Origin of the sequence: Nonomuraea sp. NPDC049269, assembly GCF_043197155.1 — a bacterium.
Taxonomy (GTDB): Bacteria; Actinomycetota; Actinomycetes; order Streptosporangiales; family Streptosporangiaceae; genus Nonomuraea.
Genome location: NZ_JBICSO010000013.1, coordinates 1 through 111275, shown reverse-complemented (window position 1 = coordinate 111275; position 111275 = coordinate 1). Strand labels below are relative to the sequence as shown.

Annotated in this window: 109 protein-coding genes and 2 riboswitches (1 of these 111 running past the window's edge); of the genes, 63 read left to right on the top strand and 46 right to left on the bottom strand. The window is 70.0% G+C overall.

Translation table 11 applies throughout. The annotated features are described in order from the left end of the window. Nucleotides 1-751: the 5' portion of a phosphotransferase family protein gene (locus tag ACGFNP_RS54505; protein ID WP_393332081.1), read on the bottom strand. 326 nt of this gene lie to the left of the window's left edge; only the first 751 of its 1077 coding nucleotides appear in the window; the start codon lies at nucleotides 749-751; its stop codon lies off the left edge, out of view. A gap of 198 nt (nucleotides 752-949) precedes the next feature. On the opposite strand from ACGFNP_RS54505, the gene ACGFNP_RS54500 reads away from it, so the two are divergent. The 3 genes from ACGFNP_RS54500 (at nucleotide 950) to ACGFNP_RS54490 (ending at nucleotide 4864) form a co-directional block, all read left to right on the top strand. Continuing rightward, nucleotides 950-2227, top strand: a complete 1278-nt coding sequence (locus ACGFNP_RS54500) for an NYN domain-containing protein (RefSeq protein WP_358318405.1) — start codon at nucleotides 950-952, stop codon at nucleotides 2225-2227. Nucleotides 2228-2326: 99 nt separating this feature from the next. Further along, on the top strand, nucleotides 2327-3286 hold the full coding sequence (locus ACGFNP_RS54495; RefSeq protein ID WP_358318406.1) for an NlpC/P60 family protein: 960 nt from the start codon (nucleotides 2327-2329) through the stop codon (nucleotides 3284-3286). A gap of 827 nt (nucleotides 3287-4113) precedes the next feature. Then, nucleotides 4114-4272: riboswitch (cyclic di-AMP (ydaO/yuaA leader) on the top strand. Nucleotides 4273-4345: 73 nt separating this feature from the next. Beyond that, nucleotides 4346-4864: a C40 family peptidase gene (locus ACGFNP_RS54490; protein WP_393332078.1), complete on the top strand. Its 519-nt coding sequence runs from the start codon at nucleotides 4346-4348 to the stop codon at nucleotides 4862-4864. Between the two features lie 284 nt (nucleotides 4865-5148). Here the strand turns inward: ACGFNP_RS54490 and ACGFNP_RS54485 are convergent, their stop codons facing one another. Continuing rightward, the gene (locus ACGFNP_RS54485; protein ID WP_393332075.1) at nucleotides 5149-5352 is read right to left on the bottom strand and encodes a hypothetical protein; all 204 of its coding nucleotides are present in this window, start codon (nucleotides 5350-5352) and stop codon (nucleotides 5149-5151) included. An 87-nt stretch (nucleotides 5353-5439) separates the two neighbouring features. Here ACGFNP_RS54485 and ACGFNP_RS54480 point away from each other — a divergent pair, with 87 nt between their 5' ends. The 3 genes from ACGFNP_RS54480 to ACGFNP_RS54470 all read left to right on the top strand — a co-directional run bounded on the left by ACGFNP_RS54480 (nucleotide 5440) and on the right by ACGFNP_RS54470 (nucleotide 8965). Continuing rightward, nucleotides 5440-6231: a hypothetical protein gene (locus ACGFNP_RS54480; RefSeq protein WP_393332072.1), complete on the top strand. Its 792-nt coding sequence runs from the start codon at nucleotides 5440-5442 to the stop codon at nucleotides 6229-6231. 404 nt (nucleotides 6232-6635) lie between these two features. Further along, complete coding sequence (locus tag ACGFNP_RS54475) at nucleotides 6636-7883, top strand: M48 family metallopeptidase (protein WP_358318410.1); 1248 nt, start codon at nucleotides 6636-6638, stop codon at nucleotides 7881-7883. Further along, nucleotides 7880-8965, top strand: a complete 1086-nt coding sequence (locus ACGFNP_RS54470; protein WP_393332068.1) for a glycosyltransferase family 4 protein — start codon at nucleotides 7880-7882, stop codon at nucleotides 8963-8965. The genes ACGFNP_RS54475 and ACGFNP_RS54470 overlap by 4 nt, the downstream gene beginning before the upstream one ends. Here the strand turns inward: ACGFNP_RS54470 and ACGFNP_RS54465 are convergent. The 3 genes from ACGFNP_RS54465 to ACGFNP_RS54455 are packed head-to-tail and all read right to left on the bottom strand — an operon-like array spanning nucleotide 8962 to nucleotide 12040. Beyond that, complete coding sequence (locus ACGFNP_RS54465; RefSeq protein WP_358318412.1) at nucleotides 8962-9879, bottom strand: carbohydrate ABC transporter permease; 918 nt, start codon at nucleotides 9877-9879, stop codon at nucleotides 8962-8964. The genes ACGFNP_RS54470 and ACGFNP_RS54465 overlap by 4 nt on opposite strands. Beyond that, a complete protein-coding gene (locus tag ACGFNP_RS54460; RefSeq protein WP_358318413.1) occupies nucleotides 9876-10748 on the bottom strand; it encodes a sugar ABC transporter permease in 873 nt (290 codons plus the stop codon). The genes ACGFNP_RS54465 and ACGFNP_RS54460 overlap by 4 nt, the downstream gene beginning before the upstream one ends. Next, on the bottom strand, nucleotides 10748-12040 hold the full coding sequence (locus ACGFNP_RS54455) for an ABC transporter substrate-binding protein (RefSeq protein WP_358318414.1): 1293 nt from the start codon (nucleotides 12038-12040) through the stop codon (nucleotides 10748-10750). Before ACGFNP_RS54455 ends, ACGFNP_RS54460 begins: the two co-directional genes overlap by 1 nt. 211 nt (nucleotides 12041-12251) lie before the next feature. On the opposite strand from ACGFNP_RS54455, the gene ACGFNP_RS54450 reads away from it, so the two are divergent. The 4 genes from ACGFNP_RS54450 to ACGFNP_RS54435 all read left to right on the top strand — a co-directional run bounded on the left by ACGFNP_RS54450 (nucleotide 12252) and on the right by ACGFNP_RS54435 (nucleotide 16338). Then, on the top strand, nucleotides 12252-13019 hold the full coding sequence (locus tag ACGFNP_RS54450; RefSeq protein WP_358318415.1) for a DeoR/GlpR family DNA-binding transcription regulator: 768 nt from the start codon (nucleotides 12252-12254) through the stop codon (nucleotides 13017-13019). A 185-nt stretch (nucleotides 13020-13204) separates the two neighbouring features. Then, nucleotides 13205-14497: an ABC transporter substrate-binding protein gene (locus tag ACGFNP_RS54445; RefSeq protein WP_393332062.1), complete on the top strand. Its 1293-nt coding sequence runs from the start codon at nucleotides 13205-13207 to the stop codon at nucleotides 14495-14497. Nucleotides 14498-14560: 63 nt separating this feature from the next. Beyond that, the gene (locus ACGFNP_RS54440; RefSeq protein ID WP_214637806.1) at nucleotides 14561-15511 is read left to right on the top strand and encodes a carbohydrate ABC transporter permease; all 951 of its coding nucleotides are present in this window, start codon (nucleotides 14561-14563) and stop codon (nucleotides 15509-15511) included. Then, the gene (locus ACGFNP_RS54435; RefSeq protein ID WP_358036416.1) at nucleotides 15511-16338 is read left to right on the top strand and encodes a carbohydrate ABC transporter permease; all 828 of its coding nucleotides are present in this window, start codon (nucleotides 15511-15513) and stop codon (nucleotides 16336-16338) included. Before ACGFNP_RS54440 ends, ACGFNP_RS54435 begins: the two co-directional genes overlap by 1 nt. A gap of 55 nt (nucleotides 16339-16393) precedes the next feature. Here ACGFNP_RS54435 and ACGFNP_RS54430 read toward each other — a convergent pair whose 3' ends face one another. Together ACGFNP_RS54430 and ACGFNP_RS54425 are read right to left on the bottom strand one after the other, a co-directional pair. After that, on the bottom strand, nucleotides 16394-16762 hold the full coding sequence (locus tag ACGFNP_RS54430) for a hypothetical protein (protein WP_393332059.1): 369 nt from the start codon (nucleotides 16760-16762) through the stop codon (nucleotides 16394-16396). Between the two features lie 136 nt (nucleotides 16763-16898). Beyond that, nucleotides 16899-18668 (bottom strand): AMP-dependent synthetase/ligase, encoded by a 1770-nt coding sequence (locus tag ACGFNP_RS54425; RefSeq protein WP_393332056.1) that lies wholly within the window; start codon nucleotides 18666-18668, stop codon nucleotides 16899-16901. A gap of 103 nt (nucleotides 18669-18771) precedes the next feature. On the opposite strand from ACGFNP_RS54425, the gene ACGFNP_RS54420 reads away from it, so the two are divergent. From ACGFNP_RS54420 to ACGFNP_RS54390, 7 genes are read left to right on the top strand one after another with little or no spacing between them, the layout of a single operon-like run. Beyond that, on the top strand, nucleotides 18772-19539 hold the full coding sequence (locus ACGFNP_RS54420; RefSeq protein ID WP_358318419.1) for a metallophosphoesterase: 768 nt from the start codon (nucleotides 18772-18774) through the stop codon (nucleotides 19537-19539). A gap of 21 nt (nucleotides 19540-19560) precedes the next feature. Beyond that, nucleotides 19561-19998, top strand: coding sequence for an SRPBCC family protein (locus ACGFNP_RS54415; RefSeq protein ID WP_358318420.1), 438 nt, complete (start codon nucleotides 19561-19563; stop codon nucleotides 19996-19998). 1 nt (nucleotide 19999) lies between these two features. Then, entirely contained in the window at nucleotides 20000-21157 is a 1158-nt protein-coding gene (locus ACGFNP_RS54410; RefSeq protein ID WP_393332052.1) for an ArsA family ATPase, read from the top strand. Beyond that, entirely contained in the window at nucleotides 21150-21560 is a 411-nt protein-coding gene (locus tag ACGFNP_RS54405) for a DUF5304 family protein (protein ID WP_358318422.1), read from the top strand. The genes ACGFNP_RS54410 and ACGFNP_RS54405 overlap by 8 nt, the downstream gene beginning before the upstream one ends. 15 nt (nucleotides 21561-21575) lie before the next feature. Further along, entirely contained in the window at nucleotides 21576-22508 is a 933-nt protein-coding gene (locus ACGFNP_RS54400; RefSeq protein WP_358318423.1) for an ROK family glucokinase, read from the top strand. Nucleotides 22509-22522: 14 nt separating this feature from the next. Beyond that, the gene (locus tag ACGFNP_RS54395) at nucleotides 22523-23215 is read left to right on the top strand and encodes an endonuclease/exonuclease/phosphatase family protein (RefSeq protein ID WP_393332048.1); all 693 of its coding nucleotides are present in this window, start codon (nucleotides 22523-22525) and stop codon (nucleotides 23213-23215) included. 38 nt (nucleotides 23216-23253) lie between these two features. Continuing rightward, a complete protein-coding gene (locus ACGFNP_RS54390) occupies nucleotides 23254-24387 on the top strand; it encodes a hypothetical protein (RefSeq protein ID WP_358318425.1) in 1134 nt (377 codons plus the stop codon). A 21-nt stretch (nucleotides 24388-24408) separates the two neighbouring features. On the opposite strand, the gene ACGFNP_RS54385 is transcribed toward ACGFNP_RS54390, so the two are convergent. Further along, complete coding sequence (locus ACGFNP_RS54385; RefSeq protein WP_358318426.1) at nucleotides 24409-24870, bottom strand: hypothetical protein; 462 nt, start codon at nucleotides 24868-24870, stop codon at nucleotides 24409-24411. A 46-nt stretch (nucleotides 24871-24916) separates the two neighbouring features. Next, the gene (locus ACGFNP_RS54380; protein WP_358318427.1) at nucleotides 24917-25675 is read right to left on the bottom strand and encodes an alpha/beta fold hydrolase; all 759 of its coding nucleotides are present in this window, start codon (nucleotides 25673-25675) and stop codon (nucleotides 24917-24919) included. 147 nt (nucleotides 25676-25822) lie between these two features. On the opposite strand from ACGFNP_RS54380, the gene ACGFNP_RS54375 reads away from it, so the two are divergent. Then, a complete protein-coding gene (locus ACGFNP_RS54375) occupies nucleotides 25823-26524 on the top strand; it encodes a lysophospholipid acyltransferase family protein (RefSeq protein WP_358318428.1) in 702 nt (233 codons plus the stop codon). A 4-nt stretch (nucleotides 26525-26528) separates the two neighbouring features. Here ACGFNP_RS54375 and ACGFNP_RS54370 read toward each other — a convergent pair whose 3' ends face one another. Next, on the bottom strand, nucleotides 26529-26984 hold the full coding sequence (locus ACGFNP_RS54370) for a MarR family transcriptional regulator (protein WP_358036442.1): 456 nt from the start codon (nucleotides 26982-26984) through the stop codon (nucleotides 26529-26531). 83 nt (nucleotides 26985-27067) lie between these two features. On the opposite strand from ACGFNP_RS54370, the gene ACGFNP_RS54365 reads away from it, so the two are divergent. Further along, the gene (locus ACGFNP_RS54365; protein ID WP_393332041.1) at nucleotides 27068-27496 is read left to right on the top strand and encodes a DoxX family protein; all 429 of its coding nucleotides are present in this window, start codon (nucleotides 27068-27070) and stop codon (nucleotides 27494-27496) included. Nucleotides 27497-27569: 73 nt separating this feature from the next. Here the strand turns inward: ACGFNP_RS54365 and mmuM are convergent, their stop codons facing one another. The 3 genes from mmuM to ACGFNP_RS54350 form a co-directional block, all read right to left on the bottom strand. Continuing rightward, complete coding sequence (mmuM, locus tag ACGFNP_RS54360; protein WP_393332038.1) at nucleotides 27570-28436, bottom strand: homocysteine S-methyltransferase; 867 nt, start codon at nucleotides 28434-28436, stop codon at nucleotides 27570-27572. Between the two features lie 88 nt (nucleotides 28437-28524). Further along, nucleotides 28525-29343: a trehalose-phosphatase gene (gene otsB, locus ACGFNP_RS54355; protein ID WP_393332035.1), complete on the bottom strand. Its 819-nt coding sequence runs from the start codon at nucleotides 29341-29343 to the stop codon at nucleotides 28525-28527. A gap of 42 nt (nucleotides 29344-29385) precedes the next feature. Next, nucleotides 29386-30081 carry a Crp/Fnr family transcriptional regulator gene (locus tag ACGFNP_RS54350; RefSeq protein WP_393332032.1) on the bottom strand — a complete coding sequence of 232 codons (696 nt, stop codon included), beginning with the start codon at nucleotides 30079-30081 and terminating at the stop codon, nucleotides 29386-29388. A gap of 72 nt (nucleotides 30082-30153) precedes the next feature. Between ACGFNP_RS54350 and ACGFNP_RS54345 the strand changes: the two genes are divergently transcribed. Next, the gene (locus tag ACGFNP_RS54345) at nucleotides 30154-30417 is read left to right on the top strand and encodes a YciI family protein (RefSeq protein WP_358318432.1); all 264 of its coding nucleotides are present in this window, start codon (nucleotides 30154-30156) and stop codon (nucleotides 30415-30417) included. A 77-nt stretch (nucleotides 30418-30494) separates the two neighbouring features. On the opposite strand, the gene ACGFNP_RS54340 is transcribed toward ACGFNP_RS54345, so the two are convergent. Then, nucleotides 30495-32909, bottom strand: a complete 2415-nt coding sequence (locus tag ACGFNP_RS54340; protein ID WP_393332030.1) for a VIT domain-containing protein — start codon at nucleotides 32907-32909, stop codon at nucleotides 30495-30497. Next, nucleotides 32906-33772, bottom strand: a complete 867-nt coding sequence (locus ACGFNP_RS54335) for a MerR family transcriptional regulator (RefSeq protein WP_393332027.1) — start codon at nucleotides 33770-33772, stop codon at nucleotides 32906-32908. The genes ACGFNP_RS54340 and ACGFNP_RS54335 overlap by 4 nt, the downstream gene beginning before the upstream one ends. A 108-nt stretch (nucleotides 33773-33880) precedes the next feature. On the opposite strand from ACGFNP_RS54335, the gene ACGFNP_RS54330 reads away from it, so the two are divergent. Together ACGFNP_RS54330 and ACGFNP_RS54325 are read left to right on the top strand one after the other, a co-directional pair. Further along, nucleotides 33881-34348: a DNA starvation/stationary phase protection protein gene (locus ACGFNP_RS54330; RefSeq protein WP_358318435.1), complete on the top strand. Its 468-nt coding sequence runs from the start codon at nucleotides 33881-33883 to the stop codon at nucleotides 34346-34348. Nucleotides 34349-34734: 386 nt separating this feature from the next. Then, nucleotides 34735-35757 (top strand): alkaline phosphatase PhoX, encoded by a 1023-nt coding sequence (locus tag ACGFNP_RS54325; protein ID WP_393332024.1) that lies wholly within the window; start codon nucleotides 34735-34737, stop codon nucleotides 35755-35757. Between the two features lie 248 nt (nucleotides 35758-36005). Here the strand turns inward: ACGFNP_RS54325 and ACGFNP_RS54320 are convergent, their stop codons facing one another. Then, the gene (locus tag ACGFNP_RS54320; protein ID WP_393332021.1) at nucleotides 36006-36599 is read right to left on the bottom strand and encodes a TetR/AcrR family transcriptional regulator; all 594 of its coding nucleotides are present in this window, start codon (nucleotides 36597-36599) and stop codon (nucleotides 36006-36008) included. 94 nt (nucleotides 36600-36693) lie between these two features. Between ACGFNP_RS54320 and ACGFNP_RS54315 the strand changes: the two genes are divergently transcribed. Further along, a complete protein-coding gene (locus tag ACGFNP_RS54315) occupies nucleotides 36694-38892 on the top strand; it encodes an MMPL family transporter (protein WP_393332019.1) in 2199 nt (732 codons plus the stop codon). Here the strand turns inward: ACGFNP_RS54315 and ACGFNP_RS54310 are convergent. Beyond that, entirely contained in the window at nucleotides 38861-39772 is a 912-nt protein-coding gene (locus tag ACGFNP_RS54310) for a bifunctional helix-turn-helix transcriptional regulator/GNAT family N-acetyltransferase (protein WP_358318439.1), read from the bottom strand. The genes ACGFNP_RS54315 and ACGFNP_RS54310 overlap by 32 nt on opposite strands. Before the next feature lie 22 nt (nucleotides 39773-39794). Between ACGFNP_RS54310 and ACGFNP_RS54305 the strand changes: the two genes are divergently transcribed. Continuing rightward, complete coding sequence (locus tag ACGFNP_RS54305; protein WP_358318440.1) at nucleotides 39795-40709, top strand: lactonase family protein; 915 nt, start codon at nucleotides 39795-39797, stop codon at nucleotides 40707-40709. 54 nt (nucleotides 40710-40763) lie between these two features. After that, nucleotides 40764-42110 (top strand): N,N-dimethylformamidase beta subunit family domain-containing protein, encoded by a 1347-nt coding sequence (locus ACGFNP_RS54300; protein WP_393332014.1) that lies wholly within the window; start codon nucleotides 40764-40766, stop codon nucleotides 42108-42110. Here ACGFNP_RS54300 and ACGFNP_RS54295 read toward each other — a convergent pair. From ACGFNP_RS54295 to ACGFNP_RS54280, 4 genes are all read right to left on the bottom strand, one after another. Next, the gene (locus ACGFNP_RS54295) at nucleotides 42107-42841 is read right to left on the bottom strand and encodes a Clp protease N-terminal domain-containing protein (protein WP_358318442.1); all 735 of its coding nucleotides are present in this window, start codon (nucleotides 42839-42841) and stop codon (nucleotides 42107-42109) included. The genes ACGFNP_RS54300 and ACGFNP_RS54295 overlap by 4 nt on opposite strands. Nucleotides 42842-42898: 57 nt before the next feature. Beyond that, nucleotides 42899-43477 (bottom strand): hypothetical protein, encoded by a 579-nt coding sequence (locus ACGFNP_RS54290; RefSeq protein ID WP_393332011.1) that lies wholly within the window; start codon nucleotides 43475-43477, stop codon nucleotides 42899-42901. Beyond that, complete coding sequence (gene glpK, locus ACGFNP_RS54285; protein WP_358318444.1) at nucleotides 43453-44961, bottom strand: glycerol kinase GlpK; 1509 nt, start codon at nucleotides 44959-44961, stop codon at nucleotides 43453-43455. The genes ACGFNP_RS54290 and glpK overlap by 25 nt, the downstream gene beginning before the upstream one ends. Before the next feature lie 173 nt (nucleotides 44962-45134). After that, complete coding sequence (locus ACGFNP_RS54280) at nucleotides 45135-45734, bottom strand: IS607 family transposase (RefSeq protein WP_358318445.1); 600 nt, start codon at nucleotides 45732-45734, stop codon at nucleotides 45135-45137. A gap of 77 nt (nucleotides 45735-45811) precedes the next feature. On the opposite strand from ACGFNP_RS54280, the gene ACGFNP_RS54275 reads away from it, so the two are divergent. Further along, nucleotides 45812-46837, top strand: a complete 1026-nt coding sequence (locus tag ACGFNP_RS54275; protein ID WP_358318446.1) for a 6-phosphofructokinase — start codon at nucleotides 45812-45814, stop codon at nucleotides 46835-46837. A gap of 136 nt (nucleotides 46838-46973) precedes the next feature. Here ACGFNP_RS54275 and ACGFNP_RS54270 read toward each other — a convergent pair whose 3' ends face one another. Together ACGFNP_RS54270 and ACGFNP_RS54265 are read right to left on the bottom strand one after the other, a co-directional pair. Continuing rightward, the gene (locus ACGFNP_RS54270; RefSeq protein ID WP_358318447.1) at nucleotides 46974-47825 is read right to left on the bottom strand and encodes an MHYT domain-containing protein; all 852 of its coding nucleotides are present in this window, start codon (nucleotides 47823-47825) and stop codon (nucleotides 46974-46976) included. A 62-nt stretch (nucleotides 47826-47887) separates the two neighbouring features. Next, a complete protein-coding gene (locus ACGFNP_RS54265) occupies nucleotides 47888-48859 on the bottom strand; it encodes an MHYT domain-containing protein (protein ID WP_358318448.1) in 972 nt (323 codons plus the stop codon). A 113-nt stretch (nucleotides 48860-48972) separates the two neighbouring features. Between ACGFNP_RS54265 and macS the strand changes: the two genes are divergently transcribed. From macS to thiI, 3 genes are read left to right on the top strand one after another with little or no spacing between them, the layout of a single operon-like run. Then, complete coding sequence (macS, locus tag ACGFNP_RS54260) at nucleotides 48973-50073, top strand: MacS family sensor histidine kinase (RefSeq protein ID WP_358318449.1); 1101 nt, start codon at nucleotides 48973-48975, stop codon at nucleotides 50071-50073. Between the two features lie 26 nt (nucleotides 50074-50099). Next, nucleotides 50100-50741, top strand: a complete 642-nt coding sequence (locus ACGFNP_RS54255) for a response regulator transcription factor (RefSeq protein WP_358318450.1) — start codon at nucleotides 50100-50102, stop codon at nucleotides 50739-50741. Between the two features lie 58 nt (nucleotides 50742-50799). Further along, nucleotides 50800-51996: a tRNA uracil 4-sulfurtransferase ThiI gene (gene thiI / locus ACGFNP_RS54250; RefSeq protein WP_358318451.1), complete on the top strand. Its 1197-nt coding sequence runs from the start codon at nucleotides 50800-50802 to the stop codon at nucleotides 51994-51996. Nucleotides 51997-52057: 61 nt separating this feature from the next. Here thiI and ACGFNP_RS54245 read toward each other — a convergent pair whose 3' ends face one another. Both ACGFNP_RS54245 and aroF read right to left on the bottom strand, forming a co-directional pair. Next, nucleotides 52058-52348, bottom strand: a complete 291-nt coding sequence (locus tag ACGFNP_RS54245) for a YiaA/YiaB family inner membrane protein (RefSeq protein ID WP_393332004.1) — start codon at nucleotides 52346-52348, stop codon at nucleotides 52058-52060. Between the two features lie 110 nt (nucleotides 52349-52458). Beyond that, nucleotides 52459-53490: a 3-deoxy-7-phosphoheptulonate synthase gene (gene aroF / locus ACGFNP_RS54240; protein ID WP_393332001.1), complete on the bottom strand. Its 1032-nt coding sequence runs from the start codon at nucleotides 53488-53490 to the stop codon at nucleotides 52459-52461. Nucleotides 53491-53743: 253 nt separating this feature from the next. Here aroF and ACGFNP_RS54235 point away from each other — a divergent pair, with 253 nt between their 5' ends. The 3 genes from ACGFNP_RS54235 to ACGFNP_RS54225 all read left to right on the top strand — a co-directional run bounded on the left by ACGFNP_RS54235 (nucleotide 53744) and on the right by ACGFNP_RS54225 (nucleotide 56355). Then, entirely contained in the window at nucleotides 53744-54340 is a 597-nt protein-coding gene (locus ACGFNP_RS54235) for a molybdopterin-dependent oxidoreductase (RefSeq protein WP_393331999.1), read from the top strand. A gap of 44 nt (nucleotides 54341-54384) precedes the next feature. Further along, the gene (locus ACGFNP_RS54230) at nucleotides 54385-55548 is read left to right on the top strand and encodes a histidine kinase (RefSeq protein ID WP_358318455.1); all 1164 of its coding nucleotides are present in this window, start codon (nucleotides 54385-54387) and stop codon (nucleotides 55546-55548) included. Nucleotides 55549-55614: 66 nt separating this feature from the next. After that, nucleotides 55615-56355, top strand: coding sequence for a LytR/AlgR family response regulator transcription factor (locus ACGFNP_RS54225; RefSeq protein WP_393331995.1), 741 nt, complete (start codon nucleotides 55615-55617; stop codon nucleotides 56353-56355). A 591-nt stretch (nucleotides 56356-56946) separates the two neighbouring features. Here the strand turns inward: ACGFNP_RS54225 and ACGFNP_RS54220 are convergent. Beyond that, nucleotides 56947-57786 (bottom strand): deoxyribonuclease IV, encoded by an 840-nt coding sequence (locus tag ACGFNP_RS54220; protein ID WP_358318457.1) that lies wholly within the window; start codon nucleotides 57784-57786, stop codon nucleotides 56947-56949. A 145-nt stretch (nucleotides 57787-57931) separates the two neighbouring features. On the opposite strand from ACGFNP_RS54220, the gene uraD reads away from it, so the two are divergent. From uraD to alc, 9 genes are all read left to right on the top strand, one after another. Further along, a complete protein-coding gene (gene uraD, locus ACGFNP_RS54215) occupies nucleotides 57932-58417 on the top strand; it encodes a 2-oxo-4-hydroxy-4-carboxy-5-ureidoimidazoline decarboxylase (RefSeq protein ID WP_358318458.1) in 486 nt (161 codons plus the stop codon). Continuing rightward, nucleotides 58414-58716, top strand: coding sequence for a hydroxyisourate hydrolase (gene uraH, locus ACGFNP_RS54210; protein ID WP_358319164.1), 303 nt, complete (start codon nucleotides 58414-58416; stop codon nucleotides 58714-58716). Before uraD ends, uraH begins: the two co-directional genes overlap by 4 nt. A gap of 2 nt (nucleotides 58717-58718) precedes the next feature. After that, nucleotides 58719-59591, top strand: coding sequence for a factor-independent urate hydroxylase (gene pucL, locus ACGFNP_RS54205; protein WP_358318459.1), 873 nt, complete (start codon nucleotides 58719-58721; stop codon nucleotides 59589-59591). Nucleotides 59592-59595: 4 nt separating this feature from the next. Further along, entirely contained in the window at nucleotides 59596-60456 is an 861-nt protein-coding gene (locus ACGFNP_RS54200; protein ID WP_358318460.1) for an FAD binding domain-containing protein, read from the top strand. Beyond that, complete coding sequence (locus ACGFNP_RS54195; protein WP_358318461.1) at nucleotides 60456-60929, top strand: (2Fe-2S)-binding protein; 474 nt, start codon at nucleotides 60456-60458, stop codon at nucleotides 60927-60929. The genes ACGFNP_RS54200 and ACGFNP_RS54195 overlap by 1 nt, the downstream gene beginning before the upstream one ends. Nucleotides 60930-60988: 59 nt before the next feature. Next, complete coding sequence (locus ACGFNP_RS54190; RefSeq protein ID WP_393332562.1) at nucleotides 60989-62365, top strand: 8-oxoguanine deaminase; 1377 nt, start codon at nucleotides 60989-60991, stop codon at nucleotides 62363-62365. A gap of 122 nt (nucleotides 62366-62487) precedes the next feature. Next, on the top strand, nucleotides 62488-63627 hold the full coding sequence (locus tag ACGFNP_RS54185) for a glycerate kinase (RefSeq protein WP_393331991.1): 1140 nt from the start codon (nucleotides 62488-62490) through the stop codon (nucleotides 63625-63627). Nucleotides 63628-63666: 39 nt separating this feature from the next. Continuing rightward, nucleotides 63667-64977: an allantoinase AllB gene (allB, locus tag ACGFNP_RS54180; RefSeq protein ID WP_393331988.1), complete on the top strand. Its 1311-nt coding sequence runs from the start codon at nucleotides 63667-63669 to the stop codon at nucleotides 64975-64977. Further along, complete coding sequence (alc, locus tag ACGFNP_RS54175) at nucleotides 64978-65922, top strand: allantoicase (RefSeq protein ID WP_393331985.1); 945 nt, start codon at nucleotides 64978-64980, stop codon at nucleotides 65920-65922. 13 nt (nucleotides 65923-65935) lie between these two features. Here alc and pknB read toward each other — a convergent pair whose 3' ends face one another. From pknB to ACGFNP_RS54155, 4 genes are all read right to left on the bottom strand, one after another. Further along, complete coding sequence (pknB, locus tag ACGFNP_RS54170) at nucleotides 65936-67858, bottom strand: Stk1 family PASTA domain-containing Ser/Thr kinase (protein ID WP_358318465.1); 1923 nt, start codon at nucleotides 67856-67858, stop codon at nucleotides 65936-65938. Nucleotides 67859-68239: 381 nt separating this feature from the next. Beyond that, nucleotides 68240-68947 (bottom strand): thiazole synthase, encoded by a 708-nt coding sequence (locus ACGFNP_RS54165; protein ID WP_393332559.1) that lies wholly within the window; start codon nucleotides 68945-68947, stop codon nucleotides 68240-68242. A gap of 40 nt (nucleotides 68948-68987) precedes the next feature. Further along, complete coding sequence (gene thiS, locus ACGFNP_RS54160) at nucleotides 68988-69188, bottom strand: sulfur carrier protein ThiS (protein WP_358318466.1); 201 nt, start codon at nucleotides 69186-69188, stop codon at nucleotides 68988-68990. After that, nucleotides 69185-70576, bottom strand: a complete 1392-nt coding sequence (locus ACGFNP_RS54155) for an FAD-dependent oxidoreductase (RefSeq protein ID WP_393331981.1) — start codon at nucleotides 70574-70576, stop codon at nucleotides 69185-69187. The genes thiS and ACGFNP_RS54155 overlap by 4 nt, the downstream gene beginning before the upstream one ends. Further along, a riboswitch (TPP riboswitch) is annotated at nucleotides 70566-70683 on the bottom strand. (Overlaps the previous gene by 11 nt.) A gap of 58 nt (nucleotides 70684-70741) precedes the next feature. On the opposite strand from ACGFNP_RS54155, the gene ACGFNP_RS54150 reads away from it, so the two are divergent. From ACGFNP_RS54150 to thiE, 3 genes are read left to right on the top strand one after another with little or no spacing between them, the layout of a single operon-like run. Next, nucleotides 70742-71905, top strand: coding sequence for an FAD-dependent oxidoreductase (locus ACGFNP_RS54150; RefSeq protein WP_358318468.1), 1164 nt, complete (start codon nucleotides 70742-70744; stop codon nucleotides 71903-71905). A 30-nt stretch (nucleotides 71906-71935) separates the two neighbouring features. Continuing rightward, nucleotides 71936-72310: an Rv2175c family DNA-binding protein gene (locus ACGFNP_RS54145; protein WP_214637754.1), complete on the top strand. Its 375-nt coding sequence runs from the start codon at nucleotides 71936-71938 to the stop codon at nucleotides 72308-72310. Then, on the top strand, nucleotides 72288-72923 hold the full coding sequence (thiE, locus tag ACGFNP_RS54140; protein ID WP_358318469.1) for a thiamine phosphate synthase: 636 nt from the start codon (nucleotides 72288-72290) through the stop codon (nucleotides 72921-72923). The genes ACGFNP_RS54145 and thiE overlap by 23 nt, the downstream gene beginning before the upstream one ends. A 99-nt stretch (nucleotides 72924-73022) precedes the next feature. On the opposite strand, the gene ACGFNP_RS54135 is transcribed toward thiE, so the two are convergent. Next, the gene (locus tag ACGFNP_RS54135) at nucleotides 73023-74090 is read right to left on the bottom strand and encodes a polyprenyl synthetase family protein (protein ID WP_393331976.1); all 1068 of its coding nucleotides are present in this window, start codon (nucleotides 74088-74090) and stop codon (nucleotides 73023-73025) included. Nucleotides 74091-74163: 73 nt separating this feature from the next. Here ACGFNP_RS54135 and metF point away from each other — a divergent pair, with 73 nt between their 5' ends. Together metF and ACGFNP_RS54125 are read left to right on the top strand one after the other, a co-directional pair. Further along, entirely contained in the window at nucleotides 74164-75087 is a 924-nt protein-coding gene (metF, locus tag ACGFNP_RS54130; RefSeq protein ID WP_358318471.1) for a methylenetetrahydrofolate reductase [NAD(P)H], read from the top strand. 220 nt (nucleotides 75088-75307) lie between these two features. Beyond that, complete coding sequence (locus tag ACGFNP_RS54125; protein WP_358318472.1) at nucleotides 75308-76078, top strand: hypothetical protein; 771 nt, start codon at nucleotides 75308-75310, stop codon at nucleotides 76076-76078. A gap of 3 nt (nucleotides 76079-76081) precedes the next feature. On the opposite strand, the gene ACGFNP_RS54120 is transcribed toward ACGFNP_RS54125, so the two are convergent. From ACGFNP_RS54120 to ACGFNP_RS54105, 4 genes are all read right to left on the bottom strand, one after another. Next, nucleotides 76082-76525, bottom strand: coding sequence for a hypothetical protein (locus ACGFNP_RS54120; protein WP_393331972.1), 444 nt, complete (start codon nucleotides 76523-76525; stop codon nucleotides 76082-76084). Between the two features lie 147 nt (nucleotides 76526-76672). Then, nucleotides 76673-77164 carry a hypothetical protein gene (locus ACGFNP_RS54115; RefSeq protein ID WP_358318474.1) on the bottom strand — a complete coding sequence of 164 codons (492 nt, stop codon included), beginning with the start codon at nucleotides 77162-77164 and terminating at the stop codon, nucleotides 76673-76675. A 231-nt stretch (nucleotides 77165-77395) separates the two neighbouring features. Beyond that, entirely contained in the window at nucleotides 77396-78103 is a 708-nt protein-coding gene (locus tag ACGFNP_RS54110) for a GNAT family N-acetyltransferase (protein ID WP_358318475.1), read from the bottom strand. A 10-nt stretch (nucleotides 78104-78113) separates the two neighbouring features. Then, nucleotides 78114-78590 (bottom strand): YbaK/EbsC family protein, encoded by a 477-nt coding sequence (locus tag ACGFNP_RS54105; RefSeq protein WP_358318476.1) that lies wholly within the window; start codon nucleotides 78588-78590, stop codon nucleotides 78114-78116. Between the two features lie 98 nt (nucleotides 78591-78688). Between ACGFNP_RS54105 and ACGFNP_RS54100 the strand changes: the two genes are divergently transcribed. The 5 genes from ACGFNP_RS54100 (at nucleotide 78689) to ACGFNP_RS54080 (ending at nucleotide 83149) form a co-directional block, all read left to right on the top strand. Next, nucleotides 78689-79534, top strand: a complete 846-nt coding sequence (locus ACGFNP_RS54100) for a L,D-transpeptidase family protein (protein ID WP_358318477.1) — start codon at nucleotides 78689-78691, stop codon at nucleotides 79532-79534. A gap of 147 nt (nucleotides 79535-79681) precedes the next feature. Continuing rightward, on the top strand, nucleotides 79682-81724 hold the full coding sequence (locus ACGFNP_RS54095) for a hypothetical protein (protein ID WP_393331967.1): 2043 nt from the start codon (nucleotides 79682-79684) through the stop codon (nucleotides 81722-81724). Further along, on the top strand, nucleotides 81721-82506 hold the full coding sequence (locus ACGFNP_RS54090) for a helix-turn-helix domain-containing protein (protein WP_393331964.1): 786 nt from the start codon (nucleotides 81721-81723) through the stop codon (nucleotides 82504-82506). The genes ACGFNP_RS54095 and ACGFNP_RS54090 overlap by 4 nt, the downstream gene beginning before the upstream one ends. Further along, entirely contained in the window at nucleotides 82443-82772 is a 330-nt protein-coding gene (locus ACGFNP_RS54085; RefSeq protein ID WP_393331960.1) for a DUF5753 domain-containing protein, read from the top strand. The genes ACGFNP_RS54090 and ACGFNP_RS54085 overlap by 64 nt, the downstream gene beginning before the upstream one ends. 98 nt (nucleotides 82773-82870) lie before the next feature. Beyond that, the gene (locus tag ACGFNP_RS54080; protein ID WP_358318481.1) at nucleotides 82871-83149 is read left to right on the top strand and encodes a DUF397 domain-containing protein; all 279 of its coding nucleotides are present in this window, start codon (nucleotides 82871-82873) and stop codon (nucleotides 83147-83149) included. Here the strand turns inward: ACGFNP_RS54080 and ACGFNP_RS54075 are convergent. Both ACGFNP_RS54075 and ACGFNP_RS54070 read right to left on the bottom strand, forming a co-directional pair. Next, nucleotides 83109-83804, bottom strand: coding sequence for a response regulator (locus tag ACGFNP_RS54075; RefSeq protein ID WP_393331957.1), 696 nt, complete (start codon nucleotides 83802-83804; stop codon nucleotides 83109-83111). The genes ACGFNP_RS54080 and ACGFNP_RS54075 overlap by 41 nt on opposite strands. Then, on the bottom strand, nucleotides 83795-85192 hold the full coding sequence (locus ACGFNP_RS54070) for a sensor histidine kinase (RefSeq protein WP_393331954.1): 1398 nt from the start codon (nucleotides 85190-85192) through the stop codon (nucleotides 83795-83797). The genes ACGFNP_RS54075 and ACGFNP_RS54070 overlap by 10 nt, the downstream gene beginning before the upstream one ends. A gap of 254 nt (nucleotides 85193-85446) precedes the next feature. Here ACGFNP_RS54070 and ACGFNP_RS54065 point away from each other — a divergent pair, with 254 nt between their 5' ends. The 3 genes from ACGFNP_RS54065 (at nucleotide 85447) to ACGFNP_RS54055 (ending at nucleotide 89769) form a co-directional block, all read left to right on the top strand. After that, entirely contained in the window at nucleotides 85447-86718 is a 1272-nt protein-coding gene (locus ACGFNP_RS54065) for an alpha/beta hydrolase family protein (protein WP_393331951.1), read from the top strand. A 109-nt stretch (nucleotides 86719-86827) separates the two neighbouring features. Beyond that, a complete protein-coding gene (locus ACGFNP_RS54060; protein ID WP_393331948.1) occupies nucleotides 86828-89182 on the top strand; it encodes a penicillin acylase family protein in 2355 nt (784 codons plus the stop codon). An 11-nt stretch (nucleotides 89183-89193) separates the two neighbouring features. Next, nucleotides 89194-89769: a class I SAM-dependent methyltransferase gene (locus ACGFNP_RS54055; RefSeq protein WP_393331946.1), complete on the top strand. Its 576-nt coding sequence runs from the start codon at nucleotides 89194-89196 to the stop codon at nucleotides 89767-89769. Here ACGFNP_RS54055 and ACGFNP_RS54050 read toward each other — a convergent pair. The 6 genes from ACGFNP_RS54050 to ACGFNP_RS54025 are packed head-to-tail and all read right to left on the bottom strand — an operon-like array spanning nucleotide 89684 to nucleotide 96193. After that, nucleotides 89684-90652: an aldo/keto reductase gene (locus ACGFNP_RS54050; protein WP_393331943.1), complete on the bottom strand. Its 969-nt coding sequence runs from the start codon at nucleotides 90650-90652 to the stop codon at nucleotides 89684-89686. The two genes, ACGFNP_RS54055 and ACGFNP_RS54050, sit on opposite strands and share 86 nt — an antisense overlap. Nucleotides 90653-90661: 9 nt before the next feature. Continuing rightward, entirely contained in the window at nucleotides 90662-91645 is a 984-nt protein-coding gene (locus ACGFNP_RS54045) for an aldo/keto reductase (RefSeq protein ID WP_358318488.1), read from the bottom strand. Between the two features lie 3 nt (nucleotides 91646-91648). Next, the gene (locus ACGFNP_RS54040; RefSeq protein ID WP_358318489.1) at nucleotides 91649-92551 is read right to left on the bottom strand and encodes a carbohydrate ABC transporter permease; all 903 of its coding nucleotides are present in this window, start codon (nucleotides 92549-92551) and stop codon (nucleotides 91649-91651) included. A gap of 9 nt (nucleotides 92552-92560) precedes the next feature. Then, the gene (locus ACGFNP_RS54035; RefSeq protein WP_358318490.1) at nucleotides 92561-93460 is read right to left on the bottom strand and encodes a sugar ABC transporter permease; all 900 of its coding nucleotides are present in this window, start codon (nucleotides 93458-93460) and stop codon (nucleotides 92561-92563) included. Beyond that, nucleotides 93457-94884, bottom strand: coding sequence for an ABC transporter substrate-binding protein (locus tag ACGFNP_RS54030; RefSeq protein WP_393331939.1), 1428 nt, complete (start codon nucleotides 94882-94884; stop codon nucleotides 93457-93459). The genes ACGFNP_RS54035 and ACGFNP_RS54030 overlap by 4 nt, the downstream gene beginning before the upstream one ends. A gap of 13 nt (nucleotides 94885-94897) precedes the next feature. Beyond that, entirely contained in the window at nucleotides 94898-96193 is a 1296-nt protein-coding gene (locus ACGFNP_RS54025) for an alpha-L-fucosidase (protein ID WP_393331937.1), read from the bottom strand. Nucleotides 96194-96368: 175 nt separating this feature from the next. Between ACGFNP_RS54025 and ACGFNP_RS54020 the strand changes: the two genes are divergently transcribed. Genes ACGFNP_RS54020 through ACGFNP_RS54005 form a run of 4 tightly spaced genes read left to right on the top strand, consistent with a single transcriptional unit; the run spans nucleotide 96369 to nucleotide 101765 of the window. Next, a complete protein-coding gene (locus ACGFNP_RS54020) occupies nucleotides 96369-98114 on the top strand; it encodes a glycoside hydrolase family 97 catalytic domain-containing protein (protein WP_393331935.1) in 1746 nt (581 codons plus the stop codon). Further along, nucleotides 98111-98917 carry a hypothetical protein gene (locus ACGFNP_RS54015; RefSeq protein ID WP_393331930.1) on the top strand — a complete coding sequence of 269 codons (807 nt, stop codon included), beginning with the start codon at nucleotides 98111-98113 and terminating at the stop codon, nucleotides 98915-98917. Before ACGFNP_RS54020 ends, ACGFNP_RS54015 begins: the two co-directional genes overlap by 4 nt. After that, a complete protein-coding gene (locus ACGFNP_RS54010; RefSeq protein WP_358318495.1) occupies nucleotides 98914-100122 on the top strand; it encodes a hypothetical protein in 1209 nt (402 codons plus the stop codon). Before ACGFNP_RS54015 ends, ACGFNP_RS54010 begins: the two co-directional genes overlap by 4 nt. Nucleotides 100123-100181: 59 nt before the next feature. Further along, nucleotides 100182-101765, top strand: a complete 1584-nt coding sequence (locus ACGFNP_RS54005; protein ID WP_393331927.1) for a hypothetical protein — start codon at nucleotides 100182-100184, stop codon at nucleotides 101763-101765. Here the strand turns inward: ACGFNP_RS54005 and ACGFNP_RS54000 are convergent. Then, a complete protein-coding gene (locus ACGFNP_RS54000; RefSeq protein ID WP_393331924.1) occupies nucleotides 101748-102527 on the bottom strand; it encodes a hypothetical protein in 780 nt (259 codons plus the stop codon). The two genes, ACGFNP_RS54005 and ACGFNP_RS54000, sit on opposite strands and share 18 nt — an antisense overlap. A 626-nt stretch (nucleotides 102528-103153) precedes the next feature. Between ACGFNP_RS54000 and ACGFNP_RS53995 the strand changes: the two genes are divergently transcribed. Further along, the gene (locus ACGFNP_RS53995) at nucleotides 103154-103525 is read left to right on the top strand and encodes a hypothetical protein (protein ID WP_393331921.1); all 372 of its coding nucleotides are present in this window, start codon (nucleotides 103154-103156) and stop codon (nucleotides 103523-103525) included. On the opposite strand, the gene ACGFNP_RS53990 is transcribed toward ACGFNP_RS53995, so the two are convergent. After that, on the bottom strand, nucleotides 103506-104669 hold the full coding sequence (locus ACGFNP_RS53990) for an ROK family transcriptional regulator (RefSeq protein WP_358318498.1): 1164 nt from the start codon (nucleotides 104667-104669) through the stop codon (nucleotides 103506-103508). The genes ACGFNP_RS53995 and ACGFNP_RS53990 overlap by 20 nt on opposite strands. Before the next feature lie 71 nt (nucleotides 104670-104740). Between ACGFNP_RS53990 and ACGFNP_RS53985 the strand changes: the two genes are divergently transcribed. Beyond that, complete coding sequence (locus ACGFNP_RS53985) at nucleotides 104741-106819, top strand: alpha-galactosidase (protein ID WP_393331917.1); 2079 nt, start codon at nucleotides 104741-104743, stop codon at nucleotides 106817-106819. On the opposite strand, the gene ACGFNP_RS53980 is transcribed toward ACGFNP_RS53985, so the two are convergent. Further along, nucleotides 106808-107413 carry a TetR/AcrR family transcriptional regulator gene (locus ACGFNP_RS53980; RefSeq protein WP_393331914.1) on the bottom strand — a complete coding sequence of 202 codons (606 nt, stop codon included), beginning with the start codon at nucleotides 107411-107413 and terminating at the stop codon, nucleotides 106808-106810. The two genes, ACGFNP_RS53985 and ACGFNP_RS53980, sit on opposite strands and share 12 nt — an antisense overlap. 101 nt (nucleotides 107414-107514) lie before the next feature. Between ACGFNP_RS53980 and ACGFNP_RS53975 the strand changes: the two genes are divergently transcribed. The 3 genes from ACGFNP_RS53975 (at nucleotide 107515) to ACGFNP_RS53965 (ending at nucleotide 110282) form a co-directional block, all read left to right on the top strand. Then, nucleotides 107515-108705 carry a cytochrome P450 gene (locus ACGFNP_RS53975; protein ID WP_358318501.1) on the top strand — a complete coding sequence of 397 codons (1191 nt, stop codon included), beginning with the start codon at nucleotides 107515-107517 and terminating at the stop codon, nucleotides 108703-108705. A gap of 7 nt (nucleotides 108706-108712) precedes the next feature. Further along, nucleotides 108713-108904, top strand: coding sequence for a ferredoxin (locus ACGFNP_RS53970; RefSeq protein ID WP_214638051.1), 192 nt, complete (start codon nucleotides 108713-108715; stop codon nucleotides 108902-108904). Between the two features lie 931 nt (nucleotides 108905-109835). Next, the gene (locus ACGFNP_RS53965; protein ID WP_214637724.1) at nucleotides 109836-110282 is read left to right on the top strand and encodes an SAV_6107 family HEPN domain-containing protein; all 447 of its coding nucleotides are present in this window, start codon (nucleotides 109836-109838) and stop codon (nucleotides 110280-110282) included. The last annotated feature ends 993 nt before the right edge of the window (nucleotides 110283-111275 follow it).

The following is a 111275-nucleotide window of genomic DNA, read 5'->3' as shown; positions in this document are numbered from 1 at the left end:
CCACCGCCGCCATCTCCCAGTCGAACACCGCCACCGGCGTGAAGTCGCGATACATCACGTTCCCGATGCGGGCGTCACCCCAGCAGAGGACGTCGGGCCCCGGGTCGGCCGGCCAGTGCGCCTCCAGCCAGTCGAAGCCCCGCTCCAGCAGCGGGATGCGCGTGGCGCCGTGCGCCCACTCGTAATAGGCGTACTGCTCGTCCACGTGGCGGCGCAGCCCGCCCTCGGGAAGCACGGCCAGGTCATGCGCGGTGAACGGCGCGTCGTGCAGCGCGCCCAGGATCGCCACCGTCGCGTCCTGCAGCCGGCGCCGATCGTGCGGCGCCGCGTCGAGCAGCCAGCCCTCGAAGGTGTACGGCAGGACGTCGGGTGGTACGTCCCCGTCCTCCCGTTCCATCACGAAAAACGGGCTGCCCAGTGGGGCGGGGTCGGGCTCGAACCAGAGGGCCCTCGGTGCTGGGATTCCAGCTTTTTCCCTGGCAGAACGCATGATCTCGAACTGGGCCCGCAAATCGTACGAAGGGAAAACCGGCACGGCCTCCTGGGCGGGCGCCATCCTGGCCACGCACCGGGTACGCTCGCCGGACCAGGACGCGGTGAAGAAGAGGGTCTCGCTCGACATGCCGTTTCCCGTAGGCCGCGACAGTTCGGAGACCGTCACCGGCCGGTCGACGCGTCCGCTGAGCCACGTTCCCACTCGATCACGCAGTTCATCCAGGTCACGGGTGGAGGTACGCATCTGGTCCGTCACGGTCGGCCTCCAGGGTGAACACCGGGTGAACGCGGGCCTCGGCACAGTCGTATACCCCTAGCAAGCGCTTGTCCATACGCGACCGGCCGTTACGGTCAGGTACACGGCAGCCGTACCCTTGTCTGAAAGGGCATGTCACGAAGGGACCGTGGGATGAGTTCAGCGGGTGAAGGCCTGTCTCGCCCGCTTCCCGAGCAGGTGAGACTGAATGTCGTCGATCTGGCGGCGACGGTCCTCGGGTCCATGCCCGCTGCCACGATTCCGCCGCCGCTGCGCGGGATCGCCAAATTCGACCCGCGCAAGCGCGCCAAACTCGGCAGCGCGCCCATCGCCGCCCAGTTGGAGAACGACAAGGAGTTCCGCGAGGTGGTCGCCGAGTCGGTGGCCGCCGGATGGCCCGAGCTCGTCGCCTCGCTGGTCGAGGGCAACGTGCCGCCCGCCGCCGACCCCGTGCTGGTGGCCGCCGCGGCCTACCTGACGCGCCCGGTCGGCTGGGCGGAGATGGTCGAGGCCGCCCGGGCCGACCTGGAGCAGTCGGCGGTCGCGGCCGAGGGCTCCGAGCGTGAAGAGGCGGTCAACCGGCTGCGGGAGCAGCTCGCCACCCAGAAGAGCGCCGCCAAGGAGGAGTCCGACCGGCTGCGCGAGCAGCTCAGGCTGGCCCGCGCCGAGAACTCCGACCTGCGTCGCAAGCTCCACGACGCCCGCGAGCGGAGCAAGGCCGCCGTGCGCCGCGCGGAGGAGATGGAGCACGCGGCCGACGACGCCAAGTCCGCCGCCTCGGCGGCGGGCAGCGCGGGCGAGTCGGAGCTGCGCAGGCTCCGCGAGCGGCTGGCCGACGTGGAGAAACAGCTCGAAGCCTCGCGCCGGGCCGCGCGCGAGGGCAGGAGCATCGAGGACGCCCGCGTCAGAGTGCTGCTCGACGCGCTGCAGGACGCCTCCGCCGGGCTGCGCAGGGAGCTGGCCCTGCCCACCATGATCAGCAGGCCCGCCGACTCGGTCGCCGCGCTCACGGGCGAGCGCCCCGGCGTCAGAGGCGTGCCCGCGCGCGCCCTGGCCGACGACGATCCGCAGCTGCTCGACCAACTGCTCGCGCTGCCGCAGGTGCACCTGATCATCGACGGCTACAACGTGACCAAGACCGGCTACGGCACGCTGACCCTGGCCGATCAGCGCACCCGGCTGATGACCGGCCTCGGCGGGCTGGTCGCGCAGACCAGGGTCGAGGTGACCGTGGTCTTCGACGGCGCCGAGCTCAACGCGCCCGTCCAGGTGGTGGCGCCGCGCGGCGTGCGGGTGCTGTTCAGCGCGCCCGGCGAGATCGCCGACGACCTGATCCGCCAGCTCGTACGGGCCGAGCCGCCCGGCCGGGCCATGGCGGTGGTCTCCTCCGATCGCGAGGTGGCCGAGTCCGTCCGCCGCATGGGAGCCAGACCGGTTCCGTCAGGTCTGCTGCTGCGCCGGCTGGGCCGCGCCTAGATTACGAATCTGCCGTTCAGTTCAAAGCGCACCCGCCACTTCTGTACCATTTCGCCCCAGATGTATTCCCTGGGAGGCGACACTGTGAGGTTTGGCCGGGTGCCACTGGCTGCGGGTCTCGCGATCGGGCTGCTGCTGTCCCCAACGAGCGAGGCACTGGCCGCGCCGAAGCCCACGATCAAGCAGGCGAAAGCCAAGCTCAGAAAGCTGAACGACAAGGCCGACAAGGTCGTCGACCGCTACAACACGGCGACCGAGAAGTACAAGGCGGCCCAGGGCGAGTACGGCAAGCTGAACGCGAGCTACAAGCGCAAGCTGGAGACGGTCGCCACGCTGCGCGCCCAGGTGGTCGCGATGGCCGTCGACACCTACAAGCTCGGCCCCGACGCCGGCTCCTGGCCCACGATGGTCGGCCAGCCGGACCCCACGGGCATGCTGGGCGGCCTGGCGCTCGCGGACCAGTTGTCGCAGGAGAAGGTAGCGCGGCTGGCCGCCTTCGACCGGGAGAACCGCGGGCTCAAGGACGAGCGCGACAAGGCCGAGACGGCGCTGCAGGCGGCCGACAAGGAGCGCGACGGGGTCGAGAAGGAGCGCTCGGAGGTCCGCAAGCTCATCGCGCAGCAGAAGAAGCTGCTCGAGAAGCTCGGCGCCTACAAGACCGGCGACCCGAACAGCACCGGCATCAAGTACACGGGCGCGGCCTCCGGTAACGCCGCCGCGGTGCTCAGGTTCGCGTACGCGCAGGTGGGCAAGCCGTACGTGTTCGGCGGTACGGGGCCGCGCGGCTGGGACTGCTCGGGGCTCACACAGGCGTCGTGGCGCGCGGGAGGCGTCTCTCTGCCCCGCACCACCTGGCAGCAGTGGGCCTGGGGGTCCTCTCGCAAGGTGGATCTGAAGGATCTGCAGCCGGGCGATCTCATCTTCAGCTCGGGGCTGGGGCATGTGAGCATTTATGCGGGCAACGGGCAGATCGTCCATGCGCCCCAGACCGGCGACGTGGTCAAAGTCGTCACCCTCTCCTCATATGGCGGCACGCTGGTTGGGGCTATCCGTCCGTAGCTCTCTTTTTATGAGCGTTATTTTTTGTACGGGGCGCGCTTCTCCGGTGGAGGGCTGGGCGTTTCTTTTTTGCTCTTGTACGGCCAGCCCGGTGAGCCCCACCCGCCCTACGTGGCTGGGACCTGTCCAGGGGCACGCTTCTCCGGTGGAGCCGGCTGGGCGCCGTGACGTGCGCATTCTTGGCCCCGGTCCGTGGATTTCGGCGGCCGGTGTCATGCCTAGAAGTGAGAAATGCCACCTCGGTGTCTGTGTTCCCGGTGTGGCTTGCCTGGCCTTTTCGGCGTGCGAGTGACCTCGGCCGACGACAACGCCCGTAGTTGGGTCGGCGTCGCCTGGGCCGTCAGCGCGAGCTCCACGTGCGGGAGGCGGAGTTTCGGCGGGCGGCTCGTATCGACCATACCGGCGGCAGGGCCGTGCTCGGCGTGATTTCCGCATACTTGCTGATCCGCGACGTTCGACGGGAGTCGTACCTGTCCTGGGGTCTCGGCGGCAAGATCCCTTAGGCGCCTGGAGATCGTCGAGGGCCTGTTGCTAACGGGATTAGTGGTGCAGAAGTGACGAATGGGACCTGACAGATCGGGGTTTCGTCAAGTGTGAGAAGGGTCACATTTGCGTAACATAAACCGCTGTTCCATCTGGGATTGCGGTCCTGACTGAGGGTCCTGCCTGATCCTGACAACCCCATGACGCCTTTGCCAGTTCGTTACTGAGGGCGTAGCTTCTGGCCTCGCGGCGAACAAGCCATGGCGTCGCGGCTCTCATCGGGTCTCCGATGTGGACAGATAAAAAACCGTTTGGTCACCGCCGTTCCCCATGTCATCGATTTGGGCGGTGATCTGCCGAGTCCGTGCAGTCAGGAGGCACGGAGCCGGGGACCCAGCGATCCCGTCCCAGGGATCAGGGGTGAATCGGCGCTTATCGCGCCGTAGGGCGACTTCCAGGCCCGAATCCGTCAGCTAACCCGGTAGGCGTTCGTGGAAGATCCAAGGAGAAATCCTGTCTACCTCCCCGCATAACCCCCGTCTGTCCCGCCTTGCCCTGAGTGGCGCAGCACTCACGATGACCGTGACGGCCGGAGGTGTGGTCCTCCACGCCCCGACGGCGCAGGCGACGACAGCGCGCGAACCGGCCGGTATTTCCCGGACGACCACCACGGCGGGTAAGACCGTCAAGTCCGTGAAGAAGGCCGCGCGCCAGACGGCGGTCGCTCGGCAACAAGCTAGGGCCCGCACGGCCGTATCCGTGGCCAAGGACCAGCTCGGTGACCCGTACCGTTACGGGGCCACAGGACCTGGCTCCTTCGACTGCTCCGGTCTCGTCCAGTACGCCTGGAAGAAGGCCGGCGTCAAGATCCCACGCGTGACGAACAGCCAGTTCGCGCGTATCAAGAAGAAGGTCTCCTGGAAGAATCTGAAGCCAGGCGATCTGCTGTTCTTCCATGGGCTCGGGCACGTTGGCATGTTCGTCGGCAACGGCAAGATGATTCATTCGCCGAGAACGGGTCAGACGGTGCGCATCGAGAAGCTCAGTGGATGGCGCAAGGCGTCGTTCGCGGGTGCGGTGCGTCCCGGCCTGTAAGGCGGTGCGTATCTGCCTGTAAGACCGTCACGAAGGTCCCGTCCCGCTGGGGACGGGACCTTCGCGCGTCTCGGCCCACTTCACCGGATGGACCTGTGGCAAGTGCCGGTCCGTCCTGCCGGGGAGTCCCCTCAGGCGTGCGGGTCCGTCTTGCCGAGGTGTCCCCTTATGCGTGCGCGTCCTGTTCGCCGGAACGTCCTCTCATGTGTGCGGGTCCGTCTCGCTGGGGTGTCCCTCATGCGTGCCGGGACTGCCCGTGACGGCCGGGCTCCTGTTGTGGGCGACTACGATCGGGGAACGTGTCCGTGCAGGTGAGCCGCCGAGTCGTGGTGGCGGGGGTGCTGCTCCTGGCCCTCGCCTCGGCCAGTGCCGTCCCGCACCAGGCCGCCGGGCCGGCTGACCTCTCGGCGACGGTTCGTGACCTGCCGCTTGGTGGTGGCCATCAACGGGCGACGCTTGGCGGCCCGTTGTCCGGTGGTGGCGATCAACGTGCGACCCTTGGCGACCTGTTGTCTGGCAGTCGCGATCAACGTGCGACGGATGGCAACCCTCCGCCCGCTGATCGCGATCAATCTGTGGAGGTTCGTGACCTGCCGTCCGGTAGTCGTGAGCAGCCGGTAGCGACGCCCGGTGATCGCGAGGTTCCGGCGGAGGCGCGGGGCCTCTGGGGTGACGGGGTGGATGTCGTACGGGGTGCGCGGTCGGTCGTGGTCGGGCACCACGCGGACACCGAACTGCTCCGAGACCTGGCGCGCCGGGCCGACGCCGCCGGGACGCGCGTGTCCGCCGTGCTCGAACGGCCGGTGCGGCCCGTGGTGCTCGTGCCTGGTTCGACGGCCGAGGCCGCCCGGGTGGCCGGGGTGGGGAGTGTCGCCGGGCTGGCAGCGGTGGCCGATGGGGGGCGGGTCGTCGTGGTGCCCGAATACTTCGGGCGACTGACCCCGACCGGGCGGGACGTTGTGCTCACCCACGAGCTCACCCATGTCGCCGCCGGGACGGAGCGGCTGCCTGTGTGGCTCTATGAGGGGTTCGCCGACTACGTGGGCTATCGCGACGCGGGGCTGCCGGTTCGGGTCGCCGCCGCCGAACTGGCCGCCGAGGTGCGGGCCGGGCGCTTGCCGAGTGGGTTGCCCGGGCCTGAGGCATTCGCGCCCTCATCTCGGGACCCTGTACGGCTGGCACGGGCGTACCAGGAGGCGTGGTTGGCGTGTCGCTTCATCGCCGAGCGGTTCGGTGAGGGGACTCTGGTGAGGCTCTACCGTGATGCCCAGACGGGTGGCGTCGACCGGGGGCTCGCCAGGCTCGGGCTCTCGGCGGGGACGTTGACGGCACGATGGCGCGACTACGTGCGGGACCAGCTTGCGTAAGGGGAACGCGGATGGACGATCTGCAGAGCACCAACGACATGCCGCCTGACGACGACGCGGACCCCGCTGCCCGACACCCAGGCTCACGGCCCGGTGATGACGCCGCACCGTCTGGACGGCCTGGTGAGGGCGCCGCATCGACTGGGCGGCCCGATGGAGACCCGCCGTTCGGGGTGGATGCCGGGTCGGCGGGGTCAGATACCGCCCCGGGCACTGGGCAGGCCGCACTGGGTGGTTGGGCTGCGCCGGACGGGAACTCCGCACCAAGCGGGCAGGCCGCGTCAGATGAGCGCTCCGCCTCAGTCGGGCAGCCCACATCCGGCGGGAACGCCGCGCCAGGAGGGCAGGCCACACCAGGAGGGCAGGCAACGCCTGGCGGGAACGTCGGGCCAGGTGGCCCCGATATGTCTGGGCGGGGTGGTGCCGGTTGGGCCTTGGTGCTGCTCGGGGTGGTGATCCTGGTCGTGGTGGGGTTCAGCACGCCGTGGCGGGTGATGCCACCCGGCACTCCCACCGTGCCGCCGGACGCGGCGCGTGACTTCAGCGCCGGTGAGATCGCCAGGGCCGCCGCGTTCGACGCCGCCACCAGCGTCCCCGGGTACCTGTCGCTCGGGCTGACCGTGCTGTTCGCGGGGCTGCTGGTGCTCACGCCGTTCGGGGCCAAGGTGCTGGGCGGGCTGCGCGGGCCTTGGTGGGTGCGGGTGGTGCTCGGAGTCGTGGTGCTGAGCGCGATCGTGGAGGCGGTCAGGTGGCCGCTGGGCGTCTGGTACGAGATGGTGCTGCGTGACTACGGCCTGTCCACGCAGGACTGGGCCGGCTGGACCATGGACCGGCTCAAGGGGCTGGCCGTGGGCGTGGTGCTGCAGTCGATCATGGTGCTGGTCGTGGTGGCGCTGGCCAGGAAGGTGCGGCGCTGGTGGATTCCGGCCGCCGTGGGGGCGTTCGCGCTGACCCTGCTGGGGTCGTTCGTGTATCCGGTCGTGTTCGAGCCGCTGTTCAACGACTTCCGCCCGATGCCGCAGGGCGCGCTCAGGGTGAACCTGATGACGCTGGCCGAGCGCGCCCACGTCCCGGTCGAGGACGTGCTGATCGCCGACGCCTCCCGCCGGACGAACGCGCTCAACGCCTACGTCTCCGGCTTCGGCGCCACGCGCCGGATCGTCGTGTACGACACGCTGCTCCGGGCCCCGCAGTCCGAGGTCGAGCTGGTCGTGGCACACGAGCTGGGCCACGCCAAGTACGGCGACGTGCTCGCCGGCACGCTGGTGGGCGGGCTGGGCGCCGCGTTCGGCGTGATCCTGCTGTACCTGCTCCTGGGAGTGGTACGGCGGCGCACGGGCATCGTCTCGGCGGCCGACCCGCGGGCGGTGGGCGTGATCATGGGCCTGCTGAGCCTGGCCACGGTCATCGCGGGCCCGGCCCAGAACGTGATCAGTCGCCACATCGAGGCCCGCGCCGACCTCCACGCCCTGAACCTCACGAAAGATCCGGGCACGTTCCTCTCGATGCAGAAACGCCTGGCAATCACCAATATTTCCGACTTGTCGCCGGATCCGGTGGAATATGTGCTCTATGTCTCGCACCCCTCCGCTCCCGAGCGCATCGCCATGGCCCGGGAGTGGGCCGCGCTGAACGGTCAGCCGCAGCCGTGACCGGTGTGCTCATCGTCACGAACGACTTTCCGCCCAGGCCCGGTGGCATCCAGTCGTTCGTGCACGGGCTGGCCCTGCGCACCCCCGGCGTGACCGTCTACGCTCCGGCCTGGCCGGGGTGCGCGGAGTTCGACCGTCGCCAGCCGTACCGGATCGTCCGTCATCCCACCTCGCTGATGCTGCCGACCCGGGCGGTCGCCCGCCGGGCGGCCCGGCTGCTGGCCGAGGAGGGGGCGGACACCGTGGTGTTCGGCGCGGCGGCCCCGCTGGGCCTGCTCGCGCCGGGGTTGAGGAAGGCGGGCGCGCGGCGCGTGGTGATGCTCACCCACGGCCATGAGGCGTCGTGGGCGAGCGCGCCGGTGTTCCGGACGGTGCTGCGCAGGATCGGGGCGCACGCCGACGTGGTGACCTACCTCGGCGAGTACACGCGCGCCCGGCTGGCCGCCGCGATCCCGGCGGCCAAGCTGGTACGGCTGGCGCCGGGCGTGGACGCCGGCCAGTTCCATCCGGACGCGGTCAGGGCCGAGCTCGGGCTGGACGGCCGGCCGGTGGTGGTCTGCGTGTCCAGGCTGGTGCCGCGCAAGGGCCAGGACCAGCTCATCAGGGCCTGGCCTCTGGTGCTGCGGGCGGTGCCGGAGGCGGTGCTGCTGCTCGTGGGCGGTGGGCCGTACCGCGAGAGGCTGGAGAAGCTGGCGCGGGGACACGAGTCCGTCCGGTTCACCGGCACGGTCCCGGCGGGGAGCCTGGCCGGTTACTACGCAGCCGCGGACGTGTTCGCGATGCCGTGCCGGACCAGGCTGGGCGGCGTCGACGTCGAGGGGCTGGGCATCGTGTTCCTGGAGGCGTCGGCGAGCGGCCTGCCGGTCGTCGCGGGCGCGTCCGGTGGCGCCCCGGACGCGGTACGAAACGGCGAGACCGGCCTCGTCGTCGACGGCACCGACGTGAACGAGGTGGCCGGAGCCCTCATCGAGCTGCTCGGCGACCCGGAACGGGCCCGCAAGATGGGCGCCCGCGGCCGTGACTGGATCGTCGGCGAGTGGGCCTGGGATCTGGTGGCCGCCCGCTTCAGCGCGCTCCTCTAACCCTTGGTGGCCCCCAGCGTGAGCCCGGCGACGAACTGCTTGTGCAGCATCTGGAAGACGATCAGCGTCGGCAGCGCCACCAGCATCGACCCGGCGGCCAGCAGGTTGTAGTCGGTGAAGAACTGGCCGCGCAGGTTGTTCAGGGCCGAGGTGACGGGCAGTTTGTCGCCCGACGACATCAGCACCAGCGCCCACAGGAAGTCGTTGTACATGAAGGTGAACTCCAGCGTGGCCAGCGCCGCCAGCACCGGGCGGCACAGCGGCAGGGTGAGCTGCCAGTAGCGGCGCCACACACTGGCCCCGTCGACCAGCGCCGCCTCGGTGATCTCCTCCGGGATCGTGCGCATGAAGTTCGACATGACGAACACGCAGAAGCCGAACTGGAACCCCACATGCACCAGGATCAGCCCGAGGTAGGAGTCGTACAGCGACTGGGAGTCCGACAGCCACGACGGCAGCGGCACCAGCGTGTAGAGGGTGTAGAGCGGGGTGATCAGCACCTGCGGCGGCAGCAGGTTGCCCGCCGTGAAGGTGATCAGCAGCACCTTGCGCCCAGGGATGCGCAGCCGCGCGATCGCGAACGCCGTGAACGACGCCATGAACAGCGTGATGAGCACGCCGGGGATCACCACGATGAACGTGTTGAGGTAGTAGCGCGGCAGGTCGGCCTGGCTCCACGCCTCCCCGTAGTAGTCGAGCGTCAGGTGTTCGGGCAGCGAGAAGTAGCCCAGCCGCGACGTCTCGTCGTACGGCCGCAGCGAGGCGTAGACGGCCAGGGCGAGCGGCAGCACCCAGCCCAGCGCCACCAGGCTCAGGAACGCGTACAGCAGGATCCGCAGGGGCCGCACCGGGCGGCGCACCGGAGGGCGCCCGTCCTGGAGCTCGCGCGTCGTGACGGGCGCGGTGAGCGTCATCGGTCCTCCTTGAACAGCTGCGAGAGGTAGACCACGATGAACCCGAGCGTGATCACCAGCAGGATCACCGCGATGGCCGAGCCGAACCCGATCCGGCTCGCCTCGCCCACGATGTTCTCGGTCACCAGCACCGACAGCAGTTCGAGTCCGTTCCTGCCCTTGTTGATGGCATAGACGATGTCGAACGCGCGCAACGCCTCGATCACCGTGATCACCAGCACGATCACGTTGACCGGGCGCAGCGTCGGGAACACCACCCGGAAGAACGCCTGCGCCTCGTTGGCCCCGTCGATCGCGGCCGCCTCCTTCAGCGCGGGATCGACCGCCTTGAGCCCCGCCAGATAGATGATCATGACGTACCCGACGTGCCGCCACGCCGCCGCCACCATGACCACCCAGATGTTGATCGACCGGTCGCCCAGCCAGTCCACCTTCAGCCCGGTCACCGCGTTCAGCACGCCGTAGTCGGAGGAGTACACGAGCTGCGCGATGAACCCCACCACGGCCAGCGACAGCACGACCGGCGTGTACAGGGCGCTCTGGTAGACCCGCGACAGCTTCAGCCGCCGGTCGAGCAGCACCGCGCAGAACAGCCCGAACGGCGTCGCGACCAGGCCGAGGAAGCCGAGCCAGAGCACGTTGTTGCGGATGGCCGACCAGAACGGCGGATAGTCGTTGACCAGGTCGGCGTAGTTGCGGCCGCCCACCCACTCCATCGGCCCGATGCCGTTCCAGCTGGTGCCCGACAGCCCGATGGAGGCCAGCGTGGGCCCCCAGATGAGGCCCACGTTGACGATGATGGCCACCCCCAGCCCGATGACCAGGATGGTCACGTCGCGGGCGGAGTAGCGACGGGTCTTGGCGGCCATCAGCGGAAGATGTTGGCCTTCTGCTTCTCGATGCCGGCCAATAAGGGGTCGATCTCGTTCGGCTTGCCGACGAACGTCTGCAGCGACGGGATCATCACGGTGGAGGCGAAGTCGGGCCGGGTGTCCCGGTCGAGGAACTGGGCGATGTGCGTCGCCTTGGACACCAGCTCGGCGCCACGCTTCTGCAGCGCGCTGTAGCCGCTGGTGTCGGCCTTGGAGCTGGAGGCCAGCGTGCCGGGGTCCAGCTTGGTGGCGATGTTCTGCGACGAGCCCTGGGCGAAGTGCTTCAGCAGCGCCTTGGCGCCGTCGACGTTCTTGGCCTTGGCCGAGATCATGTAGCCGTCGATGGGCGCGTCGATGGAGTCGGTGCCGTAGGTCGGATTGATCTCGGGGAAGGTGAAGAAGTCGATGTCGTCACGTTCGTTCTCCGGGAACTGCTGGGCGACGAACATGCCGAGCAGGTACATGCCGCTCTTCTTCTGCTGCAGTGACTGCCCGGCCTCCTCCCAGGTACGCCCCAGCGCCGCGGGCTGGTGATACTCCATCAGGCCCCGCCAGGTGTCGAAGACCTGCTTGACCTTGGGGTCGGTCCACGACTCCTTGCCGGCCATGAGCGAGATGTGGAAGTCGTAGCCGTTCATCCGCATGTTGAGGATGTCGAACGTGCCCATCGCGGGCCAGCCGTCCTTGTCGGCGAACGCGATCGGGATCAGCCCGTCGGTCTTCATCTTCTTGGCCAGCGCGGTGAACTCGTCCAGCGTCTTGGGCACCTCGTAGCCCTTCTCCTGCCAGACGCTCTTGCGGTAGAAGACGGCCCATGGGTAGTAGGTGAACGGCACGAAGTACTGCTTGCCGTCGGACCCCGTCGAGGCGGCCTTCATGGCGGGCGTGTAGTCGCCTCCGATCTCCCGCCACACGTCCGAGATGTCCGTCGCGAGCCCCTGCTCGGCGAAGAACTGCATGCGATAGCCGGCGAACCAGGTGAACACGTCGTCCGGCGTGCCCTTGAGATAGCGGTTGATGTTCTCCTGGAACGTGTTGTGGTCCACGGTGTTGATCTTCACCTGACCCTGGGTGAAGCCCTTGATCACCGAGGCGAGAGATTTCTTCGGGACCTCGTCGGAGTAGTTGGAGCCGAGCGTGACCGTGCCCAGGTTTCCGGCGGACTTACCACCCGGCGGCGCGACGGTGGGCTCGCTGGAGCCGCAGCCCGCCAGCACGGCGGGGACGCCGAAGGTGGCTGCCGCGCCGAGAAGTAGATGGCGACGGGAGATCGGCAGACGTTGGACCATGGTGGTTCCTCCTTGCCCGGACCCTCACATTCCCCCGAATTCGCTCGATTTCCTTCAGAGAAGAGCACACTTATCCAGCTGTCAACGCACGATTTGATGTCGGCGTCCTCCTGAACCATCACAACCGAGCACGGGCCCTTGAACTCCGCAGGTGGCGTGTCATGATGCGTCCGAATGCCATGTCGGAAACTGTTGAGAACTGGGTGATGCGATGCTCGCCGTCCAGCGACAGCAGACAATTCTGGAGCTCGTACGGCTGAACGGCGCCGTCAAGGTGGTCGACCTGGTGCGCGAGTTCGGGGTCTCGGACATCACGATCCGCCGCGATCTGGAGCTGCTGGCCGAGCGGGGGCTGCTGGCCAAGGTGCACGGAGGCGCGACCGTCATCGGCGCGGGCTCGACCGATGAGCCGGGCTTCGCCGTCAAGTCGGTCCGGCAGGAGAACGAGAAGCTGGTCATCGCCCGCCGCGCGGCCGGGATGGTGCTGCCGGGCACCGCCGTGGCGCTCTCGGCCGGGACCACGACCTGGACGCTCGCCCAGCAGTTGGTGAACCTGCCCGGCCTGACCGTGGTGACCAACTCGGTGCGGATCGCCGACGTCTTCCAGCACGGGGGCCGGCCGGACCAGACGGTGGTGCTGACGGGTGGCGTACGCACGCCCTCGGACGCGCTCGTCGGCCCCGTGGCGGTGGCCGCGATCCGGCTGCTCAACGTGGACGTGCTGTTCCTGGGCGTGCACGGAATGACCACCCGGGCCGGCTTCACCACCCCGAACATGATGGAGGCCGAGACCGACCGCGCCCTGGTCGAGGCCGCGAGCAGCCTGGTCGTGCTGGCCGATCACACCAAGTGGGGGACCGTGGGCATCAGCACGATCGCCCGGCTCAGCGAGGCCGACATGGTGATCTCCGACGGCGGCCTGCCCGAGACGGCCAGGGCGGCGCTGGCCGAGCAGGCGGGCGAGCTGGTCATCGTTTGATCTCACCCGGTGAGATACCAATCCGATCACATGGCATGCGTTGGGCTTGAGTGATCCTACCTTTCTGCGGCATCAAGCCTTATCTTGACAGGGCTTAGCTGTTACCCGTAGTAGTGGTCCTACCTATCGCACGCATCAGTTTTCGCGCCCCACCGAATGATCGGATGAGTGAGAAGGGTGGCACAGTGAACAAGCTGTTCGCGGCTGGGGCGATGACACTCGCCGTCGCTCTCGCACTGAGTGCCTGCTCAAGCAGTACGCCCAGTGGAGGCCAATCCTCGGCGCCGGCGTCCGGCGGCAAGCAGAAGGTCTCCTTCCTGGTATTCCCTTCGCCGAACCTGCCGGAGTCGTACTGGAAGGCCCAGGTCGATCTGGTGACCAAGGCCAACCCCGACCTGGAAGTCGAGCTGGTCGCCGCGCCCTCGGAGTCCGAGCGCAACGACTACGCCAAGCAGCTGGCCGCCTCGGGGCAGCTGCCCGACGTACAGATCGGCATGCAGGACCTGATCGCCCTGGAGCCGAGCCTGGCGACGTGGACGCCGGATGAGCTCAAGGACTTCCTCTGCCCGACCTGCGGCGCGGTCAACGGCAAGGTCCTCCAGTTGCCGACCAACACGCAGACGATCCCGAACGTCTACTACAGCAAGAAGCTGTTCCAGAAGGCCGGCATCGCCGAGCCGCCGAAGACCTACGCCGACCTGCTGGCCGACGCCGAGAAGCTGAAGGCCAAGGGCATCACCCCGTTCGTGTCCGGCGGCGTGTTCGTCACCTCCCAGCCGTGGACCGCCATCCTGGCCACGGACCTGTACGCCAAGACGCCCGACTGGATGACCAAGCGGCGCAACGGCGAGGTGAAGTTCGCGACCGACCCGGCCATGAAGGCCGCCACGCAGAAGTTCGCCGACCTGGCCGCCAAGGGCTACCTCGACAAGCGGCAGATCGGACAGGACTATCCCAAGACGCAGGAGGCGTTCCTCGGCGGCAAGGGCGCGATGTACCCGATGGGCAGCTGGTTCGCCGCCGCGGCCGACGCCTCGGACATGAAGGACGACATCGGGGTCTTCGCCTGGCCCGGCGACGACGGCAGCCTGCACATGCCGACGTTCACCGGCGGCGGGCTGTCCGTCAGCGCGACCGCCAAGAACATGGCCGCCGCCAAGAAGTTCGCGCTGGCCTTCCAGCTCACCAAGGCCAACCTGGACGCCTCGGTCAAGGCCGACGCGCTCTTCCCGGCGATCAAGGGCTACACGCCTCCGTCGGACACGGGCCCGGTGTTCAAGGCCGTCTACGACCTGTGGCAGAAGGCGCAGAACGAGAAGGCGACCGTCCCGGCGTTCAGCTGGGAGGCCGGGGACACGGCCATGCTGCCCGGCATGCAGGGCAAGTTCTGGTCCACGGCCCAGGACCTGGTCAGCGGCAAGAAGACGGTCGACCAGGCATTGTCCTTCCTCGACACCGAGTGGGAGAAGTCCGGCTGATCCGGCGGGGCGGGCCGCCGAGCGCGCCCGCCCCTTCACCCTGACTAGGAGGGGTCTGGCCTGATGGCCGCTGGCACCACCATCCACCATCACAAGTCCGGCCACGCGCAGGCCCGAGCGCGCCGGCGACGATCGGGCGGCAAACGGGCGGGGTTATGGCATTTCCTGTCCTTCGCGGCGCCGGGCACGCTCATCTACTTCTGCCTCGTCGTGCTGCCGATCACGCTCAGCTTCGGCTACAGCCTGACCGACCAGGCGCTGCTGCGGCCCAAGACGCACTTCGTCGGCCTGCGCAACTACGAGCTGCTCCTGCGGGACGACACGTTCCTGCAGTCGCTGCGGGTGACCACGATCCTCACGCTGATCGTCGTCATCGTGCCGAACGTCCTGGGTGTCGCCATCGCGGTGCTCCTCGACCGCCGCGGCTGGCTCTACAACGCGCTGCGCAGCGTGTTCTTCACCCCGATGGTGATCAGCTCCGTGGTCATCAGCGTCATCTGGACGCGGATCCTCGCCGACGACGGGCCGATCAACCAGGCGCTCAGGGCGCTGGGCGTCAGTGAGCCGCCGGGCTGGCTGTCCGACCCGGACATCGCGCTCTACTCGCTGTCGTCGATCGTCTGCTGGCAGATGCTCGGGTTCTGCGTGGTCGTCTATCTCGCCGGGCTCCAGGGCGTACCCCAGGAGCTGGCCGAGGCGGCGGCGATCGACGGCGCGGGGCCGGTGCGCAGATTCTGGAGCGTCACCTGGCCGCTGCTCGCCCCCGCGCTCACCATCAACACCGTGGTCCTGCTGATCTCCGCGTTCAAGATCTTCGACCACGTGAAGGTGATCACCAACGGCGGCCCTGGGACGGGGACCACCGCGAGCGTGGCGCTCGTCATCCTGAATGAGGGGTTCGTGGAGAACCGCACCGGTTACGCCTCGGCGGAGGCGGTCGTCATGCTGATCGTCATCGCGCTGCTGTGCGTGATCACGCTGCGCGTGCTGCAGCGCAGGGAGGTGCAGCTCTGATGCGCTCCACCGTGCCATGGCTGCGCCCGCTGGTCGCGCTGGTCGTCGGCGGGGTGTTCTTCATCCCCCTGTACATCGCGCTGATCAACGTCTTCAAGGAGAGCAGGCAGGTCGCCAGCGGGGCGATGTCGCTGCCGATCCCACCCACCTTCGACAACCTGATCCGGGTGCTGACCAGCCCGGACAGCCTCTTCTGGTCGTCGCTGCGTACGAGCGTCCTGGTCACCTCGCTGTCGATCATCATCCTGACGCTGCTGTCGGCCATGCTCGGCCACTACCTGGCCCGGCAGAACACCTGGTGGTCCCGGGTCATCATGGTGCTGCTGCTGTGCGGGCTGATGATCCCGCCGCAGGTGATCCTGATCCCCATCACGCAGGTGCTCAAGGCGCTCGGGCTGATGTCGACGCTGCAGGGCCTCGTGCTCTTCAACGTCGGGTATTACGTGCCGTTCGGGGTCTTCGTCTTCTCCGGCTTCATGAAGGGCGTGCCCCGGGAGCTGGAGGAGGCCGCGGCCATCGACGGGGCCACGCGGTGGCAGACGTTCTGGAAGATCGTCTTCCCGCTGCTGCGGCCGGCGACGGCCAGCGTGCTGATCTTCCTCGGCGTGTGGATCTGGAACGACTTCCTCAACCCGCTGATCATCTACGGGCCGCGCGAGGGGACCACGATCATGACGGGGATCTACAAGTCGCTCGGGCAGTACGCGGCGGACTTCGGCGGCATGTTCGCGCTGATGTTCCTGGCCACGCTGCCGATCCTGGTGTTCTACCTGCTGCTGCAGAAACAGTTCGTCAAGGGGCTCACGGGGGGCGCGACGAAGGGCTGACGCCGCACAGCGAACAGCCCCCGGTCTGCGCTGCCGGGGGCCGTTCGGGTGGTGCTTAGTTGACGTCGAGCTTGCGCTGGATGGCGAGCAGGATGTGGGTCATCTCCGTCTGAGTCGACTGCATCTGGTCGACCGTGGTGCCCATCTGGTCGACCCTCCCGACCATCTGGTCGACCGTGGCGCCCATCTGGTCGACCTTGGCACCCATCTGGTCGACCTTGGCGTCCATCTGGTCGAACCTGGCGTCGATCTGGGCGAACTTAGTGGTGACCTTGTCGTCCAGCCGCTTGACCCGGTCTGCGACGCCGTTGATGCGCTCCGTCAGATCCTGCGCCACCTCGACCTGGTCGGCGCGGATCTTGATCAGCTCGTTCTCGATGTCGAGGCCGAACTGAAGCGCGGAGTCCTTGATGCTCACTGTCATCTCCCCTACCTTCGAAGGTAGGGACCGGGGATGTAAAGGATCTCCGGTCCCGATTGCCTTCTCAGGCTAGCCCAGGGAAGTCAAGAGTGGCCAGTGAATGTGGCACAGCGTGTGGCGATTTCTATACCCAGCGTAGTCATTTATACAGAGCGTCCACATCCTCGGCGAAGTCCCGCATCACCACGCTGCGCTTGATCTTCAGGGTCGGCGTCAGATGGCCGCTGTCCTCGGTGATGTCCACCTCCAGCACCGCGAACTTCTTGATCTGCTCCGCCTTCGACACCGCCCGATTGGCCGTGTCCACGGCCTTCTGGACCTCCGCCAGGACGCGCGGATCCGCCCGCAGCTCACTCAGCGTGGCCGACGGCAGACCGTTGGCTGTCTTCCACTGGTCCAGCGCCTCCGGGTCCAAGGTGATCAGAGTCGCCACGAACGGCTGCCCGTCGCCGACGATCATGGCCTGGGAGATCAGCGGGTGCGCCCGGAGCGCGTCCTCCAGCGGGCCGGGGGCGACGTTCTTGCCCGCCGCCGTCACCAGGATCTCCTTCTTGCGGCCGGTGATGCGCAGGTAGCCGTCGGCGTCGAGTTCGCCCACGTCGCCCGTGTGGTACCAGCCATCGGCGTCGATCGCGTCGGCCGTCGCCTGGTCGTTGTGCCAGTAGCCGTGGAAGACGTGGCGGCCCTTGGCCAGGATCTCGCCGTCGTCGGCGATGCGGATCGACACGCCGGGCAGCGGCTTGCCGACCGTGCCGATCTTGTTGGCCCCCGGCATGTTGACCGAGCAGGGGGCCGAGGTCTCGGTCAGGCCGTAGCCCTCGAACACCTCGATGCCGACGCCCCTGAAGAAGTGGCCGAGCCGGTCGCCGAGCGCCGAGCCGCCGCACACCGCCGCCGACAGGCGGCCGCCCGTGGCCGTGCGGAGCTTGCCGTACACGAGCCGGTCGAACAGGGCGTGCCGCAGGCGCAGGCCCAGGCCCGCGCCGCCGGAGCTCTCGGCCTTGCTCCACGCGACGGCCGTGTCGACGGCGCGGGCGAAGATCGCGCCCTTGCCGCCCGCGATGGCCTTCTGCTCGGCGCCGTTGTAGACCTTCTCGAACACGCGGGGCACGCCGAGCAGGAACGTCGGCTGGAACTCGGCCAGGTCCGGGGCCACGTTCTTCATGTTCGGGGTGTGGGCCAGGATCGCGCCCGCCTCGATGATGGCGACCTGGATCATGCGGGCGAAGATGTGCGCGAGCGGCAGGAACAGCAGGGCGGCTGCCGTCCCCTGTCCGGTGAAGAGCTGCTCCAGGGGGCCGGCCACCACGTTGCGGGCGGTGAACAGCAGGTTGTCGTGCGTGATCTGGCAGCCCTTGGGCCGGCCGGTGGTGCCCGAGGTGTAGACGACCGTGGCCAGGTCGGCCGAGCCGACCCGGGCGCGCCGCTCCTCGAAGGCGGCATCGTCCACTCCGGAACCGTCGAGCGTCTCATCCACGCGCCAGACGGGCTTCAGGCCGGGCGCGGCCTCGCGTACCGTCTCCTCGTGCGTGTCGAGCTCGACGAACACCGCCTTGGGCTCGCTGTCGGACAGGATCCACCTGACCTGCTCGACCGCCGACGTCTCGTAGATCGGCACGGTGACCGCGCCGACGGACCAGATCGCGTAGTCGATCAGCGTCCACTCGTAGCGGGTCCGCGACATCAGCGCGACCCGGTCGCCGTGCTCGACGCCCGCCGCGATCAGCCCCTTGGCCAGCTCGACCACCTGGTCGCGGAACTCGGCCGCGGTGACGGCCGGCCAGCCGCCGCCGGACTTGCGCCGCATGACGACCGCGCCGGGCTCCTGCTCGGCCCGCCTGAACACCGTGTCGGGCAGGCTCGCGGAGGCAGGTACGTCGACCAGCACCGGGACGCTGTACTCGCGCACGGATCAACTCCTCTTCGTGGACCGCCATGGCCGCTATCGCGTGGAATTACCCACGGGTAGGGGTGATTCTCACGCTAGCAGCCGCTCTCATAGGATTTCCCGCATGAGGGTCCATGTCATCAGCGACGTGCACGGCAGGGCCGACGCCCTGGCCCGCGCGGGCGCGGGCGCCGACGCGCTGATCTGCCTGGGGGACCTGATCCTCTTCATCGACTACGACGACCACGCGCAGGGCATCTTCCCCGACCTGTTCGGCGCCGAACGGGCCGCGGAGTTCATCCGGCTCCGTACGGCCAAGCGGTTCGACGAGGCCAGAGCCATGTCGGCGCGGCTGTGGTCCACCCTCGACGGCGACCCGCGCGAGCACATCGAACGCAACGTACGCGCCCAGTACGAGCAGCTCTTCGCGGCCATGCCCGAGCCCGCCTACCTCACCTACGGCAACGTCGACATCCCGCGCCTGTGGCCCGACTACCTCCAGGACGGCCACCAGGTGCTCGACGGTCAGAGCGTGGAGATCGGCGGCTGGCGGTTCGGCTTCGTCGGCGGCGGGCTCAAGACCGCCTACCGCACGCCGTACGAGATCAGCGACGAGGAGTTCGCCGCCAAGGTCGAGGCGGTCGGCGAGGTCGACGTGCTGTGCTGCCACATCCCGCCCGCGGTGCCCGAGCTGCTCTACGACGTGGTGGCCAGGCGCTTCGAGCGCGGCAGCGAGGCGACGCTGGCGGCGATCAAGCGGACGCAGCCGCGCTACGCCCTCTTCGGGCACGTGCACCAGCCACTTCACCAGCGCACCCGGATCGGGCGCACCGAGTGTGTGAACGTGGGTCATTTCCGGGGAAAGGGGGTTCCGTTCATCCTCGAATGGTGACCAGACCGGTACGGTGGTCGCATGGCTGATCGCACCACTTCGAGCATCACCATCGGCGCGGACCGCGCCGCTGTGATGGCCGTCATCGCCGACTTCACGGCCTACCCCGAATGGGCCGGGCAGGTGAAGAACGCCGAGATACTGAGCACCGGGGCCGACGGCCGGCCGGAGACGGTGCGGTTCGTCCTGGACGCCGGAGTGATCAGCGACACCTACACCCTCGGCTACACCTGGCAGGACGACGAGAGCGTCCGCTGGAAGATCGTCGAGCCGGGCAAGATGGTCTCCGAGCTGGCGGGGAGTTATCTGCTGGCCGACACGGGCAATGGTACGGAAGTGACGTACGAGCTCGCCGCCGACCTCAAGGTCCCCATGCTCGGCATGATCAAGCGCAAGGCGGAGAAGGTCATCGTGGAGACCGCGCTCAAGGGCCTCAAGAAGCGCGTCGAAGGGCGCTGAAGTGAGCCCGCGGGTTCTGCTCTTCACCGGAAAGGGCGGCGTGGGCAAGACCACGGCCGCCGCGGCGACCGCCACGCTCGCCGCCAAGCGCGGGCTGAAGACGCTGATCGTGTCCACCGACACCGCCCACTCGCTGGCCGACGCGCTCGGCGTCGAGCCGGGCGAGATCGCGCCGGGGCTGCACCTGCACCAGGTCGACACCCAGAAGACGCTGGAGCGCCACTGGGGCGAGCTGCAGGAGTACGCCAGAGGGGTGCTCACCGAGCTGGGCCTGGACGAGATCACCTCCGAGGAGATCACCATCCTGCCCGGCGCCGAGGAGATCATCGCGCTCCTGGAGCTGCGTGAGCACGCCCGCGAAGGACGCTGGGACGTCATCGTCGTCGACTGCGCGCCCACCGCCGAGACCCTGCGCCTGCTGGCCCTGCCCGAGGCGCTCGACTGGCACATGACCAGGCTGATGCCGGTCGGCCGCAAGATCATGAAGATCGTCTCGCCGTTCGTGCGCAGCGTCGCCCACGTCAGCGCGCCCGGCGAGGAGGTCATGAGCGCGGGGGAGCGACTCCACCGGGGCCTGCTGGAGGTACGCGAGCTGCTCACCGGCGAGCACGCCTCGGTGCGCCTCGTGCTGACACCGGAGTCGGTGGTGCTCGCCGAGGCCAGGCGCACCCTCACCTCGCTCAACCTGTACGGCTACCGCGTCGACGCGGTGATCGCCAACCGGGTCTTCCCCGCGGAGGGCGCCGACCAGTGGCGCGCCCAGTGGGTGGCGGCCCAGTCGAGACTGCTCGCCGAGGCCGAGGAGTCGTTCGCGCCGCTGCCCATCCACGTCGTGCCGTACCTACCGGCCGAGCCGGTCGGCAAGGACGCGCTGGCCGAGATGGGCGCGGCGATGTACGGCGAGGCGGATCCGTTCGCCGACCCCGGCGTGGAGCCGCCGCTGCGGCTGTCCGCCGACGAGCTGGCCCTGGCGCTGCCGGGCGCCGACCGGGCCGACGTGGACCTGGCCCGCAAGGGTGACGAGCTGATCATCACCGCCGGACCGTACCGGCGGATCCTGGCCCTGCCGGCAGCGCTGGCACGCAGGAGGATCAGCGGCGCGGCGCTCCGCGACGGCGTCCTCCGGGTACGGTTCACAGCAGGAGGGCCAGATGACTGAGCGCAACGACAGAGACCCGATCGGCACCGTCACGGACGAGGCACGCAAGCTGTTCGACACCATCCAGGGGCGGGCCACCCGCCAGGTCGGCAGGACCGTCCTCAACTCGTTCACCGGAGGCGGAAGCGGTGGCGGCAGCAGGGAAAAGGACGTGTGGAGCGAGGCGGTGTCCGAGCCCCACGAGGAGTACATCTGCCGCGCCTGCCCGGTCTGCCGGGCGATAGCGGCACAGCGGGAGTCCGGCAACGACGTCGCCGGGCACCTGGTGGCGGCCGGTGGCGAGCTGTTCGCCGCCTTCCGCCAGACGATCGACGCGCTGAGCAGGCCGGCCCCTCGCAGGCCGCGCGACGATCAGAGCGGCGATCAGCGCCGCGACAACGTAGAACACATTGATTTGGGATAGAGGGGATACAGGGGCATGCTCACGATCGGTGTGGACATCGGCGGCACGAAGGTCGCCGCGGGCGTGGTCGATGACGACGGCACGATCGTCGCCCAGGCGCTCAAGCCCACTCCGGCCGACCGGCCCGACCAGGTCGCCGCGACGGTGGCCGAGGTCGTGCGCGAGCTCGCCCAGGACAGGGAGATCGAGGCCGTCGGCGTGGGCGCGGCAGGGTTCGTCGACGAGACCCGGTCGATCGTACGGTTCGCCCCCAACCTCGCCTGGCGCGAGGAGCCGCTGCAGAAGAAGATCAGCGGGCTGATCGGGCTGCCGGTCGTCATCGAGAACGACGCCAACGCCATGGCCTGGGGCGAGGCGAAGTTCGGCGCGGGACGCGGCCAGTCGCACATCGTCTGCATCACGGTCGGCACCGGCATCGGAGGCGGCTTCGTCTTCGACGGCAAGCTGTTCAGGGGCCACTGGGGCATGGGAGCCGAGCTCGGCCACATGCAGGTGGTGCCCCACGGGCGACTGTGCGGGTGCGGTCAGATCGGCTGCTGGGAGCAGTACGCCAGCGGCAACGCCCTGGTCGCCGAGGCCAGGCACATCGCCGCCGTGCAGCCGCGGCGGGCCGAGATCCTGCTCGGCCTGGCGGGCGGCACGATCGAGGGCGAGGAGGTCACCGAGGCGGCCAAGCTGGGTGACGAGGCGTCCCTGCTCGCGTTCGACAGCATCGCCGACTGGCTCGGCCAGGGCATGGCCGACCTGGCCGCGGTCCTCGACCCGGGCTGCTTCATCGTGGGCGGCGGGGTCTCGCGCGCGGCCGAGTTCTTCCTCGACCGGACCCGCGAGACGTTCGCCCGCCGGCTCACGGGCAGGGGGCACCGGCCGCTCGCCGAGATCAGGCTGGCCGAGCTGGGCGCCTCAGCGGGACTCGTCGGCGCGGCCGACCTCGCCAGGCTGCGCTGACCGGTTCCCGCGCGATGCTCCGCGTGGCCACGTACAACGTCCGCGGGCTGCGTGACAGCGTGCCCGCGCTGGTCCGCGTGATCGAGTCGATGCGCGCCGACGTCCTGTGCCTCCAGGAGGCGCCGCGCTTCCTCAACTGGCGCGGCCGGCGGCGCGAGCTGGCCCAGACGTGCGGCCTGCGGGTGGCGGCCGGAGGCAGGCTCGGCGGCGTGGCCGTGCTCGTCCGCCCCGGGATCGAGGTGCTGGCGGCCGAGCACCACGCGCTGAAGGTGTTCCTCGGCCTGGAGATCCGCGGGCTGGCCGTCGCGATCCTGCGCGTCGCGGGGGTGCCGCTGGCCGTCGGCTCGATCCACCTCGACCTCCACCGCGCGGCCAGGCTGCGGCACGCGTACGAGGCGATGACGCTGATGCGGCGGGCGGCGGGCGCGTACGGCGCCGCCATCGTGATCGGCGGCGACCTCAACGAGCAGGAGACCGAGCCCACCTGGCGTTATCTGGCCGGGCAACTGGCCGACTGCCATCCGGCGGCGCCCCGCGGCGACGGGCTGACCTTCCCGGCCCGGCAGCCGCGCGAGCGCATCGACGCGGTGTTCGCCGCGCGCTCTCTGACGGTCGTCTCATGCGGCGGCGCGGACGCCTCCGAGACCGACCTCGGGGCCGCCACCGACCACCTGCCGGTGCTCGCCGAGCTGCGAGTAGGACCCTAACGGAGCAGGGGTGGGTCGCGAACCCGTAGCATTTGCTCATGACCCGTCGCTTTCAGCGGCGTGCGCTCACCCTGATCTTGGCGACGTCCGTGGCCTTGTCGCAGGTCACGCCCGCCGCGCATGCCGATCCTCACCCCGCCACGCTTGAGGCGTGGCAGCAGTCGACGAGCGTCCGCCTGGACGCCGACGGCTCGCTCTCCGACGTGACCGCGCTCTCTTCGGGTGATGTCTGGGCCGTCGGACAGCAGGAGATCTGGGATGTGTGGAAGAACCGCGGCACGGTCCGCCACTGGAACGGCACCAGCTGGTCCGAGGTGACCCTGCGCGACGCCACCGGCGCCGGCAACCTGCGCGGCGTGGCCGCCACCTCGCCGTCCGACGTGTGGGCCGTGGGCGACGGCCACGACGGCCTGCCCTACCTCGCCCACGGCGACGCGGGCGGCTTCGACCGGGTCAGGGCGCAGGGGATGCGCGGGGGCGACTGGCTCGGCGGCATCGACGCCCGGCCGGGGCGGGTCGTGGCCGTCGGCAGCCGCGACAACTCCTGGCTCATCCTCACCGGCCAGGGCGGCGAGTGGACCACCCAGGAATCCCCCAGGGACGACGACGGAAAGGTCCTGGAGCCGGGCGCGCTCTACGGTGTGTCCAACGGGTTCGCCGTCGGCGACACCGGCCGGGCACCGCTGATCATGCACCTGTCGGGCAACACCTGGAAGCCCATGCGCGTGCCCGACCTCCCCGGCGGCTACCTGCGCGACATCCAGGTCGACGGCCCCAAACGGGCGCTGGCCGTGGGCGGCGTCTACCGCAGCGACGGCGAGGTGGACCCGCTCGTCCTGTCGTGGAACGGCAAGCGCTGGCAGCGGGAGCAGCTGCCCGTGACCGAGTCGCGTCTCTACGGCGTCACCGGCGACGGCAAGGGCCGCTTCTGGATCTCCGGTTTCGACCCGTCACGGGCCGCCGAGCCGTTCATGATGCGCTGCGAGAAGAGTGAGTGCGAGATCATCCGGGGCGACGCCGCGAAGGGCAAGGACAGTGTGCGGTTGCAGGCCGCCACCTACCTCGCGGGCAAGGGCACGGTCTGGGCGGTCGGCCATGCCGTGGACGCCCGTGAGCGCTACACCGACGTGGTGGAGTCGTTCGGGCCCAGGGACCCGTCGCTGAACTCCTAGCCGGCCTCCTGGAGGCCGGCCCTAAAGCACGGCGCCGTCGTCCCACCCGGAGTCGTTGGGCGGGCCGTCGCCCATCCGCACCACCAGCGCCACGAAGCCGCCGATGAACGCGGCCACGGCGGTGAAGAGCGCCCAGCCCTCCATCTGCCAGTTGGCCATCGCGGCGACCAGGAGATAGGCCGGGCCGCCGAACAGCGCCACCCAGGCCAGCTTGGTCGGCAGGTCGAGCTTGGGCAGGGGCGGCGGCACCGGTGGCTCGAAGCGCCCCTCACCGTCCTCGTCGAGGTCATCGTCCTCGTCGCCCTGCTCCGCCTCCAGGTCGGCGTCCTCGTCGGCCGCTGGTTTCACCACCCGGTGGGCGGGCTCGACCGGGACGTTCTCGCTGTCCGGCCATGGCTGGTGGGCCGAGTCGGGCTCGGCTGTGTCGTTGAAGGACGCGACGATCTGCCGCCAGACCTCGTCCTCGTCACTCTGGGGCGTCACCTAGATCGGCCTCTCCGCAGCGATCGCGACTTCCCCCTGGGTGCGATCAGTCCCTCTGCAAGGGTACCGAGGCATGTGTCCGGATGAAGTCGAGGCTACCGGCAAAGATCCTGTGGGCATCGTTGTCCAGCGTCGCAACATGGTAGCTATCGGTAAGCTCCTCGATCGTGGCCTGCGGTACGTTCTGGCGAATGATCGCCACACTTGTCGGTTTCACTACATGGTCCTCCGTGCTGTGGAAGACCAGCAGCGGCTGGGTCACCTTCACCAGGTCGCCCTGGACGAGCGACCACAGGCCGGGCAGCGAGGCGGCCGCCTTCACGGGCGTGCGCGCGTAGGCCAGCTCGGTCACGCCCGGCTTCTTGACGTCGTTCCCCACCCCCGGCACCGACGGCAGGAACCACTTGAGCACCGGCGCCAGCATCAGCAGCGGTGCGTCCCTGGTGATCGACGGGTTGACCACCACGACGCCCCTGATCGCCTCGCCGTGCACCTCGGCCAGCCGCAGCGCCAGGCAGCCGCCCAGCGACAGGCCCGCCACGAACACCTCCGCGCAGCGACCCTGGAGGTCCTCGAACGCCTTCTCCACCTCGGCGTACCAGTCCTCCCAGCGGGTACGGTTCATCTCCTGCCAGGTGGTGCCATGTCCGGGCAGGCGGGGGAGGGAGACGCTCACCCCGTGCCCGGCCAGATACTCGCCCCAGGGCCGCAGTGACTGCGGCGTGCCGGTGAAGCCGTGGCACAGCAGTACACCGACCTGACCTGCTTCATGGTGATAGGGCTCCGCGCCTGGCATGAGCGGCATAACAGCTCCTCGAAGGGATTTCATCCCGGAATTGCCCGATCGTCGCACGATCGAGGGGGATTGTGCGAGAGGTGAGGTAGGAGCATCCGTCGTGAGATGCGAAGATGACTTTGCTTGCTGACAGCGCTCTCGAGAAGAGGTGGCCGGGTGTTCTACTGGGTGGTCAAGGCCATCTTGGGGCCGTTCCTCCGCGTCGTCTTCCGGCCGTGGGCAGAAGGTGTGGAGAACGTACCCAGGCAGGGGCCGGCCATCCTGGCCGGAAACCACCTGTCGTTCGCCGACCATTTCTTCGGGCCGCTGCACCTGCGCCGCAAGGTCATCTCGCTCGGCAAATCCGACTACTTCACCGGGCGCGGCATCAAGGGCTTCTTCAGCCGGCTGTTCTTCAGCGGCGTCGGCACCGTGCCCATCGACCGTTCGGGCGGCAAGGCCAGCGAGGCCGCGCTGCGCACCGGCATGCGGGTGCTGAGCGAGGGCAGCATCCTCGGCATCTACCCGGAGGGCACCCGCTCACCTGACGGCCGCCTGTACAAGGGCAAGACGGGCGTCGCCCGGCTGGCCCTCATGTCGCGGGTGCCGGTGATCCCGTGGGCCATGGTCAACACCTTCGAGATGATGCCGCCCGGCCACCCGCTGCCCAAGCTCGGGATCCGGCCCGGGGTGCGGTTCGGCAAGCCGCTCGACTTCTCCCGCTACTACGGGATGGAGGAGGACCGGCTCGTGCTGCGCGCCGTGACCGACGAGATCATGTACGCGCTCATGGAGCTGTCGGAGCAGGAGTACGTCGACAAGTACGCCGCCAGCGCCAAGGTCGAGATGGAGCGCGCGGCCCGGGCCGCCAAGGGTTGACCAGTCACTGCCGCAGTGCCTGCTCCGTCTTGCACATGGCGGTGGTCATCGTCTCCAGCTCACCGCGGGTCAGCCGGTCGATGAGGTAGGCCCGCACGACCTCCAGATGGCCGGGCGCGACGCGTTCCAGGCAGCTGACGCCCGCCTCGGTCAGCACGGCCAGCACACCCCGCTCGTCGGAAGGGCAGGTGGTGCGCTCGACCAGGCCCGCCCGCTCCAGTTGCCCGATCTGGTACGTCAGCGCGGACTTCGACACCACGACGCCCCTGGCCAGCTCCGTCATGCGCATCTGGCGGCCGGGGGCGTCTGCCAGGCGTACCAGGATCTCGTACTGCGGGTGCGTCAACCCGGCCGTGGCCTTGAGCTGCTCTTCGATGCGTCGCTCAAGCAGGTGGGAGGTGGACAGGAAGGCGCGCCAGGCGGCCATCTCCGTCTCGTCGAGCCAGCGGGGGTCGGTCACACCGTCCAGTGTACTTGTTGTTCAGATTTGAACTTCCCGCTAGAGTGCTGGTTCAAATCTGAACAACTGTCATTGGAGTTCGCATGCTTGACCAGTCACGTTCCGTAGCGCTCCTGATCGCCCGGGTGGCCGTCGGGGGGATCTTCCTGGTGCACGGCTACCAGAAGTTCGCCACGATGGGGATCGCCGGGACCACCAAGTTCTTCGAGTCGGCCGGGATCCCGCTGGCCGCGGCCGCCGCTCCGGCGGTGGCGGTGCTGGAGGTCGCGGGCGGCCTGGCGCTGATCCTCGGCGTGGCGCTGCCCGTGGTGGGGGCCCTGCTGGCGCTCGACATGGTGGGCGCGATCGTGTTCGTGCACGGGGCCAACGGGTTCGGGGCCGACAAGGGCGGCTACGAGTTCGTCCTGTCGCTGGCGGCGGGCGCGCTGGCCATCGGCTTCAGCGGCGGCGGCGCGCTCGCCCTCGACCGCCTGCTGTCCCGCCGCCGCACGCCTGAGAGCGTCACGGCCTGACCAGCGCAGCGTGACCGGCGCGGCGTGCTGCGGTCCCCGTTCTGCCGCGCCGGCGCTCGCTGCGGCGGGACGCTCAGGAGACGTGGGCGCGGATCTGCTTGATGTGCTCGGGAGTGGTACGGCAGCAGCCGCCGATGAGCGAGGCGCCGGCCCGTTGCCACTCCTCGGCCGCCTGGCCGTACTCGACGGGGTCGGCGGTGCCGAGCCACCGGCCCTGCCCGGAGTCCCAGCGTTCGCCGGAGTTGGGGTAGACGACCACCGGCAGGCCGCCGGAGAGCGCGCCGATGAGGCCGGAGATGTGGCGCGGCGCGGTGCAGTTGACCCCGACGGCCACCACCTGCGAGCTGCCGGCGAACAGAGCGGCGGCCTCGCCGATCGGAGTGCCGTCGTTGAGGTGCGCGGCGTCGCGGCAGGAGAAGCTCACCCACGCCTTGACCGACGGCGTCTCGGCGAGCAGCCTGGCCAGCGCCCGCGCCTCCGGGTAGGACGGGATGGTCTCGCAGGCGAGCAGGTCGGGGCCGACCGAGGCGAGGATCTCCCAGCGCGGCCGGTGCCAGGAGAGCAGACCCAGCTCGTCGAGGTCGTAGTCGCCGGTGTATTCGGCGCCGTTGGCCAGGTAGGCCCCGTAAGGGCCGATCGAGGCGGCCACCAGCCCGCCCCCGGCTTCGTCGCGGGCCTGGGCCGCCAGCTCGACCGAGAGCCTCATCAGCCGCTCGGCCTGCGCCACGTCGAGCCCGCGCCGGACGAACCCCGGGAACGACGCCTGATAGCTCGCGGTCGTGGCCACGTCGGCGCCCGCGGCGTAGTAGTCGGCGTGCGCGCGCCGGATCAGCGCCGGATCCTCCAGCAGCAGCCGCGCGGACCACAGCTCGTCGCTCAGGTCGGCGCCGAGCATTTCGAGACGGGTGGCCAGGCCGCCGTCCAGGACAAGGGTGCTCACCCGTCCAGAGTATGGTGCCCCGCGCACCGGGCAGGACTTTCCCGGTTGGTGGCCGCCCGGTGAACGGCTCGAATTAATCACATAACTTTTATGGGGAATCCCGCTTGTCATGGAAAGCGCGGATTATCTCGTCGAGCATGGCCGGCACGTCCGCCGGGCCGGAGACAGTGAAATCCGCCTGCCGCGCCAGGTCGTCTCCTGTTTCCGTGTTGGCCACCGCCACTCTGACCCCGATGAACTCAGGATCGCCTTCCTCGCGCGTACGCAGTGCCTCGAAGGCGCGGATGTCGGACAGGTCGTCGCCGAAGTACCAGGCCCTGGTCAGGTCGGCGGTCTCCGTCGCGACGACCGTGCCCTTGTCGCCGGGCACGGGTGGCTTCAGCTCGACCACCATCCGGCCCAGCTGCTCGGCCAGGCCCAGCTCGGCGGCCTTCGCCGACGACCACCTCTCCACCACGCCACGCAGCGCCGGATCCGCTCTGTAGTGCAGCGCCACCATCAGCGCCTTGTCCTCCACCAGCACCTTGCCCGGCAGTTCGCGGGCGGCGTCGGCGATCAGGTGGCGGATCACCGGCGCCCACGGCTCGGCCTCCCCGGCGTTCCTGATCTCGCCGCCGACCACCGTCTGCAGGCCGTACAGGCCGAAGAGTCGCACGCCAGGGGCGGCCGAGAAGCGTTCGCGCAGGAACGCGGCGGGGCGCGCGGAGACGACGGCGACGCGCGCGAACAGCTCCGACAGCGCGCCCAGCCGTTCCACCGCCCCGGGAACGGGGAGTACCGCGTCCGGGTCGTTCATGATGGGGGCGACAGTGCCGTCGAAATCGAAGAAGAAACCCGATTCCCGGGCCGCGGAAACAGTGGCGGAGACCGCCTCGGCGAAGCGCAGCGGTGCGCGAGAGGTCGCCATGTACGGTGACGATAGAACAGGCCGCCGGACTCCGAAAGACGCCTATTCGTATTTCCGGCGAACTTTACCGCCGGTGTCGGCCGGGGTGGTCTTCGCGATGCGGGCGAGCGCTTCTGCGTCCTTCACCGTCACCTCGCCGTCGCCGATCTCGACGAGCTCGCGGCGCTCGAAGGAGCGCAGGGCCCGGTTGACGCTCACCCTGGTCGCGCCGATCTCGGCACCCAGCCCCGCCTGCCCGGCATGCAGCCGCACCCGGCCGCCCTCGCTGTGCCGTACCAGCCACTTGGCCACCCGCGCGGAGACGTCCAGCACCACCGCGTCGGTGAGCCGCTCGTCGAGGTCGCGCACGGTCTCGGCCAGCGTACGCATCAGCCGGGCCGCCACCGACGGCTCGGTGGCGATCGCCTCCAGTACGGCCACGCGCGGCAGGTAGGCCACCTCCACCGGCGTGACGGCTGTCACCGTGGCCCGGTGCGTGCCCTCCACCAGGAGCGTCGTCTTGTCGAACGCCACGGGCGCGGCGTCCACGGCCAGCACCACCTCCCGGCCGTCCACGCTCACCCGCCCCGCCTTGACCCGGCCGTCGAGCAGGACGATCAGCTGGTCAGCCGGGTCGCCCTCGGTGCAGAGCACCTGCCCCGCCGGATAGCGCCGCAGCCGTGCCACGGCCTCCAGCCTGCGCAGCCCCTCCTGGCCCAGCTCGCGGAACATCGGGAGGGCGGCCAGCGTGTGCGTCATGTATCAGGTGATACACCACGGCTGTGCCCGGTGATGCGGCGGCCGTCTCGATGGCGGGCCTAACGTGCGGGTATGGCGAGATACGTGGTGCAGCTGGCGTTCGACGGCGACCCCAGGCGGCTGGCGGCCCGGCCCGCGCATCGGGAGCATCTGCGGGTGCTTCGCGATGAGGGGCGGTTGGTGACGGCGGGGCCGTGGGCGGATGACAGTGGAGCGTTGCACGTGTACGAGGTGGGCGATGAGGGGGAGCTGGGGGAGATCCTCCGGCGCGATCCGTATACGGCGGTGAACGGGTATGAGGTGGTGCTGCTCAAGGAGTGGACGCCGATCTTGTAGCCGCGTCCGGTCCGATGCTCACTAGTGGCGGTGTCCGGAAATTTCCGGACACCGCCACGGGTCGATCGCCGGTCCTGTCAGGTGCGCTTCCAGAACGGGCGGCGGGGCGTACTTGGTGAGGACGGGCTCGGAGAGGGCGATCCGCTGGTGAGTGTGGTGAGCACCTCGATGGCGCGCGTTCTCAGAGCTTCGGCGTCGGTGCCCGGCAGCTCCGCCGCCTGCAGCTCCTGGGCCAGGGCGGACAGCTCCGAGTGCCCGCCCAGGAAGGCGGCCAGCGCCGAGAGCCGGGAGCCCAGGTCCGCCAGGTAGAGCGGGTCGGGACCGCCGACCAGCGCCTTGAGCCGGTCGAGCTCGACGACCAGCTGCGTCCTGACCGACTCCAGCCCGGATGCGCCCGGACGCGGAGCCGGAGGCGGGGCGAACGGCGGCGGCGGGCTCATCCGCCCACCGGCCGAGCCGCCACCAAAGCCGCGGCCCGCGCCACCGCCCGGAGCGCCCGGAGCGCCCGGAGCGGCTATGTCTGAAGCGCCCGTCTCCTGGGCGCCGCCCGCGAAGCCGTGGCCCTGGCCGGGGGCGAAGCCCGGGTCGGGGACCGACATGGCGCGGAACGACGGCGCGGCCATCACCGCGGCCTGGGCCATGAAGGGCATCATCGGCGGGTTCTGCGGCAGTTCCCAGCCGCTCGGGGGCTCCACAGGCTGGATGACGCGGTGCTCCGGCTCGCCTTCCGCCACCTTCCTGGTGTCGACCGCCACATAGGCGGTGAAGCGGCACAGGACGCCGTTCTCCAACGAGACCCGGACAATCTGCGCCTCCAGCTCGTGCTCGCCCATGGCGTAGCGGTCCTCCAGCTCGCGCAGGTACGCGCGGGCCCAGACGGCGCGGATCGCCGGGTTGTCGGCCACGGTGCCCGTCACCTGCTGCTCCCACGGGGTGCCCGAGGCCAGCCCGCGTACGGTCACCGACGAGCCGTTCCGGTAGCGGCCGTATACCCGCAGCGGGACGCCGGGGAAGATGGAGCCCAGGTGGGTGACCGTGCCGGGCTCCACGTCGAGGTCCTTGAGCGACAGGTCGGTCACCAGGGGCGCACCGATACGCCGGTGGATCTGTTCCATTGCGGCGTCCAGGCGGTCCTCCGACTCGACCAGCTCGCAGCGGCCCGCGCCCAGGCCGGCCAGCCGGCCCAGGAACCCGGCGTTCACCGCCCGGTCGATGCCGACGGTGTGCACCCGCATCGACGACAGCGCGCCGCCGGTCTGCTCCAGAATCTGGTCCTCGTGGCCCACCTGCCCGTCGGTGACCAGCACGAGGACGCGTTCCCGCCCGGCCTGGTCGTGGAGCAGGGAGATGGCCTGGCGGAGCGGCTCCAGCAGCTCGGTGCCGCCGCGGGCGTCCACTCGCGAGAGGTGTTCGACAGCGCGGTAGCGGTTGCGGTCCGAGGCCGTCACGAGCCCCTCGAACGCCTGCTCCACCACCGAGTCGAACGTCAGCACCGCGAACCGGTCCTGCTCGGTCAGCGTGTCGACGATCCGCGCGGCGGCCCGGCGCGCGGCGACCATCTTCCAGCCGCCCATGCTGCCCGAGCGGTCCAGCAGCAGTACGAGGTCACGCGGCGCGCGCGGGGACTCCAGCGCCGGGGGCAGCACGGTCAGCGAGAACGCGCCCTCGCCGTCCAGTTGCAGCGCCGTCGAGGCGTCGAACGACAGCCGCAGGATGAAGTCGCGGTCCAGCCGCTCGCCGGGCCGCAGCCGTACCGTGCGGCCCTCTTTTTCGTGGCCCTCTTTTTCGTGGACCTCTTCCTCGACCACGTGCAGGCTGGAGGCCATTTCGCGCAGGTCCAGCCCGGCGGCGTCGATCGTCGCGGTCAGCGACAGGCGTACGGGGTCGGGGAAGCCGGGCAGCAGTACCGGCGGCGTGATCCGCGAGGCGTCGGGCACCGCGTCGGTGTCGGGCGCGGTGCCGTCACCGGAGCCGGGGCCGTCGAGCGGGGTGCCCGGAATGTAGCGGGGGGCGACGACCAGCGGGAAGCGGAACGTGGCCGCGCCGTCCTCGTACGGCAGCGGCTGGCTCAGCGTGAGCCTGACCGTCACCCGCTCGCCGGGCAGCAGGTTGCCCACCCTGATCGTGAACACGTCGGGCCGGTCCTCCTCGGCGATCGCGGCCCGCTTCCCCTCGCGCAGCGCCTGGTCGTAGTCGGCCCTGGCCTGGCCGCGCTCCTTGAGCACGCCCTCGATCACCCGGTCGTCGGCCTCCATCCTGAACCCCGTCACCGCCGCGCGGTCAGGCAGCGGGAAGACGTACGTGGCCTCCAGCGTGACGTCGTACGGATTGCGGAAGCCCTGCGTCACCTCGACCCCGGCCACCAATCCGGAAATGTCGGCGGACACGTCCACGCTCTCCAGGGGCAGGTTCCCGCGCGCGGTCCGCAGCGCGCCGAACCCGGCGTCCGGCACCGGCAGGCACCGGGTGGGCTCCAGCGAAGTGATCTTCATATCAGCTTCCTCTCTTCGAGCAGCGCCAGCAGCGGCGCCGCCGCGGCGAGTACCGCCTGGATGTCGTCTTCAGCCGGGGTACGGCCGGCGCCGTCGAGCACGAGCGTGACCCCGTCGGCGAGCCTGACCCCACGCACCAGCGCCCCACTGGGCTGGGTGGCACGCGCGGGTCGGCCGGCACCGCTGGGCGGGGGAGGGCCGGCAGACCAGACAACGCCGGCGGGCATGGCCGCATTGGGGGACGGGAGAGTATCGGCGGGAGCGGTGGCGCCAGGGGGCAGGGCGGCGCTGGAGGGATGGGGAGCGTCGGCGGGGCGCGGATGCGGAAGGGCGGTGCCGGTGCCGTCGGTGGGACGTTCGGCCCAGAAGCGGCCACGCGGGCTCCTGGACCCGGCCGCCGAGTCGTCGAGGAGGTCCGCCGCCTCGGGCGTCTCCGTCTGGGGCATCTCCGTCTCGGACGCCTCACCGTTCGGGTGACCCGCCGCACCCCGAGCCTCCTCGCTGAGGATCAGGCCGGCCCCCACTGCGGCAATGTCCTCGTCCGAGGTCGGCCCTTCGGGGTGGGCCGTCCGCTCCAAGGTGGTGTCCGTCGCGCCGGTCAGGGCGGTCTGGATCTCCGCGATCGACCGCCCGGCGGCCTGGAGCCGCTTGATCGCCACGAGCTGCAGCAGGTGCCGCTTGCCGTACTGGGCGATCCTGCCGCGCCTGGTCAGCGGCGGGTCGACGAGGCCGATCGTGGTGTACCACCTGATCAAGCGCTCCCCGGGCACGTCGCGGACCCGGCCGTTGAGCGGCTGCGCATGGGCGCGCAACGCGTCGGCGGCGCGCTCCGCCAGCTCGCGGATGGTCCAGGTGTCGCTCATACCTTCACAATTACACTGTCATTATTGCAGTGTCAATCGGAAGGCTGCGGGTAAGTGGGGTGTTCTACGCAAAAGACCCTGATGTCGAACCACGGGGAGGAACACATCATGGCTACGATCACCGGTCCGCTCTCGGGCGACGCGAAGAACACGGTCGCGACGGCCCTCCAGGGAGCACTGGTCGATCTCATCGATCTCTCACTGCTCGCCAAGCAGATGCACTGGAACCTGACCGGCCCGCACTTCCGGCAGATCCACCTCCAGCTCGACGAGCTCACCGCCCTGGCCCGCGAGCACGCCGACACCATCGCCGAACGCGCCGTCGCCCTGGGACTCAGCCCGGACGGCCGCGCGGCCACCGTCGCCAAGTCCACCAAGCTCTCGCAGCCGGAGAACGGCTGGATCGAGGACGGCAAGGTCGTGGCGACGATGACGGACATCCTGGAGAGCATCGGCAACCGGATGCGCGAGCGCATCGCCGCGACCGACGAGCCGGACCCCGTCTCCCAGGACCGGCTCATCGCCGTGGCTCAGGACATCGACAAACAGCACTGGATGTTCCAGGCCCAGAGCTGACCTCGGCACCATGCACCGGCCCGGGAGCCCGCCCGCTCTGACCCGGCCTTCAGCCTCACCGCGACGGCCGGACGGGCCGCCGTCGCGCTCGACAACCCCCTGCCCTCCGCGATCCCCACCCGCGTGCGCGGGGATCGCGGAGACGGTGGCCGATGCGGGGCAGAGGTTTCTGCGCGGCGGACACTGCGGAGGTCCCGGCTGCCACAGTGAGGCCGACCGCTGGTTCGCCGTGCTGAAGTGAGCGGTGCTGAAGTGGGCGGTACTGGTGGCAACCGTGCCGATGTCGCTGGATCACGCCTGAGGTTCGCGCAGAGTTTGATCTCGCACATCCCTGGCATTCATGTCGGTGAGGTCGACTAGCGTGGCACTTAGAGGGAGGCTCCACGATGTCCAGCAAGACGCTCCTCCGCACGGGTCCGCTTCGGCAGGGCGGGATGAGCCCATATGGCCCCCTGGAGCCGCCCGGCGGCGACGATCTGGCCTTGCCCGGGGGGTTCAGCGGCCGGATCGTGGCCCGCTCGGGCCAGAAGGTGGCCGGGCTGACCTGGCACGCGGCACCCGACGGTGGCGCGTGCTTCCCCGATGACACCGGCTGGATCTATGTGTCCAACTCCGAGCTGCCGCTGCTCGGCGGCGCGTCCGCGCTCCGCTTCCGTGCCGACGGTTCGATCGCGGACGCGTACCGCATCCTGTCCGGCACCGACCTCAACCGCGCGGGCGGCGCGACGCCGTGGGACAGCTGGCTCTCGTGCGAGCTCGGCCACCGCGGCCGGGTCTTCGAATGCGACCCGTACGGCACCCGCGCCGGGCGCCCCCGCCTGGCCATGGGCCGCTTCAAGCATGAGGCCGCCGCCTGCGACCCCGACCGGCAGGTCGTCTACCTGACGGAGGGAGAGCCCGACGGGTGCTTCTACCGGTTCAGGCCGGGCGATTGGGGCGATCTCACCGAGGGCACCCTGGAGGTGCTCTGCGACGGCGGCGACTGGAAGCCGGTGCCCTCGCCCGCCGCCCTGCTCAAGGCCACGCGCCATCAGATAGAGGACGCCCGCCACTTCGACGGCGGCGAGGGCTGCCACTACGCGGGCGGCGTCTGCTACTTCACCACCGAGGGCGACAGCGGCCTGTGGGCCTACGACGCCGAGACCTCCACACTCGACCGGATCTGCGACGGCGTACGCGCCATCACCGCGGCACCGTCGGGCGACCTGTACGTCGCCAGGCAGTCGACGCAGATCGACCTCATCACGCCCGACCGGGAGGTCACGCCGTTCCTCAAGCTCGGTGGCCCGAGCGGGGCCGAGCTCACGGGACTGGCGTTCGCTCCCGGCGGCGGCCGACTCTACTTCTCGGCCAGACAGGGCCGCGACGACGGCCGCACCTTCGAAGTGGTCGGCCCCTTCCGCGCCTGAGGGACCTCAGCGCGTGACCCCCGGACGGCTTCCGGGGCTGGAAACGTGTCGCGGGGGACAAGTCCACCACCGGGTATCACGACCCTGGCTGCCGGGCTGACATCGCCGCGGTCCTGGGCCTTGACGGCCCGATCGCCGGCCTGAGCCTCTCCACCCCGGCTGACCGGGAGGCTCCGCACTGGCCGATACGCCGCGCTGAGCGGCCGACCACCCGCTGGCCGCGTCACCAACTGCACAAGACAGAACAACTACCTCAGGTACCGCACCAGCGCGACCTTCAGCTCCTCGATCAGCTGCGCCGCCCGTGTGGGCTCGGCCGTGGAGATCAGCGCCATGACGGTCGAGACCATCGCCACCGCCATCGCGGCCATGAGGCGCGCCCGCGCGGGATCCAGGTCCGGGGCGCGCCGCAGCAGCATGGCGGCCACCTGTTCGCCGACCGCCTCCTGCAGGCGGTTGGCCGCCTCGGCCAGATTGTCGCCCGTCGCCGAGCCGTGCATCACGGCCCAGTAGGCGGGCGAGTGCGCCTTGAACGCCACGCTCTGGTCCACGACCTGCCCGACCAGCGTCTCCAGCGGCAGGTCCGGCGTGACGGCCGACAGCCGCTCGGCCCAGAACTCCGCCCGTTCGTCGGTGTAGCGGGACACCAGCCCGTCGAGGATCTCCTCCTTGTTGCGGAAGAACTGATAGAGCGACCCGGGTGACAGCCCGGCCTGGGCGGCGACCTGGTTCGTCGTCATGGCGGGGTAGCCGGCATCGGCGATCACCACCTCGGCCGCGTCGAGGATCTCCGCCATGCGCTTGAGCCCGCGCGCCTGCCGGCGCACCGTGCGCTCAGTCATGGCACACCACTTTGACAAATGCGAGCATCTACTTGTATTTCTGATGAGGCGGAAAAAACACGAGTAGTTTACCGAATTTCGTCGGGGAGAACCTATGAAGACCGAAACCATGGCACAGGCAGGGCCGCGCTCGACCGGGCCGCCGCTCCGCAGGCTCGGGTTCCTCCTGGTACGGCGGCGCCGGCTGGTGCTGTCGCTGGCCCTCGTCGCGTTCGTGATCGCCGGAGCCTTGGCCGCGGGGGCGGTGCCGCGGCTGTCGCTGTCCAGGTTCGACGCGCCCGGCTCGGAGTCCGACCGGGCCCAGGCCGAGCTGGCCGAGCGTTTCCGCACCGGCAGCCCGGACCTGGTCTTCCTGCTGACCGCGAAGACCGGCACCGTCGACGACCCGGCCAACGCGGCCGCCGGGCAGGAGCTGACCGCGCGCGTCGCCCGCTCCGGCGGCGTGGCGGAGGCCGCGTCCTACTGGTCGCGGGGCAGGCCCGCGACGCTGCGCAGCGCGGACGGAAGGCAGGCGCTGATCTTGGTCCGCGTGCCCGGCGACGCCGACCACGTGCGGACACGGGTGCTTCCTGAGCTCGTGCCACGCATCACCGGCGATGGCGAGCCGTTCGAGGTGGGGGGCGGGAATGGGCCGTTCCAGGTGCGGGCCGGGGGCGGGGAGGAGGTGTTCCGGCAGACCGTGCCGCTGGCCAGGCAGGACTTCGTCCGGGCCGAGCTGGTCATCTTCCCGCTGGCGTTCGTGCTGCTCTGGCTCTACCTGCGCCGGGCGCTGGCCGCGCTGGTGCCGATCCTGGCCGGGGTGTTCGCGATGGTGATCGGGCTCGCGCTGCTGCGCGGCGTCCTGATATTTGCGGATATATCGACGTTTGCTCTGAACCTCACCTTGGCGATGGGCCTGGGTCTGGGGATCGACTACTGCCTGTTCGTGATCTCGCGCTTCCGTGAAGAGGTACGGCGCGGCGCGGGCCGGGCCGAAGCCGTGGCCGGAGCCGTCGAGCACGCCGGCCGTACGGTGATCTTCAGCGGTCTCACTGTGGCGGCCTCTCTGGCCGTACTGTTCGCGCTGCCCTTCGGCTTCCTGCGCTCGTTCGCCTATGCGGGCATCGCCGTGGTCGCCGGTGGCCTGGTCGTGGCGGTGCTGGTGCTGCCGGCCGTCCTCGCCTCGGCGGGCGGCGGGATGCTGCCGCGGCGGGAACGGGCCGAGCGGCCGGACGGGTTCTGGCACGGGCTCGCCACACGGGTGATGCGTAGGCCGTTGATCTTCGGGGGCGCGGCCACGGTGCTGCTGCTCGTGCTGGCCTCGCCGTTCCTGAGCCTGCGCTTCGGCGCCGCCGACGACCGGATCCTGCCGGCCGAGGCGCCCGCGCGGCAGGTGCAGGAGGTGATCCGCCAGGGCTTCCCCGCCGAGGAGACCGACGCGATCCAGATCGTGTCCCGGGGAGCCGCCACGGACGTGGCGGGCTACGCGGTGCGGCTGTCGAGGCTGCCCGGCGTCGCCCAGGTCGACTCCGCCGCCGGGTCCTTCACGGGCGGGGCGCGGACGGGCGACGGCGATCCGGTCCGGTTCGCCGGGAGCGCGGGCACCTGGCTGTCGGTGGTGCCGTCGGCCGCGTCGCTGTCCGGCGACCCGGTGGAGTTGGTGGAGGCCGTACGGGCGGTCGACGCGCCGTTCGAGGTGCTGGTCGGCGGCTATCCGGCCGAGCTGGCCGACTACCGCGCCTCGGTGGTCGACCGGCTGCCGCTGGTGATCGCGCTGATGCTGGGTGTGACGTTCGTGCTGCTGCTGTTCATGACGCGCAGCCTGATCCTGCCGCTCAAGGCGACCGTCCTCAACGTGCTCAGCCTGGGCGTCATGTTCGGGGCGATCGTCTGGGTCTTCCAGCAGGGCCACCTGTCGGGCCTGCTCGGCTTCACCCCGACGGGCACGCTCGACGCGAGCATCCCCGTCCTCATGCTCTGCGTCGCCTACGGGCTGTCGATGGACTACGAGGTGTTCCTGCTGTCGCGGATCAAGGAGGAGTACGACCGGACAGGTGACACGAACGAGGCGGTGGCCGCCGGGCTCCAGCGCGGGGCGCCGCTGATCACGGCGGCGGGCGGCATCCTGGCGCTGTCGTTCGCCGCCTACGCAACCGCCCAGGTCGCGTTCGTGCAGATGCTCGGGGTCGGCATGGCCGCCGCCGTGCTCGTCGACGCCACCGTGATCAGGGCCGTGCTGGTGCCCAGCCTGATGCGCCTGGCCGGACCGCTCAACTGGTGGCCTAGAGGTCGCGGCTCCACTCCTGCTCGGTGAACTCGATCCCGTTCTCGGTCCCCTTGTGCTCCGACTCCAGCTCGAACCCGGCGGCCTGGTAGATGCGCCGCGCGCTGACCAGGCAGTCGCGGGTCATCAGCGTGATCCGCTTGTAGCCCTCGGCCTTGGCGTGGCGCAGGCACTCGCCGACGAGCCGTCCACCCAGGCCCAGCCCGCGGGCCGACGGCTCGACGAGCAGCAGCCGGAGCCGCGCGGTGGTGTCGTCCTCGCGGACGCAGAACACGCACCCGGCGGGCTCCCCGCCCACCTCGGCGATCCAGCCCATGTCGCGCGCCGGGTCGTACGCGCCGATGATCCTGGCGACCAGCCGCTCGAAGTCCATGCCCCAGCCTTGCTCCTGGCTGTAGAGGACGCCGTGCCGGTAGACGACCCAGCTCAGGTCGCCGGTCCGCAGGGGCCTGATCACGTACGGCTCGCGCTCGCCGGTGCCCTCCAGCAGCGCCCTGATCGTGGCCATGCCGGCGATCAGGCGCTCCTGTCCCTGCTCCGGCAGCGAGGTCAGCAGCCGCTCGGCCTCCTCGTCCGACCGCACGTCCAATTGGCCGTACGACTCGGCGCCCGCCGCGCTGAGCCGGACCAGCTGCTTGCGGGCGTCCGCGGCCGAGCGCTCCCTGGAGATCAGCCCGTCGCCCTCGAGACGGGTCAGGATCCTGCTCAGGTAGCCCGCGTCGAGGCCGAGGAGGGCGCGCAGCTCGCCCGTCTCCAGCCGGCCCGCGTGCCCGAGCTCGAACAGCACCCTGCACTCGGTCAGCGAGTACGGAGAGTCGAGCATTCCGGCTTGCAGAACGCCGATGACCTTCGTATAGAACCGGTTGAAGGCCCTGATCTCGGAAACCCTTGCCTTTGTCAACGAACTCATTGCCGCAGTCAACCATGAGAAGATGCCTTCTGTGAAGCACCTGTATATAGGCGGATATGGGCCTGGCATCGTCACCCCCGGCGGAGAGCTGACCCGACTCACCTCGTCCTCGTTCCTGGCAGCGCACCCGAAGCTGCCGGTGCTGTACGCGGTGGGCGAGCTGGCCCAGGGCTGGCTGACCGCGTTCAGCGTCGAAGAGGGAGCGCTCCTCCCGCTGGACGAGCGGCCCAGCATGGGCGACAGCCCCTGCCACGTGGCGGTCGATCCGGAGGGCACGCTGCTCGCCGTCGCCAACTACGGCGACGGTGTGGTGAGCCTGCATCACCTCGACTCCCGCGGCGCGTTCGAGGGCCGCCCGATCGTGCTGAGCCACGAGGGCTCCGGACCGCACCCCGAGCGCCAGCAGGGCCCGCACGCCCACCAGACGGTCTTCCACGACGGCCTGCTGTACGTCTCCGACCTGGGCACCGACCAGATCCGCCGCTACCGGCCCGACGGCGAGGCGCTGGAGCCGCTGCGCCTGACCCCGGGCACCGGGCCGCGCCACATGGTCTTCTCCGGCTCGCGCCTGTACGTCGTGGGCGAGCTCGACGGCATCGTCACGCTCATCGACGGCGAGAAGTCGGCGGGCACCCTCGCCTCACGGGCCGAGGGCGTCAACCATCCCTCCCACCTCGATCTCGACGGGGACTTCCTGTACGTGGCCAACCGCGGCCCCGACACGATCACCGTGCTGCGGGCCGACGACCTGTCGCTGGTGGCCGAGGTGCCGTCGGGCGGCGAGTGGCCGCGGCACTTCGCCATCGACGGCGACCGCCTGTACGTGGCCAACCAGCACTCGGGAGTGGTCACCGAGTTCGCGCTGAAGGACGGCGTGCCCGAGCCGACCGGGCAGGTGCTGGAGGTCGACAGCCCTTCTTGCGTGCTGCCGGCGTAAGGACTTCGCCAAGTCGCCGGCCCGGAGGGCGGCCGGTCGTGATCATGGTGCGCTGTGCGAAAGTCCCTCGTCGTCCTGATCCTGCTGGTGACCGCGTGCGGCGGAGTCCCCGCCGCCCCGGCTCACCCGTCGCCTCCGGTCACGGCTCCGCAAGTCAGCCCGCCCGCCGACCCGCCCGCCGCCCGGCCGGCACGCTGGCGCATCACCGAGCGCGGCGCGGAGCACGAGATCGAGGGATACGCCGACCGCGTCAGCGTGCTGCCCGGCGAGCGGTTCCGGATGCGCGTCTCCACGACCGCGCCGCACTTCACCGCGTACGCCTTCCGCATGGGCGCCCGCCCGGCCGAGGTGTGGCGCTCCGGCCGTCTCCCAGGGGTACGCCAGGCGCCGCCCCAGACGGTGGAGGGCATGGTCACGGCCGCCCACTGGAAGCCCTCGCTCACCGTCGACACCACCGGCTGGCGGGAGGGCGCCTACCTGGTACGCCTCGACGCCTCCACCGGCGGCCAGCGCTACGTCCCGATCACCGTGCGCTCGGCCTCGACGCGGGGGCGGGTGGTGCTGGTCAACGCGGTGACGACCTGGCAGGCGTACAACCTGTGGGGCGGTCGCAGCCTCTACCAGGGCCCGGGCGGGTTCGACACACGCTCGCGCAAGGTGACCTTCGACCGGCCCTACGACACCTCCGGCGCGCGGCTCTTCCTCGACTTCGAGCGGTCCGCGATCGCGGTGGCCGAGCGGAGCGGGGTGCCGCTGGCCTACCTGACCAGCCTGGACCTGCGGCCCGGCGTGCTGGACGGGGCCAGGGCCGTGGTGTCTCTGGGGCATGACGAGTACTGGTCGCCCGGCATGCGTGCCGCCGTCACCCGCGCCCGCGACGCCGGCACGAACCTGGCCTTCCTCGGTGCCAACGCCGTCTACTGGCGGATCGGGCTGTACGGCCGGATGATCATGTGCGACAAGGAGACCCAGTGCCCGCTCTGGCGCGCGTCCGCGCCGGAGAGCACGTTGGTGGGGCAGCAGTACGACTGCTTCCCCGCCGAAGCGACCTACGTGGTGCGCAGGCCGGGCCACTGGATCTTCGAGGGGACCCGGGGCAGGAGCTTCCCCGGCCTGGCGGGCGTCGAGACGGACAAGGTGTCCACCGATTCGCCGCGGAACGTCAAGGTGCTCGCCCATTCGCCGGTCGACTGCGGCGGCCGGGCGACGACCTCCGACAGCACCTACTACACGGCCCCGGGAGGAGCCGGGGTGTTCGCCTCGGGCACGATGCGCTGGGTGTGCGGGATGCGGGGAAGGCGGTGCGGCCACGGAGTGACCAAGGCCGCCGCCCCCTTCACCCGCCACGCGACGCGCAACATCCTGACCAGGTTCGCCCAGGGCCCGGCGGGGGCACCCTAGGACTTCTTGTCGCGCCCGAGGAGGAGCTCGGCGAGCAGTCGCTTGATCTCGGACTCGGCGGCCTCCTTGGTCACGCCGAGCCCGTCGAGCGCGATCGCGGCCGTCCCCTCGCCGAGCGACAGCACGCCGAGCAGCATGTGCTCGGTGCCGATGAAGTTGTGGCCGAGCCGCAGCGCCTCGCGCAGCGTCAGCTCCAGGGCCTTCTTGGTCTGCGGTGCGAAGGGCGGCTTGCCGGGCGCGTTCTCGCTCGCCGGGGGGAGCAAGGCCTTCATGACCTCCTCGACCCGCTCCAGCGGCGCGCCGAGCGTCACCATGGTCTTGGCCGCCAGCGCATCCGGCTCGCGCAGCAGCCCGAGGACGAGGTGCTCGGGCTCGATGTGGTCGCTGCCCGAGCTCTGGGCCGCCTTCTCGGACTCCACGATGACGTTGCGGGCCTTGTTGGTGTAGCGGCCGTAGGCGCGGGCGATGATGTCTTCGGCCAAGCCGCCCTCCTTGGCCACGAACCGCTTCTGAGCGGCCTGCTTGGTCACGCCCATGCTGCGGCCGATCTCGGTCCAGGAGGCGCCGGAGTGCCGGGCCCTGTCGACGAAGTGGCCGATGAGGTGGTCGGCCACCTCGCCGAGGTGCTCGCCCAGCGTCACGGCGTCGGAGAGCTGGCCCAGGGGGTCATCGTCGGGGTGACGGCTCTTGATCGCGTTGATGAGGTCGTCGAGACGTACGGTCTGATCCATGGGTCAACCATAGGTTGACGATTATGGATCGTCAACCCTAGGTTGACGCCATGAATCTCAGTAGTCGAGCACCCCGCTGAAGACATCGAGTTCGTCATCGATGCTGAACTCGCTCGGCGGCTGCACGAAGGTGTCGAGCACCCGCATGCCGTCGTTCGCCCTGCGCCAGCGCCAGACGAGGTCGTGTCCGGAATGGTCTCTGGTCAGGATGTCGAGGTGGTTCGCCCGGTCCCAGAGCAGCCCGTTGCCGTCTTCGCCGGCGGGAAGCTTGATGGGAGAGCTGACCGGTCCGCCGGCCAGGTCCAGGAAGCGGATGTAGTCAGGTTCCTTGCCGAAAGGGTCCGAGGCGAGGTAGGCGATCGTCGTCCCATTCGCGTGGAGCGCGGGGAAGTACGCGGCTCGTGGCCCCGTCCGGACCACGCCCCAGGTTTCGGTCGAATAGACGGCGGACGTGCCATCCTGCTGCCGGACGAGGAGATATTCGTTGTCCGGGCTGAAGCTCATCGGGTACTGCCCCGCGGGCAGGGTGTGCGCCTGCGCGGTGACGGAGTTCAGCACCTGGTGGAGTTCGTTGCGTCTGGTCACGACGTAGTGGCCGGCAGGGGACAGGCCTATCCCGACCCGGTTCGTGAGCATCGCCGGGAGTCAGATGCCAGTGCGACGGCCGCCCGCCATCGCTCGTACGCGGCGTCGTCGCGGGTTCCCGGCTCGAAACGGCGGTCCAGCCGCCACGTCTCGCGCAGTTCGTCCGCCGACCCCCAGACGCCCGAGCCGAGACCCGCCAGGAACGCCGCTCCCAGCCCGGTCGTCTCCTGGACCACCGGCCGCTCCACGACCGTGCCGAGCTGGTCCGCCTGCACCTGCATGAGCAGGTCGTTGCCGCTGGCCCCGCCGTCGGCCTTGAGCACCGGCGCGCCGGCGCCATGGGACGTCAGTGCGGACCCGCTCGTCATCACCTCGACCACGTCGCGCACCTCGAAGGCGATCGCCTCCAGTGTCGCCCTGACCAGGTGGGCCCTGGTGGTACCGCGGGTGATGCCGGTGATCAGGCCGCGCGCCTCCGGGTCCCAGTACGGCGCGCCGAGCCCGGTCAGGGCGGGCACGAACACCACGCCGCCGCTGTCGGGCACCGTGCGGGCCACCGCCTCCGACTCCGGCGCGGTGCCGATCAGCCCCAGCCCGTCGCGCAGCCACTGCACGGCCGCGCCGGTCACGAAGACCGAGCCCTCCAGCGCGTACGTGATGTCTCCCGACGGCGTCTGCCAGGCGACGGTGGTGAGCAGACCCGCGTCGGAGCGGACGATCTCCTCGCCGGTGTTGGTCAGGATGAACGAGCCGGTGCCATAGGTGCACTTCACCTCGCCCACCCGGAAGCACGTCTGCCCGAACAGCGCCGCCTGCTGGTCGCCCGCCACGCCGCTGATCGGCAGGTCGAGCCCGAGGAACACGCCGGGGTCGGTACGGCCGATCGGGCCGTAACTGGGCACGATCTCCGGCAGGGCGGACTCGGGCACCCCGAACAGTTCGCACAGCTCGGGCTCCCACGATCCGGACGCCAGGCCGTACAGCAGGGTGCGCGAGGCGTTGGAGGAGTCGGTCACGTGGCGCGCGCCCGCGGTGAGCCGGGCGATCAGGTAGGAGTCGACGGTGCCCACCACCACGTCGCCCGACAGCACGCCCTCCCAGGAGCCCTGGTCGTGCTCGGCCAGCCAGGACAGCTTCGAGGCGGTGAAGTAGGGGTCGAGCCGCAGGCCGGTCAGCTCCGAGACGCGCGGCTCGTGGCCGGCCGAGCGCAGCCGCTCGCAGATGCCCGCGGTGCGCCGGTCCTGCCAGACGATCGCGCGGCGTGGCGCGGCCAGCGTGCGCCGGTCCCACAGGACCGCGGTCTCCCGCTGGTTGGTGATGCCGAGGCAGGCCGGCCTGGACGTGGCCGCGCGCAGAGCCGCCGCGCAGGCGCTCAGTGTGGCCTGCCAGATGTCCTCGGGGTTGTGTTCGACCCAGCCGGGTTCGGGGAAGTGCTGGGCGAACTCCTCGTAGCCCTTGGACTCGATCCGGCCGTCCTCGGTCACGACGAGCGCCGTCACCCCTGTCGTCCCGGCGTCGATGGCCAACACACTCACGAAATCGCCTCCCGGAAGGGGTTTCGCTCGCTACGCTCGCGATTTGGTCTAGACCACTGCCCGCGCGGGCGGGCAGAATGCGATGCTGGTTGTGAAAGCGTTCGGAGAATCTTGTTGATCCTCGTGCCGGCCCCATCGGCATGCGCCCCGGTCGTCCGGGGACATGCGCCGCCTCACGCTGCCTCGAAGGCGGCCCGGAGGGCGGCTCTGGCCCTGCGGGCGGCCGAGCGCCGGCCGTACAGGCGGGCGCAGAGCGAGGTGAGGACCTCGGCCATGTCCCGCAGCAGCTCGTCATCGACCCGGGCGCCGGGGATGGCGCCCTCGCCGCCTTCGGTGTCGTCGATGACCACGATGCGACGGCCGGTGGCCTCCAGCGCGGCCGACAGCTGCTCCAGCCCGAACCGGGCGAGCCGGTCGCGGCGCTCGACCACGATCACGCCCACCGACGCGTCGCGCAGCAGCCGGGCGAGCTTCGGCCGGTCGCCGTCCATGCCCGAGCCGACCTCGCCGACGACCTCGGTGACCGTCAGGCCCATCCCGGTAGCCGCGGCGACCACCCGTCCCGCCTGCCGGTCGAGCTCGGCCAGCTGGTCGGTGCCGGAGACACGGCAGTACGCCACCGTCCGTCCCGTGACCTCCGCCGTCCGATCCAGGACCATGTACCTACCGGTCGCGGTCTTGACCACCGGGACCGGCATCTTCCCGTCCCGCGCCCACTGCCAGGCGGTCTGGTAATGCACCCCGTTCCGCCGCGCCCACTCCGAGAGCTTCACGTATCGACCATCTCAGACAAAGCTGAGAAGGACTGATGTTTTCACTAATGGCAAGAAACCCATAGGAGGAACCCGTCATGCGAATCGGAGTGCTCACCGGAGGCGGCGACTGTCCCGGTCTCAACGCGGTGATCAGGGCGGTCGTGCGCAAGGGGGTGAGCGTCTACGGTCACGAGTTCGTCGGGTTCCGTGACGGCTGGCGCGGCCCGCTCGAAGGCGACACGATGCCGCTGGACATTCAGGCCGTCCGGGGCATCCTCCCGCGCGGCGGCACCATTCTCGGCTCCTCGCGGACCAACCCCATCAAGATCGAGGGGGGCGTCGACCGCATCAAGGAGAACCTGGCGGCCACCGGCGTCGACGCGCTGATCGCCATCGGCGGCGAGGACACCCTCGGCGTGGCCAAGCAGCTCTACGACCGCGACGTCAAGGTCGTCGGCGTGCCCAAGACGATCGACAACGACCTGTCGGGCACCGACTACACCTTCGGCTTCGACACCGCGGTCAACATCGCGACGGAAGCCATCGACCGCCTGCACACCACCGCCGAGTCCCACCACCGGGCGCTCATCTGCGAGGTCATGGGCCGGCACGCGGGCTGGATCGCGCTGCACGCGGGCATGGCGGGTGGCGCCAACGTCATCCTCATCCCCGAGCGGCCGTTCGACATCGACCGCGTCTGCGAATACGTCGAGTCGCGCTTCCGCACCCGCTACTCGCCGATCCTCGTGGTCGCCGAGGGCGCGCACCCGGTCGAGGGCCAGATGGCGCTGCAGGCCGGCGAGCTCGACTCGTTCGGCCACGTGCGGCTCGGCGGCATCGGCGAGGTGCTGGCCAAGGAGATCGAGAAGCGCACCGGCAAGGAGGCCCGCACCACCGTGCTCGGCCACATCCAGCGCGGCGGCACCCCGACCGCCTACGACCGGGTCCTGGCCACCAGGTTCGGGCTGCAGGCGATCGACGCGGTGCACGAGGGCGACTACGGCAAGATGGTGGCGCTGCGCGGCACCGACATGGTCCGCGTCGGGCTCGACGTGGCGACGGCCGAGCTCAAGACGGTGCCGGTGTCCCGCTACGCGGAGGCCGAGGTGTTCTTCGGCTGATTGAAAGCGGCCTGCAAGCGGGCGGCCGTACCTTCTGAATCAGCGGGGTTTCCGCTACAACCCCCTCGAGGTACGGCTTGCGCCGCGACGAGTCGGCGGCCCACCTACGCGCCGCAGGCCGTACCTAGGACATAGATCAAGAGCGGGGCGTGCCGAAGAGATCCACATCCGGCGCGCCCCCGCCGCGTTCCTTCGGCCCGGCGGCTGTCTCCGGCCCGCCGCGGCCCTCCAGCCGGGCGAGGAACTCCGCCTCCCCGCGCATCTCCTTCTCCGAGGGCGAGAGCATGACGGCGAGCAGCAGCCCCATGGTGATCACGCTGATCCCGACGATCAACGGCAGCAGGAAGTCGATGGCCGGCGCGCCGGGGATCGGCGCCGACGGGCTGTGCGCGCGCACCGACATCCCGTACATGCCCGTGTAGTGCATGCCCGTCACCGCGACACCCATGACCAGGGCCGCGCCACCGATCTTGACCGCGCCGCGGACCCGCAGGGTGAACCAGAGCGCGACGGTGGCCGCGGCGATCGCGATGAGCACGGACAGTGCGACGAGCAGCGGGTCGTAGCTCACGTCCCCCGCCATGTTCATCGCGTACATGCCCAGGTAGTGCATGCCGGCCACGCCGACACCGGTCAGGACGCCGCCGCTGAGCAGGTACGGGGCGCGCTCGCCGCCCCGCCACACCACGAACAGCCCGGCGCCCACCACCACGACCGCGAGCACCGCGGAGGCCGCGGTGAGCGGCATGTCGTAGCGGATCATCGTGCCCTGCACCGAGAAGCCCATCATGGCGATGAAGTGCATGGTCCAGATGCCGGTGCCACCGATGGCGACCGCCGCGCCGGCCAGCCAGAACCGGGCATCCCTGCCGCCGGCCAGCCGGGCCCGCGAGGTCAGCAGCAGGCCGAGCATGGAGCCCACACTGGACATGGCATAGGCCAGGAGGAGGGTCAGCGGCCCATGAGAGAAGTGGTCAATCGGTGACATAAGCCCACACGTCCCTTAAATGTGAATAAGGGAGTATGAGCAGGGCTCAAGTGGATTTGCAACTATCTCCGGCGTGTCTGGGGACGAGTCGGCTGTTGCGGGAACCCCTGCTGTGTCGGGGATCCAGGCGTTTCGAAGATCGGCTGCGGCTCCGGAACGGGTGCGCCGAAGATCGGCTGCGTCCGGACGGGCTGCGGGCGAACGGGCCGCTGCTGGACGGGCCGCGGGGGAGCGGGGAGGGTCTGTTGCTGGTGGGTGGCGCGCCTGCGCAGCTCCAGCCGGGCCACGAGCTCGGCGTCCTCGTGCAGCTCCTCCTCCGACGGCGACAGGATGACCATGAGCAGCATGGTCAGCGTGATCAGGCTGATCACGGTCATGAGCGGCACGAGGAAGTCGAGGGCGTCGGCGCCGGGCACGGGGGAGGGTTCGGCGTCGACCGTGACCAGCATCGCGTACATGCCGGTGTAGTGCATGCCCGAGACGGCCACGCCCATGACCAGCGCCGCGCCGGTGATCCAGACGGCGCGCTTGACCCGCAGCGTGAACCACAGGGCCACGGTCGCGGCGACCACGGCGATGAGGACGGAGGCGGCCACGATCTTGCGGTCATAGGAGACGTGCGCGGACATGTTCATCGCGTACATGCCGAGATAGTGCATGCTGGCCACGCCCAGGCCGGTCAGCAGGCCGCCGCCGAGCAGGGCGAGCACGCGGCCACCGCCGTACGAGACCAGGAACAGGCCGGTGCCGACGACCACGATGGCCACCACGGCGGAGGCGACGGTGAGCGGCACGTCGTACTTGATCTGGGTGCCCTCGACCTCGAAACCCATCATGGCGACGAAGTGCATGACCCAGATGCCGGTGCCACCGATGGAGATGGCCGCTCCGAGCAGCCAGCGCATCCGCGAGGCGCCTCGGGAGGCGTGCGCCTGGGCGGTCAGCCGCAGTCCGAGCATCGACCCCATGCACGACATCACGTAGGCGAGGACTGGCGTGAGCGGGCCGTGGACGAAATGGTTAACAGCGGACATTTAGTCAGTTTCCTTGCATTAGGGTGCACCGGATTCTGCCAGTTGACCTGTCCCATTCACATGGATATCTCGACTATCTGTCAACTTGTCATGTCGGAACATGAGAAGGGCTCATGGGCATCGAAAGGCCGTTCTGGCGAGCGATAGCGGTGTTCCGCGTCGCCTCGCTGCTGTACGCCGCCGTGTTGCTGGCGCAGCACCGGGGGTACGCCGAGCCGCTCACCGGGTGGCTGGTGATCGGCGTCATGGGGTTGTGGACCGCCGCGGCGATCTTCGCCTACTCCGTCGAGGCGCTGCGCCGGTGGCCGCTGCTCGTGCTCGACCTCCTGGTGGCCGTGGCCTGCCTGCTCGCCTCGCCGTACGTGGAAGGCGCCCGGCCGCCCGGAGAGGGCACCATGCCGGTCCCGGCCACCTGGATCGCCGGCCCGGTGCTGGCCTGGGCGGTGCACGGCGGGCGGCGGCTCGGCACGGTGGCCGCGGCCGTCGTCGCGGCGGCGGACCTGTGGCTGCGGGTCCGCGGGCCCGACGCGCCCGTCCTGATCAACGGCGCGGTGCTGCTGTTCATGACGGGCGTGGTGGTGGGTCACGTGGCGCGGCTGGCCAAACAGGCGGAGGAACGCATGCAGCGGGCCGTCGAGATGGAGGCGGCGCAGCGCGAACGCGACCGGCTGGCGCGCGACGTCCACGACTCGGTCCTCCAGGTCCTGGCGCTGGTCCAGCGCCGCGGCCAGGAACTCGGCGGCGAGGCCGCGGAGCTGGGCCGTCTCGCCGGTCAGCAGGAATCGGCCCTGCGCGCGCTCTTCATCCGGCCCGCGCCCCCGCCGACGGGGGTGATGGATCTGCGTCCGCTGCTCATGCGGTACGGCTCCGAGCAGGTGACGATCTCGGCCCCGGCGACGCCCTTGGCGCTGCCAGGACCGGTGGCCGAGGAGGTGGCGGCGGCCGTCGGGGCGGCGCTGGACAACGTCCGCGCGCACTGCGGGCCCGCGGCGCGGGCGTGGGTGTTCGCCGAGTCGGGGGACGGCACGGTGACGGTCAGCGTCCGCGACGAAGGCCCGGGGATCGCGGCCGGCCGTCTGGCGGAGGCCGCCGCGGACGGCCGCCTGGGCGTCTCCCAGTCCATCCGCGGCCGCATCGAGGGCCTCGGCGGCCACGTCCTGATCACCGGCGTCCCGGGAGAGGGTACCGAGATCGAGCTCACGGTCCCTGCCTGACGCTTCGTGACCCTAGAGTGGCGGCCATGGTGCGGGTGATGGTGGTGGACGACCATCCGATGTGGCGCGACGGGGTCGCCAGGGATCTGGCCGAGGCGGGCTACGAGGTGGTCGCCGTCGTCGGCGAGGGACGGCAGGCGCTCCGCGTGGCCGGAGCCGTGCTGCCCGAGGTGGTCGTGCTCGACCTGCGGTTGCCCGACATGTCGGGGGCGGAGGTGGCCAAGGGGCTGGCCGGGATGTCGCCGTCGCCGAGGGTGCTGGTGCTGTCGGCGAGTGCCGAGCCGGACGACGTGCTCGACGCGGTCAAGGCCGGAGCTTCCGGATATCTGGTGAAGTCGGCGAGCCGGGAGGAGTTCCTCGACGCTGTCCGGCGGACCGCGGACGGCGACGCGGTGTTCACGCCCGGCCTGGCCGGGCTCGTGCTGGGGGAGTACCGGCGACTCGCCGCCCAGCCCGCGCCGGCCGAGGGGCCGCGGCTGACCGACCGGGAGACCGAGGTGCTGCGGCTGGTCGCCAAGGGCCTGTCCTACCGGCAGATCGCCGACCGGCTCGTGCTCTCGCACCGGACCGTGCAGAACCACGTCCAGAACACGCTCCAGAAGCTCCAGCTGCACAACCGGGTGGAACTGGTGCGATATGCGATCGAGCAAGGGCTCGACGCGGACTAAAATCGGTGGGTCGAGGCGTTGGCTTCGGCGCGTCCCCATTACTCCCGGAGGTTCTGCCATGTCGATGTCCGCCCTGGGCGAGCCCTGCGTTCTGCTCAAGCTGGGCGAGATCGTCCTCAAGGGCAAGAACCGTGATCTGTTCGAACGCCGGCTGGTCGACAACATCCGCGAAGCCGTCAAAGAGCTCGGCCTCAAGCTCGACGTACGCAAGCGGCACGGCGTCATCGCGATCTTCCTGCCCGAGGGCGCCACGGCCGAGCAGGCGGAGACGGTGGCCCGGCGGGTCGCCGACGTGCCCGGGCTGGTCTGGATCCACTCGGCCTGGCGGGTCGCCAAGGACCCCGACGCCGTGCTCAAGGCGAGCCTGGAGCTCGTGTCCGAGCGCGAGGAGGTCAAGCGCGGGGCGACGTTCGCGGTGCGCTCGCGCCGCCGTGACAAGCGCTTCCCGCTGCGCTCCAACGAGCTCGACCGGCTCGTCGGCGGCGCCATCAACGACGCCTACGGCCTGCCGGTCAGGCTGAAAGACCCCGAGCTGACCGTGCACATCGAGGTCGACAGGGACGAGGTGTTCGTCTTCACCGACGGCATCCCCGGCCAGGGCGGTCTGCCGGTCGGCAGCAGCGGCCGGGCGCTGGTGCTCATGTCGGGCGGCATCGACTCGCCGGTGGCGGCCTACCGGATGATGCGTCGCGGGCTGCACGTCGACTTCCTGCACTTCTCGGGCATCCCGTTCACCACGTCCGAGTCGATCTACAAGGCGTACGCGCTGGTCAGGAAGCTCGACCGGTTCCAGGGCCGGTCGCGGTTGTGGGTGGTGCCGTTCGGCAAGGCCCAGCAGTCGATCCGCACCTCGGGGCAGGACCGGCTCGCGGTGATCGCCCAGCGGCGGCTCATGCTCAAGACGGCCGAGGAGGTCGCGCACCGCATCCACGCCGCCGCGCTGATCACCGGTGACGCCCTCGGCCAGGTGTCCTCCCAGACGCTGACCAACATCACCGCCCAGGACCACGCGGTCGAGCTGCCGATCCTGCGCCCGCTGGTGGGCTGGGACAAGACGGAGATCATGGCCGAGGCCCGGCGCATCGGCACGCTGGAGATCTCCGAGCTGCCCGACGAGGACTGCTGCTCGCTGCTGGCGCCCAAGCGGGCCGAGACGCGCGCGAAGATCGAGGACCTCAAGCAGATCGAGAAGCGGCTGGACGCCGAAGAGCTCGCCGTCCAGCTCGCCGACTCGATCCAGGAGTACAAACTCTGAGCTGAGGCCGGGCCGCCCGTAGGGGGCCATCCAGCCGGGCGGGCCCGGCCTCAGGCTTCTATCAGGCCGAGTCGACCCTGAACGGGTCGTGCTCGGCCAGCAGCTTGTCCAGGCGGGCCTGGTCGACGCGGGTGCTGACCCCCGACAGCTCCTGGCGGTCGCGTACGACCTTGCTGAGCGTGATGGTCGAGGTGATGACGTAAAGGACGCCCAGTGCGAGGAAGGCCCTGATCCACCCGGAGGCCGGGAGATAGACCAGAGCGATCACCACTGACGACACGGAGACGGCGAACGACAGGATCGCCTGGACGTAATAGGCGGTGGTCTGGGTGGGTTGGATGGGCTTCGTCATGCCGACCATCGTCACGCCGGGCGCGAGGTCGGCGCATGGGGTCACATACTCAAGTTACTGATGAGTACGGCCGACCTGGCGCCGTGCCGGCCGTACCCGTCAGGAGCGGGTCAGACCACCATCGCGGCGGCGGCGGTCTTGCCGAGCAGCGGTGGGAAGTCCCGCATGACCTGGGCCAGCTCGCCCAGATCCGTGTCGACCAGCGCCTGCGGCCCGTCGACGAGCGCCTGCTCGGGATGCGGGTGCACGTCGATGATGACGCCGTCGGCGCCCACGCCGATCGCCGCGCGGGTCAGCGGCAGCACCAGATCGCGCCGGCCGCCCGAGTGCGACGGGTCGACGATGACCGGCAGGTGCGACAGCCGCTGCGCCACCGGCACGGCCGAGATGTCGAGCGTGTTGCGCGTGCCCGTCTCGAACGTCCTGACGCCGCGCTCGCACAGCACGATGTCGAGGTTGCCGCGCTGCGCGATGTACTCGGCGGACATCAGCCACTCCTCGATCGTGGCGCTCATGCCGCGCTTGAGCATGACCGGCCGGCCCGCCGCGCCGACCGCCTGCAGCAGCGCGAAGTTCTGCGCGTTGCGGGTGCCGACCTGCAGCATGTCCGCGTACGAGGCGACCAGTTCGACGTCCTGCGCGTCGACCACCTCGGTGACGATCGGCAACCCCGTCTCCTCCCGCACGTCGGCGAGGATGCGCAGGCCCTGCTCGCCCAGCCCCTGGAAGGCGTACGGCGAGGTGCGCGGCTTGAAGGCGCCGCCGCGCAGCAGCGTCGCGCCCGCCGCCATGGCCATCCTGGCCGCCTCCAGCGTCTGCTGGAGCGTCTCCACCGCGCACGGCCCCGCGATCAGTGTCACGGTGCCGGGGCCGATCGGCACGCCGCCCACGTGGACCGTGGACCGTTCGGGGTGGTTCTCCCTGCTCACCAGCTTGTACGGGGTGCTCACCCGCATCACGTCGCGCACCCCCGGCATGCCGCGCAGGCTCGCCTCGTCGAGCTGGGCCACATCGCCCACCAGCCCGACGATCGTGCGCCGCACACCCCTGCTCACGAATGCCTCGACCCCGGCCGCCTGGACGACCGCGACGATCGACGCGAGATCATCCCCGGTGGCCTCCTGGCCCATCACGATCACCATCTGCTGCTCCTTTGATAGAACGACATAGCCCTGAAACGCCAAAAGGCCCCGGGTCCTTGTGGACCCGGGGCCTTTCGTTCGCCTGTGTGCTAACGCAGCATCAGCTGGCGAACGGACTCGGGTCCGTCGCCATACCAAAACAGGAACGCGTTACGCATGGACCCGATGCTACCGCACCGCACCCGCGCGCGAGGCACGCACGGGCCGGTGGCAGGATGGCCCAAGACCACGGAAACCGGCGAGGGGAGTGTACGTGGAGGAATCGCGCCTGCCTCCGGGCCAGTACGTCCCGCGCGGCCGGCCGGTGATCCACTACGGCAGGGTGCCTCAGTTCCGGCCCGACAGCTGGGACTTCCGCGTCCTCGGAGCCACCGCCTCGGGCGAGGAGCACCGTTTCACCTGGCCGGAGTTCGAGAGCCTGCCGCGCACCGGCGTCATCGCGGATTTCCACTGCGTGACCAAGTTCTCGATCATGGGCAACGAATGGCGGGGCGTGAGCCCGGCGACCATCGTCGCGGCGGCGCCGCCCGACCCGGGTGTGCGGCATGTGATGATCTGGGCCGAGTACGGCTACAGCGCCAACATCCGGATGTCCGACTTCACCGCCCCGGGCACGCTGTTCGCCATGGAACTGGACGACAAGCCGATCAGCGCCGACCGCGGCTTCCCCGTGCGCGCCGTCGTGCCCCATCTGTACGCCTGGAAGAGTGTCAAATGGGTGCGGGCCGTCGAGTATCTCCTCGAAGATCGCCGAGGCTTCTGGGAGGAACGCGGCTACCACAACGTGGCCGATCCCTGGCGCGAGCAACGCTACTCCTACCAGGAAGAACCCGGTGAAGGCCCTCCGTAGGGTTTTCCCCCGAACACGGTCCGTTGTTGGCTACGGTTGCCCGCATGTCGACCACCGCGTGCGTGGTGCTCTCCTCCCTGACCTTCTTCCTCGGCTATGCGGTCGCCCGGCTGTCGCGCAGCCGCCCGGAGCCGCCCGAGCCGGCTGAGCCTCCCGCGGGCGACTGGAAGGACGAGGCGACGTTCACCGCGCTGCACATCGCCGCGCTGGCGGCCCCCTCGCTGCGCGCCGGGCTGAACCGCGACTCGGCCCGCAAGGCCGTACGCCATCTGCACGCCCTGCTCGGCACGTACGCCGTCGCGATCACCTCGACCGAGGCGGCGCTGGCCTGGGACGGGCCGTGCACCGACGAGGTGCTCACCTACGCCAGGACCGTGCTGGCGTCCGGGCGGGCACAGGTGTTCGCCGGCGAGCCGTACGGCGCGGTCGTCGTGCCGCTGCTCGTCGAGGGCAAGCTCGTCGGCACGCTGGCGGCCTTCGACCAGGAGGTGAGCGCGGCGCTGGTGCGGACCGTCGCCGAGGTCGGCCGGTGGGTGTCGGGTCAGCTTGAGCTGGCCGAGCTCGACACCTCGCGGCGGCGCGCGCTGGAGGCGGAGATGCGGGCCCTGCGCGCGCAGATCTCGCCGCACTTCATCTACAACGCGCTGACCACGATCGCCTCGTTCGTCCGCACCGATCCGGCGCGCGCCCGCGAACTGCTGCTGGACTTCGCGGACTTCGCCCGATACGCGCTGCGCAGAGCGCACGACTTCACCACCCTGGCCGACGAGCTGACCTGCGTCGACCGCTACCTGCTGCTGGAGCGGGCGCGCTTCGGCGACCGGCTGCGCTTCAGCGTGCAGGTGGCGCCCGAGGTGCTGCCGGTGCCCGTGCCGTTCCTGTGCCTGCAACCGCTGGTCGAGAACGCGATCAAGCACGGCATGGGCAGCCGCGGCGGCACCGGCGAGGTACGCGTCGTGGCCCGCGACGCCGGGCCGGAGGCGCACATCACGGTCGAGGACGACGGCACCGGCATGGATCCCGAGCACGCCAGAAGGGTGCTCGACGACGACCCGAGGCGCGAGGGCAACGGCATCGGCCTGGCCAACGTGGACGTGCGGATGCGCCAGATCTACGGCGACGGCTACGGGCTGGTGGTGGAGACGGCGCTGGGCTCGGGCACCACGGTGCGGCTCCGCGTGCCCAAGACGCGCCTTAGCCCTCTGTAGTCAATTATTCGCGCTGCGTTCGCAAGTCGCTTGTGACCTCAGCGTTATTAAGGCAGCGTTGAGGTCATGCTGCGTGTGCTGGCCGTCGACGATGAGGTGCCCGCCCTGGAAGAGCTGGCCTACCTGCTCCGCAAGGACTCCAGGGTGGAGCAGGTCACGACCGCGAGCGACGGTGTCGCCGCCTTGCAGGGGATGGTGCAGATGATCGGGACCGGCGAGCGGCTCGACGGGGTGTTCCTCGACATCAGGATGCCGGGCATGGACGGGCTCGACCTGGCCAGGCTCGTCGGCGGCTTCCCCAGCCCGCCCAGGCTGGTGTTCGTCACTGCGCACGAGGAGTGCGCGGTGCGGGCGTTCGAGCTGGAGGCCGTCGACTATCTGCTGAAACCGGTCCGGGCCGAACGGCTGGCCGAGGCGGTGCGCCGGCTGGAGGTGGCCGTTTCGCCGCCCCCCGAGCCGGGCCTCGACGATGTGATCCCGGTTGAGCTGAGCGGGATCACCCGGTTCATACCGCAGCAGGCGGTCTGGTTCGCCGAGGCCAAGGGCGACTACGTGCGCCTCCATACGGTGGACGGCAGCTACCTCGTACGCATGTCCCTGGCGGCGCTGGAACGTCGCTGGGCGGACGCCGGGTTCATCAGGGTGCACAGGAGCACTCTCGTCTCCGCGCGGCACGTGAGCGAGCTCAGATTCGAGGGCGGCAGGGTGATGCTGACCGTCGGCACCGAGACGCTCCAGGTGAGCCGGCGGCACAGCCGCCAGGTGCGCGAGCAGCTGGTCCGCCAGCACCGCGGCGCCATCTCCTGACCGTCCCGCCGTCCGTCTTCCCGCCCGTCTTTCCGGGCGGGCAGACGGACGGGGGTGGGCGTGAACGCGGGGAGTGTGAACGGCCCCCCGCGCCGTTCGCGGCGCGGGGTGTTTCTTCGTGCTGGGCGCGAGTTCCCTGGTCAACCGGGTTGAATGTCTCTGTGGCGGTCCGGACTGCCCGCGTGCCCGAGTTCGCGGGGGCTCCGGAATCGACCGCTCGTCGTGTCGGATCGGCCGTTCATCGTAGCGCCACGCTCCGTATGGCGATGACTACATACCGTTCGACGAGCTGTCCGTAAACTGGGGTTCGCCCGCAAGATCGCGACCGTAGTGTTTGCGCATCGGAAGCCACCCGGCGCATCGGGGGGACGAGCCGCAAGGCTCACTGCTTTGGACTGATGCGCCGGATCCACGGTGACCTCTCTGGTCACCACGGCTGTCGGGCCCTCTACCGGGGGGCAGGGCCCGCCTGCCGAGCACGTGTGGGACGCCCGCTGTGGCCGCGGAAGGACCGCGATCCGGCTAACGGGGGCGGCCGGATCGCGAGAGCGGGCGTCCCGACACGTGCAGGAAAGCCGCAGAGGGCGGTTGTCAACCGTCGCGGAGTTTTTTGAGGGTTGCGATGTCCTCGCGGTGCTTGTCAGCTTTGCCCGGGGTCTCGATGCAGATCGGGACGCCCGCCACGGCCGGGTGGCGCATGAGGTCGGCGAACGGCTGGGCGCCGATCTGCCCGGCGCCGATGTTCTCGTGGCGGTCCTTCTTCGAGCCGCACGCGTCCTTGGAGTCGTTGGCGTGGATCAGCTTCAGCCGCCCCGGCGCGATCTCGTGCAGCGCGTCGAACGTCTCCTTCACCCCGCCCTCCGCGACCAGGTCGTGCCCGGCCGAGAACGCGTGGCACGTGTCGAGGCAGATGCCGGCCCGCGGGTGCCAGTCGAGTGTCTCCAGGTAGGGCTCCAGATCCTGCACCGTGGCGCAGAGCATGGCCCCCTGGCCCGCCATCGGCTCCAGCAGCAGGTCGGGGCCGCCGTCGGGGATCTCGTCGAGCAGCGGCAGCAGGTGCTCGCGCAACTGGCGCAGCGCGTCGTCGCGCGGCTGCGTCACCGCCGAGCCCGTGTGCACCACGACCCCCTTGGCGCCGATCTCGACGCCGCGTCGCAGCGTGTAGCGGACCAGCGCCACGGAACCGGCCAGCGTCTCGGGGTTGGGCGAGCCGAAGTTGGCCAGGTAAGGGACGTGAACGAAGGTGTCGACACCCGACTCCGCCAGCGCGGCGTCCTGGTCGGGCTTGCCCGCCGCGAGCGCCCAGGCGCGCGGGTTGGTGACGAACACCTGGATCATCTCGGCGCCGATCTCGGCCATGTACGCCAGACCGCCCGTCGCCAGGCCGCCGGTGACGGAGACGTGTCCGCCGATGAGAGAGGTTGGGGTCATGATGCCTATCAGTTTAGGCGGGGTGCGCAGCAGGCCGGGCCGGGCCGGAGTTGGAGCATGACACGAAAAGTCATAGCCAATCGCTGGACCGGTTCAGAGTTCTTGCGGATGGACCGGGCAGCACGCGGATGTGTGTACTGCTGATATGCCCAAGACGCTCACCGGCCTGGCCGAGTTCAACGCCCGGGACGACGTCGCGGCGGAGCTGCTCGCCTGCTGCGCCTCCCGCGCCTTCGCCGGGTCCGTCGCGGCCCAGCGCCCCTACCGCGACCCGGATCAGCTCGCCGCCGCCGCCGACGCGGCCGTGCGCGGCCTGGCCTGGCCCGACGTCCTCGAAGCACTCAGCGCGCACCCCAGGATCGGGGAGCGCGCCGCCAGTGCCTGGTCCAGGCAGGAGCAGTCGGGGGTGGCGGACGACACGCGCGCCGAGCTGGCCGAGGGCAACCGGGCGTACGAGGACCGTTTCGGCCACGTCTACCTGATCTGCGCCACCGGCCTGACGGGCGTCGAGATGCTCGCCAGGCTGCGCGAACGCCTCCTCCACGACGAGGAGACCGAACGCGAGACCGTCCGCGACGAACTGGCCAAGATCACCAAGTTGCGGCTGGTCAAGCTGCTGGAGGGGTCCTGATGAGCTTCTCGACGCATGTCCTGAACGCCGTCACCGGCCGCCCCGCCGAAGGAGTCGCCGTACGGCTGGAGCACGAGGGCGAGGTCGTGGCCGACGGCCGTACCGACGCCGACGGCCGGATCAAGGGCTGGAACCCCCCACCCGGCGTCAACCGAGTGGTCTTCGACACCGGCGCCTACCTGGCCGACACCTTCTACCCCGAGGTCGTCATCACCTTCACCGTGACGGACCCGGCCGCGCACTATCACGTGCCGCTGCTGCTCAGCCCGTTCGCGTACTCCACCTACCGAGGGAGCTAAACGTGCCCGACGTCATCCTGGGTCCCAACCGCTACGGCAAGGCGGAGACCAGGCTCGTCCGCGTCGTCCGGGAGGGCGGCGTTCACCACCTCAAGGACGTCAACGTCAGCTCCTCGCTCTCCGGCGACATGGAGGCCGTCCACCTGACCGGCGACAACGCCACCGTCCTGCCGACCGACTCGCAGAAGAACACCGTCTACGCCTTCGCCAAGAAGCACGGCGTCGACCAGATCGAGGACTTCGCGCTGCTGCTGGCCCGGCACTTCGTCGCGTCGCAGCCGCCGATCCACCACGCCAGGGTGGAGATCGAGGAGTACGCCTGGGAGCGGATCTCCGGCGACCGGCCGCACTCGTTCGCCCGCAAAGGCGGCGAGGTGCGCACCTGCGTCGTCCACCACGACCGGGACGGCCGCACCACCGTGGTCTCCGGCCTGAAGGACCTGGTCGTGCTCAACTCGACGGGCTCGGAGTTCCACGGCTACATCCAGGACGAGTACACCACGCTCCCGCCGACCACCGACCGCGTCCTCGCCACCGCCGTCGCCGCCCGCTGGCGCCACGGCGCCGAAGGGTCCGCGTACGGCAAGTCCTACGAGGAGGTACGGCGCTGCCTGCTCGAAGCGTTCGCCGACACGCACAGCCTGTCGCTGCAGCAGACGCTGTACGCGATGGGAAAACGGGTACTGGACACCCGTGGCGAGGTCTGCGAGATCAGGTTCGCGATGCCGAACAAGCACCACTTCCTGGTGGACCTGTCGCCGTTCGGCCTGGACAACGACAACGAGGTCTACTTCGCGGCCGACCGCCCCTATGGCCTGATCGAGGGCGGCGTACTCCGCGAGGACGCCCCCGACGCCGCATTCGCCTGGGAGTAGAGCGATGGATTTCTTGCGCCCCACGACATGGGACGAGGCGCTGGCCGCCAAGGCGGACCAGCCCGAGGCGGTGCCCATCCAGGGCGGCACCGACGTGATGGTGGAGATCAACTTCGACGTGCGCCGGCCGGTGGCGTTGCTGGACCTGACCCGGGTGGCCGAGCTGCGGACCTGGTCCCTGGAGGACGGCCGCTACCGGGTGGGGGCCGCCGTGCCGTACACCACGATCATCGAGGAGCTCGGCGGCCCGCTGCCGGGCCTGGCGCAGGCGTCGCGGACGGTCGGCTCGCCGCAGATCCGCAACCGCGGCTCGGTCGGCGGGAACCTCGGCGCGGCCTCGCCGGCGGGCGACAGCCACCCGCCGCTGCTCGCCGCCGGAGCGGTGATCGAGGTGGAGTCGCGCGACCGCGGGGTCAGGATGATCCCCGCGCACGAGTTCTATCTGGGCGTCAAGCGGTCCGCGCTGGAGCCGGACGAGCTGATCAGAGCCGTCCACCTCGAACCCGCCGCTGGCCCCCAGTACTTCTCCAAGGTCGGCACCCGCAACGCCATGGTCATCGCGGTGTGCTCGTTCGCGGTCGCGCTGCATCCCGGCGAGGGCCGGGTCGGCACCGGCCTCGGTTCGGCCGCGCCCACGCCGCGCCGGGCGCTCGCGGCCGAGGAGTTCCTGCGCCGCGAACTCGACTGGAGCGCCAGGCTCGACCCCGCCGTGCTGGCGCGGTTCGGCGAGCTGTGCGCCCAGGCCGCCTCGCCGATCGACGACGTGCGCGGCACCGCCGACTACCGCAGGCACGCGATCGCCGTGATGGCCCGCCGCACGCTGACCTGGGCCTGGAACGACTACCGAGGAAAGAGGGCCGCCTGATGCGCGTCACCTTCACCGTCAACGGCCGCGAGGAGTGCGCCGACGACGTGTGGGAGGGCGAGAGCCTCCTGTACGTGCTGCGCGAGCGGGTCGGCCTGCCCGGCTCCAAGAACGCCTGCGAGCAGGGCGAATGCGGATCATGCACGGTCTACCTCGACGGCACGCCGGTCTGCGCCTGCCTGGTCGCCGCCGGTCAGGCCGAGGGCCGCCAGGTGCGTACCGTCGAGGGCCTGGCCGACGGCGACCGGCTCGACCCGGTGCAGGAGGCGTTCGTCGAGAGCGGCGCCGTGCAGTGCGGCTTCTGCACGCCCGGCCTGATCGTGCAGACCCACGACCTGCTGGAACGCGTCGACCGGCCGTCCGACGCGGAGATCCGCGAGGCCCTCGCGGGCAACCTGTGCCGCTGCACCGGCTACGAGAAGATCTTGGACGCGGTACGGCTCGCGGCCGAGCGAAAGGCGGCGACCAGGTGACGCCGCCGACGCAGCCCACCCCCGGGCAGACCGGTCCCGCGCAGACCAGGTCGGTGCAGATCGACAACGTCTACATCGCGCCCGTCGCAGGGCCCGAGATCCAATCCGGATATATCCGGATCGAGGGTGATCGGATCGCAGGCCTCGGCCCGATGGCCGAGGCGCCCGCCACCCCGGCGGCCACCCGGATCGACGGCACCGGCTGCCTGGCCACCCCCGGCCTGGTGAACACCCACCACCACCTCTACCAGTGGGCCTCGCAGGGCCTGGCCCAGGACGCGACGCTGTTCGAGTGGCTGACGGCCCTCTACCCGGTGTGGGCCGCCATGGACGCCGAGGTCGTCAGGGGCGCCGCGAGCGCGGGACTCGGCCACCTGGCCCTGTCCGGCTGCACCACCTCAAGCGATCACCACTACGTCTTCCCGAAGGGCCGCGGCGACCTGTTCGCCGCCGAGATCGAGGCGGCGCGCGAGCTGGGCATCCGCTTCCACCCGGCACGCGGCTCCATGGACCGGGGCGAGTCGCAGGGCGGCCTGCCCCCGGACGTCGTGGTCGAGCGGCTCGACGAGATCCTCGCCGCCACCGCCGAGGCCGTCGACGCCTACCACGACCCGTCGTTCTCCTCGAAGCTGCGGATCGCGGTGGCGCCCTGCTCGCCGTTCTCGGTCAGCGGCGAGCTGATGACCGAGGCCGCCGCCCTCGCCAGGGACCGGGGAGTGCGCCTGCACACCCACCTGGCCGAGACCCTGGACGAGGAGGAACACTGCCGCGAGCAGTTCGGCATGCGGCCCGTCGAGTACATGGAGAAGCTCGGCTGGCTCGGCCCCGACGTGTGGTTCGCGCACGCGGTGCACCTCAGTGACGCGGACATCGGCAAGTTCGCCGCCACCGGCACCGGCTCCGCGCACTGCCCCTCGTCCAACGGGCGGCTCGGCGCCGGAATCGCCAGGGTGTCGGAGATGCTGCGCCGCGGCGCGAACGTCGGCCTCGGCGTCGACGGCAGCGCCTCCTCCGAGCTGACCACGCTGTCCGGCGAAATGCGGCAGGCCCTGCTGTTCCAGCGGGCCGTGCACGGCCCCGGCGCGCTGACGGCCAGGCAGGCGCTCGAACTGGCCACACTCGGCGGGGCGCGCAACCTCGGCCGCCAGGACGAACTGGGCACGCTCGAAGCAGGCAAACTCGCCGACATCGCGCTGTGGCGGGTGGACGAACCGTTCGCCGCGGCCGTGACCGACCCGGTCTGCCGCCTGGTCTTCGCCACCCGCCAACCGCCGCTGGCCCGCCTGCTGGTCGGCGGCGAGACGGTCGTGGAGGACGACGAGCTCCGGACCGTCGCCCACGACGCCACCGGCCGCGCGGGCGCGCGGGCACACCGCCGCCTGACCCGGCTGGCCGAGGAACGCGGCATCACCGCGGCCAAGGAGGTTCACTCGTGACGACCTCGGACGATCGCGCCGGACGCCAGTTCGAGTCGCCGCCTACCGGGATGTGATGATGAATCGTCCCGTCTCCATGGATGCGGGACCGTTCGCCGTTCGTCACCGTTTGGGAGTTCGTAGTGGTTGAGCATGTGCTCGTTGCCCCCGACAAGTTCAAGGGGTCGCTGACCGCCGCCGAGGTGGCGGCCCACGTGTCGGCGGGGCTCGGCGTCCCGACGATCGAGCTGCCCGTCGCCGACGGGGGCGACGGCACCGTGGACGCCGTCGTGGCCTGCGGCTTCACCCGGGTCTCCCGCCAGGTCACCGGGCCGACGGGCGAGCCGGTCCAGGCCTCGTACGCGCGGCGCGGGGACACGGCCGTCGTCGAGCTCGCCGAGGCGTCCGGGCTGCGCCGCCTCCCCGGCGGCCACGAACCGCTCACCGCCACGAGCTACGGCACCGGCGAACTCGTCGCCGACGCGATCCGCCAGGGCGCCAAGCGCGTCGTCCTGGGCCTGGGCGGCAGCGCCTGCACCGACGGGGGCGCGGGCATGGCGCAGGCGCTCGGCGCCCGTTTCCTCGATGCTCAGGGCGACGAGCTGGAGTACGGCGGAGCGGCCCTGAGCAGGCTCGACCGCATCGACATCACCAGTTTCACGGATATGTCGGGCGTCGAGGTGGTGGTGGCCAGCGACGTCGACAACCCGCTCCTCGGCCCGCACGGCGCCGCGGCCGTCTACGGTCCCCAGAAGGGGGCGACGCTGGAGGACGTGCCGGTCCTGGAGCGCGCGCTCTCCCGCCTCGCCGCCGTTGCCACGCGGACGCACGGGCTCGCGGGCGCCGTCGAGCACGACGACGTGCCCCGCCCGATGGGCGTCGCCGGGGCGCCCGGCGCGGGGGCCGCGGGCGGCGTGGGGTTCGCCGCGCTGGCGTTCCTGCACGCGGAGGTTCAGCCGGGCATCGACTACCTCCTCGACCTGCTCGGGTTCGGGGAGCACGTCAAGGGTGCCCGTCTGGTGGTCACCGGTGAGGGCTCGCTGGACGAGCAGTCGCTGCGGGGCAAGGCCCCCATCGGCGTCGCCCAGGCGGCCGCCCGGGCGGGGGTGCCCGTGGTCGCCGTCTGTGGCCGCCGTACCCTGTCCGACGCCGAGCTCCAGGCGGCGGGCATCGAGGCCGCCTACGCGCTCACCGACCTGGAACCCGACCCGGTCCGCTGCATGGCCGACGCCGGCGCGCTCCTCGAACGCCTGGCCGCCAAGCTCGCCGCCGACCGCCTGTGACCGCTGTGGGCCAGGGGCTTTGACCAGGAAGGGGCGAACATGACCGGCTACGACCTCGTGGTCCGATCGCGCAGGACCGTCACCCCCGACGGAGAGCGGGCCGCTTCGGTGGCCGTTCGCGACGGCCGGATCGTCGCGATCGGCGCGTACGGCGACGCGCTCGGGGCGGCCGAGGACATCGACCTGCGCGATCTCGCGCTGCTGCCCGGCCTGGTCGACACCCACGTGCACGTCAACGAACCGGGCCGCACCCACTGGGAGGGGTTCGCCTCGGCGACCAGGGCGGCCGCGGCGGGCGGGGTCACCACGATCGTGGACATGCCGCTCAACTCGCTCCCGCCCACCGTCACGGTGGACGCGCTCGACGCCAAGCTGCGCGCCGCCGCCGGGCAGTGCCACGTGGACGTCGGCTTCTGGGGCGGGGCGATCCCGGGCAACCTCAAGGACCTGCGCCCGCTGCACGACCGTGGTGTCCACGGCTTCAAGTGCTTCCTGTCGCCGTCGGGCGTGGAGGAGTTCCCGCCGTTGAGTCCCTCGGAGGTACGGTCGGCGCTCACGGAGCTCGCCGGGTTCGACGGCCTCATGGTCGTGCACGCCGAAGACCCGGCGCTGCTCGCCGAGCCGACGGGTCCGACCTACCGGGAGTTCGTGGACTCCCGGCCGGGCGCTGCCGAGCGCAGCGCGGTCGAGCAGGTGATCCGGCTGGCCAGGGAGACCGGCGCCAGGGTGCACATCCTGCACGTCTCCAGCGCCGACTGCCTGGAGCCGCTGGCGGCCGCCCAGGCCGAAGGGGTGCGCGTCACGGCCGAGACCTGTCCCCACTACCTGACGCTGGCCGCCGAACAGGTGCCCGAGGGCGACACCGCCTTCAAGTGCTGCCCGCCGATCCGCTCCGCCGCCAATCGTGACCGGCTCTGGGACGGGCTGGCGAGCGGCGTGCTGAGCTGCGTGGTCTCCGACCACTCGCCCTCTCCGGCGGATCTCAAGGTGCCCTCGTTCGCGGCGGCCTGGGGCGGCATCGCCTCGCTCCAGCTCGGCCTGCCGGCCGTGTGGACGGAGGCGTCGCGTCGGGGGCACGGGCTGGCGGACGTGGTGCGCTGGATGTCCACCCAACCAGCGGCAATGGCCCATATTTCCCGAAAAGGCGCGATAAAGGTGGGCAATGATGCCGATCTGGTGGCTTTTGATCCCACCGGGGTCAACGCGGTCGACGCGGCCCGGCTGCACCACAAGAACCCGGTGACCCCGTACCACGGCCACCTCCTCAAGGGCGCCGTCCTCACCACCTGGCTCCGCGGCCGGCCCGCCGACGGCGTACCGCACGGAGCCTTCCTGTTGGGAGAGCAGTAGATGCCCCGCTTCACCGCGCTGCCCGACCTCGCGCTCCGTACCCTCGGCGGGTCGGTCGTCGCCGCCAGCGACGAGTCGTTCGCCGAGAAGGAGAGCCTGATCCGGCCGGGACGGCCCGGCTTCCAGGCGGAGACGTTCGGCAACAAGGGCCAGGTCTACGACGGCTGGGAGACCCGCCGCCGTCGCGAGCCCGGTCACGACTGGGCGATCGTCCGGCTCGGCCTGCCGGGTGTCGTGCGCGGCGTGGTGATCGACACGGCCTGGTTCAAGGGCAACTACCCGCCCCACGCGTCGGTCGAGGCCGTGGCCGTGGACGGCTACCCGTCGCCCGCCGAGCTCGCCGACGCCCCGTGGGTGGAGATCGTGCCGAGAAACGACCTCAAAGGCGACACCGAGCACCCTTTCGAGGTGACCGACGAATCCCGTTATACGCACGTCCGGCTGAACATGTACCCCGACGGCGGCATCGCGCGGCTGCGCGTGCACGGTGAGGTCCGGCCGGATCTGTCCCTGTACGACGGGCTCAGCCTCGACCTGGCCGCCCTGGCGAACGGGGGCCGCGTCATCGCCTGCTCCAACGAGTTCTACTCGGCCCCCGACAACGTCCTCGCCCCCGGGCTGGCCCGCCACCAGGCGGAGGGCTGGGAGACCGCGCGGCGGCGCGAGGAGGGGAACGAGTGGCTGGTCATCCGGCTCGCCGCCCGGAGCGTCATCCGGCTCGCCGAGATCGACACGACGAACCTGCTGTTCAACGCGCCCGGGTGGGTGTCACTGACCGGGTACGACGGTGACCGTGAGGTCGGGCTGCTGGCCAGGACGCGGTTGCAGCCCGACACCCCGCACCGGTTCCGGCTGGAGGGCGACGAGCCGGTCACACGGGTGCGCGTCGACATCTACCCCGACGGCGGGCTGGCGAGGGTCCGGCTCCACGGCAACCTCGCCTGACCGGCCGCCGAGGTCACTGCCAGAGGACGACCGTCGCGCCGGGCGGGCGCTCGCTGTTGCCCGCCGGGCGCTGGAACCGGACGACTCCATCCTTCGTGAGCTTGCGGACCTGCACCTTGAAGCCGAGCCCCTGTAACTCGTTGCGGGCGTCGTTGGTGTTCTTCCCCACCACCGACGGGACGAGCTGGAACTCCTGGTCGTCACGCGCCTCGTTGTCGCCCTTGAACCATTCCCAGAAGTCGGTCTGGCACCGGGCCACCGTGATCATGGCCTGTGCGCCCTTGTCGACCTCGGACTTGGCCTTCGGCGCCTGCGCGATCACCGTGCACGGCTCGGCGTCGTCATCAACCTCGTTGACCTGCACCCCGAAGCCCTGGGTGGTGAGGTAGTTGGCCGCCTCGTCCTTGGGCATGCCGGAGACGTCGGGCATCACCAGCCCCGCGCTGACGTAGATGTTGACCTTCGAGCCTTCCTTGACCTTCTCGCCCACCTCGGGGGAGGTGCGGATCACCTTGCCGCGCTCGACCCCCTGGTTGGCCAGCCGGCTGACGCGATTGACGTCGAGCCCGGCCTTGGCGACCGCGGTGCGGGCCTCGGGCTCGGACATGCCCTCGACGTTGGGCACCAGCACCCGCTTCGGCCCCAGCGAGGGCACCAGCGTGAGGACCGAGCCGCGCTTGAGCTCGACGTTCCGTCCCGGGTCGGTGCGGAGGACGAGGCCCTCGGCGATCTTCTCGTCGTTCTCGCCAGCGGCCGTCTTCACCTTGAAGCCACTGGTGGTGGCGGCCTTCTGGGCGACCGCCAGGTCCGTGCCGACCAGGTCGGGCACCGGTACGTACGTGGCCTGCGAGAAGTACCAGCCCGTCAACGCCACCGCCACCACCATGACGACGGCGAGCACGACCAGGAACCAGTTGGGCCGGAAACCGGCGCGCCGCGCGGGCACCTCCTCGCGCGGCTGGATCAACGTGTGGTTCGGCGCCGCCTGCGGCATCTGGAGCGGCGCGGTGCCGGGTCTGGAACCCGGCGCAGAGTACGGCATCGAGTGCGCCTGGGACGTCCGCGTGTGCGCCGGCGGCGTCGTCATACGGGGCAGCATGCGGTGCGCGTCCACGGCCGCCACCAGCATCGCGGTCGCGTCGGCGGGACGGTCGTCGGGAGAGCGCGCCGTGGCGTGCGTCACCAGCGTGTCGATCAGCGGCGGCACCTCCGGCACCACCGACGACGGCGGCGGCACGGTGTCATGGACGTGCCGGTAGGCCACCGACATCGGCGTCTCGCCGTCGTAGGGCTGCTGGCCGGTCACCAGCTCGAACAGCATGATGCCCGCCGCGTAGACGTCGCTCCGCACGTCGGCGCCGCCCGTCATGACCTGCTCGGGCGACATGTAGCCGATCGTGCCGATCATCACGCCGGTACGGGTCTGGTTGGTGGCCTCGATCGCCCGCGCCAGGCCGAAGTCCACCACCTTGACCCGGCCGTCGTCGGTGAGCAGCACGTTCTCGGGCTTGACGTCGCGGTGCACCATCCCGGCCTGATGGGCCGCGCCCAATGCCGCGAGCACCGGTATCATGATCTCCAGCGCTTCGCGGGCGGGCAGCCTGCCCCGGTCGCGCAGGGTGTCGCGGAGCGTCTTGCCAGGGACGTACTCCATCGACAGATAGACCACGTCGGTGTCGGTGCCCTGGTCGAAGACGTGCACCACGTTGGGGTGGGAGAGGCTGGCCACAGACTTGGCCTCGCCGATGAATCGCCGCACGAACGCCGGGTCCTCGGCGAGCGAGCGATGCATGACCTTCAGCGCGACCGTGCGGTCAAGCCGGACGTCTAGCGCCAGGTAGACGGTCGCCATACCGCCCCGCGCGATCCGGGACTCGATGCGATAGCGCCCATCGAGCAGCCGGCCGACCAGGGGGTCCGCAGTCGTCGTGTCCACCCCGCTGAGTTTACGGGCGTTTTGCCACTGGCAAGGCCTGACCATCCGAAACCGATGCCGAGCCGTGCTCGTTGGAATGCCCCCATTTTCCGCTTAATCGGACATAAGCCACCGACGTCCCGCCACTCCCACGCGGGCATCGGGCTGCGGGGGGTTGGGGTCTGGGGGATCTGCAGGCGTGCTGTCTGCCGGCCCGGGGTCTGCTGGACTGGGGTCCGCAGGCGTGCTGTGCGCGGGCGCTGCTGGGCGCTCGAGCACCACCCCATCCGGACGGAAGACCGTGGCCCGGCCGGACACCGTCGAGTGCCGGTCTGGTGCCGCGCCCGTCGGCGGCCGCGCCGAGGTGCGGGTGCAGGCTGCGCGGAAGGGCGCGGACCGGGGCTACGGGCTCGTCGGGGAGGAGGCCTCCGCGTAGCGGCGGCGGGGGATGCGGCCCGCCTGACGGGCGAGCCGGCCCGCCTGGACCGCCGCTCTCATGGCCGTCGCCATCAGGTCCGGCCGCTGTGCCCTGGTGACGGCCGTGGCCAGGAGTACGGCGTCGCAGCCCAGTTCCATGGCCAGGGCGGCGTCGCTGGCCGTACCGATGCCCGCGTCGAGGATCACCGGCACCGAGGCCGCCTCCACGATGAGCTCGATGTTGTGCGGGTTGCGGATGCCGAGGCCCGAGCCGATCGGCGCGCCGAGCGGCATCACCGCCGCACACCCGGCCAGCTCCAGGCGGCGCGCCAGCGCCGGGTCGTCCCCGATGTACGGCAGCACCACGAACCCGTCGGCCACCAGCCGTTCCGCCGCGTCGAACGTCTCGATCGGATCCGGCAGCAGCGTCCGCTCGTCGGCGATGACTTCGAGCTTGACCCAGTTCGTGCCGAGCGCCTCCCTGGCCAGCCGGGCGGTCAGCACGGCGTCGCCGGCGGTGAAGCAGCCGGCGGTGTTGGGGAGGACCTTGATGCCGCGCTCGCGCAGTACGTCGAGCACCGAGCCGGGCGCACCGGGGTCGAGCCGCCGCATGGCGACGGTCGTCAGCTCGGTGCCGGACGCGACCAGCGCGTGGTCGAGCACCTCCAGCGACGGCGCGCCGCCGGTGCCCATGATGAGCCGGGAGGAGAACTTCTCCCCGGCGATCAGCAGATCATCCACCTTGCACCGCCGTCAGAACCTCCACGCGGTCGCGGTCGCCGAGCGCCGTCGTCTCCCAGGCGCTCCGCGTCACCACCTCGTCGTTCACGGCCACGGCCACGCCGGTCGTGGCCGCCGTCAGCGTGAGTACGGCCTGCGCCACAGTGGTGCCGTCGGGCACCTCATGCGCGGCCCCGTTGATGGTCACATTCATGAAATATCCCGATACCTCAATGGCGAGCACAGCTCCGCCATCTCGCCCTCCTCGCCCAGCACAATGGCCGCCGTGAGCGGGGCCAGCAGCACCCCGCCCCGGTGATGCCCGGTGGCCAGCACCAGCCCCGGTGTGCCGCTGGGCCCGATGAGCGGAACGTTGTCCGGCGTGCCCGGCCGCAACCCCGCCTCCACGTCGGCCACCCCCAACTCGGTGACGCCCGGCACCAGCTCGCGGGCGTCCCGCAGCAGCTCGTACAGCCCGCCCGCCGTCACCCTCGTGTCGAACCCCAGCTCCTCCTGCGTCGCCCCGACCACCAACTCGCCATCACCCCTCGGCACCAGATAGACGGAGGCCCCGTGCACCGTCCCGCGCACGCACCTGCCGAGCAGCGGCTGGGGGGAACGCAGCCGCATGATCTGCCCCTTGACCGGCCGCACCGGAACATCGGCCAACCCGGCACTCCACGCCCCCGCCGCCAGAACGACCCGCTCGCCCCGGAACTCGTCGGGCACGTTCGCCTGGGTGGGGTCGCTCGCGGGTATGGCGTCCTCGCCGACCGGAGGCGCAGGCCGCACGGGGTCCTCGCCCGAGAGCTGGTGGGCATGAGGCGTGCGTCGTGCCGGGTCCTGAGCGGGTGGCCCGTCCGGGGCCGGCGACCGGTCCAGGGTGAGCGGCCTGTCCGGGGCGGGCGACGGGTCCGCGGGTGTGAGGCGTACACCTACGACCTTGTCGCCGTCGCGGAGCAGTTCGCTCACGCGAGCCCGTACGAGCGGGACGCCCAGGCGATCGAGGGCGGCCAGGAGCGCGGTGGTGACGCGGCGCGGGTCCACCCACGCGTCACCCCGGGCCAGCAGCCCGCCACGGACGGAGGGCGCCAGCATGGGCTCCAGCCGGCGGCACTCGCGCCCGGTCAGCCGTTCGACCGGTAGCCCCAACTTCTCCATGAACGCGGCCAGTTCCCCGAGCGCCGCCAGATCGTCGGTCCCGAACGCCACAGCGAGCGTCCCATCGACCCGGAAGTCCAGCCCGGCCCGCGCCGCGTCGCTGAGCCCCCTCATAGCCTCGTCAGACGCCCCAGGCCCGCTGGGCTCACTTCCGTCAGCCTCAAGCCCCGTACCAGCGCCAAAGCCCGTACCAGCCTCAAGGCCGGCGTCGGCGGCGAGTTCGGAGGCGAAGGACGGCCAGCGGCGCAGGCTGGCGAGGCCCAGCCGGAGCAGTGGTTCCTCTGTGTAGGTGACCTCACTCACCGGGGCCAGCATGCCTGCCGCCGCGTGCGAGGCCCCCGAGGCCGGAGCCGGGTCGACCACGGTGACCGGCCGTCCGGAGCGGGCCAGGCGCCAGGCGATGGACAGCCCGACGATCCCGCCGCCTACGACGATGTCCACATCCGCTCCCTTCGCCGGCATGATCCGGATCAGGTGTCTTGCGGTCGAAGGCCCGGTGCAGCCTTCCTCTCAGCCCGGTAAACGGCCGGACTCCCGCGCGTCTTACGCCCCCAGCCTACGGCCTCGGCGCGACGATCCGGCACGGCCCCCGTTATGGTCTTGAACGTGAATCATGTCGTGGTGGCAGGCGCCGGACTGGCGGGCGTACGTAGTGTCGAGGCGCTCCGCGCGAGAGGGTTCGACGGCAGGATCACCCTCATCGGGCAGGAACGGCACCGGCCCTACGATCGCCCGCCCCTGTCGAAGGCGGTGCTGTCCGGCAGCAGTGACTCCAGCTTCGTCGACGCCGACCTCGCGGTGCTGGAGGTGGACTTCTGGCCGGGCGTCTCGGCCAAGTCGCTGCGGCCTGGCGTCGTCGAGACCTCCGAGGGCGAGCTCGGCTATGACGGTCTGGTCATCGCCACCGGAGCCGAGCCGATCACGCTGCCCGGCGACGGCCAGCAGCACGTGCTGCGCACCCTGGACGACGCTCTGGAACTGCGCGCCCGGCTCGTCAAGGGCGCCCGCGTGGTGATCATCGGCGCCGGCTGGATCGGCGCCGAGGTGGCCACCGCCGCCCGCCGGGCCGGCTGCGCGGTGACCGTGATCGAGGCCGGCCCCACCCCGCTCGCCCAGGCGGTCGGGCCCGAGATCGGCGCCCGCACCCAGGGCTGGTACGAGGACATCGACCTGCGGCTCGACACTCTGGTCGGCTCCGTGGACGAGGGCGGCGTCACGCTGGCCGACGGCCGCTTCATCGAGGCGCACGTCGTCGTCACCGGCGTCGGGGTGCGCCCGACCGTCGGCTGGCTGGCGGGCTCCGGCATCGACCTGGACAACGGCGTCGTCACCGACGAGCACATGCGCACCTCCCTGCCGAACGTCGTGGCGGTGGGCGACTGCGCCGCCTGGTGGTCGCGCCGTTTCGAGACCCGGCTCAGGGTCGAGCACTGGGACGCCGCGCTCAACTCACCCGAGGTGGCCGCCGTCTCGCTGCTGGGCGGGGACTCGGTGTACGACCCGGTGCCCTATTTCTGGTCCGAGCAATTCGGCCACATGGTCCAGTACGCGGGCCACCACCCGGCCGGAGACCGCCTCCTCTACCGGGGCGAGCTCGAAGGCAAATGGTCGGCCTGCTGGCTCAATTCGGACGACACCCTGGCCGCGGTACTCGCCGTGGATCGGCCACGGGATCTCGTACAGGGCCGCAGAATCATCGAAGGCGGCCACCGCGTCGACGCCGAACGCCTGGTAGATCCCGACGTCTCCCTACGGGATTGTGTTGTTTGAGCAAGCACGGCATGTGGTAGTTGTGGTTTCGTGACGCTTTCTGTTGCGCAGATCGACCGGGAGACCGACCAACTCGTCGCCGAGTGGCTCACTCTCCCCGAAGTGGCCGCGCGCCTCGACCTCTCACTGGGGCGGGCCAAGCAACTCCTCAAGGACCGCAAGCTGCTGGGTGTACGCCGGGGTGGTGGCGGGCCACAAGTGCCCGCGGTGTTCCTTGACGGAAAGGACGTGATGAAGGGCCTGCCTGGCACCCTCTCGGTGCTGCGGGACTCCGGTTACGACGATGTCGAGTCGCTCCGGTGGCTCTTCACCCCCGACGACTCCCTGCCTGGCTCGCCTGTCGACGCCATCAGGGCCGGTCGTCATACCGAGGTCAAGCGGCGTGCCCAAGCCCTCGCTTTCTGACGCCCGCCTCTACCTCTGCACAGACGGCCGCCGCGAACGCGGTGATCTGGCGGACTTCCTCGACGCGGTGCTGGCCGCCGGCGTGGACATCGTCCAGCTGCGGGAGAAGGGGCTTGAGGCGCGCGAAGAGCTCGCGCTCCTCGAGGTCTTCCGCGACGCCTGCGACCGGCACGGCAGGCTGCTGGCGGTCAATGACCGGGCCGACATCGCCTACGCCGCCCGGCCCGACGTGCTCCACCTGGGGCAGGACGATCTTCCGGTGAAGGTCGCGCGAGAGATACTCGGCGACGACGTCTTCATCGGACGGTCCACCCACTCCACCGCCGAGGCGTCCGCCGCAGCTGTGGAGGAGGGCGTCGACTACTTCTGCTGCGGTCCTGTCTGGCCCACGCCGACCAAGCCGGGCCGCCACGCGCCGGGGCCGTCGCTGCTCCGGCACGCGGCGTCGCTGGGTGGCGGGCGGCCGTGGTTCGGGATCGGCGGGATCGACCTTGCCAATCTCGACCAGGTCAGGTCGTACGGGGTCGAACGGGTCGTGGTGGTACGCGCCATCACGGACGCCGACGATCCGGGCGCCGCGGCAGCGGAGTTCGCCAAGCGCCTCGCCGGCTGACGGGTGCGGCGCCTGGCCCCTGCGATACGTCGTGCGTACGGTGCGTCGTGCGTGCCGTGTGGTGCGTTGGACGGTGCGTCGTGCGTGCGGTCGCCGGGGTCAGGTGGTGCGTGAGGTGGCGGCCACCGCCAGGCTCGACAGGGCCGCGCGGGCCTCCGGCGTGATGGGCGCCTTGCCGAGGAACGTCAGTGCCTCGGCGAGGTAGTCGCCGATCATGTCCTCACACGCCCGCAGCGCCCCCGTGCCCTCGATGATGCCCCGCAGCACGCTCACCCCGTGCTCGTCGAGCCCAGGGTCGCCGAGCAGGGCTCGCACGGTCTCGGCGTCGCCGGGCGAGGCCGCGGCCAGCGTCCTGGCGACCAGCATCGTCCGCTTGCCCTCGCGCAGGTCGTCGCCCGCCGGTTTGCCGGTCTGCGCCGGATCTCCGAACACGCCCAGGATGTCGTCGCGCAGCTGGAACGCGATGCCCACGCGCCGGCCGTACTCCATGCAGAGCTCGTCCATCCACGGCGCCAGCCCGCCGGTGGCGAGCACCAGGCCGAGGCGGAGCGGTTGTTCGACGGAGTATTTGCCGCTCTTGTAGAGGGCGACGCGCAGGGCGGACTCGAAGGTGTTCTCGCCGTGCGCCTGCTCCAGCAGGTCGAGGTATTGGCCGCACATCAGCTCGGTACGCATGTGGTCGTGCACCGGCTGCGCCGCCGCGAGTGACTCGGGCGGCAGGCCGCTGCTGCGCCACATCTCGCCGGACCAGATCAGCAGCAGGTTGCCCAGCAGGATCGCCGCGCCCTCGCCGAACTGCTCCGCCGAGCCGTGCCAGGCCGACTTCTCGTGGATGGCCTGGAAGCGGCGGTGCGCGGACGGCATGCCCCTGCGCAGGTCGCTCTTGTCCATCACGTCGTCGTGCACCAGGGCGCTGGCCTGGAGGAGCTCCAGGGACGCGGCGGCGGTGAAGATCTCGGGCACGTCGGTGCCGCCCGCGCCACGCCAGCCCCAGTAGCAGAAGGCCGGGCGCAGCCGCTTGCCGCCGGACAACAGGTCGTCGGCGGCCGCGCGGAGCGGTTCGAGTTCGGTGTCGCCGGGAGCGGGCAGCTGCCGTTCGACGAACTTCCGCAGCGCGGCGTCCACCTCGGTACGCAGGGCGTCCAGGCTCGCGGCGTCAGTGGTCATAGCACTGAGACTAGTGGCCAGGCAGTGGCGGCGGATCTCCAGGGACGGGGCATGTGGCGGTAGCCTGGTCCACATGGCGCTTGGTCGACCCTCCATCCTGCCCGATCGTGTCCCCACCGTCCGCGAGCTTCTCGCCTCCGGTGCACGGTCGTTCTCCTTCGAGTTCTTCCCGCCGAAGACCGACGAGGGGGAGCGGCAGCTGTGGCGGGCGATCAGGGAGCTGGAGTCGCTGCGGCCGACGTTCGTGTCCGTGACGTACGGCGCGGGCGGCTCCAGCCGTGACCGCACGGTGGACATCGTCGAACGGCTGGCCCACGACACCACACTCACTCCTGTGGCGCATTTCACCGCCGTCAACCACTCGATCCGCGAGCTGCGCCACCTGATCGGCCGCTTCGCGGACGCGGGCGTGCGCAACATCCTCGCCGTACGGGGCGACCCTCCGGGCGACCCGACGGGGGAGTGGGTCCAGCATCCCGAGGGCGTCCTCTACGCCGAGGAGCTCGTGCGGCTGATCCGGCAGGTGGGCGACTTCTGCGTGGGCGTGGCGGCGTTCCCGTACAAACACCCGCGCTCGCCGTCGATCGAGTCCGACACCGACTTCTTCGTCCGCAAGTGCCGGGCGGGGGCCGACTACGCGATCACCCAGATGTTCTTCCAGGCGGACGACTATCTGCGGCTGCGCGACCGGGTGGCGGCGCAGGGCTGCGACACGCCGATCATCCCGTGCATCATGCCGGTCACGCAGATGAGCACGATCGCCAGGTCGGAGCAGCTGTCGGGGGCGCCGTTCCCGGCGGAGCTGGCGGCCCGCTTCGAGGAGGTGGCCGACGACCCGGCGGCCGTGCGGCGGCTGGGGATCGACCACGGGGTGGAGCTCTGCCAGCGGCTGCTCAATGAGGGCGCGCCGGGCATCCACTTCATCACCTTCAACCGGTCGAGCGCGACGCGCGAGGTGTTCGAGCGGCTCTCCGTGGTGGAGGCGCTGTCCGCGTGATGCTCGTTCACATGAAAAGCAGTTTTCTGTACGGCTGAGCCCGGTGGGCCCCAACCGCCGACCGGGGCTGGGGCCTGTCCAGGGGAACGGTTACGGGGTTCCCCGGCTTGCCGCCGTGACGTGCGTGTCGTTGGCCGTCTACGTACATGCCGGACGCGGCGGGGATGTCGGGGCCGGCGTCTAGAGTGGCGCCCACCTTGACGCGTCGATCGGAGCCGTGATGACCGCCACACCCCGGGATGCCTGGGACGACATCCTGGCCCGCGCCTTCGCTGTCCTGCTCGGCAAGCCGGTGGACGAGCACGACCCGAGCGCCTCCTACGGCGTCTACTACTGCTGCGACGATCTATCGTTCGAGCTGTTCAAGAAGGGGTTCGACATCGGCCCGCTGGCCCGGGGAGAGCTCGTCCGGGCGCCGTTTCCCACCATTCCGGTTCTGGGCAAGCTGCTGGAGGGTTGGGACCTGATCGCGCCTCACTGGACCATCGACCTGGGCCGCTCGCTCTTCTATGGCGAGGACTCCGGGCACGGCATCGACGGCCTGGAGGACGGGCTACCGGGTGCGGAGCTGGGGCGGATCCTCGTCGAGCGCGGCATGAAACCGGCGGACCTGAAACAGGCCTACATGACGGTCATGTTCCGCGCGCACACCGACGGCTCAGTGATGGACGCGATGCGGGCCGCCACCGGCACCCTGCGCGGCCCCGGCCACCTCTTCCCGCTGGAGCCGGCGTACGGGGTGGATCCCCGCTGGGACGGCCCGCTGTCCTCCATCGCCCATCCTGGGCTGAGCGAGCATCTGCGGCACCTGTGCCGAGACGAGGACACCGCCCGTGCCGACGGCGCGTTCTATTTCGGGTCCGATGCCGACGCTCTTCCCTATCCGGTGGTCGCGGGATGGCGTTTCGGGGAGGGGCAAGCCTGGTCGGCGGTGGTTCAGCTGCCAGGCAGCGGCGGGCCGCCGACGGCGTCCCGCCAACCGTCGTACTAGGGCTCAGTCGATCCGCTGGCAGATCTCCACCGGAAGCTGAGGAGACCACGTCTTGGTGGCCTCGTCGTACGCGCGGGCGTAGCCGTTCTTGAACCCGGAGCAGGGAGCGGCGATCGTCGTCTCCACATAGATGGCCCCGCCGGGGGTGATGGGGTGCGGCCGGGCGATCTCCCACCTGGCGAACGCCACCCGGCCGGTGGTGAACTTGACGGCCAGGTAGACCCGGCGGTTGACGGTGAAATTGCCGCCGGCGACCTTGAGATGGCCGTTGAAGGTGTAAGTGAACAGGAAGGGCTGGACCTGCCGGAGACCCTTGAAGGTCGCGCTGGTGATGCCCGCGGTGGATGTGGTCGACGCGTTCGCGGCGGCGCTGAGGGCCGGGACGCCCAGGGCGAGGAGGCCGGCGGTGGCGGTGACTCCGAGCAGGCTGCGGATGGTGCGGTTCATCGGGATCTCCTATGTGATGGCGTGAACCGTGCGGGCCCGTTGAAGGCTTGCGTCACCATTGATGCGCAGGTCGCCTGTAACGTGCTTACAGCGGGCTTACGTCCGCATGCAGACCGCTGTCGGTTGCCTGAACGTGAACGCTCCGGCCTAGTTGAAGTACTGCCAGATGCTGAACCTGCGCACGTAGAGGGGGATGGCGTCCCGGCCGAGCACCCGGGTCCGGCTGATGCGGGTCTTCTTGTTCATCGTGACCTTGACGCACTTCAGGAGCGCCTTGTGCCACCCCGGCAGGGCGTAGTAGGAGATGGACACGCCGCGGTGCCCCAGGCCCCGGTCGGAGAATCCCATCCCCACCTCCCGGTAGATACGTCTCGACCCCTTCAACTGGAACGCGGTGGAGCCGATGATCGCGTGATTGGCCTTCTTGGGGCAGTGCACGAATATCCGGACATGGCTGGCCTGGCGCGGGTTCCAAGGGAGGATACGGAGCCACGGGACCTTCTTCAGCGCCTTGGGAATGTGGTTCTTGCCGCCTTTCGTATCTCCCGATGTAGCGGCAAGCGTGGTGACCTGCTCGGCCGGGGCGCCTGGGCTCACCATGAGGGTGGCGGCCAGTCCGATCTGTGCGACGAGACGCATGTGTTCCTCCTGCCGGACGCCCGGGCGGCGGCATGCTCGCCGAGTGGCGTGTCACGGGTGTCGGTGAAGGGGGAGGTGCTCGGGATGACCCGGACGATGGCCACGAGTATCCCGCCTGACCAGCCTGATCAGCTCAATTATGGCGATCGTGTCGCGGACGGGAGGGGAGCCGCGCTGGTACGTTCCGCTGTTCTTGGACGGTCGGCCTGGCGCGCATGCCACGCGGGCCGATCAGGTCAGCGGGAGGCGTCTGCCCAAGATCGCGTACTGCTCGTAACCGCCAGGGAAGAGGAACGGGCTCAGCAGGTCGGTGAAGCCCATGCTGGCGTACAGGTGGCGGGCCATGGTGGGGCGGTCGTGCGTGGACAGGACCGCCGAACGCTCGGGGCGGCCCGCGCACAGGGTGGTGATCATGGCCCGGCCGATGCCCTTGCCCTGGTAGTCGGGGTGCATGTGGATCTCGGCCAGTTCGAAGGCGTTGCCCAGCCAGGCTTCGGCGGCCTCCCTGCCCGCACGGCTCTCCAGCGCGCGGAACACGACGTCGTGCCACCACTGACCCGGGGCGCCCCGGAAGCCGTAGGCGAAGCCGACGATCTTCGGGCTGGACGCGCCGCCGGGGTGTCGCGTTCCAGCGGCGCCCCGCGTGGTGTTCGGCTCCGTGGCGATCAGGCTGCTCGGTGAGGCGCCCGGCATCGAGGCCGTGAACCACCGCCTGCGCTCACTCAGCGTCGGAACCTCGGCCAAGTCCGGAGTCTCCGGGCCCCCGCGCAATTCAGCGAAGTAGCACTGGAAGTAGGGATATGTGCCGTGATTTCGCATGATGGCCTTGCGGCCGGTGATCTGGTCCGTGGGCGGACGCATGGCGGCGGTATAGATGTCGATCACCGTGTCCAGACGTTCGGTGAACTCCGCCTGGCCCGCCCCGCGAAACTCGATCACGCGTCGCACACTACTCGACGTCGACGGGGGTACCACCGGTGATACGCACCAGCTCATCGAATGTGGTGGGAAAGACAGTGAGCGGGTGCCCGCCCGCCGCCCACACGACCTCGTGCTTGTCCAGCCAGTTGTCCACGAGAGTCCGCACCGGGGCAGGATGCCCCACGGGCGCGACGCCGCCGATCGGCTGGCCCGTCGCGGCCCTGACGAACTCCGGTGTCGCCCGCCGTACCTTCTGGACCCCCGCCGTACGGGCGATCAACTCGACGTCGACGCGGTGCGCACCGCTGGTCAGCACGAGGAGCGGCGCGCCGTCGGCGTCGAAGATGAGGCTGTTGGCGATGGCGCCGACCTCGCAGCCGACCTGCGCGGCGGCGGTGGCCGCAGTGGGCGCCTTTTCCGGCAAGACGATGATTTCTCCCTTGGCGTCCAGCGCGCGGAGGGCGGTTTCCACCAGAACGGCGTTAGCCGGCAACTTCTCAGACATGGGCACACTCTAAACAGATTGACCATTGCATTACCTGGACATGGTGGTGGTGTAGGGTCCTTTGATTCGAATGTTCATGGTATGAGAGGTGGTACGGGGTGGGGGACCGACGGCTGCCCGGCGTGGCTGCTCTCTTGACGACTGGTGCGGTACTCCTGACGGGGTGCGGCACGTCCGCGACCCAGGTGCGGCTGGCCGCCGCGCCCGCCATCACGTCCATCACGACAACACCCACCGCGGCCACGCCCGCTGCGGCAACACCCAGTGCGACGCCTCCAGTGGCGGCCGCCACGGCGGGACCAAGTGCCGTCGCCGCGCCGAAGAAGCAGCTCAAGCTGGGTGCCAAGGGCGAAGCGGTCATGTGGCTGCAGAACCGGCTCAAGGGGCTCGGTTACCGCCCGGGCAAGGCCGACGGTCGCTACGGCGGTTCGACGCTGACGGCCGTGTGGGCGTTCCAGAAGGTCAACGGCATCAGGCCGACCAGCACGATCGCCAAGCGCACGTGGACCGCGCTGGAGAACCCCAGGACCCCCAAGATCCTGGTAAAGAACGGCCAGCCGACCCGCGCCGAGGTCAACCTGACCAAGCAGATCATGGTCCTGTACGTCGGCGGCCAGGTGAAGCTGATCACCCACATCTCCTCCGGCAGCGGCGTCCCCTACTGCGAGACGGCGACGTGGCAGGGCAAGAAACAGCGCTTCTGCGGCTCGGCCAGCACGCCCACGGGCGACTTCAAGACCACGTGGCGCGCGAAGGGCTGGCACCGGTCGTACCTGGGCCAGCTGTACAACCCGATCTTCTTCAACGGCGGCATCGCGTTCCACGGCGCGCTGTCGGTGCCGCTGTACCCGGCGTCTCACGGGTGCGTGCGGATGCCGATGAACGTGGCGGTCGAGCTGCCCGGCCTGCTCGGCAAGGGCGTACCGGTGCACGTGCGACGCTAGCCTCGCCGGTGATGGGTCCGTGCGCTTCGGGAGATTCTCGTCCCGGAGTTCGCGGACCTTTCGGCATGACCCGCGGAACTCGGTTGCCACTCCGCTTGTTACTTTGACTCGCTCCCACGGTGCGACCAGGGCTGTCACCATGGACGCATGTCAGGGCGCGGGCTTCTGGGGATCCTCGTCACAGCGGCTCTCGTAGCCGCGTCCGTCGTCCTCGGGGTGCTCGGCACCGCGTGGGACAAGCCCATGAACGCCGTGGTATTCGTCGTCACCTTCGTGGCGGCCGTGGTCTCGGCTCTGTACACCGTGCGCTCCTACCGCGTGGCCAAGGCCGGTTCCCCACTCACACTCGCCCAGGTGGCCGACGCGCTGGCCGGTATCGTGCGCGCCCAGTGGCGGCTGGAGGCCGAGCACTGGTCGGTCGGCGAGCCGCTGCATCCGTCCTACCACCCGGTTGCCGAACTGAGCGGCTCGTGGACCGGCCTGGTGAAGGCGGCGGCTGAGGCCTCCTCGCGCCACTGGGGCAGAGGCTTCGCCGACCTGGCCGGCGACGCGGGTGACATCGCGCGCGTCTTCTCCCGGGTGCCCACCGGCAAGCTGGTGATCTTAGGCAGGGGCGGGTCGGGCAAGACCGTGCTGGCCGTTCATCTCGTGCAGAGTCTGCTGACCCGCAGGCGGCCGGGCGGGCCGCTGCCGGTGCTGCTGTCGGTGGCCTCGTGGGATCCTGAGGCCCTTGACTGCGCCGACTGGGCCGTCCGCCGGCTTGAGCTCACCTACGCGGGCCTGCGCGCCCCCGTCGCCGATGGTGGGCCGAGCAGGGCCAAAGCGCTACTCGACGCGGGGCTGCTGGTGCTCGTGCTGGACGGCCTCGACGAGATCCCCGCCGCAGCCATAGGTGTGGCGGTCGACCGGGTGAACAGGCTCGGGCCCGGCCAGCCGTACGTGGTCACCTGCCGGAGCGCCGACTACCGGGCCATGACCTCGGCGCAGGCAGGCGCCGTACGCCTGCACGGCTGCGCCGTCGTGGAGATGGCCGACGTGGACCCAGCCGTGGCGGCCGAATACCTGACCCAGACCACGGGCGACCCGGCACGCTGGGACCGAGTCACAGACACGCTGCTGTCCAGTCGGCACACCCCGCTGACTGAGGCACTGTGTACGCCGATCATGGTGTCTCTGGCCCGCGAGTACTACAACCCGCCCAGGACGACCAGCCGCGATGCTCCGCCACCTGACCCAGCCAGGTTGCTTGGCTTCTCCAGTCCAGCCGAGATCGAGAACCACCTTCTGGACAGTTACCTCACCGCCGCCTATCGCAGCCACGGGCGTGCTTCAGGGGTGCGGCGCGGCCATCATTGGGATCCGGTCAGCGCCGAGCGCACACTGCGCTGCCTGGCCGGTTACCTGGCCGGGCGCCAGAGCAACGACCTGGCCTGGTGGCGGCTCTACCGCATCGTGCCGGGCTTGACCGCCATCGACAAGCTCGTTATCGCCGCCTCGATCACCGCGGCGGTCACGCCGATCACCGGCAGCCTCTGGTACGGCCTGGCGTGCGGCGCCGTCGGGCTGGTGGCGGGTGGGCTGATATTCGGCACTGAACGGGCGTTGGCCGACGGTGAGCCGCGTCGCCTCGGGCTCCAGCGGCCCACGGTCGCGCAGTGCATGAGCACGATCGTGTTCGCCGTGCCCGTGACGCTGCTGTTCTGGGCGCTGGCCGACCTAGGGACCGCGCTGGTCCTGGGTGTGTGCGTGGCCCTGGGCGGTCCGGTCACCAACACACTCAGCCTCAACGGCGGCGCCGCGATCGACGTGGTAACGCCGCGCAGGGCGCTGCGTGACGACCGGCGGGCCGCCTTTGTCCACGCCGTGGAAGCCGGCGGGTTGAGCGCGGTGGTGGGCTGGGCCATCATGCGGTCGTTTCCCGAGATCGGCGGCGCGGCGGGCGCGGCCACTATGGGGCTCGCCCTCGGGCTCACCGGCTGGTTCGGCAGCGCGGCGGGTCGCTTCGCTCAGACCAGACTGTGGCTGTACCGTCACGGGCTGCCGCTACGGCTCATGAAGTTTCTCGACGACGCCCACGACCGCGGGGTACTGCGCCGGTTCGGCCCGTTTTACCAGTTCAGGCATGCGCTGCTGCGCGACCGGCTGGCGGATCTGCCCGGCGAGAACGCGGGCCGTACCTCGACGGCGTGATCAGAGGGGTCAGCCTGTGCGGCGAGGCGCCCGCGATTGACGAATTCCCTGGATGCCGTCCTTCGCGGGTATCTCCACCCACACCACCTGCCGGCCCGAGCCCTCATCCCGTACGCCCCACCGGGCCGCGAACGCCTCGACCAACCACAACCCGCGCCCGCCGCAGTCACCGACCTCGGCTTCTCGCACCTGACGAGCTCGCTGATCACCAGCCGCACATCGTCGGTGTCCATGTGCCCGGCGGCCGTCAGGATCTCTGCGACACACCGAAGGGCAAGCGACACCGAACGCTCCACCCCCGGCAACACGATCTCGCCCAGGAACTGCCCGCTCACATCCCCACCGTTGCCAGCACGCATCTGGCCAGGGAGCTTCGGGCTCAGCGTGACAATGCGGGCATGAGTCAAGAGGCCGTCGCCGAGGAGATGGGCTGGGCGGAAAGCAAGCTATATCGGATCGAGAACGACAAAAGCCGCGTCTTGCAGCGCGACGTCAAACGCCTTCTCAAGCTTTATGAGACTGAGGAGAAGCAGGCGGAGGTGATCGCCGAGCTTGGTCGCCTCGCGGGCGAGCCGGACTGGTGGCATCAATATTCGGGAGCCATCCCGGAGTGGTTCCAGGTCTACGTGGTGCTGGAGGCATCTGCCTCGCATGTCTTCGGCTACCAGTCGGAACTCGTTCCCGGAATCCGCAGACCGAAGGCTACGCGCGATCGATCATGTCCACTGCGCCCGAGCCCGACTCCGACGTCGAGGTCGACAGCCAGGTCCAGGTTCGAGTGAACCGCCAAGCCCGACTCACCGAGAAGAACCCGCTCAATGTCTGGCTTGTGCTGAATGAGGCTGTTATCCGCCGCACGGTAGGTGGGCCCAATGTCATGCGTGAACAGGTCGAGCACCTGATCAAGGTCGCGCAACTCCGCAACGTGACCCTGCAGGTCCTCCCGTTCACGAGTGGCGAGCACAGTGCCATGCACGGCTCGTTCAACCTCTTGAAGTTTCCGACAGAAGACGCACGAAGTGGAGCGATATCGCCTGATGCTCGATGATCTTCGCGCCCGCGCGCTCGGTCCTGGTGAGACGATCGCCGTGCTCCACGCAGTGCGGGCAGGGTTAGCGTGAGGACTGCAGTGAGGGAAAGCCCATCGTGGACCTAAACGCCGCAATCTGGCGCAAGAGCACTCGGAGCGGTAACAACGGCGGCGACTGCGTAGAGGTCGCCGTCGTGCGTGGCCGCGACGCAGGAGTCACCAACAAGGCCGGCGAGGAGTTCGTCGTTCTCGTTCGTGACACCAAGAATCGGGATCGTGAGCCGCAGGTGTTCACGATCCCGGAATGGGACGCTTTCCTGGATGGTGTGCGGGGTGGGCAGTTCGATTCGTCCGTCATGCTTGAGGAGTTGAGGGGCGTTCCGAGCCCGGGGTGATCAACCCGGTCTCGTACGCGAGCACGACCGCCTGAACCCGGTCCCTGAGGCCGAGCTTGGACAGGATGCGAGCGACGTGGGTCTTCACCGTCGTCTGGCTGAGGCTCAGTCGTTCGGCGAGTTCGGCGTTGCTCAGTCCGGCGGCGAGCAGGCGCAGCACCTCCAGTTCCCGGGGCGTCAGCTCCGACAGGTCGCGGTGGACGGCCGCCCTGGCCTCGTCGCGGCGGGCGAACCGTTCGACCAGGCGGCGGGTGATCGTCGGGGCGAGCAGGGCGTCGCCCGCGCGGACCAGGCGTACCGCGGCTACCAGGTGCTCGGGCGTGACGTCCTTGAGCAGGAACGCACTGGCCCCCATGGTGAGCGCGGCGTAGACGTAGTGATCGAGGTCGTAGGTGGTCAGGATGAGGACGCGGGTCTCGTCCGTGGCGCCTGCCATGATCTGCCGGGTGGCTTCGAGGCCGTCCATCTCCGGCATCCGGATGTCCATGAGCACGACGTCGGGCCGGGTGCGCCGGACGGCGGCGACAGCTTCGGCGCCGTTGGCCGCCTCGGCCGCCACCTCGATGCCGTCGGCGGCGAGGATCATCCCGAAGCCGCTGCGTACCAGCGCCTGGTCGTCGGCGATGACCACGCGCAGCGGCCTGCTCACGTCCATGGAACCCTTGCCTTGATCTGGTAGCCGCCGCCGCTCCTCGGTCCCGCCCGCAGGGTGCCGCCGTAGAGCGCGAGCCGCTCGCGTAGCCCGATCAGGCCCCTGCCCTGGCCGTCTCCGGCGCGCGTCACCTGCCGACCGCCGCTGTCGGTGACCCCGATCGTCTGCTGGCCGCCGGTGTCGGCGAGTTCGATCGCCTGCCCGCCGCCGGTGTCGGTGACCTCGATCTCCAGCCAGTTGCCGCTGTGGCCGATCGTGACGGACGCCGTCGCGCCGGCCGCGTGCTTGATCGTGTTGGTCAAGGCCTCCTGTACGACGCGGTACGCGGCCAAATCCACCCCCGGCGGCAGCGGGCCGGGCGGTGGAGCGACCTCGACGCTGACCGGAACTCCGGCTGCGCGAACCCGTTTGATCAAGGAGTCAAGCTGGTCGAGCCCTGGTTGGGGTTCGAGTCCGTCCGCGCCCGCCCGCGCGCTTTCCGGACCGGCGAGCAGGCCCATGACGTGGCGTAGTTCGGCCATGGCGGCCCGGCCGCCGGCTTCGACCGCCAGCATGGCCTGCTTCGACTGGGCCGGGGCCGTGTCCATCACCTTGCGCGCCGCTCCGGCCTGGATCACCATCACGTTCACATTGTGGGTGACGACGTCGTGGAGTTCGGCGGCGATCCGGGCGCGCTCCACCTCGACGGCCTTGCGCATGGCCTCCTCCTGAGCCTGCTGGAGTGCGGCGAACCGGTGACGGCCGGCGTCGAGCCGCTGCCTCCAGAACCGGCCGGAACTCGCGGCGACTCCAGCGCTCAGCACCACCACCAACGGCCCCAGCCAGCTCGGCAACGGTGGTACGGAGTCCTGGAAGGCCGCGCCGGCCAGGACGGTCGCGAGGACGAGGCCGCCCATCGCCAGCGCCCGGTGACGGCTGTGGGCCACGGCGCCATAGGCGGCGATGGCGAACGTCAGCACGGTGATCCAGGTCGCGTCGTCGGAGGTGGCCAACGCCGCGACCAGCACCACCCAGAAGGTGGTCAGCGGATACAGCCGCCGTACCGCCAGCGGCAACGCGGTCAGGACCACCAGGAGCGGAAACGGGCCCGAACCTTCCGAGTCGTCGGCGGAGGGATTGACCGGCCGTACCAGCCTGCCAGGCCGGACCTCGCTGCTTCGTGGCTGAGGAGCGGGCCGCAGTCGCAAGGGCTCCATCAAGGGGTGTTGCCGCACGTCGACGCGGCCGGGACCACCGTCTGTCGTGCTCGCCGTCGCGGCCACCGCGACCACCGTCAGGACGATCGCGAGCAGCAGGTCGGCGAGGAGGGACCGGCGCGAGGGCCGGGCGGGTTCCCGCTCAGGGCGCAGCGCATCCAGCCCAACCTGCCACCATCCACGTCGTTCGCTCACTGTCACTGATGCATTGTCCCGACTGCACGGTACGTCCCGCGTCAGCCTCGGTGACCGGGCCCGGCGTCCCCCAGGAGTACATCGCAGGGATGACACGGCCGGCGGTCGTCCTCAAGAAGGGGCCGATATCAACAGGACAGCCGACGCGGGCGAATCTCCCGCGCGCATAGCTTGCTTGCTGCCATCGGCCGCCCGTCGAGACTCCGTGGAGACTCCATCGAGGCGGCCGCTCCGATCAGGAAGGACGACAGTTCATGGGTCATGTGATCGCGCGGAGAACAACGCACCGGGGCGCCACCGCCGTCGCGGCGCTGCTCGCCTTCGTGGCCGCCACCTCCTGCGCCCCCGCGTCGGCAGCCGGGCCGGACCGGTCCGCCAGCCCCTCGCGCACGCCGTCGTCCACCTCCGCCGGGCCCGACTCCGCCAGGCCCGCCGCCGCCGGTCTGGCGTCCCTCCGGAACGGCGCGCCGTACCTCCCCAAACCGACCGGCTCCCAGCCGGTCGGCACCACGTCCCTGTACCTCAAGGACACCTCCCGCGCCGACCCCTGGGTTCCCAGCGTGAAGGCGAGGGAGCTCATGGTCTCCCTGTGGTACCCGGCGAAGTCCCGCGGTGGGAAGACGGCCCCGTACATGACGGCCAAAGAATCAGAACTTCTCATGAAAGACGGGGAAATAACCGATCTCCCGCTCGACCTGCTCAGCAAGACGCGGACCAACGCGATCACCGACGCGAAACCCGCAGGTCAAAGGCGCAGCCTGCCGCTGGTGGTGCTCTCCACCGGCTTCACCGAGCCCCGGAGCTCGCTCACCGCACTGGCCGAGGACCTGGCGAGCAGAGGGTACGCGGTGGTCTCCATCGGCCACACGTACGAGACCGAGACGAGTCTCCCCGGCGGACGGATCACCACCTGTGTGGCATGCGAGGTCAAGAAGAAGGACCAGACATTCTGGGACAAGGTGGGGGCGACCAGAGCGGCAGACGTCTCCTTCGTGCTGGACGAACTGACGCGCGCACACTCCAAATGGAAGAGCGCCGAGCTGATCGACCCGGCCAGGATCGCGATGGCCGGTCACTCGGCGGGCGGCGCGAGCGCTGTGGGGGCCATGCTCAAGGACTCGAGGGTACGCGCCGGGATCGACATCGACGGCACCGCGTTCGTCCCCGTTCCGGAGAGCGGGTTGTCGCGGCCGTTCCTCTTCCTCGGCACGCAGGCGAAGCACAGCCCGGGCGGAGACGTCACGTGGGACAAGGCCTGGCCGAACCTGACGGGGTGGAAGCGCTGGCTCGTGGTGGCGGGGGCGGAGCACGTCTCGTTCACCGACATCGCCGTGCTGGGCGAACAGATCGGCATCTACCGGAACACCGCCCTGCCCCCTGCCCGTTCCATGGAGATCACCCGCACGTACGTGGCGGCGTTCTTCGACCAGCACCTGCGCGGGAAGCCGCAGCCGCTGCTCAATGGGCCGTCTTCGCGTTTCCCCGCGGTCAAGCTGTGTGACGTCGAGCAGAAGACGTGCGCTTAGCCCCCTAACCGACCCCTCCGCGCCCCCTGAATATCCCGAATTCGCTGGCCGAAATCACCGCAGGCGTCCTGTCATGGAAGCCGACGAGGGGAACGAGAGGTGCTGTGCCATGCGGAGACGCCTGCGTGCCGGGGTGGCGCTGGTCGCCGGACTGGTGGTGAGCCTGACGGCGCCGTCTGTCTCGGCGCAGTCACGGCAGGCCACGGAGCAGTACGTCCCGGGGCTCAGGCAGCCGGTTGAGCTGCTGGTGGACCAGTGGGGTGTGCCGCACATCTACGCGCGGAACACCGACGACCTCTTCCTCGCCCAGGGATTCAACGCCGCCAGGGACCGGCTGTTCCAGATCGACCTCTGGCGGCGCCGCGGCCTGGGCGAACTGTCGGCGGTATTCGGCCCCGCCTACGTGGAGCAGGACAAAGCGACGAGGATGTTCCTCTATCGCGGAGACATGGACCGGGAATGGTCGAGCTACGGCCCCGGAGCGAAACAGGCCGCGACCCGGTTCACCGACGGCATCAACGCCTACGTGCGGTGGCTCGCGGCGAATCCGGAGAGCATGCCGCCCGAGTTCCGGCAGCTCGGGTACGCGCCCGCGCTCTGGCGGCCGGAGGATGTGGTGCGGATCAGAAGCCACGGCATCTCCAAGAACGTCTTCAGCGAGGTCCTCCGATCGCTCCTTGTCTGCGCGGGAGGAATCAAGGCCGCCGGATCCCTGTGGCAGCTGGAACCCGAACGGACCGTCGCCCTGCCCAAGGGACTCGACCCCTGCGACGTGCCCGTAGACGTGTTGCGGACGTACGACCTGGCCACCCGGGGCGTGGTCGTCGAGAACGGCGCGTTACGCCTGGCCCCCGCCGACCCCGCGGGCGCCGAAGGCAGCAACGCCTGGGCCATCTCGCCGGGCCGGTCCGCCACGGGCCGGCCCATCCTGGCCAGCGACCCGCACCGGTCGCTGACCGCGCCCTCTCTGCGCTACCTGGCCCATCTGTCGGCGCCCGGACTCGATGTCATCGGGGCCGGTGAACCCGCGCTTCCGGGGATATCGATCGGGCACAACGGCACCGTCGCGTTCGGCCTGACCATCTTCGGCACCGACCAGGAAGACCTCTACGTCTACCAGCTCGACCCCGACGACCCGGGCAGGTACCGGTACGGCGACGGCTGGGAGCGCTTCAAGACGACCACCGAGCAGGTGCCGGTCGCGGGCAGCGCGCCGGTCGAGGTGGAGCTGCCCTTCACCAGGCACGGGCCCTTGCTCAAGATCGACCGGCAGCGCAACCTCGCGTACGCCCTGCGCACCACCTGGCTGGAGCCCGGCACGTCGCCGTACTTCGGCAGCCTGACGTACATGGGCGCCCGCGACTTCACGGAGTTCGCCACGGCCATGAGCACCTGGGGCGGGCCACCGGAGAACCAGGTTTATGCCGATAAATCGGGCAATGTTGGTTGGGTGCCTGGCGGCCTCACTCCCAAGCGCACCGGCTACGACGGCCTGTTGCCCGTCCCGGGCGACGGCCGCTACGAATGGGACGGCTTCTACGACGGCGCCCGCCTGCCCCGCTCCTACAATCCGCGCCGGGGACTGGTCACCTCGGCGAACGAGTTCGACCTGCCCGCGAATCATCCCGTGCAGGTGGGGTTCGAGTGGGATCCTCCCTACCGTAAACAGCGGATCGACGAGGTGCTCGCGTCAACCCCGCGCAGTTCGGTCGCGGACTCGATCCGTCTCCAGTCCGACAAGGTGTCCAAGCCCGCCCAGCGGATCGTACGCGTGCTCGCCGGCCTGACCAGCACGGATCCGGACACCACGCGGGCGCTGGAGCTGCTCCGGTCCTACGACGGGGCGGCGGAGGCGGACTCGCCGGCGGCGGCCCTGTTCGAGCCGTGGTTCTCGCGCCATCTCGTGCCGGCCTTCCGCCGAGCGGTGCTGCCGCCGACGGTGGCGGACTTCATCCCGGTCACCGATGCCCGCCTGCTGGTCGACGCGCTGGAGAACCCGGAACGCTGGTTCGGGTCCGGAGGGACGGCCACGCGGGACGAACTGCTGGCCATGACACTGGCCGCCGCCTACCGCGAAGTCGCCGGGCGGCTCGGTGCCGACCCGCGGGTGTGGAAGTGGGGCGCGCTGCAGTACACCGAGTTCGCCGGCCCTGTCGGCGCGAACGTGGGCCCCTTCCCCCGGGGCGGCTCGGCGTACACGGTGGACGCCTCCACCTACGACCCGGCCACGTACCGGCAGTCGTCCGGAGCGTCGTTCAAGATGGTGCTCGACGTCGGCCAGTGGGACAACTCCCGCGCGGTCAACGCTCCCGGCCAGTCCGGCGATCCGCGGAGCCCGCACTACCGGGATCTGGCGGAACGCTGGAGGTCGGGCGAGTACTTCCCGCTCCTGTACAGCCGCGCCCAGGTGGAACGGTACGCCGCGATCAGGATCACGCTGCGGCCGGGCGGACCTGGGCGATAGCTTCGCGTGTCATGGCGTTCAATCACAATGATCACTATCATCCGCTTCTGCTCAAGCAGATTCCGGAAGGGGCAGGCACCGCCCTGGATGTGGGTTGTGGGTCCGGCCGGTTCGCTCGGCGCCTGGCCGGGCGGGGGCTCGAGGTCGACGCGATCGATTCGTCCCTGGAAGCCATCGAGGTGGCCCGCTCGATCCCGGGTTCCGTACGGTACGAGCAGGCCGACATCGCGTTGGCCGAACTGCCGAGCGGCCGGTACGACTTCGTCTCGTGTCTGGCGAGCATCCACCACGTGCCGTTCGAGACGGTGAGCCTGTTGCGTGGATCGCTCGCCCCCGGTGGGGTGCTGGCGATCCTCGGCTGCTATCGGGAGAGCACGCCGGCGGACTACGCGACGAGCTTGTGCGCGGTGCCGGTGAACGTGGTCGCGCGCCTGCTGTCGAGGACTGGTGCGAAAGAGGAAGAGATGGTGGTCGCCAAGGCGATGATGACCTTGCCGGAGATCAAGGCGGAGGCGGCGACGCTGCTGCCCGGAGCCGTGATCCGCCGTCTCCTGTTCTGGCGCTACCTGCTCGTGTATCGAGGCTGAGGGCCGGCCAGAGGGCGTCGGGGATGGGGTGGTCCAGGGCGGCGAGGTTGGTGGTGATCTGGGCTGGTTCGTGGGCGCCCACCAGGATGGAGTGGACCGCCGGGTGCTGGAGGGGGAACCGCAGGGCCGCGGCCGTCAGCGGGACGTCGTGCTCCTGGCACGCCGCGGCGATCCGCTGGACCTCCGGTGCGGCGTCGTCCGGGGGCGGGCCGGTCAGTTGACCGCGGTGCAGGAGGCTGGCCGCGACGACGGGGATGGCCCGCTCCTGGCACAGGGGTAACAGCTTCTCGAACGCCGACCGGCGCAGCAGCGTGCACTGGTTGGCGGCGAGCAGGAGGTCGGGGTCGGCGTGCTTGACGAAGTCGACGAGCATCCGCGACTGGTTCATGCCGACGCCGATCGCCCGCACCACGCCCTGGGCGCGCAGGTCCGCCAGGGCGGGGTAGGCCTCGTCCAGCGCCTGCGGCCAGTGGCGGTCGGGGTCGTGGATGAGCAGGATGTCGATCCGGTCCAGGCCGAGGCGGTCCAGGGAGTCCGCGACGCTGCGCAGGACGCCGTCGCGGGTGAAGTCCCACTCGACATGGTGATCGTCGGGGACCGCGAAGATGCTCGCCTCACGCGACCCGTTGGAGCCGGGCTTGACCAGCCGGCCGACCTTGGTGGACAGGAGGTATTCGGACCGGGGGCGGGAGCGCAGCGCCCGGCCCAGGCGCCGCTCCGCCAGGCCGAGGCCGTAGAAGGGGGCGGTGTCGAAGTAGCGGATGCCGGCCGCCCAGGCCGTGTCGATCACGGCCTGGGCCTGGGCGTCGGAGATGGGCTGGAGGTAGTTCCCCAGGGGTCCGCCGCCCAGGCCCACCCGGGGGAGGGCGAGTGAGGGAGTCACCGTGTGCTGCTACGCATCGACACCCGCCTCCTTGATGGCCCGGTCGATCTGGGCCAGTTCGTCAGTGGTGAAGTCGAGCCGGTCGACGGCCGCGACGTTCGCCGCGAGCTGCTCGGGGCTCGACGCGCCCACCAGTACCGACGTGATGCGCGGGTCCCGCAGCGCCCACGCCAGCGCCAGCTGGGCCACCGACTGCCCGCGGGCCGAGGCGAGCTCGCCCAGCGCGCGGACGAACGTCAGCACCTCGGGCGTGACCCGGTCGGCGGTGAGGAAACGGCCCTCGGCCGCCCGCGAGTCGGCCGGGATGCCGTTCAGGTAGCGGTCGGTCAGCAGGCCCTGGGCCAGCGGCGAGTACACGACGCAGCCCATGCCCTCGCGCTCCAGCACGCCCAGCAGCGACTCCTCGATGCCTCGCTTGATCATCGAATACACCGGCTGGTGCACCACCAGCGGGGTGCCGAGGTCGCGCAGCAGCCGGGCGGCCTCCGCCGTACGTTCGGGGGAGAAGTTGGAGACCCCGACATAGAGGACGCGGCCGGTGCGCACCATGTGGTCGAGGGTGCTCACCTGCTCTTCCAGCGGCGTGGCGTCGTCGTCGCGGTGCAGGTAGAAGATGTCCACGAAGTCGAGGCCGAGCCGGTCCAGCGAGCGGTCGAGCGTGGCGAGCAGGTGCTTGCGCGAGTTGCCCTTGCCGTAGGGGCCGTCCCACATGGGGTTGCTGCCCTTGGTGGTGACGACGATCTCGTCACGGTGCCCGCGCAGGTCCTGGCGGAAGATCGTGCCGAACGTCGACTCGGCGGCCCCGAGCGGCGGGCCATACCTGTCGGCGATGTCGAAGTGGGTGATGCCGAGGTCGAGCGCCTTGTGCAGGATCGCGCGCTGGCTGTCGAGCGGCTTGCCGCCGCCGAAGTTGTGCCACAGGCCCAGCGAGACCGCGGGGAGCTGCAGGCCGCTGCGGCCACACCTTCTGTACGGCTGACGTTCGTAATTCAAAACTTACCTTCCAGCGATTCCGGTGAGCGTGACGCCCCGGATGAACGTTTTCTGTGCCAGGAAAAAGACGATGAGTATGGGCATCATAGAGATGATCGAGACGGCCATCATCTGGTTGTACTGGGTGACGTACTGGCCGCTGAACATGCCCAGCCCCTGCGCGAGGGTGATCTTGTCCACCGACCGGAGGTAGATGGAGTTCTCCAGATACTGGTTCCAGTTCCCGACGAAGGAGAACAGGCAGATCGCCGCGATCGCCGGTCTGGCCAGCGGCAGCATGACGCTCCACAGGATGCGCAGCTCCGAGGCGCCGTCGATGCGGGCGGCGTCGATGAGCTCCTGCGGGATCGTGGTGAAGAACTGCCGCAGCAGGAAGATGTAGAGCGCCACGCCGAAGAACTCCGGCACGATCAGCGGCAGATAGGTGTCCACCCAGCCGAGCTTGGAGAACATGATGAACTTCGGCACCAGGGTGATCTCACGGGGGATCATCATGGTCGCCATCAGCGCGCCGAACATGATGGTGGCCGCCGGTGCCCGCATCCTGGCGAAGGCGTAGGCGGGCAGCACGCACGAGAGGAGGTTGCCGGCCATGGACAGCCCGGTGATCACGATGGTGTTCACCAGGAACCTCGTGAACGGCAACGAGCCCGACCAGCCCTTGACGTAGTTCTCGAAGTGGAAGGAGTCAGGCAGCCACTGCGGCGGGAAGGCCAGGTTGTCCGCGTCGGACTTCAGCGAGGTCGTCAGCATCCACAGGAACGGCAGCAGGAACACCGCCGAGCTGACGGCGAGCAGGACATAGGCGCCGGTGCGCCGGATCCGCCTGATCCGATCGGCCTGCTCCACGGTCAGGGGCGGCCCCGGCCTGGTGCGCGCGGGCCTGGCCGCGGTCTCGACGAGCATCGGCGTACCTCACTTGAACTCGTAGTGCACCCAGCGCCTGGCCAGGCTGAACTGGATCGCGGTCACGGCGATGACCAGCACGAACATCGCCCACGACAGCGTCGCCGCGTACCCCATGTCGAAGTAGACGAAGGCGTGCCGGTAGATGTAGAGGCCCAGCACCATCGTGGCGTTGCCGGGGCCGCCCTCGGTCATGACGAGGATGAGCACGTAGCTCTGCAGCGCGGCGATGAACCCGGTCACCACGTTGAAGAAGATGACCGGCGACATCATCGGCACCGTGACGCTCCAGAACCTGCGCCACCACCCGGCGCCGTCGATCTCGGCCGCCTCGTAGAGCGTCTTCGGGATGCCCTGCAGGCCGGCCAGGTAGATGACGATCGTGTTGCCCGCGCCCCACACGCTCATCAGCACGAGCCCGGGGATGGCCCACTCCTGCGAGGCCAGCCACCCGGGGCCCTGGATGCCGATCGAGGCCAGCACCTTGTTGATCAGGCCGTAGTCGGGGTGCAGGATGTTCAGCCACAGCAGCGCGGTGGCCAGGCCCGACACCACCGAGGGCAGGTACATCACGGTACGGAACAGGCCCTGGAAGCGCAGCGGCTGGTTGAGCAGCAGCGCCAGCAGGAAAGTGAACGTCACACCGAGCGTCACCGCGCCCAGGCCGTACTCCACGGTGTTCCCGATCGACTCCCAGAACTCGGGGTCGTTGACCATGCGCTCGTAGTTGGCCAGGCCCACCCAGGTCGGCGACTGGAGCAGGTTCCACTTCATGAAGCTGAGCACGATCGCGGCCAGGATCGGGCCCACGCTGAAGAGCACGAACCCGATCGTCCACGGAGAGGTGAACAGGTAGAAGCGCCGCGCCTCCCTGCGGGCCAGAGTGCCGCGGGCGCTCACCGCGGTCATGCGATCTTGTTCTCGCTGAGGACCGGCGTGACCTTGCCGGCCATCTCCTTCAACGCGTCGTCCACGCCGATCTTGCCGAGCTGCGCCCGCTCCCAGATCGGTATGGCGGTGTCCACGACCTTCTTGTTGGCCGGCAGCCGCAGCACGCCGTCGTCCGAGGCGTAGTCGGCCATGATCTTCTTGACCAGCTCCGCCTCCTCCGCCGGGATGCCGAGCGCCTTGGCGTTGTCCTCCCACGCGGACTGGCGGGCCGGCGCGGCGATCCGGCGGAACTTGTAGCCGGAGGCCGACAGGTACTCGTGCATGTAGATCCAGGCGGCGTCCTTGTTCTGCGCCGAGGCCGCCATCACCAGCGCGCTGCCGACGGCCGGCGTGGTGCGGCCCTCCGGCCCCTTGGGCATCTGCGTGGCGCCCCACTTGAACGCCTTCTGCTTGGACAGCTCCAGCATGACCCACGCGCCGTTGAGGAACAGGGCCGCGTGCCCGGACTTGAACGGATCGACCTTCTCCAGCAGCTGCAGCTCGGCCAGGCTGGGCACCGCCTTGTCCTTGAGCAGCAGGTCCATCCAGCGAGCCATGACGTCCCTGGCCTTCGGATCGGTGATCATCACCTTGGACTCGGCCGCGTCCAGGAAGCGCCCGCCGAACGGCATCAGGTACACCGAGCTCAGGTCCGGCGCCGGCTTGGGCATCGGCGAGACGCCGTAGATCTTCTCCGCCCCCGACCCGCTGGTCAGCTTCTTGGCCGTCTCGAAGAGCTTGTCCCACGTCCAGCTCTCGTCCGGGTAGTCCAGCCCGGCCTTGTCGAACAGGTCCTTGTTGTAGAAGAGCAGCTTGGGCGCCATGTCGGTGGGCAGCCCGTACAGCGCGCCGTCCCGCTTGAAGTAGCCGAGCCCGCGCTGCGGGATGTCCTTCATGTCGAACTCGGGCGTCTTGGCGATGTAGTCGTCCAGCGGTTGCAGGACCTTGTTGGCGATGAGGTTCTGCGTCCAGGAGTAGTGGTTGTAGAGCACGTCGGGCAGCGAGCCGCCGGCGGCCTGCGCCATGTACTTGGTGAGGAACTGGTCGAACGGCGCCGACTCGCGCTTGATCTCGATGTTCGGGTGGCGCTTTTTGAAGAAGAAGTCGAACTGCGCGTTGCGTACCTCGGTGACGGCGTCCGTGGTGAACGCCAGCGTGATCACGACCTTGGACGCCGGGTCGGGCACGTCCGTCTTCGGCCAGGTCAGCGAGTTGTTGAGCTGCTCGGCCTCCTCGAAGGGCCAGTCATCGCTGGCCGGTCGGTTCGGGTCGATCACTTGGGCGCCCGACTTGACCGGGGCCGCCGCCTGCTTCGCCTGACGGTTGTCGCCGCAGGCGGACAGTATGGGCGCGGTCGCCGCCGCCACCGCGAGGGCCAGCATCTGCCGACGGTTCATCTCCATGGGGGTGGGCCTTTCACAGGAAGAGCTCGATCACCGGCACGGCCACGTCCGGGCGCTGGACCGGGAGTTGGAGGGTGAGGGTCTCAGGCGGCAGCGTCCCCAGTTGGGAGTTGCCGCTGTCGACGGCCGGGTCGGGGACCAGCGTGCGGATCTCCGAGGCGTCGTTGAGCAGCTGCGCGTAGCGGACCTTGCCCGCCAGCCCCGGCAGGTGCAGATGCCGGTACGGCCAGGCGAGCAGGTGCACGTAGAGCCGGTCGCCACGCTGCGTGTAACGGCAGTCCGGCGGCGCCTCGAAGGTGCTCGGGCCCGCGCCGTAGATGGAGCGGCCGTGCAGCCGCATCCAGTCCCCGATGCCCCGCAGCGTCTCCAGCGCCCGGGGGTCGAACGCGCCGCGCCCGTCGGGGCCGACGTTGAGCAGCAGGTTGCCGTTCTTGGAGACGCTGTCGACCAGCATGCGCACGAGCAGGTCGACCGACTTGTAGTCCAGGTTGTCGCGGTCGTAGCCCCAGCTTCCGTTGAGCGTCTGGCACGCCTCCCACACCTCGGCGGGGGCCGCGGCGGGCTGGAACTGCTCCGGAGTGGTGAAGTCGCCGGGGATCTCCAGCCGATTGTTGATCATGATGTCCGGCTGGAGCCTCCTGACCAGCGCGGCCAGTTCTTCCGAGCGCCAGTCGGCCGCGCCCTTCGCGCCCGGTGTGAGCTTCCCGTTGCGCCGCCGGTTGGTGTAGGAGAAGTCAAACCACATGGTGTCGATGCGGCCGTAGCGCGTCAGCAGCTCCTCGACCTGCCCATGCAGATAGGCCTGATATTTCGTGATGTCTCGGTCATTATTGGTCAGACCTTCACGCCATGCGGGATGCAGTCCGTCAATGGGAAAGTCAGGGTGATGCCAATCGAGCAGCGAGTGGTAGAAACCCACGCCGAGCCCTCGGCCGCGGAAGGCCTCGACTATCGGGCCGACCAGGTCCTTGCCGTGCGGCGTGCCCGCCACCGAGTAGTCGGTGAGCGCGGAGTCCCACAGGCAGAAGCCGTCGTGGTGCTTGGTCGTGAGCACCATGTACCGCATCCCCGCTCCGGCGGCGGCCTCGGCCCAGGCGTCCGGGTCGAACAGATCGGGATCGAAGTGCTCGAAGTAGGGCTGGTACTGCTCGTCCGTGAGCCCCTCGCGCTGCTTGACCCACTCGTGGCGAGCGGCGAGCGCGTACAGGCCCCAGTGGATGAACAAGCCGAAGCGTTGCTCCCTGAACTCGGCCAGCCGGGCAGGAGAGATCCGATGTGTTGATCCGTCGGCATCCGATGCGTGAGGCATGGCCGTACCGTAGACCTGGTAATTAACTTCGTCAAGAATTGAATTGCAAGCGCTTGCAACCTAGGCTCAGGCACGTTGTGAGGAGCTCAGCGGGGCCGGCGCGCGCCGCTCGTCCGAGCCGGCGCACCCGAGCGGGTTGCCGATGAGTCCTCCTATCTCTGTTCTGGAGGGCCCTGTGCCGAAGTGGACGCTCAGTGATGAAGACCTGGAAGTCGCGGTCGCGCTCTCGGCCGACGGCGAGCCGACCCTGGAGGTGCGGCGCGGCGGTCGCGTGGTGGTGCGGCCCTCCAGGCTGGGCCTGCGGGCCGCGCACGAGGACCTGAGCACGGGCCTGGCCTTCGACGGGCTGTCGTCCAGGCAGGTGACGGAGACCTATGACACGGTGACCGGCAAGCGGCGCGAGCACCGGTACACGGCCAGGGAGTGGACGCTGTCGTTCACCAAGGGCGCGCACCGGCTCGACCTGGAGGTGCGGATCGGCGGCCACGGCGTGGCATATCGGTACGTGGTTCCGTGGACCGGCCCAGTGACCGTAATTGACGAAATTTCGGAGTATGTGGTGCCGGGGGAGGCTCGGGCGGTGCTCCTGCCGTACGAGAACGGGCGCTGCGACTACGAGGAGATCCACCGGCACGGTCAGGTCGCCGACGCCGAGCCCATCCTGTACGGCTACCCGTCGCTCTTCCAGATCGGCGAGACCTGGCTGTTCGTCACCGAGTCGAACCTGGACAGCGGCTACGCCGGAACCCGGCTCCGCTTCGACGGCCACGCCTTCCGGCTCGACCTGCCCGACCCGTACGTGACGGCGGCCAGCCCGCTCGTCACGCCGTGGCGCACGATGATCATCGGCGAGCTGGACACGATCGTGGCCAGCGACCTGGTGACCAGCCTGGCCGCGCCTTCGGCGGTGGCCGACACCTCATGGATCCGGCCCGGCGCCGCGGCCTGGTCGTGGTGGTCCGACGGGCCGTCCACACGTGACCTGGAGGCGCAGAAGCGCTGGGTCGACTTCGCCGCCGAGCACGGCTGGCCGTACGTGCTGGCCGACGCCGGATGGAACAAGGAGTGGATGCCCGAGCTGATCGCCTACGCCGCGGCCAGGAACGTCGGCGTCTGGCTCTGGTCGCACTGGCAGCACGTCGACACCGAGCTGGAACACCGCGAGAAGCTCGCGCTCTGGAAGGAATGGGGCGCCGTCGGCGTCAAGATCGACTTCACCGAGTCCGACGGCCAGGACCGGATGCGCTGGTTCGACTCCATCCTGGCCGCCACCGCCCGGCTGAAGCTCATGGTCGTCTTCCACGGCGGCACGATCCCGCGCGGCACCGAGCGGACCTGGCCGCAGTTCATGACCGCGGAGGCGGTCAAGGGCGCCGAGTGGATCAAGCCGAAGCCCGGCAAGCTGCCGCTCTATCCGCCCGCGCACTACCTGTCGCTCGCGTTCACCCGCAACGTGCAGGGCCCGATGGACTTCACCCCGTGCACGTTCACCGCGGTCCGCACCATCTCCGCCGGATTCGAGCTCGCGCTGTCGGTGATCTTCGAATCGGGCGTCCAGCACTTCGCCGACAGCATCGAGTCCTACCGGGCCAGGCCCGAGGCGTTGCGGCTGCTCTCCGGCGTCCCCACCGCATGGGACGACACGCGGCTGCTCTCCGGCGACCCCGCCGACCACATCCTGCTGGCCAGGAGGAGCGGCGACGAATGGTACGTCGGTGCGGGCGTGTCGGGCGAGGCCCGCACGCTCACCGTGCCGCTCGACTTCCTGGACGCGGGGGAGTGGGCGGCCGAGATCTACCGGGACGCCCCCGATGACGGCATCCTCGCCGAGACGGCGACCGTCTCCGCCGGGGGCAAGCTCGACCTCGCCGTATCCCCCAACGGCGGGTTCACCCTCCATCTGAGGAGACAGACCTCATGATCAAGCGCCTGAGCGGCACCCTCGCCGCCCTCACCCTCATCGCGTTACCCACCTCGCCCGCCTCGGCCACGGCGGCCGTCTGGACACAGCGCTGGAACCCGAGCCCGGCCAATCAGACGGTCGCGCAGGCCTTCGAGGGCATCGAGGACGACCGCTCCGACTCCCACTCCGGCGTCACCCACATCTACGTCTCCGGCGACGCCTACCGCTTCGACATGCACACCCAGGACCGCGACGGCGACGACCGGCAGCGCAACGAGGTCAAGGGCATGCGTACGAGCGGCAGCGCGTACATCAAGATCCTCAAGAACCAGGTCTGGCGCATCTCCTACCAGCTGTACATCCCGACCTCGCTCGACGCGACCAGCTCCTTCACTCACATCGCGCAGATGAAGGTGCCCGGCTCCGGCGCGCCCCTCTACACGATGTCGCTGCCCATCTCGGGCGGCACGCCGAAGATCAATGTCCGCTACTGGGACGAGGACGAGCAGACGCACGAGGTCGGCAACACGAACCTGACCCCGATCCAGGGCAAGTGGCTCGACACCACCTTCGAGTTCAAGGCCTCGGACACCGGTTACCTGCGCTGGACGCTCAAGGACGGTTCGACGACGCTGGTCGACAAACGCCTCGACAACACCGATCTCTGGCGCGCCGACACCGACTACCTCCGGCCCAAGTGGGGCATCTACCGCAGCATCAACAGCTCCGGTCTGCAGAACACGTACCTGCTGATCAGGAACCTGCGAGCCGAGCAGCAGACGGCCGCCGCGGCCGACACCGACGCGGCGGAGGGCCCGTGAAGCTCACTCGACTGGCGGGCGCGCTCGCCACACTCGCGCTGATCGCGACCGCCACCCCCGCCACCGCCGCGCCCACGCCGTCCCCGTCGGGTCGGCCGCGCTGGGAGCTCCGATGGGATCCGAGCGTCAGGAAGGACGGTGTCAAGGCGTTCGAGGCGCTGGAGGACGACCGGCGCGGCTCCCACCCCGAGGGCCAGCCGCACGTCTCCACGGACAGGGACGCCTGGAAGTTCACCGCCCACCTGGAGGACCGCGACGGCTCGGACCGCATGCGCAACGAGGTACGCGGCATGCGCGACCACGACGGCGCCCCGCTGGAGATCCGCAAGGACGAGACCTGGCGGATCAGCTACCGCATGTACATCCCGGACACCCTCGACGCGACCACCTCCTTCACCCATATCTGGCAGTTGAAGAACTCCGACGTCGGCACCCCGATCGCGCAGATCTCGCTGCCGGTCATCGGGGGAGTCCAGAAGATCGCGGCCCGCTACTGGACGCTCCCGGACAACGCCTCGCACGACTTCGCCACCGCCGACCTGGAGCCGATCCAGAACAAGTGGGTCACCACCACGCTGGAGTTCAAGTCGAGCGACGACGGCTACATGCGCTGGACGCTGGCGGACGGCAGCCGGACGATCGCCGACCAGAAGATCGAGCACATCGACCTGTGGTGGACCCAGGAGCAGTACAACCGCCCCAAGTGGGGCATCTACCGCAGCATCAAGAGCGCCGGGCTGCAGGAGACGTACCTGCTGGTCAAGGACCTCAAGGCGTGGCAGCTCGGCCCGGCGACGCCGCCGGTCAAGCTGCCGGCGCCGGACCGGAGCCCGGGTGCCTATGAGGCCGAGCGGGTGGGCAACGTCTGGGAGGGCGCGGCCGAGCCCGCCTACTGCGCGGTCTGCTCGGGCGGCCGGAAGGTGATCCTCATCGGCGGCAACGTCTACGACTACGCCGTGGTCAAGGGCGTGCTGTCGGAGACCACCGGCACCCGGCGGATGACCGTGCACGCGCTGGTGGACGGCGCGCAGACGTTCGCGGTCAGCGTCAACGGGGCCGACTCGATCCAGGTGCCGATGACCGGGACCAAGGACACGGTGACGACCACGACCGTTCCGGTGGACCTGGTGGCCGGGGTCAACACGATCCGGTTCTTCAGCCTCACGGCCAGGGGTCCCGAGCTCGACAAGATCGTCATCAGCTGAGCCCGTACGAACGGCCCGCGCCCTGCTCGGGTGCGGGCCGTACCCCCTGAGGAGAGGCCATGGCACACGATCTCAGCAGACGCGGATTACTCGTGGCCGGAGGCACGCTGGCGATCGCCGCGGCCGCCGGTGCCACGCCCGCGAGCGCCACCACGCTCTGGCAGTCCAAGCTCGTCTCGTACGACAGACGCGGGCGGCTGGCATACGCGCAGGACGCCGAAGGCAACCGCATCCCCGACTTCAGCCATGCCGGATACCGCAACGGCGAGCGGCCGATCCCGTACGCGCGGGTGGTCAAGGCCATCCGGCCGGTCGAGGGCGACAACACCGCGCACGTCCAGGCCGCCCTCGACGAGATCGCGGCGCTGCCCCGCGAGCGGCGCGGCGCGCTGCTCCTGCTGCCCGGCCTCTACTCGGTCGCCGGCACCCTGTACGTACGCGCCGACGGCATGGTCCTGCGGGGCGTCGGTGACGGCGAGGACCCGGCGGGCAACACGATCATCAAGGCCACCGGCAACAACCCCAAGGACCGCGACGTCATCGTGGTCGGCGGCACCGCGGCGGGCGGCTGGAAGGGGGAGGTGCCGGGCACCCGTACCGACATCACCACGGACTTCGTGCAGGTGGGCGCGCGCGAGTTCGAGGTGGCGAACGCCGGGTCGCTGCGGCCCGGCGACAACATCGTGATCCACCACCCGTGCTCGGAGGAGTGGCTCAAGGCCATCGACTACGGCGGCCACGACGTGGGCCCGGCGTGGCAGGTGGGCGAGCACCCGATCATCTACAACCGCTACATCCGCGAGATCTCCGGCAACAGACTGAAGATCGACGTGCCCGTGTACAACCACCTGAACCGGGCGCTGTCCCAGTCGTCGGTCTACAAGTGGGACCGGGCCGGACTCGTCACCCAGGCAGGCGTGGAGCGGTTGCGCGTGGACATCGAGTACCACGGCGATCCCGAGCAGGACGAGGACCACGCCTACAACGCGATCGTGCTGCTGCGTACCGAGGACTCGTGGGTGCGCGACTGCACGATGCTGCACTTCACCCAGTCCGGGGTGGCCACGCAGGAGACCACGCGCGCCACCGTCGAGAACTGCCGCGCCATCGACCCCGTCAGCATCGTCACCGGCAGCAGGCGCTACAACTTCAACACCTACGTGTACTCGCAGCAGGTGCTCTTCCGTGACTGCTACGCCTACAAGTCGCGGCACGCCTTCGTCTCCAACGGGCACAGCACGGTGTCGGGCGTGGTGTTCCTGCGCGGGACGGCCGAGTACGCGCTCAACTCCAGCGAAGGCCACCGCCGCTGGTCCCAGGGCCTGCTGTACGACGGTCACCGCGACATCGACCCGCACTACGACTACACGCTGGGCCTGTACAACCGGGGCCGCTACGGCACCTCGCACGGCTGGTCGGCGGCGCACTCGGTGGCCTGGCGGTGCGACGTGTCGACCAGCAGGCTCATCGTCCAGAAGCCCCCGACCGCCCAGAACTACGCGATCGGCTGCCTGGGCACGGTCACCGGAGACGGCCCCTTCCAGCAGCCCGCCGGGTACATCGAAGGCACCGGACAGCAGGGGCTCCTCCCGCCCTCGCTGTACGAGGCGCAGTTCCTCGACCGGCTACGGGGCGGCTTCTGAGCCCAGGTCGAGCCGGAGCAGCCCGCCCGTGGGCACCGTGATCGTGTGTATGCCAGGGGACAGTTCCAGCGTCAGGTCGTTCACCGTACGGCCCCGGCAGGTCTGGACCCTGGCGCGGGCCGTACCGGAGTGGCCCGCCTGGAGCAGCACGTCGGCCGAGTCGTCGGCGTTGGCCAGCCACAACGTGCCCGCCTCCGGGACCGCCACCGGCAGCGGTGCGTAGCGGGCCGTGATCACCGTGTCCGCCGAGCGGGCCGTCACCTGCGGGTAGACCAGGTCGGGCCGGGCCGGCTCGAACGCGCCGCGCTGCAGCACCTCGGCGTGCTCCTTGACGAAGCCCAGCCAGAACCGCAGCACCTCCAGCTGCGCCGGCGTCTGCGTGGTGAGGTCCACCGAGATCTGCGGCACCGCGAACAGCACGTTGACCAGCTGCGCCGCCACCCGCTCGGGAGTCTCCTCGGGGTGCCACATCAGCATGTCGGCGTGCACGGCCAGCGGCCCGGCGATCAGGCGCAGGTCCACGGTGCGCTGGCGGTTGTGCGCGGGGCTGAGCGGGCAGTCCGAGGCGCGGACCATCGTCGCGTACGGCCACAGCCCCGGGCTCACGTACGGCTGGCGGAGCTCCACCAGGCAGTCCGTGGGTAACAGGGCCAGCAGCCGCCGCACGCCCTCGTTGACCGTCGCGCAGTCGGCCTCGGGCCCCGGCTCGGGCGGGTCCTCCACGGCGAACTGGTCGATGAAGTCGATCTTCAGGCCGTCCATGCCCCCACTCCCGGACCGCCCGGGTCAGGTGGCCGGCGAGGAGCTCGCGGATGTACGGGTAGCGCGGGTCGACGATGACCGCGTTCATGTGCTCCTTGTAGGCCAGCGAGTACGGCTGTACGCGGTCCCAGAGCGCGGTGTGGCGGCCGACGAACGGCAGCGCGTACCAGAGCAGGTAGGCGAGCCCCGCCTGCTTGACCGCCGCCACGTGTCCAGAAATATCGGGAAAAGACGTGGCGGACGGCTCCCACTCGCCGACGTGGCCGTAGCCGCGCCCGCGGTCGTCGCTGTGCCAGCCGTCGTCCACGATGATCGCCTCGCAGCCCAGCTCGGCCGCCGGAGCGGCCTGCCGTTCGACGCCGGCGGCGTCGACGTGCTGCTGCATGGCGTACCAGGTCGAGTAGGCGGGCATCCGCGCCACCTCGGGAACGTCCGCCACCGAGCCCCGCCACCACGCGGCCACGTCCGCGAGCGTGCGGGCGAAGTGCCGTCCGGTGAGATCCAGCCGCAGCACCAGGCCGGTGCCGGGGTCGGCGTCGTGCTCGGCCCAGAAGCCGAAGTCGCCGGTCTCCTCCACCACCCCGGTGCGGAGGTGGACCGGCCGGATCACCTCGCCGACGGCGTAGGTGCACAGCGACACGTCCCCGGCGCCCACCAGGCACCCCACGGGAGCGTTCTTCTCCAGGGCGGCGACCCGTGGCTTGCGCCAGAACGGCGGCAGCCCTCGGTGCTCGCCGCCGTCGGGCGCCCAGAACGCGGTCGCGGCCACGCACGGCACCCGCCACGCCACGCGGACGGCCGCGGGCCGGTCCGGCGTGATCCGCACCTCGTGGACGCCCTCGGCGTCCTCGGTCACGGTCCAGGCGAGCTCGGCCGCGGCCGTCGCCGTCAGCTCCGTCCCGCCCGCGACGATGCGTACCTCGCGGGTCTCCGCCGGAGCCCGGTCGTGCGGCTGCCAGATCCCGGTCGCCGTGGTCATCAGCGCTCCTGGAGGGTGAAGAAGGTCTGGATGGCGACCGAGGCCGCGCCGCGCGCCCACTGCTCGAACGGCCGGGGGCGCAGGAAGATCCGGCAGTCCGCCGCCGCCCCGAACGCCTGGCTCGCGAACGACCGGCTGATCTGCTCCTCGAACAGGTCGTAGGCCGCCAGCCCCTGCACGTCGCCGGTCACGATGATGCGCTCGGGCCCGATCAGGTTCGCCATGGCGGCCATGGCCAGCCCGATCGCGTGCCCGGCCCTGGCGAACACCTCGCGCGCCGCCACGTCGCCCGCGTGCGCGGCGTCGATGGCCGCGTCGATGGTCAGCTCCGCGTCACCGAGGGCCTCGCGGACCGCGGTCACGATGGGCGCGGTCCCGGCGATCGCCTCGACGCAGCCGCGCCCTCCGCAGTGGCACTCGGGCGCCTCGCCGCCGACCGGGATGTGCCCGATCTCTCCGGCGACGCCGTGCGAACCGGCGACGATCCGGTCGTTCACCACCAGTCCGCAGCCGATCCCCACCCCCACCGTGACCAGGGCGAACGACGACGCGCCGATGCCCTCGCCGAACCACTGCTCGGCGACGGTGAGGGACTTGACGTCGTTCTCGACCGTGACCCGCAGGCCCGTCGCCGCGGCGGCCAGTTTGGCCAGCGGCACCTGCCGCCAGCCGAGGAAGGGGGAGTAGCGCACCATGCCGTGCGCCTTGTCGACGTCGCCCGACACGGCCAGGCCCAGCGCGTGACAGCGCTGCCGGTACGCCGGGTCGGCGGCGAGCAGCTCGGCCACGAGATCGGCCAGTGTGGCCACCACGCCCTCGGGCGAGGTCGCCGTCAGCGGGCGATGCGCGCCGACGAGCACCTGGGCGCGCAGGTCGGTGACGACGCCGATGAGCTCGTCGTCGGTGATCTTCACGCCGGCGAAGAACTCCCGGTCCGGCTTGATGGCCAACGGGCTGGCCGGGCGGCCCGCGCCGGGGCCCGGCCGGTCGGTGGCCTCCAGCTCTTCCAGATAGCCCGCCTCGATGAACGGGCGGGCCGCCTTGGTGACTGCGGCGGACGACAGCCCCGTCCGCCTGGCGATCTCGACCCGGGAGACCGGCCCCTGCGTCAGCACCATGGTGAACACGGTGGCCGCCGCGGGAGTGGTGAGCGGTGCAGGCATGATGGGCATCGTAACACTAATTAACTTCGTTAAGAATTGATTCGAAGGGCACGTCGATCTAGGCTCCGGACATGCCTTCGGTGACCTTCGACGCCGCCAGCCGTACGTACCTGCTGCGTACCTCCACCACCAGCTACGTCTTCGGCCTCGACGCCGAGGATACGCCCGTCCACCTGCACTGGGGGCCCGTTCTGACCCAGGAGCAGGCCGCCTCGCTGCCCCGGCCGGCGGCGCCCCGCGCGAGCAGCTTCGACGGCGTGGGACCGGCCGAGGAGCTCGGCACCGAGGCGGGTGCCCGCTTCGGCACGCCGTCGCTGCAGATCGCCTTCCCCGACGGTGCCCGGGGCGTCGACTGGCGTCATCTCGGTCACACGATCGACGAGGGACACCTGACAGTCCGCTTCCGGGACGCCGTCCAGCCGTTCGAGGTGGACCTGCACTACCGGGTGCGCGGCGACGTCCTGGAACGGTGGATCGGGCTGCGGTCCGAGGTGCCCGTGACGATCCTGCGTTGCGACTCCGCCGCGTGGAGCGTTCCGTCGCTGTCCGGCTACCGGCTCAGCCACGCCACCGGCGGGTGGAGCGCCGAGCATCAGCTGCGCCGTACCGACCTCACCGTGGGCGAGACGACGCTGACCAGCAGGCGCGGGGTGACCAGCCACCACGCCAACCCCTGGCTCGCCGTCGACGGCGGCGACGCCGGTGAGCGGCACGGCGAGGTGTGGAGCTGCGCGCTCGCCTGGAGCGGTAGCTGGCGCGTCACGGTCACCCGCACCCCCTCGGGGAGTACGGGGTGGACGGGCGGGTTCGGCCACGAGGGCCTCACCTGGCGGCTGGAGCCGGGGGAGGAGTGGGTCACGCCGGTGTTCGCCGGTGTCTACGCCCCTGACGGGTTCGGCGGGGCCAGCCGCCGCTGGCACGACCACGTCACCCAGAACGTGCTGCCCGAGCCGGACGAGCTGCGCCCGGTGGTCTACAACGCCTGGGAGGCCGTCGGGTTCGACGTGGCAGAGTCGAACCAGAAGGAGCTCGCCGTGCTCGCGGCCCGTGCCGGTGTGGAGCTGTTCGTCATGGACGACGCCTGGTTCGGCGGGCGCACCGGCGACAGCGCCGGACTGGGCGACTGGTGGCCGAACCCGGACCGCTTCCCCAACGGGCTAGCTCCGCTTATCGACGAGGTGCACGGCCTGGGCATGCGGTTCGGCCTGTGGGTCGAACCCGAGATGGTCAACCCCGACAGCGACCTCTACCGAGCGCACCCGGACTGGGTGCTGCACATGCCCGGCCGCCCGCGCACGCTGCTGCGCAACCAGCTCGTCCTCAACTTCGCCCGGCCCGACGTCGCGGACTGGGCGCACAAGTGGCTCCACCGGCTGGTCGGCGAGCACGGCGTCGACTTCCTGAAGTGGGACTTCAACCGGGCCTTCACCGAGGCGGGCCAGCCCGGCGCCGCCGACCAGGACCGGCTCTGGATCGACCACGTCAGAGCCGTCTACTCGATCATGGACCGGCTCCGCGCCGACCATCCGCACCTGCGCATCGAGGCGTGCGCGGGTGGCGGCGGCCGTACCGACCTGGGCATCCTCGCCCGTACCGACCAGGTGTGGACCTCCGACAACACCGACGCCCACGATCGCATCGCCATCCAGCACGGCTTCAGCCAGATCTACCCGGCCCGCGTGATGGCCGCCTGGGTCACCGACAGCCCGAACCCCCTCACCCGCCGGGTCACCCCGCTGAGCTTCCGCTTCCACGTCGCGATGGCCGGCGCGCTGGGCCTCGGCGGCGACCTGCTGAAGTGGACCCCCGCCGAGCTGGCCGAGGCCGCCGCGCTGGTCGGCCGCTACAAGGAGATCAGGCCCGTCGTCCAGCTCGGGCGACAGGACAGGCTCGAGTACGGCGTGCAGTACACCTACGGCGACCAGGTGGTCGTACTGGCCTGGCGGGGCCCTGTCGCGCACGGCACGCCGCTCGTGCCGCTCCGCCTGGCCGGGGTCGACCCGCTCGGCCGCTACCGCGACGAGGACACCGGGGCGCTGCACCACGGGGCCCTGCTCATGGCGCCGGGCCTGCTGCCGGACCTGCCCGCGGGTGACTACGCCAGCACGCTGATCCGCCTGCGCGCGCTCGGTCCTGGCTCATCCGATTGACGACAGGCCGCGCAGGGTGAGCTGGGCGGCGCGCATGGCCGCCTCCTGCGCCTGCTCCAGCGATCCGCCCCGGTTGATGCTGGAGATGACCGCGAGCTTGGTGGCGCCGATCAGCGCGCCCACGGCCGCCGCCGCGTCCACGTGGTCGAGCTCGTCGGGGAAGGCGTCCTCCAGCGCCCGCGCCAGCCGGAGCTGGCTGTCGAACAGCAGGTGCAGCGCCCGCGCCTGCAACGAGGGGACGGTCATCACGAGCCGCATCCGCAGGGGCACCTCCTCCACCGAGAAGCTCGGGTCGCCGGAGGTCCAGTCCACGCTCGCCCGTACGAGCCGCAGCAGCAGGTCCGCCAGGTGCTCGCCGGGCATCCTGGACGCGATCAGCTCCATGGCCAGCGCCATGCGCGACTCGCCGTCGTAGAACAGCACGTCCTCCTTGCTGGCGAAGTAGCTGAAGAACGTCCGCGTCGACACCTCGGCCTCGGCCGCGATCTCGGCCAGCGTGGTCTCCTCGAAGCCCTTCTCGTCGAACAGCCGGAGCGCGGCCTCGATCAGCGCCCGGCGCGTGCGCTGTTTCTTACGCTCCCGCAGTCCCACCATGTCGCGAACTTTACCGTCAATCTCCGTTTGTTGCATCCATTGAAATTTTGCAACGGATGAGGTTTTCTGGAGAGGTTGACGATGAGAAAGGGAACCGCAGCATGTCTGATCTGACCCTCACCACCACCCGCCAACGCCCCTTCGACCCGCCCGACGAAATCGCCGAGCTACGGCCAAAAGCGGCCCTCCACCGCATGACCTACGCCGACGGGCACCTCGGCTGGCTCGTGACCGGATACTCCGCCGCGCGCGCCGTGCTCGCCGACGCGCGCTTCAGCAACCGCCCCGAGCGCATGCACCCGCCGATCCCGGCCCGGATGGCGCTCGCCCAGGAGGGGGGCTTCCGCGTTCCGCCCGGGTTCTTCCTGCGGATGGACGCGCCCGAGCACACCCGCTACCGCAAACTCCTCACCGGCCAGTTCACCGTGCGCCGGATGAAGGAACTGGAGCCGAGGATCGCCGAGATCGCCGAGGCCTGCCTCGACGCCATGGAGTCCGCGGGCAAGCCGGTGGACCTGGTGCAGGAGTTCGCGCTGCCCATCCCGTCGCTGGTGATCTGCGAGCTGCTCGGCGTGCCGTACGAGGATCGGGCGCAGTTCCAGGAAGACACCAAGGTGCTCGTCAACCTGGAGGTCAAAGCTGAGGACGCCATCGGCGCGATGACCCGGATCTCCGCGTACCTCTACGGGCTGATCCAGCGCAAGCGCGCCAAGCCGACGGACGACCTGCTCAGCGGCCTCGTCGAGAGCGGCGAGCTGAACGACGAGGAGCTCACCGGCGTCGCGTTCCTGCTGCTGGTGGCAGGCCACGAGACCACCGCCAACATGCTCGGCCTCGGCACCTACGCGCTGCTCACCAACCCCGCCCAGCTCGCCGTCATGCGCGACGACCCGTCCGCGGTCGAGAATGGCGTCGAGGAACTGCTGCGCTACCTCACGATCATCCACCTCGGCCCGATCAGGAGCGCACTGACCGACGTCGAGATCGAGGGCCAGGTCATCAAGGCCGGCGAATCGGTCATGCTCCACCTGCCGGTGATCAACCGCGACCCGTCCCGCTTCCCGGACGGCGAACACCTCGACCTCGCCAGGCCCGCCACCGGCCACCTGACGTTCGGCCACGGCATCCACCAGTGCCTCGGCCAGCAACTGGCCCGGGCCGAGATGCGCATCGGCTACCCCGCGCTGCTGCGGCGCTTCCCCGGCCTACGCTTGGCTGTATCACCGGAGGAGGTGCCGATGCGCTCGGACATGAGCATCTATGGAGTGCACCGCCTCCCTGTCACCTGGTAGGTCAATGATGGAGATCAAGGCAGACACGACGGTGTGCATCGGTGCGGGCATGTGCGCGCTGACGGTGCCGGCGATATTCGACCAGAGCGAGGACGAGGGGACGGTGGTGGTCCTTGACTCCACCCCACCGGCCGAGCTGGAGGACGCCGTCCGCCGCGCCGTGACACTGTGCCCGTCCGGGGCCATCTCGGTGGTCTGATTCCACGCGTTTTTCACGATTTGCCGGCTATTACCGCGCCGACGGCGGGCTCTCTTTTGTCCTACGTTCTGACCGGACGCATTGCCTTACGATCCGGCCAGGCCGGGACACACCGCCGTCGACGCGGCTCCCTGACGCTTCACGCCACACTCCACGGCCTCTCCTGCCCTGGCACACACCCCCTGGGCTCTCGGGCCGTAGCTCCAGAGGCTCACACTCTCGGCCCTTGTGGCCCTTCGGCCGCGCGCCCCGAGCCCGTCTCTTCCACGCCCTCGCGCCCTCGCGCCCTCGGTCCCTGCGGCCCTTCTGCCCGCTTTCGGCCCCATGCGGCCTCTCGGCGGCGCGCCCCGACACGGCGGTTTCCCCAACGCGCGGCGGTTTCCCCACGCGCGGCGGTTTCCCTCCAGGGCGGGCCCCTCCCGAGCGGACCCCCACCCCCAGGCGGCCCCACCCCCAGGCGGCCCCTCCAGAGCGGACCCCCGGTAGCCCCGAGCCAGGCCTGCCCCTCCAGAGCGGACCCCCACCCCCAGGCGGCCCCGACCCAGGGCGGAGACCTCTCCCAGGGCGGATTCGCACGTCGAAGGGCATAGGCTCTTTCGTCCTCCAAGTTGATCGAATCTGTGTTCGTAGAACAGGTTGACACCGAGCGTGATCGAAATTATGTTCGACCTAGTGGCGTGAGGCTCGCGGCTCACGTCGTAGGACCTGGTCGCGGGCCGTTCGCTTCCCCCAAGCGAGACCCGCGATCAGGCTCCAGGGCGAAGGGCGTGTCCTCGTCGTCGGCGGAGACGAGTGGGCGCGTCCTGGCTGGACGGGGAGTGGGGAAGCTCCTCGTCCAGCCAGCCCGGCGGAATTGTCGGTGGGGTCTGCGAACGTTGACTCCACCGGCGGAGACGCCGGGAGCCGCCACGACTCCAAGGAGGCGCGCAAGATGGCACAACGGCTCGGCGATACGCAGGGGCCCCGGCTGTCGCCCGCAGTGCGGGCACACCTGACGGATTCACGTTCCTGCCTGGCGGAGGCGGCGACCGCTCGCACCCCGGCATCCCGATATGTGGCAGCACATCTGGCAGCTCTGCGAGCGGCGGCGGCGATCCTGGCCGCCCGTCCCCGCCCCATGGAAGGCCGCAGGCGCCGCCTGCGCAGCGCGTGGGAGCTGCTCCCAGAGGCGGAGCCCAGGCTCGCGGAGTGGGCCGCCTACTTCTCGGTGAGCGCCGCCAAGCGCGCCGCCGCCGAGGCCGGCATGGTCCGTGGCGTCAGCGCGGCCGACGCGGACGAGCTCCTGGCCGAGGCGGACACCTTCGTCGCCGTGGTGCAGGACATCCTGGGCGTCCCCGCTCAACCCCAACTCCCGGTCGAGGTCCCCCTGGCCGGCTGACCACACCGCTCGCGCCGCCGGCATCGGCGGTGAGTGGGCAGCCGGACGACTCCAACACGAGCGAACACGCCGACGCGGGCGAGGGATCCCCGAACACTCCGACCAAGTACGACCACGCCAAACCGGCAGAGCGATCCGTTCCAGGCGTGCGCGAATACACCGATGTACGCGAACGTCCCGAACGTGCATGATCACGCCAAGTCGGCAAGAAGGCAAGCGGGACGCTCCAAGCGTTCGCGAACCTATCGACGCACGCAAGGCCAAATCTCCCGAACGTGCATGACCATGACAAATCGGCAAAGGCGGAGCGATCCTTTCCAAGCATGCGCGAACATGCCGACGCCAAACCGACAGGAGACAAGCGGGACGCCTCAAGCGAGCGCGCTGACGCGGGCGGGGCCGATTCTGAACGTGGGTGACCCCGCTAAGGCGGGAATCGGGACTGGGGGCCTCAATCTGCAGGCGATCGACGTACGCGGATGCCCCTTTTGAGCGGGGACACGCTAGATGCGGCCACGCGGCGGCGAAGGCGAGCCCGTGTGTCCCGCCTTCGCCGCCGCGCCTAGCTGCTCGTCCTGCGCGGCCCGATCCGACCTACGTGTCCAGGCTCGCGCGCGTGCGAATACCCATGTGATCGACACGCGATGTCCGGACAGGTCTGCCCGCATGTCCTCGGTGGAGCGGCAGGGGGTCGTTCACATCGGATCGCACAGCGGCACGGTGCTGTAGTCCTCGCCGGCTACTGGGCGGATGTCCTGCCAGCGCACCCAGTGGGCCTGGCCCATGTGCTCGCTGCCGTCGTCGGTGTTCACCGTCTGCGGGGGCCAGAGCAGGAATCCCCACCGTTCTCCTTCCGCATCGCCCCACGCCAGCAGGTATCGCGCCTCACCGGTGCCGGTGGGTCGCGTCCTCGGAGCGGTGTAAAAGGCTCAACGAGGTAGGTGCCGCGGGTTGATCTTAGGCGGCGGCCGTTTCGGGTGTCGAGTCGGACGC

What these genes read in the sequence shown, in the direction of transcription:
- ACGFNP_RS54490 (WP_393332078.1), top strand. Translation starts at nt 4,346, where the DNA reads ATGACCGTGACGGCCGGAGGTGTGGTCCTCCACGCCCCGACGGCGCAG.
- ACGFNP_RS54475 (WP_358318410.1), top strand. Translation starts at nt 6,636, where the DNA reads ATGTCTGGGCGGGGTGGTGCCGGTTGGGCCTTGGTGCTGCTCGGGGTG.
- ACGFNP_RS54465 (WP_358318412.1), bottom strand. Translation starts at nt 9,879, where the DNA reads ATGACGCTCACCGCGCCCGTCACGACGCGCGAGCTCCAGGACGGGCGC.
- ACGFNP_RS54460 (WP_358318413.1), bottom strand. Translation starts at nt 10,748, where the DNA reads ATGGCCGCCAAGACCCGTCGCTACTCCGCCCGCGACGTGACCATCCTG.
- ACGFNP_RS54455 (WP_358318414.1), bottom strand. Translation starts at nt 12,040, where the DNA reads ATGGTCCAACGTCTGCCGATCTCCCGTCGCCATCTACTTCTCGGCGCG.
- ACGFNP_RS54450 (WP_358318415.1), top strand. Translation starts at nt 12,252, where the DNA reads ATGCTCGCCGTCCAGCGACAGCAGACAATTCTGGAGCTCGTACGGCTG.
- ACGFNP_RS54440 (WP_214637806.1), top strand. Translation starts at nt 14,561, where the DNA reads ATGGCCGCTGGCACCACCATCCACCATCACAAGTCCGGCCACGCGCAG.
- ACGFNP_RS54435 (WP_358036416.1), top strand. Translation starts at nt 15,511, where the DNA reads ATGCGCTCCACCGTGCCATGGCTGCGCCCGCTGGTCGCGCTGGTCGTC.
- ACGFNP_RS54430 (WP_393332059.1), bottom strand. Translation starts at nt 16,762, where the DNA reads ATGACAGTGAGCATCAAGGACTCCGCGCTTCAGTTCGGCCTCGACATC.
- ACGFNP_RS54420 (WP_358318419.1), top strand. Translation starts at nt 18,772, where the DNA reads ATGAGGGTCCATGTCATCAGCGACGTGCACGGCAGGGCCGACGCCCTG.
- ACGFNP_RS54415 (WP_358318420.1), top strand. Translation starts at nt 19,561, where the DNA reads ATGGCTGATCGCACCACTTCGAGCATCACCATCGGCGCGGACCGCGCC.
- ACGFNP_RS54405 (WP_358318422.1), top strand. Translation starts at nt 21,150, where the DNA reads ATGACTGAGCGCAACGACAGAGACCCGATCGGCACCGTCACGGACGAG.
- ACGFNP_RS54400 (WP_358318423.1), top strand. Translation starts at nt 21,576, where the DNA reads ATGCTCACGATCGGTGTGGACATCGGCGGCACGAAGGTCGCCGCGGGC.
- ACGFNP_RS54395 (WP_393332048.1), top strand. Translation starts at nt 22,523, where the DNA reads ATGCTCCGCGTGGCCACGTACAACGTCCGCGGGCTGCGTGACAGCGTG.
- ACGFNP_RS54390 (WP_358318425.1), top strand. Translation starts at nt 23,254, where the DNA reads ATGACCCGTCGCTTTCAGCGGCGTGCGCTCACCCTGATCTTGGCGACG.
- ACGFNP_RS54380 (WP_358318427.1), bottom strand. Translation starts at nt 25,675, where the DNA reads ATGCCGCTCATGCCAGGCGCGGAGCCCTATCACCATGAAGCAGGTCAG.
- ACGFNP_RS54365 (WP_393332041.1), top strand. Translation starts at nt 27,068, where the DNA reads ATGCTTGACCAGTCACGTTCCGTAGCGCTCCTGATCGCCCGGGTGGCC.
- otsB (WP_393332035.1), bottom strand. Translation starts at nt 29,343, where the DNA reads ATGGCGACCTCTCGCGCACCGCTGCGCTTCGCCGAGGCGGTCTCCGCC.
- ACGFNP_RS54350 (WP_393332032.1), bottom strand. Translation starts at nt 30,081, where the DNA reads ATGACGCACACGCTGGCCGCCCTCCCGATGTTCCGCGAGCTGGGCCAG.
- ACGFNP_RS54345 (WP_358318432.1), top strand. Translation starts at nt 30,154, where the DNA reads ATGGCGAGATACGTGGTGCAGCTGGCGTTCGACGGCGACCCCAGGCGG.
- ACGFNP_RS54340 (WP_393332030.1), bottom strand. Translation starts at nt 32,909, where the DNA reads ATGAAGATCACTTCGCTGGAGCCCACCCGGTGCCTGCCGGTGCCGGAC.
- ACGFNP_RS54335 (WP_393332027.1), bottom strand. Translation starts at nt 33,772, where the DNA reads ATGAGCGACACCTGGACCATCCGCGAGCTGGCGGAGCGCGCCGCCGAC.
- ACGFNP_RS54330 (WP_358318435.1), top strand. Translation starts at nt 33,881, where the DNA reads ATGGCTACGATCACCGGTCCGCTCTCGGGCGACGCGAAGAACACGGTC.
- ACGFNP_RS54325 (WP_393332024.1), top strand. Translation starts at nt 34,735, where the DNA reads ATGTCCAGCAAGACGCTCCTCCGCACGGGTCCGCTTCGGCAGGGCGGG.
- ACGFNP_RS54320 (WP_393332021.1), bottom strand. Translation starts at nt 36,599, where the DNA reads ATGACTGAGCGCACGGTGCGCCGGCAGGCGCGCGGGCTCAAGCGCATG.
- ACGFNP_RS54315 (WP_393332019.1), top strand. Translation starts at nt 36,694, where the DNA reads ATGAAGACCGAAACCATGGCACAGGCAGGGCCGCGCTCGACCGGGCCG.
- ACGFNP_RS54310 (WP_358318439.1), bottom strand. Translation starts at nt 39,772, where the DNA reads ATGAGTTCGTTGACAAAGGCAAGGGTTTCCGAGATCAGGGCCTTCAAC.
- ACGFNP_RS54305 (WP_358318440.1), top strand. Translation starts at nt 39,795, where the DNA reads ATGCCTTCTGTGAAGCACCTGTATATAGGCGGATATGGGCCTGGCATC.
- ACGFNP_RS54295 (WP_358318442.1), bottom strand. Translation starts at nt 42,841, where the DNA reads ATGGATCAGACCGTACGTCTCGACGACCTCATCAACGCGATCAAGAGC.
- ACGFNP_RS54290 (WP_393332011.1), bottom strand. Translation starts at nt 43,477, where the DNA reads ATGCTCACGAACCGGGTCGGGATAGGCCTGTCCCCTGCCGGCCACTAC.
- ACGFNP_RS54275 (WP_358318446.1), top strand. Translation starts at nt 45,812, where the DNA reads ATGCGAATCGGAGTGCTCACCGGAGGCGGCGACTGTCCCGGTCTCAAC.
- ACGFNP_RS54270 (WP_358318447.1), bottom strand. Translation starts at nt 47,825, where the DNA reads ATGTCACCGATTGACCACTTCTCTCATGGGCCGCTGACCCTCCTCCTG.
- ACGFNP_RS54265 (WP_358318448.1), bottom strand. Translation starts at nt 48,859, where the DNA reads ATGTCCGCTGTTAACCATTTCGTCCACGGCCCGCTCACGCCAGTCCTC.
- macS (WP_358318449.1), top strand. Translation starts at nt 48,973, where the DNA reads ATGGGCATCGAAAGGCCGTTCTGGCGAGCGATAGCGGTGTTCCGCGTC.
- ACGFNP_RS54255 (WP_358318450.1), top strand. Translation starts at nt 50,100, where the DNA reads ATGGTGCGGGTGATGGTGGTGGACGACCATCCGATGTGGCGCGACGGG.
- thiI (WP_358318451.1), top strand. Translation starts at nt 50,800, where the DNA reads ATGTCGATGTCCGCCCTGGGCGAGCCCTGCGTTCTGCTCAAGCTGGGC.
- ACGFNP_RS54245 (WP_393332004.1), bottom strand. Translation starts at nt 52,348, where the DNA reads ATGACGAAGCCCATCCAACCCACCCAGACCACCGCCTATTACGTCCAG.
- aroF (WP_393332001.1), bottom strand. Translation starts at nt 53,490, where the DNA reads ATGGTGATCGTGATGGGCCAGGAGGCCACCGGGGATGATCTCGCGTCG.
- ACGFNP_RS54230 (WP_358318455.1), top strand. Translation starts at nt 54,385, where the DNA reads ATGTCGACCACCGCGTGCGTGGTGCTCTCCTCCCTGACCTTCTTCCTC.
- ACGFNP_RS54225 (WP_393331995.1), top strand. Translation starts at nt 55,615, where the DNA reads ATGCTGCGTGTGCTGGCCGTCGACGATGAGGTGCCCGCCCTGGAAGAG.
- ACGFNP_RS54220 (WP_358318457.1), bottom strand. Translation starts at nt 57,786, where the DNA reads ATGACCCCAACCTCTCTCATCGGCGGACACGTCTCCGTCACCGGCGGC.
- uraD (WP_358318458.1), top strand. Translation starts at nt 57,932, where the DNA reads ATGCCCAAGACGCTCACCGGCCTGGCCGAGTTCAACGCCCGGGACGAC.
- ACGFNP_RS54200 (WP_358318460.1), top strand. Translation starts at nt 59,596, where the DNA reads ATGGATTTCTTGCGCCCCACGACATGGGACGAGGCGCTGGCCGCCAAG.
- ACGFNP_RS54195 (WP_358318461.1), top strand. Translation starts at nt 60,456, where the DNA reads ATGCGCGTCACCTTCACCGTCAACGGCCGCGAGGAGTGCGCCGACGAC.
- allB (WP_393331988.1), top strand. Translation starts at nt 63,667, where the DNA reads ATGACCGGCTACGACCTCGTGGTCCGATCGCGCAGGACCGTCACCCCC.
- alc (WP_393331985.1), top strand. Translation starts at nt 64,978, where the DNA reads ATGCCCCGCTTCACCGCGCTGCCCGACCTCGCGCTCCGTACCCTCGGC.
- ACGFNP_RS54165 (WP_393332559.1), bottom strand. Translation starts at nt 68,947, where the DNA reads ATGGGCACCGGCGGCGCGCCGTCGCTGGAGGTGCTCGACCACGCGCTG.
- thiS (WP_358318466.1), bottom strand. Translation starts at nt 69,188, where the DNA reads ATGAATGTGACCATCAACGGGGCCGCGCATGAGGTGCCCGACGGCACC.
- ACGFNP_RS54135 (WP_393331976.1), bottom strand. Translation starts at nt 74,090, where the DNA reads ATGACCACTGACGCCGCGAGCCTGGACGCCCTGCGTACCGAGGTGGAC.
- metF (WP_358318471.1), top strand. Translation starts at nt 74,164, where the DNA reads ATGGCGCTTGGTCGACCCTCCATCCTGCCCGATCGTGTCCCCACCGTC.
- ACGFNP_RS54125 (WP_358318472.1), top strand. Translation starts at nt 75,308, where the DNA reads ATGACCGCCACACCCCGGGATGCCTGGGACGACATCCTGGCCCGCGCC.
- ACGFNP_RS54120 (WP_393331972.1), bottom strand. Translation starts at nt 76,525, where the DNA reads ATGAACCGCACCATCCGCAGCCTGCTCGGAGTCACCGCCACCGCCGGC.
- ACGFNP_RS54115 (WP_358318474.1), bottom strand. Translation starts at nt 77,164, where the DNA reads ATGCGTCTCGTCGCACAGATCGGACTGGCCGCCACCCTCATGGTGAGC.
- ACGFNP_RS54105 (WP_358318476.1), bottom strand. Translation starts at nt 78,590, where the DNA reads ATGTCTGAGAAGTTGCCGGCTAACGCCGTTCTGGTGGAAACCGCCCTC.
- ACGFNP_RS54095 (WP_393331967.1), top strand. Translation starts at nt 79,682, where the DNA reads ATGTCAGGGCGCGGGCTTCTGGGGATCCTCGTCACAGCGGCTCTCGTA.
- ACGFNP_RS54085 (WP_393331960.1), top strand. Translation starts at nt 82,443, where the DNA reads ATGTCCACTGCGCCCGAGCCCGACTCCGACGTCGAGGTCGACAGCCAG.
- ACGFNP_RS54075 (WP_393331957.1), bottom strand. Translation starts at nt 83,804, where the DNA reads ATGGACGTGAGCAGGCCGCTGCGCGTGGTCATCGCCGACGACCAGGCG.
- ACGFNP_RS54065 (WP_393331951.1), top strand. Translation starts at nt 85,447, where the DNA reads ATGGGTCATGTGATCGCGCGGAGAACAACGCACCGGGGCGCCACCGCC.
- ACGFNP_RS54060 (WP_393331948.1), top strand. Translation starts at nt 86,828, where the DNA reads ATGCGGAGACGCCTGCGTGCCGGGGTGGCGCTGGTCGCCGGACTGGTG.
- ACGFNP_RS54055 (WP_393331946.1), top strand. Translation starts at nt 89,194, where the DNA reads ATGGCGTTCAATCACAATGATCACTATCATCCGCTTCTGCTCAAGCAG.
- ACGFNP_RS54040 (WP_358318489.1), bottom strand. Translation starts at nt 92,551, where the DNA reads ATGCTCGTCGAGACCGCGGCCAGGCCCGCGCGCACCAGGCCGGGGCCG.
- ACGFNP_RS54035 (WP_358318490.1), bottom strand. Translation starts at nt 93,460, where the DNA reads ATGACCGCGGTGAGCGCCCGCGGCACTCTGGCCCGCAGGGAGGCGCGG.
- ACGFNP_RS54030 (WP_393331939.1), bottom strand. Translation starts at nt 94,884, where the DNA reads ATGGAGATGAACCGTCGGCAGATGCTGGCCCTCGCGGTGGCGGCGGCG.
- ACGFNP_RS54025 (WP_393331937.1), bottom strand. Translation starts at nt 96,193, where the DNA reads ATGCCTCACGCATCGGATGCCGACGGATCAACACATCGGATCTCTCCT.
- ACGFNP_RS54015 (WP_393331930.1), top strand. Translation starts at nt 98,111, where the DNA reads ATGATCAAGCGCCTGAGCGGCACCCTCGCCGCCCTCACCCTCATCGCG.
- ACGFNP_RS54005 (WP_393331927.1), top strand. Translation starts at nt 100,182, where the DNA reads ATGGCACACGATCTCAGCAGACGCGGATTACTCGTGGCCGGAGGCACG.
- ACGFNP_RS54000 (WP_393331924.1), bottom strand. Translation starts at nt 102,527, where the DNA reads ATGGACGGCCTGAAGATCGACTTCATCGACCAGTTCGCCGTGGAGGAC.
- ACGFNP_RS53990 (WP_358318498.1), bottom strand. Translation starts at nt 104,669, where the DNA reads ATGCCTGCACCGCTCACCACTCCCGCGGCGGCCACCGTGTTCACCATG.
- ACGFNP_RS53985 (WP_393331917.1), top strand. Translation starts at nt 104,741, where the DNA reads ATGCCTTCGGTGACCTTCGACGCCGCCAGCCGTACGTACCTGCTGCGT.
- ACGFNP_RS53980 (WP_393331914.1), bottom strand. Translation starts at nt 107,413, where the DNA reads ATGGTGGGACTGCGGGAGCGTAAGAAACAGCGCACGCGCCGGGCGCTG.
- ACGFNP_RS53975 (WP_358318501.1), top strand. Translation starts at nt 107,515, where the DNA reads ATGTCTGATCTGACCCTCACCACCACCCGCCAACGCCCCTTCGACCCG.
- ACGFNP_RS53970 (WP_214638051.1), top strand. Translation starts at nt 108,713, where the DNA reads ATGGAGATCAAGGCAGACACGACGGTGTGCATCGGTGCGGGCATGTGC.
- ACGFNP_RS53965 (WP_214637724.1), top strand. Translation starts at nt 109,836, where the DNA reads ATGGCACAACGGCTCGGCGATACGCAGGGGCCCCGGCTGTCGCCCGCA.